We start from the raw sequence: 113,330 nt of genomic DNA on the forward strand, positions 1-113,330 counted from the left end.
ATCGAGTTTCCTGTTGTTCTTTTCCGCCCAGACGTGGGGCTGGTGAATATGGCTGTCAGGGACGTCCGCCAGCTCCGGCAGATAGTGACGGATAAACTCGCCCTGCTCATCGAAGCGCTCGCCCTGTGTGGTCGGGTTAAAAATGCGGAAATAGGGTGCTGAATCTGTACCGGTGGAAGCCGCCCACTGCCAGCCGCCATTGTTTGCGGCCAGGTCACCATCAATCAGCTGCTGCATGAAATAGCGTTCACCTTCGCGCCAGTCGATCAGCAGATCTTTGACCAGGAAACTGGCAGTAATCATCCGTAAACGGTTGTGCATCCAGCCCAGCGCCTTCATCTGACGCATTGCAGCATCGACGATCGGATAGCCGGTTTTTCCCGCTTTCCAGGCATCGAAATGCGCGTCGTCATGCTGCCATTCTACGTTACGCGTCCAGTCAATAAATGGCTGGTGCCGGCACAGTGCCGGATAGGCCACCAGCAGATGACGGTAGAACTCACGCCAGATCAGCTCGTTCAGCCAGGTAAATGCGCGACTGTTGTCCAGCGCATCGGGATGTTCATGCAGCACGCGATGCAGGCACTGACGTGGTGACAGCACGCCGGTCGACAGATAGACCGACAGGCGACTGGTAGCGTCCAGCGCAGGAAGGTCGCGCTTCGCGGGATAATCGATAATGGGTTGAGTGGCGAAATGACGTAACCGCTTCAGGGCGGCCGCTTCACCTGCCGGAAACAGATCCTCATCAAAGGCTTCGGTCGGACAGTCAAACGCAGGGATTGGGGTGGTTTTCAGCGGCGCACCGTCGCGCGGCTTAGGTGCAGGCACGCACTCCGGCAGACTCTGCTGCAAACGGCGGACAAAGGCTTTGCTGAACGGCGTAAAGACTTTATACATTGAGCGATCGCCACTCTGCACACTGCCAGGTGGCAGCAACAGGCTGTCATCAAAGCCCTGGCAGATCACGCCCGCGTCATCGAGACGCTTTTCCGCCTCCGCATCGCGCTGACGCTCATTCACTTCATACTGATAGTTATAGAAGAGCTGGTCGACCTGGTGCTTGTCACAGAATTCGGCCAGCGCATCGATACTGTCGCTGAAGGCGTGACACGCCTGATAGTGCAGCGCAATGCCCCGCTCAGCCAGCGCGTTCTGTACTTCCACCAGACTGGCGTGAATAAACGCCGCCTGCCTGGGTGACATGTCATGCTGCTGCCACTGTTCCGGCGTAGCAAGGAAGAGCGCAATCACTTTTGCCTTGCTGTCGCGACAGGCGGCGTGAAGTGCCAGATTATCGTTGATGCGTAAATCATTACGCAGCCAGACCAGATGAGTGGTCATACGCCTCCTGAATTACTGTCCGTAGCGTAAGCACAAGGCTTCGGGATAGGGATCGAAATAGCGCTGCTGTGCCAGCCACGGATGCGGGAACTCGGCCATGTAGTGCTTGAGAATGGTAATGGGCACCAGTAACGGTTGTGTACCCTGACGATAGCGGTCGATGAGCGTTGCCAGCTCCTGACGCTGCGGTGAGCTTAGCTGGCGGCGGAAGTAGCCCTGCACATGCATCAGCACATTGGTGTGATTACGACGTGAGGCGGGACGTGACATCAGTTCCATCATGCGATTGCGGTACTCAAAGGCAAAGGCATCCAGCGAGTCCCACTGGCTCATCGAAGCAACAAAGGGTCCCAGCTCTCGATATTTCTCCTGCGAATGCGCCAGCATCATCAGTTTGTAGCGGCTGTGAAAGGCGATCAGTCCATGACGGGTCAGGCCGCTTTCCCACATCTGATTAAATTCATGCAGTGCGCAGATACGGCCGATAAAGTTTTCTCGCAGGGCGGGATCGTGCAGACGACCATCCTCTTCCAGCGGCAGCCAGGGCATCTCGCGCTGCAGGAATTCAGCAAAAATGCCGGTGCCCACTTTGCGGTTATTGTTATTGTCAGGTTCGTAGACCCGTACGCGCTCCATCCCACAGCTGGGCGACTTGGCGCACAGGATATAACCGGAGAGATGATGCAGCGATTTTACCCGCTCCGCAGACCAGTCACGCATCTGAGCGGTGACTTCTTCGCCGCCGTCTTTGCTGAAGCAAAGATGCACCTCATCATCGCCCTGCTTTACCAGACGCAATGCCGGACGCGGCGTGGGCAAGCCAATCGCCATTTCAGGACAGATCGGTTCAAAGCGGACAAATGGCGTAAGATCCTCAGTCGCAAAAGTAAGACGCTTATGGCCACCATCAAACCTCACGCTATCGCCGAGCAGGCATGCACTGATTCCAACGGGGATTTTTTTGCTCATACTTGTACAACCTCCGAAATCTTGTAGAGGTTTAAGTGTAGCGCAAAATGGTCAGGAATAAAGGGGGAAAACGCGGTTCCGGACCGCTTATTCTCAGAAAAAACGCAAAAAAAAGCCTGGTCAGATGACCAGGCCTGTTCTGCGGCAGGGCTCATTACCAGAATGCGCCACCACCCGCTTCAGACTGCGCCAGCCAGACCGGCTTTGCGCTGGTCTTGCACCAGACGCGATGCAGGTAACTGTAGAAGCGTGCACGATCCTGTCGAAACAGCATGACAGGCAGTGCCAGAACGCCGAGAAGAACCACCAGCGTACGACGCGCGAGTATTTTATAACGTGGATAAGCCTGATACATGGTTTCTCCTCCCGGTAAGTTAAAGTGTGCGAATGTGATCTGTGTTCAACTTTACGCCAGGTTGTGTAATTTTACTACTCATCTGACCACTTATTTGTCGCTATTTTTGCTGTTTAAGAATTAACCTGTAATTTAGTTACAGATAAGTTACCGCCAGGTTACGAGAGGGTTTGAATGCCCGAAAGATGAAGCGCGCGGACGGCAGCATAAAATATTGATAAAGTAGCGCTTCGGCTCTCACTCAAGGCAGGTATTGCGTGACCACGGTTTTGATCGTTGAAGATGAAAAAGAGATCCGCCGTTTTGTCCGGCTGGCGCTGGAAAATGAAGATCTGAAGGTGTTTGACGCCGATACGCTGCAGCGCGGACTGATTGAAGCGGCAACCCGTAAACCTGATTTAGTGATCCTCGATCTTGGCCTGCCGGATGGGGATGGCACCGATTTTATCCGTGATCTGCGCCAGTGGAGCGCCATACCGGTGATTGTGCTGTCGGCGCGCAGTGATGAACAGGATAAGATCGCCGCACTGGATGCCGGGGCGGATGACTATCTGACCAAACCCTTTGGCATTGGCGAACTGCTGGCGCGCGTCCGTGTTGCACTGCGACGTCATGGTGGTCAGCAGCCCGAAGCCAGAATTCAGTTTGCCGACGTCAGCGTCGATTTTGCCGCACGCCGGGTACAGCGCGGCGGCAGTGAGATTCACCTCACGCCGATTGAGTTTCGTCTGTTGAGCATTCTGCTGAATAATGCCGGCAAGGTGCTGACGCAGCGGCAGCTGCTGAGCCAGGTCTGGGGGCCCAATGCGGTGGAGCACAGCCACTATCTGCGCATTTATATGGGACATCTGCGCCAGAAGCTGGAAGCGAATCCGACCCAACCGGTCCATCTGCTGACCGAAACCGGGATCGGCTATCGCTTTATGCCATAAAAAAAGGCGCCAGAGGCGCCTTAGGCTGTTAACAAAATTTAAGCTTGTTCGCTGTGAAGCCGAGCCTGCTCAGGGAACAGGGTCAGATCGGAAAGACGCAAAAGCCGCCATCCATGGCATGCTCGGCCCGCGCCGTCCTGGCGCGGGACGCTTTCCTCTTCTGACCCAGTACCCTTCGCATTGAGTCAATCCGTTGCTGCCAGATTTACCCGGATGTGATTTTGTCATCAGTCTGAGGCGCGCGATGCGCCTCTTTATCATCCCAACTTATCAGGCGTTTTTCAGCACTTCGCTGACAATCTCTACCGCTTCTTTTTCAATCTGCGCGCGGTGTTCTGCGCCGAGGAAGCTTTCACAGTAGATTTTGTAGGCGTCCTCGGTGCCTGACGGACGAGCAGCAAACCAGCCATTCTCCGTCATCACTTTCAGACCGCCGATTGACGCACCATTACCCGGTGCCGCAGTCAGACGCGCGGTGATAGGATCACCCGCCAGCGTATCCGCGCTCACCATCTCGGGTGACAGCTTCGACAGCGCGGCTTTCTGCGCTGAAGTGGCGGATGCCTGCAGACGGTTGTAGCTTGGTGCACCGAAGCGCGCGGCCAGCTCATCATAGTGCTGCTGCGGGTTTTTACCGGTCACGGCAGTAATTTCAGCCGCCAGCAGACACATGATGATGCCATCTTTGTCCGTTGACCATGGCGTGCCGTCGAAACGCAGGAATGACGCGCCCGCGCTCTCTTCACCGCCGAAACCAAAGCTGCCGTCATACAGACCATCAACAAACCATTTAAAGCCAACCGGCACTTCCACCAGCTTGCGGCCAATGTCGTTGACGACACGGTCGATCATCGCGCTGGAGACCAGGGTTTTACCTACGGCAACATCCTGGCCCCACTGTGGACGGTGCTGGAACAGATAGTTAATCGCGACCGCCAGATAGTGGTTTGGATTCATCAGACCCGCCGGGGTCACAATGCCATGACGGTCATAATCGGGATCGTTGCCGAACGCCAGATCAAACTTGTCACGATAGGCCAGCAGGCCTGCCATTGCGCTTTCAGACGAGCAGTCCATGCGCACGACGCCATCTTTATCCAGATGCATAAAGCGGAAGGTCTGATCGACCGCGTCATTCACCAGCGTCAGATCCAGCTTGTAGTGCTCAGCAATACGCTGCCAGTAAGCAATACCGGAACCGCCAAGGGGATCAACACCCAGCTTCAGGCCCGCTTTCTGGATCGCCGGGAAGTCGATAATCTCTGCCAGACCTTCAACGTACGGCTGGATCAGATCTTTCTCGACCACATGGCCACTCGCCATCGCCTGTTCCAGTGGCAGACGTTTCACCTCTTTCAGCCCATCTTTGATCAGCTGATTAGCGCGATCTTCCACTACTTTGGTGACGTTGGTATCAGCCGGTCCGCCGTTAGGTGGGTTGTACTTGATGCCGCCATCTTCCGGTGGGTTGTGCGATGGCGTGATAACGATGCCGTCAGCCAGTGGGCCGCCCGCTTTGTTGTGCTCAAGAATAGCGTTCGAGATTGCAGGGGTCGGCGTATAGCCATTGTCCTGCTGCACAATCACATCAACACCGTTCGCTGCCAGCACTTCCAGCACCGACAGGATCGCCGGCTCTGACAGCGCATGGGTGTCTTTACCAACGTAGCAAGGCCCGGTGATACCGTTCTTTTTGCGCTCTTCAGCAATCGCCTGAGCAATAGCCAGAATGTGCATCTCGTTGAAGCTCTGACGCCCTGCACTGCCGCGATGGCCAGAGGTGCCAAATTTCACCGCATGTTCCGGGTTCGCCACATCGGGCTGCAGGACATAATATTGTGACGTTAATTGTGCAACGTTAATCAAATCGCTCTGCTGGGCGGGTTGCCCGGCACGTGGGTGATTGGCCATTGGCGCTGCTCCCTGACGCTTAAGTTTTAAATGGTGCCGCAAACTTTCTCGGTCAGTTCCGCCGGGAACTGCATCGAGAGCATGATGTGTTCGACCATGCTGCATTTACGACCAGTATTGGTGTTGGTGATCACCCAGTACGGCGTGCCGGGCACATGCTTCGGCTTAGTATGGGTGCCATTCTGTAACAGCGTATGCTCATCACCGGCAAAATAGACGCGGGTGCGGCCCTGCAGAGATGCAGTAGCTTCAGCAAAAGCTGCAGTATCAAGACGATAGAGCGTTGACAAGATAAGCATAAAGCGATTCACCGCCCGCTTCTGCTCCGCATATTCATCAGAGAGCAGCAGCTCACGCACCGCGCGGACACGATCCTGCGGGCGCGAACCCACGGACGCAGGCTGAGACTCTTTCGCTGCCTCTTTTGAGGCTGGCTGAGCAGGCGAAGCGGGTGCAGTCTGACCGGCAGTGAACTTCAGCATACGACGCAGAATGTCGGATGCGCTTTCACCAATGTGTTGCGTGTGGCTGGCAATATAACGGTAGAGCTCTTCGTCAACTTCGATCGTTTTCATCTTATTCCGTACGGTTCTTTCTCATGACAGAACCACCTGTTTCCTGAAAAGCTCTGAGTATAGTCAGGCAATTCAAAGGATGTGCGGGTTCTAACATCAGGATTATAAAGTTAAATTCAGGCGGGTTGTTAGCAATCAAACGGTTTACGGGCAAAAGTCAGAATATGTCCTAATGCCGCCGGAACCGGCGCGCCTGAAAAGGTGAAACCATGATAACCTAAGCACAGGTCTCAAACTTAAGAACTTTGCTATGATTTTGAACGCCCGTCTGCAAACTGAACAATCCCCTGGTGATTCCCTGCCCATCCTGTTAATCCACGGCCTGTTTGGCAGTCTGGATAACCTTGGCGTGCTGGCGCGCGGGCTAAAAGATGCCGGGCCTCTGCTGCAGGTTGATGTCCGCAATCACGGACTCTCACCACGATCTGACGAGATGAACTACGCTGTAATGGCGCAGGACATGGTCGATACGCTGGATGCGCAAGGCATTGAACGCGTCGCGGTGATCGGTCACTCAATGGGCGGGAAGATCGCCATGACCATGAGCGCGCTGGTGCCGGACCGCATTGAGCGGCTGGTGATGATCGATATCGCTCCGGTCGACTACCAGACCCGCCGCCATGATGAGATTTTTGCCGGCATTCGTGCTGTAACCGACGCAGGCGTCTCCTCGCGTAGTGAGGCGGCGACGATTATGCATACGCTTATCGATGAAGAAGGGGTGATTCAGTTCCTGCTGAAGTCATTTCAGGCGGGCGAGTGGCGCTTCAACGTCCCGGTGCTGTGGGATAACTACACCACGATTTCGGGCTGGCAGCCGGTTCCGGCATGGGATCATCCGGCGCTGTTTATTCGCGGCGGCGACTCCAGCTATCTGGACAACCGCTACCGCGATGAGTTGCTGCAGCAGTTCCCGGCCGCGCAGGCACATGTCATTGGAGGCGCGGGACACTGGGTTCATGCAGAGAAACCCGATGCCGTTTTGCGCAGTGTCCGTCGCTTTTTTGCGCTTTAAAAGCAAATAGATGGCGGCAAAGGTTTAGGATTGGCGTCCGGAGTAAGCGTGAAGTATGATGGCGCGCTAAAATTTTGCCGCGCGTCCGTTTTGCTGCGGCAATAGCCAATAATTTATAATCTGCGCGGTGAGTGACTGGCGCCCGCCCCCATTCAGTTTTACTAAGCCATGGCAAAAGAACAGACTGACCGCACGACGCTCGATCTCTTTGCTGATGAGCGCCGCCCTGGTCGACCCAAAACCAGTCCGCTTTCGCGTGATGAACAGCTGCGCATCAACAAGCGTAATCAACTCAAACGTGACAAAGGACGCGGACTTCGTCGTGTCGAACTGAAAATGAACAGTGAAGCCGTCGATGCGCTCAACACGCTGGCAGAACAGCGCAATCTCAGCCGCAGCGAGCTGATTGAACAGATGCTGCTGGCACAGCTCAAACTGGATTAATGCGGGCAAATCGCACGCAGGAGCAAATGTCGGGGCTTTAACCGTTCACCGGTTTTCTCTCGTCTGCTATTATTCGCTGAAATGTGCTGCGGCACACATCTCATTATCAGGATTTAAGAGGTTATTTTACTCATGGCACTCGTAGGCATCTTCTTTGGCAGCGATACCGGCAATACCGAAAACATTGCAAAAATGATCCAGAAACAGCTGGGTACAGACGTTGCAGAAGTGCATGACATCGCGAAAAGCACAAAAGAAGATCTGGAAGCGTTTGATATCCTGCTGCTGGGCATTCCGACCTGGTACTACGGTGAAGCGCAGTGCGACTGGGATGACTTTTTCCCGACGCTGGAAGAGATCGATTTCAACGGCAAGCTGGTTGCGCTGTTTGGCTGCGGCGATCAGGAAGATTACGCGGAGTACTTCTGTGATGCGATGGGCACGATCCGTGACATCATTGAGCCGCACGGTGCCGTGATTGTCGGACACTGGCCAACCGAAGGTTACCACTTCGAAGCCTCAAAAGGTCTGGCCGATGATACCCACTTCCTGGGTCTGGCCATTGATGAAGATCGCCAGCCTGAACTGACTAACCAGCGCGTAGAGCAGTGGGTTAAGCAGATTTCTGATGAACTGCAGCTGAAAGATATCCTCGAAGCCTGATCCTGCCCGACTCAATGTGAGCGCCAGCTCACATTGAGGCAATGGAAATTCCTATAGAAATAATAGCCACATTTTTTTAACTTTCTCCGTTTAATCTGTAGAATACCCGCATCGATCTTCCGCTTATTTCTCAGGCGGCAAGACTAAGCGATGTACCAACAGACATCTGCCAGAATCCTCCCCGGCCCGGTGACCTATCCCCCACAGCCCGTGATGATTCAGGCACGCCCTCTGGTTTTCATTTCATCGCTTCAGTTCTATAATGAGACGCAAATGAGAATGAGCGCAGATCGACATTCAAGGCGACAAGCCACAAAAGTGAATATAGTGACAGGACAAAATCCGCATGACTGACAACAACACCGCATTAAAGAAGGCTGGCCTGAAAGTGACGCTGCCCAGACTGAAAATTCTGGAAGTGCTTCAGGAACCTGAGTGCCATCACGTCAGTGCGGAAGATTTGTACAAACGCCTGATCGATATCGGCGAAGAGATTGGCCTGGCTACGGTTTACCGTGTTCTGAACCAGTTTGATGACGCTGGTATCGTGACCCGTCATAACTTTGAAGGCGGCAAATCTGTCTTTGAACTGACGCAGCAGCATCACCACGATCATCTGATCTGCCTGGATTGCGGCAAAGTTATTGAGTTCAGCGATGAGTCGATCGAAACGCGTCAGCGTGAAATCGCCACCCGTCATGGCATCAAGCTGACCAACCACAGCCTCTATCTCTATGGACACTGTACGCTGGGCGATTGCCGGGAAGATGAAACCCTGCACGACCAGTAACGCGACCTGAAATAAAAAAACCGGTGAATTCACCGGTTTTTTTTCGTCTGTCCTGGGCTGCGATATCAGGCGACCAGCGTCTCCTGCAGATAACGCCAGCGTGGAATGGAGCTGCTGCAGTCCAGTATCGCCAGCGAAATACGGCTCTGATTATTGCCATTCATCATCTGCATTTCGCGATACTGCACGGTGATCTCTTTTTCATGATGAGAAAGGATGACGTGCTCGCAGGTGGCAATACGCATCCCTTCGCGCTGTCCCTGCAGCTGCCGGAAGAGTTCCTCGACCTCGTTCAGATTGCACTCTCTGCCCTTTGGGGTGACCATGCGGAATTCAGGATGGAAATAGGACATCAGCAGCTCAAAACTGTCATCAGATCCGGCAGGCTGGTTAAAAATACGTTCAATGAGCTGATGTAAAACGACCACACTGTTTCTGGCTTCCTGGGCGAGAACTGTCATTTTTTTTCCTTCTGTAACCCGCTTTGCAACCTCTGAGAGCGCATAGCCTACCTGAAAGCGGATAATTCACATCCGGAAATTGATTAATTTTTTTAAACTCAGATTTCTCTCACAATGTGGCATTTAAACGGTTGCGGTTAGGTCAGAATAAACGTCGGCAATGATTAAAATCGGGGCAACAAAAAAGGGCGATAAATCGCCCTTTTGTCATTTTATGAGGTCAGCCTCAAAAAAATTTATTCGCCGGTTTTCGCCCAGGTATCACGAAGACCGACGGTGCGGTTAAACACCAGCTGCGACGGTTTAGAGTAAACGCTGTCGGCACAGAAATAACCTTCACGTTCAAACTGGAACGGAGTGGTCGGTTCTGCATCGCGCAGGCCCGGTTCCACAAAGCCCTGTTTGATCGCCAGTGACTCAGGGTTGATCACCGCCAGGAAGTCCTCTGCCGCGCCCGGATTTGGCACACTGAACAGACGATCATAAAGACGGAACTCTGCTGGCTGCGCGTGATCCGCAGACACCCAGTGAATCACCCCTTTGACCTTACGGCCATCGGCAGGATCTTTGCTCAGCGTATCTGTGTCGCTGGTGCAGTAGATGCAGGTGATGTTGCCCGCTTCATCTTTAGCGACGCGCTCAGCACGAATCACATAGGCATTACGCAGGCGGACTTCTTTGCCCAGTACCAGACGCTTATATTGCTTGTTCGCCTCTTCGCGGAAGTCGGCACGGTCGATCCAGATCTCACGGCTGAACGGCACTTCACGCGTGCCCATCTCCGGTTTACCCGGATGATTTGGCATGGTGATGATTTCGTTATGGCCTGCTGGCAGGTTTTCAATCACCACTTTCAGCGGGTCCAGCACGGCCATGGCACGTGGCGCGTTCTCGTTCAGGTCGTCGCGAATACAGGATTCCAGCGAGGCCATCTCCACGATGTTATCCTGCTTGGTCACGCCAATACGACGGCAGAATTCTCGGATAGAGGCGGCGGTGTATCCACGACGACGCAGACCTGAAACGGTCAGCATGCGCGGATCGTCCCAGCCTTCTACGTGCTTCTCGCTCACCAGCTGAGTGAGTTTGCGTTTCGACATCACCGCATACTCCAGATTCAGGCGCGAGAACTCATACTGACGCGGATGAACCGGAATGGTGATGTTATCCAGCACCCAGTCATAGAGACGGCGGTTGTCCTGGAACTCCAGCGTACACAGCGAGTGCGTAATGCCTTCCAGCGCATCGGAGATGCAGTGGGTAAAGTCATACATCGGGTAGATGCACCACTTGTTGCCGGTCTGGTGGTGTTCCGCGAACTTGATGCGGTAAAGCACCGGATCGCGCATCACGATGAAATTAGAGGCCATGTCGATTTTAGCGCGCAGACAGGCCGTGCCCTCGGCAAACTCACCGTTACGCATCTTCTCAAACAACGCCAGGTTCTCTTCCACGCTGCGGTCGCGATAAGGGCTGTTTTTGCCCGGCTCTTTCAGGGTGCCGCGATATTCGCGAATCTGATCCGGACTCAGCTCATCTACGTAGGCAAGACCTTTAGAAATCAGCTCGATGGCATAGTCATAAAGCTGATCAAAATAGTTTGATGAGTAACAGACCTCACCGCTCCACTCAAAACCCAGCCACTGGACGTCACGCTTGATGGATTCAACAAATTCCACATCCTCTTTAACCGGATTGGTATCGTCGAAACGCAGGTTGCATTGCCCCTGATAATCCTGGGCGATGCCAAAATTCAGACAGATCGATTTTGCATGACCAATATGCAGATAGCCATTGGGCTCCGGCGGAAAACGGGTATGCACGCTGCTGTGCTTACCGCTCGCCAAATCTTCGTCAATGATCTGACGAATAAAGTTAGTTGGGCGGGCTTCAGCCTCACTCATCTCAAAAATCCTCAATACGAATAACGGGTGATTTGTACCACGAAGTAACGGAGTATGATCCACAAAGCGTCTGAGGGAAACAACCGTTTGTTAAGCCTTTAAAACAAAAAAGGCAGGAATCGCTTCCTGCCTGTGGGGTTCTGTTGCGGGGATTAGCCTTTCACTTCATACAGCGGAGTTTCACCTGCCACCACCTGACCGCGGGCCAGTAATGTCAGACCAGCGAAATCATCGCTGTTGCTGACAACCACCGGACTCACCATCGAGCGGGCATTGGCGTTCAGGAATTCAAGGTCCATTTCCAGCACAGGCTGACCGGCGACCACCGTGGCCCCCTCTTCAGCCAGGCGGGTAAAGCCTTTACCTTCCAGCGCCACGGTATCCAGTCCCATGTGCACTACAATCTCTACACCATTGTCCGTTTCCAGACAGAAGGCGTGATTGGTGTTGAAGATTTTCACCAGCGTACCGTCAATTGGAGCCACGACCCATTTGTCGCTCGGTTTGATCGCCAGACCATCGCCTACCGCTTTGCTGGCAAAGGCTTCATCCGGCACATCATCCAGCGCAACCACTTCGCCCGTTACCGGTGCCAGCAATGTCGCAATAACACGCTTCTCACTGTTCAGCACGGCCTGCGGTTTAACGTCAGGCTCCACTGGCGCACTGCTGGTAGCAGCGGCTGCGACCGGGCCCTTGGTCAGCACTTTTTTCATCGCCGAGGCAATGCTTTCGGCCTGAGTACCTACGATGATCTGCACGCTCTGCTTATTAAGGCGGATCACCCCGGATGCACCCAGACGCTTCGCAACGCCCTCATTGACCTGAGCCGAATCATTCACGTTAAGACGCAGGCGGGTAATACAGGCATCGATGCTGGTTAAGTTGGATGAGCCACCCACGGCACCAATATAACGGCGCGCCAGCGATTCAGTAGCCGTTTCACCATTGTCAGTTTTATCGACGTTAACGTCATAACCATCGCTTTCATCACCGGCAACCGCCAGCTCACGGCCCGGCGTCATCAGGTTGAATTTTTTGATGGTGAAGCGGAACACCACGTAGTAGATAACGAAGAAGACCAGGCCCTGCGGAATCAGCATGTACCAGTGTGTTGCCAGCGGGTTACGGGTCGAGAGCACCATATCCACCAGCCCGGCGCTGAAACCAAATCCGGCAATCCAGTGCATGCTGGCAGCGATGAAGACCGAGATGCCGGTCAGGACGGCGTGGATCAGATAGAGCACGGGTGCCACGAACATGAAGGAGAATTCCAGCGGTTCGGTGATACCGGTAAAGAAAGCAGCAAATGCCGCAGCCAGCATGATACTACCGACTTTGACACGGTTCTCTGGACGCGCGCAGTGGTAGATAGCCAGCGCAGCACCCGGCAGACCAAACATCATAATCGGGAAGAAGCCTGCCTGATAACGACCGGTGATGCCCACGGTTGCCGATCCATCAGCCAGTGACTGCGCACCGCCCAGGAATTTAGGAATGTCATTAATGCCGGCAACATCAAACCAGAACACGGAGTTAAGTGCATGATGCAGACCGACAGGAATCAGCAGGCGGTTGAAGAAGGCGTAGATACCGGCACCGGCAGAGCCGAGCTTCTGGATATGCTCACCAAAGCCCACCAGGCCATTAAAAATAACCGGCCAGATATACATCAGGATAAAGGCGACGAAGATCATCAGGAACGAGACGAGAATCGGCACCAGTCGGCGTCCGCTGAAGAAGGAAAGCGCTTTAGGCAGCTCGACATGGCTGAAGCGGTTGTAAACCTCCGCCGACAGGATACCGACCAGAATACCGACAAACTGGTTGTTGATTTTGCCAAACGCCACAGGCACCTGGTCAACGGGCATCTTCTGTATCATCGCCACCGCGGCCGGTGAGCAGAGCGTGGTAACAACCAGGAAGCCGACAAAGCCAGTCAGGGCAGCGGCACCATCTTTATCTTTTGACATGCCATACGCGACACCAATCGCAAACAGCACTGACATGTTTTCGATGATGGCGGCACCGGATTTGATCAGCAACGCAGCGAGCGCATTACCTGCACCCCAGCTGTCCGGATCGATCCAGTAACCTACCCCCATTAATATTGCTGCTGCTGGCAGGGTTGCTACCGGCACCATCAGTGCACGCCCCACCTTCTGTAAATAACCTAACATATCCCCTTCCCCCTATGAGCCTGACTTGTCGCTTTGCGCCGCTTAATGTTGTTATGTCAGCTGCAAAGATCGTTAATACACTTCATATCACGCTGCGAAGTGTAATGATAAATTAATTCGCCTCGCAAATTAAAACCCTGGTAAATGTGATTTTTATCACTAAAAAACATCATGTCACACGGCAACATCTGGCTATCACCACAAACTTATTTTATGATCCGAAATATTGAATTACGCTCCTCCCGTAGCGAGAATAGACAATCTGCTCAGGCTGATGACTAACGCAATGGTTTAGCGATCCCCTTTCTATTTTCTAATGAGGTGAAACATGAGACTGATTCCTTTAGCGACGCCAACCCAGGTGGGTAAATGGGCCGCCCGACATATTGTTAACCGCATCAATGCGTTTAACCCGACGGCGGACAGACCTTTTGTTCTGGGTCTGCCAACCGGCGGCACGCCACTGGAGGCGTACAAACACCTGATTGATATGCACAAAGCGGGCCAGGTCAGTTTTAAACATGTCGTGACCTTCAATATGGATGAATATGTCGGTCTGCCTAAAGAGCATCCTGAAAGCTATCACAGCTTTATGTATCGCAACTTCTTCGATCACGTTGATATTCAACCGGAAAATATCAACCTGCTGAATGGTAATGCGCCCGATATTGACGCAGAATGTCGTCAGTACGAAGAGAAAATTCGCGCACTGGGTAAAATTCACCTGTTTATGGGCGGTGTCGGCAACGACGGTCATATCGCTTTTAACGAACCGGCGTCTTCACTGGCTTCCCGTACCCGCATTAAAACCCTGACCCATGATACCCGCGTAGCGAACTCGCGCTTCTTTAACGGTGACGTGGATCAGGTGCCTAAGTATGCGCTGACGGTCGGCGTCGGCACGCTGCTGGATGCCGAAGAAGTGATGATTCTGGTTACCGGCCATGTCAAAGCGCAGGCGCTGCAGGCGGCAGTTGAAGGCAACGTGAATCATATGTGGACCATCAGTTGCCTGCAGCTGCATGCGAAATCGGTTGTGGTCTGTGATGAGCCAGCCACCATGGAATTGAAAGTGAAAACCGTGAAATATTTCCGCGAAATGGAAGCGGAAAATATGAAAGGCGTGTAACAGAATAGTGTCTTGCCCTGCTGTTACGCTGAGTGACAGCAGGCCAGGACGGGAGAAAAAAGATGTACGCATTAGTAAACGGTCGAATCTACAGCGGCCATGAGATTCTGGATAATCACGCCGTCGTGGTGGCTGACGGGCTTATTGCGCGCGTCTGCCCACGTGAATCGCTGTCGGCTGATATTGAGCAGCGGGATATGGCGGGTGCGATTATTGCGCCGGGCTTTATCGATCTCCAGCTCAATGGCTGCGGTGGCGTTCAGTTCAATGACAGCCTTGATGCGCTCAGCATTGAGACGCTGGAAACGATGCAGCGCGCCAATGAAAAGTCTGGCTGCACCAGTTTTTTACCGACGCTGATCACCAGCAGCGACGCGCTGATGAAGCGGGCGATTGAAACCATGCGCGCTTACCTGCAGAAACATCAGCATCAGGCGCTGGGTCTGCATCTGGAAGGCCCGTGGCTGAGTAAGGCGAAAAAAGGCACCCACGATCCGGCGCTGATTCGCCTGCCGGATGCGGCGATGGTGCAGTATCTTTGCGACAACGCCGACGTCATCACCAAAGTCACCCTTGCACCAGAAAACGCCGGCAGCGACGTGATTCGTCAGTTAACCGACGCCGGAATCATTGTCTCAGCGGGTCACTCGAATGCGACCTATGAAGAGGCGAAAGCAGGTTTTTCTGCTGGCGTGAGTTTCGCAACCCACCTCTACAATGCTATGCCGGCGTTTGCCGGACGTGAACCCGGGCTTATCGGTGCGCTGTTTGATTCGCCTGATGTATACTGCGGCATTATTGCGGATGGTTTACATGTACATTACGCTAACGTGCGCAATGCAAAACGCATCAAAGGCGACAAACTGGTGCTGGTAACCGATGCCACCGCACCGGCTGGCGCTGACATCAGCGAGTTTATTTTTGCTGGAAAAACAATCTATTATCGTGACGGCCTCTGTATTGACGAAAACGGCACACTCAGTGGTTCGGCCCTGACGATGATAGAAGCAGTACAAAACAGCGTCGAGCATGTCGGTATCGCACTGGACGAAGCGTTACGCATGGCATCACTCTACCCGGCACGGGCGATAGGCGTGGAAAGACAGTTGGGCTCGATCGAAGCAGGAAAAATCGCGAACCTGACTGTGTTTACGCGCGACTTTAAAATCATTAAGACGTTAGTCAACGGAGACGACGTCCTGAGCGAGTAAGCACTGAATGACCACTGGCGGCCAGTCACAAATAGGAAATGTCGATCTTGTTAAGCAACTTAATAGCGCAGCGGTTTACCGGCTGATTGATCAACAGGGGCCGATATCGCGCATTCAGATTGCCGAACTCAGCCAGCTCGCCCCCGCCAGCGTCACCAAAATTACCCGCCAGTTGATTGAGCGCGGCCTGATCAAAGAGGTAGACCAGCAGGCGTCTACCGGTGGTCGCCGCGCTATCTCGATTATCACTGAAACCCGCCACTTCCATACCATCGGGGTTCGCCTCGGCCGCAACGATGCGACTCTGACCCTGTTCGACCTTAGCGGTAAATCGCTGGCGCAGGAGGATTATGCGCTGCCGGAACGCACCCAGGAGACGCTGGAACATGCGCTGTTTAACGCCATCAGCGGCTTCATCGAGCAGCACCAGCGTAAAATACGCGAGCTGATCGCGATTTCCGTCATCCTGCCGGGCCTGGTTGACCCGATTAACGGCGTGATCCGTTATATGCCACACATCTCTGTCAGCCACTGGCCGCTGGTCGCCAGTCTGAAAAAACGGTTCAACGTCACCAGTTTTGTGGGGCATGATATTCGCAGTCTGGCGCTGGCCGAGCACTATTTCGGTGCAAGCCGCGACTGTGCTGACTCAATCCTGGTGCGCTTACACCGCGGCACCGGTGCCGGCATTATTGCCAACGGGCATATTTTCCTCGGCAGCAACGGCAACGTCGGCGAAATCGGCCATATCCAGGTTGACCCGCTTGGCGAGCGCTGTCACTGCGGTAACTTTGGCTGCCTTGAAACGATTGCCGCTAACGGCGCCATTGAGAATCGTGTGCGGCATCTGCTGAATCAGGGCTACCCCAGTGTACTGACGCTGGAGGCGTGCCAGATGTCCCACATCTGCAAAGCGGCCAATCAGGGTGATGCGCTGGCCTGCGAAGTGGTCGAACAGGTGGGCCGGTATCTCGGCAAAGCGATTGCCATCGCGATTAACCTGTTTAATCCACAAAAAGTGGTGCTGGCGGGCGAGATTACGGAAGCAGAGAAAGTGCTGCTGCCCGCGATTGAAGGCTGCATCAATACCCAGGCATTAGAAGCCTTTCGTAAAAATCTGCCGGTGGTGCGTTCTACCCTGGATCACCGTTCTGCGATTGGTGCGTTTGCGCTGGCTAAACGTGCCATGCTTAACGGCATTCTGCTGCAACATCTTCTGGAAGACTAAGCTAACCCGCTGTTGTGGCGGGCCACATCGGATCTGACTATGACCATTAAAAGCGTAATTTGTGATATCGATGGCGTGCTGATGCACGACAACACGGCCGTTCCTGGCGCACAGGAATTTTTACAGCGTATTCTGGCCAAAGAGATGCCGCTGGTGGTGCTGACGAACTATCCCTCGCAGACTGAGCAGGATCTGGCTAACCGCTTTGCTTCGGCTGGTGTTGAGGTTCCTGAATCCGTTTTCTATACCTCTGCCATGGCTACCGCCGACTTCCTGCGTCGTCAGGAGGGTAAAAAGGCCTATGTCATTGGTGAAGGCGCGCTGATTCATGAGCTCTATAAAGCGGGTTTTACCATTACGGATGTGAATCCCGATTTTGTCATTGTCGGGGAGACGCGTTCGTTCAACTGGGACATGATGCACAAAGCGGCCTTCTTCGTCGCTAACGGCGCGCGCTTTATCGCCACCAACCCCGATACACACGCGCGTGGCTTTATACCCGCCTGTGGCGCGCTCTGCGCCGGGATTGAGAAGATCTCAGGCCGTAGCCCGTTTGTGGTGGGCAAACCCAGCCCTTACATCATGCGCGCCGCGCTGAATAAAATGCAGGCTCACTCGGAAGAGACGGTCATTGTGGGTGATAACCTGCGAACCGATATTCTCGCCGGTTTCCAGGCAGGTCTGGAGACAGTACTGGTGCTGTCAGGCGTCTCGACGCTGAGCGATATCGATGCCATGCCGTTCCGTCCGGACTGGATCTACCCTTCTGTTGCCGATATTGACCTGTTCTGATTCATTTTTCTTATGACGCATCCGTTTAATCTGTGATGCGTCCCCCCTTTTTTTCATGGTCCCGCCTACTTTCGCTGCCTGTTTTTTACTCACAAACGCCATTTCATTGCCGATCCAACAACAAAACAACATTTAAATTGTCGTTTATTCAATTTTATTGCCATGTGAGCAATATTTTTATCAGTAAATCACGATTCCTCTTGCATTGAATGCACCAAATAGCGCATTTTCTTATCTATCACGCAGCGTCAGGCTGCCGGACAAACGCAAAAGATAACATCGCCGTAAGGTGAGATTAGGAGTCAGTTATGTGTTCAATTTTTGGTGTGCTGGATCTGAAAACCGATCCTGTTGAGCTGCGCAAAAAAGCGCTGGAATGTTCACGTTTAATGCGTCATCGCGGCCCGGACTGGTCAGGTGTCTATGCAGATGACAAGGCTATTCTGGCGCATGAACGCCTCTCAATTGTTGACGTTAACAACGGCGCACAGCCACTGTACAACGCCGATCACACCCACGTACTGGCCGTTAACGGCGAGATTTACAACCATCAGGCACTGCGCGCTGAACTCAGCGATCGCTACGAATTTCAGACCGGTTCTGACTGTGAAGTGATTCTGGCGCTCTATCAGGAGAAAGGTGTCGATTTCCTTGATGAGCTGGAAGGCATGTTCGCCTTTATCCTCTATGACAGCGTTAAGAAATCGTATCTGATTGGCCGCGACCATATTGGCATCATTCCGCTTTACATGGGTAACGATGAGCACGGCAACCTGTTTGTTGCGTCAGAAATGAAAGCGCTGGTACCGGCCTGCCGTTCGATCAAAGAGTTCCCGCCGGGAAGCTACCTCTCCAGCACCGATGGCGAAATCCGTCGTTACTGGCAGCGTGACTGGATGGAATACAAAAACGTTGAACACAACACCACAGATGCGGCTGGCCTGAAACATGCGCTGGAAGAGTCGGTGAAAAGCCACCTGATGTCAGATGTCCCTTATGGCGTGCTGCTGTCAGGCGGTCTGGACTCCTCTATCATTTCAGCCGTGACCAAGCGTTTTGCGGCGAAACGGGTTGAAGATCAGGATAAAAGTGATGCGTGGTGGCCGCAGCTGCACTCCTTCGCGGTCGGACTGGAAGGTTCACCCGATTTAAAAGCGGCGAAAACCGTGGCGGAACATCTGGGCACCGTGCATCACGAAATTCATTTCACCGTGCAGGAAGGTCTGGATGCGATTCGCGATGTGATTTATCACATTGAAACCTATGACGTTACCACCATTCGCGCCTCTACGCCGATGTACTTGATGTCGCGTAAGATCAAAGCGATGGGTATTAAGATGGTGCTGTCGGGTGAAGGTGCAGATGAAGTGTTTGGCGGCTATCTCTACTTCCATAAAGCGCCAAACGCCAAAGAGTTCCACGAAGAAAACGTGCGTAAACTGCAGGCGCTGCATATGTTTGACTGCGCCCGCGCCAACAAAGCGATGTCCGCCTGGGGCGTTGAAGCCCGCGTACCCTTCCTGGATAAAAAATTCCTGGATGTGGCAATGCGTATCAACCCTGCCGACAAAATGTGTGGCAGCAACGGTAAAATGGAGAAGCACATTCTGCGTGAATGTTTCTCCTCTTACCTGCCAGAGAGCGTAGCGTGGCGTCAGAAAGAGCAGTTCTCTGATGGTGTGGGTTATAGCTGGATCGACTCACTCAAGGAAGTGGCCGCGAAGCAAATCAGCGACCAGCAGCTGGCAACCGCCCATTTCCGCTTCCCGTTCAACACGCCGGGTTCGAAAGAAGCTTATCTCTATCGTGAGATTTTCGAAGAGCTGTTCCCGTTAGCCAGTGCGGCAGAGTGTGTGCCAGGCGGTCCATCCGTCGCCTGTTCGTCTGCCAAAGCGATTGAATGGGATGAAGCGTTTAAAAACATGGACGATCCTTCCGGACGTGCCGTGGGTGTGCATCAGTCAGCCTATAAATAAGCCGACAGAAAGCCACCAGAATGGGCCGGTTATGGCCCATTTTTTTTACGATTAGCGTTGTATTCACTGAAAAATTGCCGAATAAACCGCCAGGCTGGTTATAAGCCAGTCAAACAGCGATTATCTGGCAAAAAACGGTAAAAAACTTGTTGACGCTGTCTGGTCAACTCCGCATAATGCGCCCCGCAACGCCGATGAAGGTAACGCGAAAAAAAGATGGCTACGTAGCTCAGCTGGTTAGAGCACAGCACTCATAATGCTGGGGTCACAGGTTCGATTCCCGTCGTAGCCACCATCTTTTTTTGCGGGAGTGGCGAAATTGGTAGACGCACCAGATTTAGGTTCTGGCGCCGCAAGGTGTGCGAGTTCAAGTCTCGCCTCCCGCACCATTTCATTATTCGGCAGCGTGGATGGGATATCGCCAAGCGGTAAGGCACCGGTTTTTGATACCGGCATTCCCTGGTTCGAATCCAGGTATCCCAGCCAATTTCGATGATTCTTGTATGCTGAGAACGGACGAATGGGATATCGCCAAGCGGTAAGGCACCGGTTTTTGATACCGGCATTCCCTGGTTCGAATCCAGGTATCCCAGCCATCATTGAAATGCAGTACAATTTGGCTACGTAGCTCAGCTGGTTAGAGCACAGCACTCATAATGCTGGGGTCACAGGTTCGATTCCCGTCGTAGCCACCATATAATTGGGGTGTCGCCAAGCGGTAAGGCACTGGTTTCTGATACCAGCATTCCGGGGTTCGAATCCCTGCACCCCAGCCATACAAAGACAATTTGAAAAACCCATTATTGGGGTGTCGCCAAGCGGTAAGGCACTGGTTTCTGATACCAGCATTCCGGGGTTCGAATCCCTGCACCCCAGCCAAATTGCACAACCAGGCCCGCTTTTGCGGGCTTTGTTGTTTTTGTCCCTTCTCCACCATCCTGATTACTGGCCCGCCCTGCGGCGAGCCTGAACGCGTAAGCGACTATAGCCCCAGCGCGTAACGCAATACCTGCCGCTTCAGTACGCCAGAATGTTCAGCGGCAATCAGCCCGAGATTTCGCGCAAACCTCAGCGGTGCCAGCTGGTTGCTGAAGGCAAAGTAAAAGAGATCCATCCCGCCCTGCATCAGCATATTGTCTTTGCGACGCTGACGGTGATAGCGCTGTAATACCCGCTCTGACGCCCAGTCCTCCGCTGCACCGCGCGCGCTTACCAGCACATCAATCAACGCATCAATATCGCGATACCCCAGATTCACGCCCTGCCCGGCCAGCGGGTTAATGGTATGCGCAGCATCACCCACCAGCGCCAGCCCCGGAAGGACATAGCGTGAAGCGTGACGGCGCACCAGCGGGAAGCCGCCCGCCGCATGGGCTTTGAACCGTCCCAGCCGCGCCGGGAAGTGGCTGGCGATCTCTTTCTCCAGCTGGGCTATCGGCATCGCCTGCAGCTGACGGACTCTTGCGGGCGCGTCATACCAGACCAGCGAGGCCCGATTGCCATACAGCGGCAGGAAGGCACGTGGTCCCTGCGGCGTAAAGTGCTGCCAGGTCGCATCCCCTGCCGGATGGTCGCAGGTCACGCTGATCAGCAGGCAGGACTGCGCATAGCTCCAGCCATGAATCCCGATCCCGGCCATCTGCCGCACCTGCGAGTTTGCGCCATCTGCACCAATCACCAGCCGGGTATGCAAGGCCACGCCGTCGTTAAGGTCGACGCGCCAGCCGCCATTTTCTGGCTGCAGGTTTTCCAGCGTGGCCGGGCAATAGCAGGTCACGCCCAGCGACTGCATCTCCTCCCATAACGCCCGCTGAAGCACGCTGTTCTCAACCATAAAGCCCAGTTCAGGCAAGCCCAGCGAGGCAGCATCAAAACTCACCTGCGCCGTCTGCCACTCCCAGGTTTCCAGTCTGCGATAGGGTGCGCTGCGCATCGCTTCGACCCGCGGCCAGACGTTGAGCTGCTTCAGCAACGCCACCGAGGAGGATCCGATCGCTGAAATTCGCAGATCGGGATCGCTGTCGGCATCAAACGGCGCGGGTTCAGCACGCTCAATCACCGCCACGCGAAAATGTTGCTGTGTCAGTCCACAGGCCAGCGCAGCACCGACCATGCCACCGCCGACAATCACGACATCAAACTGATTACCCTGCATTGCTTAACTCCCTCTCTTATTCCCGCCAGCCTGCGCATCGCGGGTCTGAATAGAGCAAAGTGTACCGGAAAACCCGATGGCTGGCAGAAAAGCCCTCAGACTGGTCACCACAGCATCAAAGCATTACAATACGCGCCCCTCACTTCACTGCACTGAATCAATGGCTAGCGCGATGACAAAAAAACTGCATATCAAAACCTGGGGATGTCAGATGAATGAGTATGATTCATCCAAGATGTCTGATCTGCTGAACAGTACGCACGGCTATACGCTGACCGAGGTCCCTGAAGAGGCGGATATTCTGCTGCTTAACACCTGCTCCATTCGTGAGAAAGCGCAGGAGAAGGTATTTCATCTGCTGGGACGCTGGAGAAAACTCAAAGAGCGCAACCCGGATGTGATTATCGGCGTGGGTGGCTGTGTGGCGTCGCAGGAAGGCGATCATATTCGTCAGCGTGCGCCCTGCGTAGATATTGTGTTTGGTCCGCAGACACTGCACCGCCTGCCGGAGATGATCAACACCGTGCGCGGTACCAAAAGCCCCGTAGTCGACATCAGCTTCCCGGAAATTGAGAAATTTGACCGCCTGCCGGAACCGCGTGCAGAAGGCCCGACAGCCTTTGTCTCCATTATGGAAGGCTGCAACAAATATTGTACTTTCTGCGTGGTGCCTTACACCCGTGGTGAGGAAGTGAGCCGTCCCAGCGATGACATACTGCTGGAGATCGCCCAGCTGGCGGCGCAGGGCGTGCGTGAAGTTAACCTGTTGGGTCAGAATGTTAACGCTTACCGTGGTGCCACCTTTGATGGTGAGATCTGTACCTTCGCTGAGCTGCTGCGCCTGGTCGCCGCTATCGACGGTATCGATCGCATTCGTTTCACCACCAGCCATCCGATTGAGTTCACCGATGACATCATTGATGTCTATCGCGATACCCCGGAGCTGGTGAGTTTCCTGCATCTGCCGGTTCAGAGTGGCGCAGACCGTATTCTGACACTGATGAAGCGCGCGCATACCGCGCTGGAATATAAGGCGATCATCCGCAAGCTGCGCGCGGCGCGCCCGGACATTGAGATCAGCTCCGACTTCATCATTGGCTTCCCCGGAGAAACCCGGCAGGATTTTGAGCAGACCATGAAGCTCATCGCCGACATCAATTTCGACGTCAGCTTCAGCTTTATCTACTCTGCCCGTCCCGGCACACCCGCCGCTGACCTGCCGGATGATGTCAGCGAAGAGGAGAAAAAGCAGCGTCTGTGGATCCTGCAGGACCGCATTAACCAGCAGGCGCAGGCGATCAGTCGCCGCATGCTCGGCACCGTGCAGCGTATTCTGGTGGAAGGCATCTCCCGCAAGAACGTCATGGAAGTCTCTGGCCGCACCGAAAATAACCGTGTGGTCAATTTTGAAGGCACGCCTGAGATGATTGGCCACTTTGTAGATGTTGAAATTGTCGATGTCTACACCAACTCGCTGCGCGGCAGGCTGGTGCGTACTGAAGAAGAGATGGGCCTGCGTATGGCGCAAAGCCCGGCATCCGTGATTGCCCGTACCCGCAAAGAAAACGAAATCGGCGTGGGTCTGTTCCAGCCGTGATACCTGCTATATTGAGCGGCAGCGCGCATTGCGTTGCCGCCAATTTCACGCCGCGGCACTTGGTTTCTGAAAGTGTTGCCCAAATATCTCTCCTTAAGCTTGCGCCCAGGCGTTACGGCATAAATAATTTCGTTATGGTGCATCCGGTTAAGCCCAACGGTGCGTCAGACACATCCCATAACTGGCCCTGAGTGACCCAAAGGATTCGTTTGAATATCGAAACTCGTGAAATTGCCCTTGAACCGGCTGATAACCGTCGTCTGATGAGCCTGTGCGGGCCTTTCGACGATAATGTGAAACAGCTTGAGCGTCGTCTGGGCATTGAGATCAATCGTCGCGACAACGTCTTTAAGCTGGTGGGACGCCCACTTTGCGTTAATGCCGCCGCAGATATTCTGAAGACCCTGTATGTCGATACCGCGCCGATGCGTGGTGAGATTCCGGATATTGAGCCTGACCAGATTCACCTGGCGATTAAAGAGAGCCGGGTACTGGAGCAAACCGCTGAAAGCGTGCCGGAGTACGGTAAAGCGGTCAACATTAAGACCAAGCGTGGTGTGATCAAACCGCGCACGCCAAATCAGGCCCAGTACATCGCGAATGTGCTCGACCACGACATTACCTTTGGTGTCGGCCCGGCCGGTACCGGTAAAACCTATCTGGCGGTGGCCGCAGCGGTGGATGCGCTGGAACGTCAGGAGATTCGCCGCATCATGCTGACCCGCCCTGCCGTCGAAGCGGGTGAAAAGCTCGGCTTCCTGCCAGGCGACCTGAGCCAGAAAGTCGACCCTTATCTGCGTCCGCTCTACGATGCGCTGTTTGAAATGCTCGGCTTCGAGCGCGTTGAAAAGCTGATGGAGCGCAACGTTATTGAAGTTGCCCCGCTAGCTTACATGCGCGGTCGAACCCTGAACGATGCGTTCATCATTCTTGATGAAAGCCAGAACACCACCATCGAGCAGATGAAGATGTTTCTGACGCGCATCGGCTTTAACTCCAAAGCGGTCATAACCGGTGACGTCACCCAGATCGACCTGCCGCGTCACGTCAAGTCGGGCCTGCGTCATGCTATCGAGGTGCTGGCAGACGTGGAAGAGATCAGCTTTAACTTCTTCCACAGCGAAGATGTGGTGCGCCATCCGGTCGTTGCCCGCATTGTCACCGCTTATGAAGCCTGGGAAGCCGCCGATCAGACCCGCCGTGACCAGCAGGCAGAAGAGCGTAAACGTGAAGCGCTGGCAGCACAGAGCGCCACGCAGGAGAGCAAATGAGCGAGGTGATTCTCGACCTGCAGGTCGCCTGTGATAACACCGCTGATCTGCCTGATGAACGCCAGTTTCACCGCTGGCTCTCAGCGGCTGTGACCCCTTTCCAGCCCGAAAGCGAAGTCACAGTACGTCTGGTTGATGAAGCGGAAAGTCATGAGCTTAATCTGACTTATCGTGGCAAAGATAAGCCAACCAACGTCCTCTCCTTCCCGTTTGAAGCGCCGCCGGGCATTGAGCTGCCGCTGCTGGGCGATCTGATCATCTGCCGTCAGGTGGTTGAGCAGGAAGCGGCAGAACAGGGAAAAAGCGTTGAAGCCCACTGGGCACACATGGTGGTACACGGTACGCTCCATCTGCTGGGTTACGACCATATTGAAGATGACGAAGCTGACGAGATGGAAGGACTGGAGACCGAGATAATGCTTGCTCTTGGGTATCCTGATCCGTACATTTCGGAGAAAGAAGACGCCTGAATCCTGAATTCAGGCAATCCGGCTGTCAGCACGGTTTGCTGACAGCCCCCATTCCTCACCAGAGAGATCTTTAAAAACCGCCATGAGCGACGACCATTCTCAAAACAGCGATGCACCCAGTAGTAAAAAGGGATTTTTCTCCCTGTTGATCAACCAACTCTTTCACGGTGAACCAAAAAACCGTGATGAGCTCCTGGAGCTGATCCGCGACTCGAATAACAAAGAGCTGATTGACCAGGACACCCGCGACATGCTCGAAGGGGTTCTGGATATTGCGGAGCAGCGCGTGCGTGACATCATGATCCCGCGTTCGCAAATGATCACCCTGAAACGTAATCAGAGCCTCGAAGAGTGTCTGGATGTCATTATCGACTCTGCGCATTCCCGCTTCCCGGTGATCAGCGAAGACAAAGATCATGTGGAAGGGATTCTGATGGCGAAAGATCTGCTGCCGTTTATGAGCAGTGAATCAGAACCGTTCAGCATTGAGAAAGTGCTGCGTCCTGCGGTGGTGGTGCCTGAAAGTAAACGTGTTGACCGGATGCTGAAAGAGTTCCGCTCACAGCGTTATCACATGGCGATTGTTATTGATGAGTTTGGTGGTGTCTCTGGCCTGGTCACTATCGAAGACATTCTTGAGCTGATCGTGGGTGAGATTGAAGATGAGTATGACGATGAAGAAGATCGTGATATCCGTCAGCTCAACCGTCATACCTTCACGGTGCGCGCACTGACCGCCATTGAAGATTTCAATGAGGTATTTGGCACACAGTTCAGTGATGATGAAGTCGACACCATTGGTGGTCTGGTCATGCAGGGCTTCGGCCATCTGCCCGCTCGCGGTGAAAGCATCGAGATTGAGGGTTACCAGTTCAAGGTGGCGATGGCTGACAGCCGCCGCATCATCCAGGTTCACGTGACTATTCCGGAAAATTCGCCACAACCCCAACTGGAAGACGAATAAGTCTATGGCTTTAGCCTCACTCTACCCGCGGCAGCGGGTTCGCCTGCTGCTGGCTTTAATAACGGGTGCACTGGGCACCCTCGCCTTCTCTCCTTACGATTTCTGGCCTGCCGCCCTGCTCTCGCTGTGCGGTTTACAACTGCTGACCCTGAACCGCTCAAGCCCGCAGGCCACGGCGATAGGCTTTGTGTGGGGAGTGGGTCTGTTCGGCAGCGGCATTAACTGGGTCTATGTCAGTGTTGCCACCTTTGGCGGCATGCCTGGTCCGGTCAATGTCTTTATCGTGGCGCTGCTGGCGGCCTATCTGGCGGTCTATCCGGCGCTGTTTGCGGGCGTACTGAATCGCCTCTGGCCGCGCACGACGCTATGGCGCATGGCGCTGGCAGCACCGGCATTGTGGCAGATGACTGAGTTTCTGCGCGGCTGGGTGCTGACCGGCTTCCCGTGGCTGCAGTTTGGTTACAGCCAGATCGACGGTCCGTTAAAAGGCCTGGCCCCGCTGGCGGGCGTCGAGACCCTGACCTTCCTGCTGATGGTCATTGCAGGCCTGCTGGCTTATGCCCTCCAGCAGCGCAACGTCAGAAGTCTGGTGGCCGCGTTGCTGCTGCTGGCTCTGCCGTGGCCGCTGCGCTACATCCAGTGGGTTCAGCCAATGCCGGAGCGTGCTGTCGACGTGGCGCTGGTACAGGGAAATATCCCGCAGTCGATGAAGTGGGACCCGCAGCAACTGCTCACGACCCTGCGCATCTATAACGGTCTGAGCCAGCCGCTGATGGGTAAAGCGCCGATTATTATCTGGCCTGAATCGGCGATAACCGATCTGGAAAGTAATCAGCAGCCGTTCCTGCGTTCGCTGGATGACGAATTGCGTGAGCGCGGCAGTTCGCTGGTCACCGGCATCGTTGACTCCCGGCTGGAGCAGAATCGTTATCACGACTACAACACCGTGATCGTGCTGGGCGGCAAAACGCCGTACAACTACTTCAGCGGCAATCGTTACCAGAAGAATCATCTGGTGCCGTTTGGCGAATTTGTGCCGCTGGCCGATCTGCTGCGTCCGCTGGCCCCGTTCTTCGATCTGCCCATGTCAGCCTTCAGCCGTGGCAACTATCTCCAGCCGCAACTCAGCGTGGCGGGCTATAACCTGACCAGCGCCATCTGTTATGAGATTGTGCTCGGTGAACAGGTGCGGGCCAACTTCCATCCCGACACTAACTTCCTGCTGACCGTTTCGAACGATGCCTGGTTTGGTCACTCAATCGGCCCGTGGCAGCACTTCCAGATGGCAAGGATGCGGGCGCTGGAGCTGGGACGTCCGCTGTTGCGCAGCACCAACAACGGCGTGACGGCGGTGGTCAATGCCAGTGGTGATGTGGAAGCGATGCTGCCGCAGTTTACCCGCGATGTGCTGACCAGCAAGGTCACGCCGACGCAGGGGGAAACCCCGTATGCGCGGACGGGCATCTGGCCAGTCTGGTCACTGACGCTGCTGGCGGCGTTGATAGCTCTGCTGCGTCGACGCCGGTAATCTATCCGATCCTTAAAGGCGAAGCGCAGGCTTCGCCTTTTTCTTTGCTCGCTCCCCGGTATATCTCACTCCCCCGACCACATACTCTGCTGCCTTTCTCGCCCTGTACCGCTTTCTGGCACGATGATTGCAGAATGTTTCACTGTTTTTCGCCAACAGGCGGATTGCAGGCGCCGACGCCTGGCCGGTTGCACCAAAACAGTCGCCTCTGCTGCACCGTTAACGCGCAGCACAAGATATTTGCCTTTTTTTGGTGCGGATCGCCTCGCAAAAAAGAAACTTTTTTGTTTCATTGCGTTAACAATCCGCTATGTTAGTGACTCTTCTGCGCCCATTTAACCCGCAGAATGAGCAGAAACGCAGCAAAAAACAGACACAACATCATAATCAGCACAGGTAATAGCCTGGGCCTTTTTCATACGAAGGAGTTGGAACATGCAACTACGCAAAGTGGCATTATCTCTTCTGCTGATCAGCGCAGCGGCGGGAGCGGCCCAGGCGGAAGATCTCAGCGGCACCCTGAAGAAGATCAATGACAATGGCGTCATTGTGGTCGGGCATCGCGAATCATCAGTTCCCTTTTCTTACTATGACAACCAGCAAAAAGTCGTCGGCTATTCACAGGCTTACTCAAACGCCATTGTGGAAGCCATTAAAGCGAAGCTGAAAAAGCCGGACCTGCAGGTCAAAATGATTCCGATCACCTCACAAAACCGTATTCCGCTGCTGCAAAACGGCACCTACGATTATGAGTGTGGCTCCACTACCAACAACCTTGAGCGCCAGAAACAGGCCGCGTTCTCTGACACCATTTTTGTCATCGGCACCCGTCTGCTGGTTAAAAAAGATGGCCCGATCAAAGACTTCGCCGATCTGAAAGGCAAAACCGTGGTCGTGACTTCAGGAACCACCTCTGAAGTGCTGCTGCATAAACTCAATGACGAACAGAAACTGGATATGCGCATCATCAGCGCCAAAGATCACGGTGACTCTTTCCGTACGCTGGAAACCGGTCGTGCCGTGGCTTTCATGATGGATGATGCTCTGCTGGCCGGCGAACGCGCCAAAGCCAAAAAGCCGGATAACTGGGAAATTTTAGGTACGCCACAGTCAAAAGAGGCCTATGGCTGCATGCTGCGTAAAGATGATCCGCAGTTTAAAGCGCTGGTCGATGAAACCATTGCTAAAGCCCAGACCTCTGGTCAGGCAGAAAAATGGTTCGATACCTGGTTCAAACAGCCGATTCCACCAAAGAATCTGAACATGAACTTTGAACTCTCTGATGACATGAAAGCCCTGTTCAAAACGCCAAATGACAAAGCACTGAATTAACAAAAAAATACCCAATGGATCTCAGATTGCATTGAGGCGGCAGGAGAATGCATCCCGGTGAACTTACTCAGGTAAGGCATTTGGATGAGTGAACATAGCCAACAAAAATGCCTGAAAGACGGCGGGTATAACAAGGGCGGCCTGGCTGCCCTCTCGATTGCTGAAACCGCGGCATGGACAGACAGACTGACACGGGTCGTTCCCCTGAGTCAGGAAATAAAACGCCGTTCATCAATCTTCAGGGTAGCTTAGCTACCCTTTTTTTCCGGAGCTCGTTATGGGTATCGATTGGAACTGGGGCATATTCCTCGAACAGGCCCCGTTCGGTAACACGACCTACCTCGGCTGGCTGTGGTCCGGTTTTCAGGTGACGATCGCCGTCTCCTGCTGTGCCTGGATTATCGCCTTCTGCGTGGGTTCATTTTTCGGCATTCTGCGCACCGTGCCGAATCGCCTGCTGTCGACCATTGGCACCTGCTATGTTGAACTATTTCGTAATATCCCGCTGATCGTCCAGTTCTTCTTCTGGTATCTGGTCGCGCCCGAACTGGTGGGCGAAAAGCTTGGCATGTGGTTTAAGTCGGAGCTGGACCCCAACATTCAGTTCTTCCTCTCTTCAATGATCTGTCTTGGCCTGTTTACCGCCGCCCGCGTCTGCGAGCAGGTGCGCGCAGCCATTCAGTCACTGCCGGCAGGACAGAAAAATGCCGGTCTGGCGATGGGACTAACGCTGCCGCAGACCTATCGCTATGTCCTGCTGCCGAATGCGTATCGCGTGATTGTGCCGCCGATGACCTCGGAAATGCTGAACCTGGTGAAGAACTCCGCTATCGCCTCCACCATTGGTCTGGTCGATATGGCGGCGCAGGCGGGCAAACTGCTCGACTATTCTGCTCACGCCTATGAATCCTTTACCGCCATTACGCTGGCCTATGTCGCGATTAACCTGGTAATTATGTTGTTGATGAGTCTGGTCGAGCGCAAAGTCCGGCTGCCAGGCAATGCGGGAGGCAAGTAATGTACGACTTTGACTGGAGTTCGATTACCCCCAGCCTGCCCTATCTGCTTAACGGCTTAGTGATTACCTTCAAGATCACCATTACCGCCGTGGTCTTCGGCATTCTGTGGGGCACCCTGCTGGCGGTGATGCGTCTGTCGAGCTTTAAGCCCGTTAGCTGGTTCGCCAAAATCTACGTCAACCTGTTCCGCTCGGTGCCGCTGGTGATGGTGCTGCTGTGGTTCTATCTGGTGGTGCCGAGTTTCCTGCAGCAGGTGCTGGGCCTGTCGCCGAAAACCGATATCCGGCTGATTTCCGCCATGGTCGCCTTTTCGCTGTTTGAAGCGGCCTACTACTCCGAAATCATTCGTGCCGGCATCATCAGTATTTCGCGTGGACAGGGCAACGCCGCGCTGGCGCTGGGTATGACACAGTGGCAGGCAATGCGCCTGATCATCCTGCCGCAGGCGTTCCGCGCCATGGTTCCGCTGTTACTGACGCAGGGTATCGTGCTGTTCCAGGATACCTCGCTGGTCTATGTCTTAAGCCTGGCGGACTTCTTCCGTACCGCGTCCACCATTGGTGAGCGCGACGGCACCCAGGTTGAAATGGTTCTGTTTGCAGGTCTGGTCTACTTCGTTATCAGCCTGAGCGCATCGCTGTTGGTCAGCTATCTGAAAAGAAAAAGGACGGTTTAAATGATTAGCCTGAAAAATGTTTCTAAGTGGTATGGTCACTTTCAGGTGCTGACCGACTGCTCAACCGAGGTCAAAACCGGTGAGGTAGTGGTGGTCTGCGGGCCGTCCGGCTCCGGTAAATCGACGCTGATCAAAACGGTGAACGGACTTGAGCCGGTTCAGCAGGGCGTGATTGCGGTCAACAGCACCGAGGTGAATAACAAAAAAACCAACCTTGCGCAGCTTCGCAGTCAGGTCGGGATGGTGTTCCAGCACTTCGAGCTGTTCCCCCATCTGAGCATTATCAACAACCTGGTGCTGGCGCAGGTAAAAGTGCTGAAGCGTGACAAAGCGGCGGCTCGCGATAAAGGGCTGAAACTGCTGAAGCGTGTGGGACTGTCAGCGCATGCCGAGAAGTTTCCTGGCCAGCTCTCCGGCGGTCAGCAGCAGCGCGTGGCGATTGCACGTGCGCTCTGCATGGATCCTATCGCGATGCTGTTTGATGAACCGACCTCCGCGCTGGATCCGGAAATGATCAACGAAGTGCTGGATGTGATGGTTGAGCTGGCGCAGGAGGGAATGACGATGATGGTGGTAACACACGAGATGGGCTTTGCCCGTAAAGTGGCCAATCGCGTGATCTTCATGGACGAAGGGAAAATTATTGAAGACACCAATAAAGATGACTTCTTTAATAACCCACAGTCTGACCGCGCGAAAGATTTCCTCGCTAAAATTCTGCACTAAATAACCTATGCGGGTCACCTGAGTGGCCCGCATCGTTGTTGTTATCAGGGTTCAAAAGGCTGACGCTGAAACTGGTCGTTGCCGCATTCCGGACAGCGCGACAGGGTTTCCGGCGTATAGATCGCCCGGGTAAACTGACACTTCTCACACACCAGATTGCCCAGCCCCACCACTTCTCCGCTCTGATACACACCGTGATGATGCAGATCCTGGAAGACTTCGCGCCACTCCAGCTGACTTTTATCGGTGATATCCGCCAGCTCTTTCCAGACGCTCTCACGAATAATGCGCATAAACAGTGAATCCGCCAGCGGCTCTTCCACATCGGTATAACTGCGTGCAAACTCGCCCAAATCACGGCGCACCGAGCTCAGCGCCTGATCAATCTCTTCTTCCGTCATGTCATCGCGCACCCGTAACTGGCTGCGTCGCCCGGCAATCAGCTCATCAAGGTTACGATCGCCCTGACGGAGACGTTCGGTCAGTACGGCTAACGACTCGCGATATTCCTGAGCTACTTTATTCATTTTATTCTCCTTTATGCAGACCCTCGCTGAATTAAGTTTAGTCGCAATGCGGCTTTTGCCGTGTCGTCTGTACAGTGAATTACAAAAGGGTGAAGAGGCTGACGCTTTCAGCAGAAATCGTGCCAGCAAAAGTGGGAAGTGTTGTTGATACGCGGCCTTATGGGTATGCTATGCGGATCGTAGAGCCCGAAAAATGTTATTCATAAAGGACCACAGGCAGCCATGCAAGAGCAATACCGCCCGGAAGAGATTGAATCCCGTGTGCAGCAACACTGGGATGAAAACGAAACGTTTAAAGTGACTGAGCAGGAAGGTAAAGAGAAATACTATTGCCTCTCCATGTTGCCCTATCCTTCTGGCCGCCTGCATATGGGCCACGTTCGTAACTACACCATCGGCGACGTAATCGCGCGTTATCAGCGTATGCTCGGCAAAAACGTACTACAGCCGATTGGCTGGGATGCTTTCGGCCTGCCTGCGGAAGGCGCTGCGGTTAAAAACAACACCGCACCGGCCCCCTGGACATACGACAACATCGCCTACATGAAAAACCAGCTTAAACTGCTGGGCTTTGGCTATGACTGGAGTCGTGAATTGGCGACCTGCCAGCCAGAGTACTATCGCTGGGAACAGTGGTTCTTCACTAAACTGTATGAGAAAGGCCTGGTCTATAAAAAAACTTCCGCCGTGAACTGGTGCCCGAACGATCAGACGGTGCTGGCGAACGAGCAGGTGATCGATGGCTGCTGCTGGCGCTGCGACACTAAAGTTGAGCGCAAAGAGATCCCGCAGTGGTTTATCAAAATCACTGATTATGCGGAAGAGCTGCTGAACGATCTGGATACGCTGGAAGAGTGGCCTGAGCAGGTCAAAACCATGCAGCGTAACTGGATTGGCCGTTCTGAAGGCGTCGAAATCACGTTCGACGTGGCTGACAGCGAAGAGAAAGTCACCGTCTACACTACCCGCCCGGATACCTTTATCGGCGCAACCTATGTTGCCGTTGCGGCAGGTCATCCGCTGGCAACCCAGGCGTCGGTGAACAACCCGGCACTGGCTGACTTTATCGCTGAATGCCGCAATACCAAAGTGGCCGAAGCCGATATGGCGACCATGGAGAAGAAAGGCATGGCGACCGGCCTGTCTGTTATTCATCCGCTGACCGGCGAGCTTCTCCCTGTATGGGTCGCTAACTTCGTGCTGATGGAATATGGTACCGGCGCAGTCATGGCGGTCCCGGCGCACGACCAGCGCGACTGGGAATTTGCCACTAAATACGATCTGGCGATCAAGCCAGTGGTACTCAACCTGGATGGCTCTATTCCTGACGTCAGCGCCGCAGCAATGACCGACAAAGGCGCGCTGTTTAACTCAGGTGAGTTCAACGGTCTGGATCACGCCGCAGGGTTTACCGCCATTGCAGATTCTCTGGCGGCAAAAGGCGTGGGCGTGCGTAAAGTGAACTACCGTCTGCGCGACTGGGGTGTTTCCCGTCAGCGCTACTGGGGCGCACCAATCCCAATGGTCACGCTGGAAGATGGCACCGTAATGCCGACACCTGAAGACCAGCTGCCGGTGATCCTGCCGGAAGATGTGGTGATGGATGGCATTACCAGCCCGATCAAAGCGGATCCGGAGTGGGCGAAAACCACCGTAAATGGCCAGCCTGCTCTGCGTGAAACCGACACCTTCGACACCTTCATGGAGTCCTCCTGGTACTACGCGCGCTATACCTGCGCCAGCTACAAGGAAGGCATGCTGGATCCGGCTGCGGCAAACTACTGGCTGCCGGTCGATCAGTATGTGGGTGGTATTGAACACGCCATCATGCACCTGATGTATTTCCGCTTCTTCCACAAGCTGCTGCGTGACGCGGGCCTGGTGAATTCCAATGAGCCAGCCAAACGTCTGCTTTGCCAGGGCATGGTGCTGGCTGACGCCTTCTACTACCTCGGTAACAACGGCGAGCGTAACTGGGTTTCACCGGTTGACGTTGAGGTTGAGCGTGACGAGAAAGGCCGCATTGTTAAAGCGGTGGATACGCAGGGCCGCGAAGTGATCTACGCGGGCATGAGTAAAATGTCGAAGTCGAAAAACAACGGCATCGACCCACAGCTGATGGTTGAGCGTTACGGCGCGGATACCGTGCGTCTGTTCATGATGTTTGCTTCACCGGCAGATATGACGCTGGAGTGGCAGGAGTCGGGCGTTGAAGGGGCTAACCGCTTCCTGAAGCGTGTCTGGAAGCTGGTCTACGAGCACACCTCACAGGGTGCGACCGTGGCGCTGGATGTGAAGAGCCTGAATGACGAGCAGAAATCGCTGCGTCGTGACCTGCACAAAACCATCGCCAAAGTGGCGGATGATATTGGTCGTCGTCAGACCTTCAACACCGCCATTGCAGCGATTATGGAGCTGATGAACAAACTGGCGCGTGCCCCGCAGGAAAGCGAGCAGGATCGCGCTCTGATGCAGGAAGCGCTGCTGGCTATCGTCCGGCTGCTCTATCCGTTTACCCCGCACGCCTGCTATGTTCTGTGGCAGACGCTGGGTGGCGAAGGCACCATCGACGAAGCGAGCTGGCCGGTGGCTGATGAAGCCGCTATGGTTGAAGATTCACTGCTGGTCGTGGTGCAGGTGAACGGTAAAGTGCGTGGCAAAATTACCGTACCTGCCGATGCAACACAGGAACAGGTTCAGGCACGCGCTGCGCAGGAGCATCTGGTGGCGAAGTATCTGGACGGCGTGACTATCCGTAAAGTCATTTATGTACCGGGCAAACTGCTTAACCTGGTCGTAGGTTAAGTTCAGGAGGAACTGTGCGACATCCGATTATCAGGCTGTTTGTCATGCTGGCGGTGGTGATCACCGCTGGCTGTGGTTTTCATCCGCGCGGCACCACGCAGGTGCCCAGCGAACTGAAAACCCTGATTGTTTCAACCGGCGATCCGTATGGACCGCTGGCGCGTACCGTGCGTCAGCAACTGCGTATCAACGATGTCACCATCGTTGAAGACACTAAACAGAACCGCACCGATATTCCGACGCTGCGTCTGGGTCCTGAGGCGTCGGGACGTAACACCGCATCGGTCTTTATCAGCGGCACCTCTGCTGAGTATCAGCTGGTCATGACCCTTACGGCGCAGGTCCTGTTGCCGGGCAAAGGAATCTACCCAATCAGCACCACGGTTTATCGTTCATTCTTCGATAACCCGAATGCTGCGCTGGCGAAAGATGCTGAGCAGGAGCTGATTACGCAGGAGATGCGTCAGCGTGCTGCCGAACAGCTGGTACGTAAACTGCTGACCGTGCATGCTGCACAGATCAACAACAAAGAGACCTTACCGGCGTCAGTGATTCCGGTTCCGGGTCAGGGTTCACAGGAAGCACCGTCTTCCTCTGCTACCAGCCTGCAATGATCAGGATTTACCCTGAGCAACTCAGCGCGCAGCTCCGTGAGGGGCTGCGCGCCTGTTATTTGTTAGCCGGAAACGAACCGCTGCTGTTGCAGGAGAGTGCGGATGCCATCCGTGCCGCCGCAACCGCGCAGGGATTTGAAGAGCATTTTAGTTTTACGCTGGATGCCCAGACTGACTGGGAGAGCCTGTTTGTCAGCTGTCAGTCACTGAGTCTGTTTGCGCAGCGTCAGACCATGACGCTGCAATTCCCCGAGAATGGCCCCAACGCCGCAATGGCCGAGCAGCTGGTTAAGCTCTCTAATCTGCTGCACGCCGATATTCTGCTGATCTGCCGGATGCCAAAGCTGACCAAAGCGCAGGAAAACAGCGCCTGGTTTAAAGCGTTGTCCGCCTCTGCAGTTTTAGTGCCCTGCCAGACGCCCGAACAGGCGCAACTGCCGCGCTGGGTCGTGAATCGCGCTAAGGCGCTGAAACTCTCGGTCGATGACGCGGCTGTGCAGCTGTTGTGTTACTGCTATGAAGGTAATCTGCTGGCGCTGGCCCAGGCGCTGGAGCGTCTCTCGCTGCAGTGGCCTGACGGCAAGCTGACCCTGCCCCGTGTTGAAGAGGCAGTCAGCGATGCCGCACACTTTACCCCCTTCCACTGGGTGGATGCTCTGCTGGCGGGTAAGAGCCGTCGCGCGCTGCATATCCTGCATCAGCTGGAGAAAGAAGAGAGCGAGGTCGTGATTCTGCTGCGTACGCTGCAGCGCGATTTGCTGACACTGCTGCATCTGCAGCGCCACCAGGCACAGCAGCCGCTGCGTACCCTGATGGATCAGCAGCGTATCTGGCAGAACCGTCGCGCGCTGTTCACCGACGCACTGCAACGCCTGGACGCCACGCGTCTGCAACGCGCGATTCATCTGCTCAGTCAGATTGAGATCACCCTGAAGCAGGACTATGGGCAGCCGGTGTGGCCGCAGTTACAGACCCTGACGCTGCTGCTCAGCAGTCGTGCTTTTCCGACGAGTTTTGCCCATGTCTGAGTTACACGCACTGTTCGGTGGCACCTTCGACCCGATTCATTTTGGTCATCTGCGTCCGGTCGAAGCGCTGGCTCAGCAGACTGGCTTACAGCGTGTCACGCTGCTGCCCAATAATGTGCCACCGCATCGTCCGCAACCGGAAGCCAGCGCCGTTCAGCGGGTCGCGATGCTGCGATGTGCGATCCGCGGCTTACCGCTGTTTGAGATCGATACCCGTGAGCTGGAGCGCGACACCCCCTCCTGGACCGTAACCACTCTGGAAGCCTGGCGCGCCGAACGCGGTGCCGCGCAGCCGCTGGGCTTTATTATTGGTCAGGATTCCCTGCTGAGCTTAGCAAAATGGCATCGCTGGCAGGATCTGCTGTCGCTTTGTCATCTGCTGGTGTGCCAGCGCCCCGGCTATCCGACCCGGTTTGACGCGCCGGAGATGCAGGACTGGCTCGAACAACACCTTGCTCAGGATATCCGGCAGTTGCATCAGCAGCCCGCAGGCCATATCTGGCTGGCGGAAACCCCACTCTATGACATTTCGGCGACTGAAATCCGTCGCCGTCGCCATCAGAACCAGCCCTGCGACGACCTGTTGCCCGCGGCAGTTATCGACTATATCGACCGCGAAGGCTTATATCGCGACTGATCCGGGCATGCTATACTGCGCCGCTTAAATTTTGGCTGCACTCTCCGGGCTTACAGCCAGCCCGATACCACCAGATTCCAAGGGGAACCTTTTGCAAGGTAAAGCACTCCAAGAGTTCGTTATTGATAAGATTGATGATCTCAAAGGCCAGGACATTGTCACCATTGACGTTCAGGGCAAATCCAGCATCACCGATTTCATGATCATTTGCACCGGCACCTCCACGCGTCATGTGACTTCGATCGCAGAACACGTTGAGCAGGAATCCCGTTTAGCGGGCCTGATGCCATTAGGCATTGAAGGCAAAGGCGCGGCAGACTGGGTCGTGGTTGATCTGGGTGATGTCATCGTACATGTGATGCAGGAAGAGAGTCGCCAGCTGTATGAGCTGGAAAAACTCTGGGGCTAATCGGTGAAACTGCAACTTGTTGCCGTCGGCACAAAAATGCCCGACTGGGTGCAGACCGGTTTCATGGAATATCTGCGCCGCTTCCCGAAAGATATGCCGTTTGAGCTGACCGAAGTCACCGCAGGTAAACGCGGCAAAAATGCTGATATCAAACGCATCCTTGAAAAAGAGGGTGAAGCGATGTTGGCGGCGGTCGGCAAAGGCAATCGCATCGTCACGCTGGATATTCCTGGCCAACCGTGGGAAACCCCGCAGCTGGCGCAGCAGCTTGAACGCTGGAAGCTGGATGGTCGCGATGTCAGCCTGCTGATTGGCGGGCCTGAAGGCCTGGCTCCCGCCTGTAAAGCGGCGGCAGAACAGAGCTGGTCACTGTCAGCATTGACGTTGCCTCATCCGCTGGTGCGCGTGCTGGTGGCCGAAAGTCTGTACCGGGCCTGGAGTATAACGACTAATCATCCTTATCATCGTGAATGACCGATCAGCCCACATCAGACATGACAAGTAGCGGATGAAATTACAAAGCAACGCCTTTCGCGATTACAGCGCCGAACAGAAACTCTTTGTCCGTCGGGCGTTCATCGCCTTCGTCGGTATCTTACTGCTCTCTTCAGTACTGGTAGTTAACCTTTACCATCTGCAGATTCTTCGCTTTGATGATTACAGCACCCGCTCCAACCAGAACCGCATTAAACTGGTGCCCGTCGCGCCCAGCCGCGGCATTATCTACGATCGCACTGGCACGCCGCTGGCACTGAACCGCACCATCTATCAGGCAGAACTGGTGCCGGAGAAAGTTGATAACCTGCAGCAGACGCTGGAAAACTTACGCCCTGTTCTTGAGCTGACGGACGAAGACCTCGAAAACTTTCAGAAAGAGCGCAAACGCTCGCGTCGCTTTACCTCCATTCCGGTTAAAACCGGTCTGAATGAAGTTCAGGTGGCACGCTTTGCGGTCAATCAGTACCGCTTTCCCGGCGTGGAAGTTAAAGGTTATCAGCGCCGCTACTACCCCTACGGCGCCACGCTGACGCATGTGGTCGGCTACGTCTCAAAAATCAACGATCGTGACGTTGCACGCCTCGATAAAGAAGGCATATGGCCGAACTACGCCGCCACGCACGACATCGGCAAGCTGGGCATTGAAGCGTATTACGAGAGTCTGCTGCACGGCAAAACCGGCTTTGAAGAGGTTGAGGTTAACAACCGGGGCCGGGTAATTCGCCAGCTGCATGAGGAGTCACCTCAGGCTGGCCGTGATATCTATCTGACTATCGATCTCAAACTGCAGCAGTATGTCGAGACCCTGCTGGCGGGCAGTCGCGCTGCTGTTGTCGTCAGCGATCCGCGCACCGGCGAAATTCTCGCCATGGTCTCCACACCCAGTTACGATGCCAACCTGTTTGTCGACGGTATTTCCAGTAAGGATTATCGCGGCCTGCTGGAAGATGAAAATCGCCCACTCTATAACCGTGCGATTCAGGCGGCTTACCCACCGGCTTCAACAGTGAAACCTTATGTGGCGGTCTCTGCCATGAGTGCAGGCGTGATTAACCGCAACACCAGCCTGTTTGATCCGGGCTGGTGGCAGCTTCCTGGTTCAGAAAAGCGTTTCCGCGACTGGAAAAAGTGGGGGCACGGTCGTCTTAACGTTACCAAAGCGCTGGAGGAGTCTGCCGATACCTTCTTCTATCAGGTCGCCTATGACATGGGTATCGACCGACTGTCAGAGTGGATGAATAAATTCGGTTACGGCAGCCGGACCGGTATCGACTTACCGCAGGAGAGCGCCGGTAACATGCCGACCCGCGACTGGAAAATGAAACGCTTTAAAAAGCCGTGGTATCAGGGTGACACCATTCCGGTGGGGATCGGCCAGGGTTACTGGACGGCTACCCCGCTGCAGATGAACAAAGCGATGATGATTCTGATCAACGACGGCGTCGTCAAGGTGCCGCATATGCTGCGCGCCACCCGCGAAGGCCGGACCCTTGTGCCCTATCGCCAGCCGCCAGAAGCCCCGATCGGTGATATCCATTCCGGCTACTGGGAAATCGCTAAAGATGGCATGTACGGCGTGGCGAATCGCCCCAATGGCACCGCACATAAGAGCTTTGCTGATGCGCCGTATAAAATCGCCGCCAAATCCGGTACGGCGCAGGTCTTTGGCCTGAAAGAGAACGAAACCTATAACGCCCACAGAATTGCTGAACGATTACGCGACCATAAATTAATGACCGCGTTTGCCCCTTATGACAAACCTCGGGTCGCAGTGACCATTATCCTGGAAAACGGGGGCGCCGGTCCGGCTGTCGGCACCGTCATGCGCCAGATTCTGGATCACATTATGTTGGGTGATAACAATACTGTCCTGCCGGACGCCGCCCCTGTGCCGCCCGGTTATGAAGGTGAATAAACATGTCGATGCAAGATAGTCCGCAGAAACGATCGATCTGGATGCGCATCCACATCGATCCGCTGTTTATGCTGATCATTCTCGGCCTGCTGACCTACAGCGCCGTGGTGATCTGGAGTGCCAGTGGTCAGGATCCCGGCATGATGGAGCGTAAACTCGGTCAGATCGCGATGGGACTGGTGATCATGATTGTGCTGGCGCAGGTGCCGCCGCGCGTTTATGAGGGCTGGGCACCCTATCTCTATATTGTCTGCGTCATTCTGCTGGTGGCGGTCGATGCCTTCGGGCAGATCAGTAAAGGCGCACAGCGCTGGCTCGATCTCGGCTTTGTTCGCTTTCAGCCCTCGGAGATTGCCAAAATCGCGGTACCGCTGATGGTGGCGCGCTTTATTAACCGCGATGTCTGTCCGCCAACCCTGAAAAACACCGGCATTGCGCTGTTGCTGATCTTCGTGCCGACCCTACTGGTCGCCGCACAGCCCGATCTCGGCACCTCGATTCTGGTTGCTGCTTCCGGTTTGTTTGTCCTGTTCCTTTCGGGAATGAGCTGGAAACTGATTGGCGTCGCCGTCCTGCTGGTCGCGGCTTTTATCCCGATTCTGTGGTTCTTCCTGATGCACGACTATCAGCGTGACCGCGTTATGATGCTGCTCGACCCGGAAACAGATCCGCTGGGTGCCGGTTATCACATCATACAGTCGAAAATCGCCATCGGTTCAGGCGGACTGCGCGGCAAAGGCTGGCTGCAGGGCACCCAATCTCAGCTGGAATTTTTGCCGGAGCGTCATACCGACTTTATCTTCGCGGTTCTGGCCGAAGAGTTAGGTCTGGTCGGCGTGCTGCTGCTGCTGACCCTTTATCTGCTGCTGATTATGCGGGGACTGGTTGTCGCAGCCCGTGCGCAGACCACGTTTGGCCGGGTCATGGCGGGCGGTTTAATGCTGATTTTATTCGTTTATGTTTTCGTTAACATTGGCATGGTTAGTGGTATCTTACCGGTAGTTGGCGTGCCGCTGCCGCTGGTCAGCTATGGCGGCTCCGCGCTTATCGTGCTTATGGCGGGATTCGGCATTGTGATGTCGATCCACACTCACCGAAAAATGTTATCTAAAAGTGTCTAAGAGGCTGCAGATGCGTAAGGAATGGCTTGGCGTTGCACTGGCATCACTGGTTCTGGCGGCCTGTACCACGCCCGAACCCCAAAATACGGCGCCGCCGAAACCGGCTTACAATGGACCGGTCGTAGAGATTCCAGGCGTTGAGCCTCGTTATGAGCCAGTTAATCCGGGCACCAGCCAGGATTACAGCGTTAACGGCAAAAATTATCGCATCATCAAAGATCCGTCGAACTACAGCGAGGTCGGCCTGGCCACATGGTACGGCGAAGAGGCACAGGGCAACCGCACCGCCACCGGCGAAGCCTACGATCCCGATGCGCTGACGGCCGCCCACCCTACTCTGCCGCTGCCGAGCTATGTGCGCGTGACCAATATCGCGAATGGCCGTCAGATTGTGGTGCGCGTTAACGATCGCGGCCCCTACACGCCAGGACGCATCATCGACCTGTCGCGGGCAGCCGGTGACCGTCTGAACATCTCCAATAATTCACGGGTGCGGGTCGACTATATCAAGGTGGCTCCCGACGGTACGCTCTCAGGCCCGGGCACCATTGGTACTGTGGTCGCCAAACAGAGCTACTCGCTGCCCGCCCGCCCGGACCTGAGTGGTGGTGCGGTGATGAATGGCGGCAGCGCCGCAAACGCTGAACCGCCTGCCCAAAACGTGGAAGCCATCAGCAACAGCACGTTGCAGGGCGGTGACAACATGGGCGCGCCGGTACAGAGCAGCGGCTTTCTTGGCGCACCTCAGCCATTAGCGAACGGCGTGCTGGAAGGCAGTGAACCACCCGCCGCCGCGCCCGTCACTGCACCGGCCGCTGCTCCTGTAGCCGCCAGCGCCGCGCCGGCAGCCAGCAGTGGTGCCGCAGCCGGATATGTTGTGCAGGTCGGTGCACTGAATGACCCGGCACGTGCTCAGCAGATGATGAAAAGCCTGAGCCAGCGTTACGGTGTGCCCGGCAAGGTCGAAGACGCGGGCAACAACGTTTATCGCGTTCAGCTCGGTGGCTACAGCTCCCGCGCTGAAGCGGCTGCGCTGCAACAGCGCCTGAGCAGTGAAGGCCAGACCGCCTCATTTATTACTAACACGCGTCGCTGATCGGTTTATCAGGCAGCGACACGTTACGTCTGCTAACAACCCAATCATCACGCCCGGTGCCAGACTCACTGGCATTGGGTATGATGAGTGACATTTTTAACCTCAAACTCACGGATGTTGTAGTCCTACACATGAACACGCTGAAATCATCTCGTTTGCTGAAACGCCTGACAGTGGGATCACTGATCGCTTTCTCTCTCAGCCATGCTGCTATTGCTGATGACGTCAATCTCAAGACCATGATTCCGGGCGTGCCGGACATTGATGCCGAAGCGTATGTCCTTATCGACTACAACTCGGGCAAAGTGCTGGCAGAGAAAAACGCCGATGCACGCCGCGATCCTGCCAGTCTGACCAAGATGATGACCAGCTATGTCATTGGACAGGCCGTGAAAGCGGGCAAAATTCATCAGGACGATATGGTCACCGTCGGTCCGGATGCCTGGGCCACCGGGAACCCGGTCTTCAAAGGCTCCTCGCTGATGTTCCTGAAGCCAGGCGACCGCGTACCGGTTTCTCAGCTGACTCGTGGGATTGTGCTGCAGTCCGGTAACGACGCCTGTGTTGCGATGGCTGACTATGTCGCCGGCAGCCAGGATGCCTTCGTTAATCTGATGAACAACTATGTTAAAGCGATTGGCCTGCAGAATACTCACTTCGGGACCGTCCATGGTCTGGACGCTGAAGGTCAGTACAGCTCCGCGCGCGACATGGCGCTGATTGGCCAGGCGCTGATCCGCGACGTGCCGGAAGAGTATGCTGTTTATAAAGAGAAAGAGTTCACGTTCAACAATATCCGCCAGATGAACCGCAACGGTCTGCTGTGGGACACCAACCTGAACGTGGATGGGATCAAAACCGGTCATACTAACTCAGCCGGTTACAACCTGGTGGCGTCAGCGACCGAGGGCCAGATGCGCCTGATCTCTGCGGTCATGGGCGGTCATACCTTCAAAGGTCGTGAAACTGAGAGCAAGAAACTGCTCACCTGGGGCTTCCGTTTCTTTGAAACCGTTGCGCCACTGAAAGCGGGTAAAGAGTTTGCTTCTGAGCCGGTCTGGTTTGGTGATAATGACCGTGTACAACTGGGCGTGGAAAAAGATGCTTACCTGACCATTCCGCGTGGCCGTATGAAAGATCTGAAAGCCAGCTATGTGCTGACCAACACAGAACTGCATGCCCCACTGAAGAAAAACCAGGTTGTCGGCAGCATCAACTTCCAGCTGGATGGCAAGACGATCGAACAGCGTCCGCTGGTGGTGCTGAACGAGATCTCTGAGGGTGGTTTCTTTGGCCGTATCGTGGATTACATCAAACTGATGTTCCATCACTGGTTCGGTTAAGCGTAAAGGGTGATTGAAAAATCGCCCCTTCGTCCCCATTACCAGATATTATGATGCTCCCGCTCAGGCGGGAGCCTGTTTTTTATGCACCGGAGTAAATATGAAAACCAAACTGAATGAGCTGCTCGAATTTCCTACCCCGTTTACCTATAAAGTAATGGGTCTGGCGCAACCGGAGCTGGTTGATCAAGTGGTTGAAGTGGTGCAACGTCATGCGCCCGGCGACTACAGCCCTGAAGTTAAGCCGAGCAGCAAAGGCAACTATCACTCCGTAAACATTACTATCAACGCCACCCACATTGAGCAGGTCGAACGCCTGTACGAAGAGCTGGGCCAGATCGAAATTGTGCGGATGGTACTGTAATTTACGGGTCGGCAAGGCGCCGCTACCTGACGGTTTGCCGACGTTATCCTCAGCGTTTTTTCCTTTAGCGGGCTATCGCTTTGTCAGTTGAAACCCTCTTTGTCCGCCAGTCCGGTCTGTGCGACTGGCAATCCGTCTCCGACGCTATGCACCACTATACTGACCAGCGCGATGACCAGAGTCGTGACGAAATCTGGCTGGTCGAACATCCTCCGGTCTTTACGCAGGGTCAGGCGGGAAAAGCAGAACATCTGCTGATGCCCGGTGATATTCCGGTGGTGCAGAGCGATCGTGGCGGTCAGGTCACCTATCACGGGCCGGGACAACAGGTCATGTATGTCCTGATCGATGTAAAACGCCGTAAGCTCGGCGTGCGCCAGCTGGTGACTTTTCTTGAAGAGACGGTGATCGCTACGCTGGCAGAGTTCGGCGTCAGCGCCCGCGCCCGCGCAGATGCACCCGGCGTCTATGTCGGAGAAGAGAAAATCTGCTCGCTGGGATTGCGCATTCGCAAAGGCTGCTCGTTTCACGGTCTGGCGCTGAATGTGGCCATGGATTTATCACCTTTCCTGCGCATCAATCCCTGTGGTTACGCCGGGATGAGCATGACTCAGTTAAAACATTTCCAGCCAGAGGTGACCACAGAGCAGGTGCGCGCTCCGCTGGTCAGCGCCTTTGCGCGGCTGGCAGGTTATGAAAATGTTGAATGGATAGCAGGCGATCTTCCTGTTAAGCCTTAACGCAGAATGCGAATTTACAAATATGTAACTTTTCAGCGCTGACGGTGGCTGCTTCGCAGGCGATGAGATGATATAATTTTTGCACTTTTTTCAAATAAAGTTGAAAGCCCCCTTCCCGGTTTGAGTGGGAACGCTTTCAAATCGCAATCCGACCGGAACCTGCTGATTTATGAGTAAACCAATTCAGATGGAACGCGGCGTCAAATATCGTGACGCAGACAAAATGGCGCTGATCCCGGTGAAAACCGTGGCTGTTGAACGGCAGGAGATGTTGCGTAAGCCGGAATGGATGAAAATCAAGCTGCCAGCCGACTCCAGTCGTATTCAGGGTATTAAAGCTGCAATGCGCAAAAACGGGCTGCACTCGGTCTGTGAAGAGGCGTCCTGCCCTAACCTTGCCGAATGCTTCAACCACGGCACCGCCACCTTTATGATCCTGGGTGCAATCTGTACCCGTCGTTGTCCGTTCTGCGATGTGGCGCATGGCCGTCCTAATGCACCGGATGCTAACGAACCCACTAAACTGGCGCAGACGATTGCCGATATGGGCCTGCGCTACGTGGTCATCACCTCGGTTGACCGTGATGATTTACGTGATGGCGGCGCGCAGCACTTTGCCGACTGCATCAGCGCGATTCGCGAAAAAAATCCCACTATTAAAATTGAAACGCTGGTGCCGGATTTCCGTGGCCGTATGGATCGCGCACTGGAGATTCTTACCGCGACGCCACCGGATGTGTTTAACCACAACCTGGAAAACGTACCGCGTGTTTACCGCCAGGTGCGTCCAGGCGCGAACTACGAGTGGTCACTGAAGCTGCTGGAGCGTTTCAAAGAAGCGCATCCGCATATCCCGACTAAATCGGGTCTGATGGTGGGCCTGGGTGAAACCAACGCCGAAATCGTTGAGGTGATGCGCGATCTGCGTCGCCACGGCGTCACCATGCTGACGCTGGGACAGTATCTGCAGCCGAGCCGCCATCACCTGCCGGTTCAGCGCTACGTCAGCCCAGCCGAGTTCGATGAGATGAAAGCAGAAGCGATGGCGATGGGCTTTACCCATGCCGCGTGCGGTCCGTTTGTCCGCTCTTCCTATCATGCGGATATGCAGGCTAAAGGCGAAGAAGTGAAATAATCACGAAGCCTTTCAGAAAGCTTAAAAAACAAAAAACCAGACTGGGAACAGCCTGGTTTTTTTATACGTGCCTGAAATGGCCTGAAATAAAAAGTAACAGTTATTTGCAGCAAATAACCGATTAATCTTTATGAACGACGCGTTCTGCCGGCACGTCTTCAGCCGTTGTTCGGGTTGCACTGGTATCTTCGTCTTTCATGGCTTTTTTGAAGCCCTTGATCGCGGAGCCCAGATCGCCGCCCAGAGAGCGCAACTTATTGGTACCAAAAAGCAGTACGATAAGCGCACCGATAATCAGCAGCTTGGCAATACTGATACCTTCCATATTTAACCTTTCAACTTTATCGAATCACGGTGACTGTTATTTACGCGCAGTTTGCCTGCGGCGACAACTGGAATCTGTAACAGAGTAAGATCTCAGATGAAGCGACTGAGAAACGCCTGGGTCCGTGGATGCTGCGGATTCGCGATCACCTCTTCTGGCGTGCCCTGCTCCACCACCACCCCACCATCCATAAAGACGACGCGATCGGCGGCTTCCCGCGCAAAGCTTATTTCGTGGGTTACCACAATCATCGTCAAACCCTGATCGGCCAGGGTACGCATGGTCGCCAGTACTTCCCCCACCAGTTCCGGATCGAGTGCAGAGGTTGGTTCATCAAACAGCATCAGCTGCGGCTTGATTGCCAGCGCCCGCGCAATCGCCACACGCTGCTGCTGTCCACCCGACAGGTGACGCGGCCAGGCGTCCGCTTTATCACTTAATCCCACCGTCGCCAGCAGCGCTCGGGCGTGTGCCATCGCTTCCTGACGCGGAAATTTATGCACGCCGATGGGCGCTTCAATGATGTTCTGTAGCACCGTCATATGCGGATAGAGATTGAACTGCTGAAACACCATGCCGATTTTCTGACGCTGACGGGCGATCTGGCGTGGCGAAAGCCGATGCAGCACATGCCCTTTCAGCACATAGCCAATCTGTTCTTCGCCGACCCGAATCGATCCGGCGTTCATCTCTTCAAGATGATTGATGCAGCGCAGAAATGTGGATTTGCCGGACCCGGAGGGTCCGAGAATCACCACCACTTCGCCGGGCCAGACATCCAGATCGATTCCTTTCAGGACCTGATTGTCGCCATAATTCTTCTGCACGTTACGGGCACAGACCAGGGGTTCACTCTGACTCATTGTTCCTCCCGCTGAGATTGCGCGCTGCCCGCTACCGTCGCGGCGCGTCTGGGGGCGCTGGCCACCCGGCGGGTGCCACGTGCATAGTAGCGCTCGATGGCGGACTGGCCCAGATTGAGGATCGAGGTGATCAGCAGATACCAGATCACTGCCACCATCAGCATCGGGATGATCTCGAAGGTGCGGTTGTAGATCGCCTGCACCGAGTAGAGCAGATCGCCCATCGCGATCACGCTGACCAGCGACGTCGCCTTGATCATGCTGATCAACTGGTTGCCGGTGGGCGGAATGATAGACCGCATCGCCTGCGGAATAATGATGCGTCGCAGCGCACGCGACCGGCTCATGCCAAAGGCTTGCGTGGTCTCCACCTGACCGTTATCCACCGACAGCAGCCCGGCGCGAATAATTTCCGCCATATAGGCCGCTTCATTCAGTGCCAGCCCGGCAATGGCTGCCGTCAGCGGCGTAATCAGATCGTTGGTGTTCCAGCTGGCCAGCGTGATGCTGCTCCACGGCAGCGTCAGCGACAGCGCGGGAAACAGCGTGGAAAGGTTGTACCAGAAGATCAGCTGCACCAGTAGCGGCGTACCCCGGAAAAACCAGATATAGAGCCCGGCGACGCCGCGCAGCAGCCGGTTCTCAGAGAGCCGCCAGACGCCCAGCAGCAGACCCAGCAGCGTGCCCAGTATCATCGACACGACCGTCAGCCCCAAAGTGACCTGCAACCCTTTCAGCACGGATTCTTCGGTAAACCACTTCAGCACCACCTGCCACTCAAAGTTAGGATTGGTCGCCACCAGCCATAGCAGATTCGAGCCGATTACCAGCACCAGAATCCAGCTGATCCAGCGCCCGTAAGTGGGCGCGCTGCGGGCGAACGCCACGTCGCGCAGCTGTGCCTCTCCACTCTCATCGCGGTGCAAATGGCGAGACGGGCTCATTTGCTGGCCTCTTTCGCCAGATTCAGCCCGGGCGCTTTGGTCATGTTGCCCTCAAGCTGCCACTTTTTCATGATCGCTGCATAAGTGCCGTTCTGATACAGCTCTTTGTAGGCATCCAATACCACCTGGCCCAGCGGTGAGCCTTTTGGCACCACAGTACCCTGGAAGATATCGCCAAAACCGTTTTTGTGCCCTTTGCCCGCCAGTTCAAGTTGTCCCTTCGCCTGATTAACAAAGTAAGTCAGTGGAGCCTGTGATGAGAAGAAGGCATCGGAACGTTTAGAGCGCACCGCCAGAATAGACGAAGGCTGATCGGTAAAGGCCTGCACCGTCACCGCCGGCTTTCCATCGGCCACACACTGCGCTGACTGTTTACGGATAACCTGTTCCGCAGAGCCAGCGGCCATAACCGCAATACGCTTGCCGCAGGTGTCATCCAGCTGATTAATTTTTGCCGGATTCCCCTTCTGCACGCCGAACACCACAAACTCCTGCACAAAATCGACGAAGTCCACTTTCTGCTGGCGGTCCGGATAATCACCAATCGGGCCAATCGCCAGCTGATAGCGACCCGCATTGATGCCGGTCAGCACGCCTGACAGGCCGCTCACCGTCGCATGCTCGATTTTCACACCCAGCAGTTGCGCCAGCGCGGTGGTTAGCTCCGCTGAGGCGCCCTCCATCGCGTGCGGGCCATTAACGATTTCATAGGGCGGAAATGAACCGTTGTTCACTGAAATCATTTTGCCCGCTTTTTTGATTTCATCCGGCAGCCGATCATGCAGGGCCTGGTCAACTTTTTGCACCGGAATAGCGTCGGCAGCCTGCGCCAGGGAGGCAGTCAGCCCCAGCGCCACGATTAAGGCGGTTGCTCTCTTCGTCATAAGGAATTCCTGGTTCAGCGGATCAGTTGAGTTCGGGACGGGCGAAGCGTCGGTTCTCCAGCACTGGCAGTACCCGGCGGGCATAGGCGACGCGCTCAGGGTCGAGATCGGCAAACAGCAGTGCGGGTGACTCCGCCGCATTCGCCACCGCGACGCCAAGCGGATCGACCACCAGACTGTTGCCGATATTGCGTGGGCCACACTCGCCCACCGCCACCATATAGCAGGTATTCTCCAGCGCACGGGCGCGGGTCAGTAACTCCCAGTGCATCTCTTTCAGCGGACCTTTAACCCAGGCAGCAGGCAGCACCAGTACGTCTGCACCATCCAGCACCAGCCGACGCGCCAGCTCCGGGAAACGTACGTCATAGCAGGTCATTAATCCGACTTTCATACCCGCGACGTCAATCAGCGGCGGAATGACATGGCCCGGATTGACCCGCTGCGACTCCTGCATCGCAAAGGCATCGTACAGATGCAGCTTTTCATAGGCGGCGATGATCTCACCGTTACGGATAGCCACCAGCACGTTGAGCGCTTTTTGCTGGTCGGTGGGAACGTGAACGCTCATCATGGTGGTCAGCGCCGTGTGCTTGCTGGCGGCCAGCAACTGGCTCAGAAAAGGGCCATCCAGCGGCTGTGCTGCCTTCAGTACTAAATCAGGGTCGGCAATATCACGCGCCAGCACACCTTCCGGCAGGACCAGCAGGTCGGCCCCCCCTTCTGACGCACGCTGCATTAAATCCAGACAGATATGAGCGTTGTCCTGCCATTCGCGGCTTACCGCAAACTGTCCCAGTGCCACTTTCATCATTTCTCTTCTCCCGCAGCGGCCGGAAACATCGCTTCCGGCGTCAGTAATTGGTGGGTCAGTCCCTGCTGATAAAGCTCGCGGCTAAAGTCCGCAATCATCTTCCTGTTAGCGCTAAAACCATTCTGATTCCAGTCCGCCGGTAATTCCTGCGCAGTGCGTCGCAAATCGTCCAGCAGCCACGGCGTGGTGTCGGCATATTTCTCTCTTTTCTGCATCCACAGCTGATAAGAGCGATCAATCACTTCACTTAACGCCGCAGGCAGCCACGGATGTTCCGCCGCCAGCGCCGGTTTAAGGGCCAGAATATGAATGCCCGGCACATAGCCGACACGGTGAAAGTAGTCCCGTTCCGCCTGATAAAAATCGGTCTGCAGCTGCCGCAGACCCGAATCAGGCAGGAAAAAGCCCTCCGGCATAAACGGTGTGAAGATGGCATCCAGCTCACCTGCCTGCAGCATCTCAATCAGCGGTCGCTCGTCAGGAGCCGGCTCAATGCGGCCGGGCCGGCCAAATCCCGCCAGCCGATCGACTATCGGATGCTCTGCCGTAAGACGACCGGCATACCAGAAGACATCATCAATTTCGACACCTGCTTCACGCAGCACCGTGCGTGTCCAGGTATTGCCCGAATCCTGCCAGCCGGTGACGCCAATCCTTTTGCCTTTCAGCTCTGCAGGCGTAGTGAGGGCGCTGCTGGCGGTGGTGATGATGCAGCGCTGACGGAAGCCGCGCATCAGAAAGTGCGGCAGGCCGAGTAAGGTTTCGTCGCCTCTGGCCCGGCTCTGGGCGTAGCGGCTGAAGGAGACTTCGCCCGCGTCATAATCAGGGCTGGTCGCCAGGTCATTCACCAGCGTGCCGACGCGGTCGATCTGCAGATCAAAGCCTTCCGGTCTGATATCGCCCAGCGCCAGTGGGGTGAAGTAGTCCCAGTCGCGTACCGCCAGTCTGATGAGTAGCTTTGCCATGATCTCTCCGTTTACGCTTCGCCGTCGGTAAGGGGCTTAAAATAGTGCTTGAATTTGATACTAGAGCCGTAATACTTATCTGAACAATCACTATTTTGTTACTGAACAAAGTATTTTCTTATGACAGAGAGCGTCGACCTCAACTGGTTTTGCAGCCAGATAACATCGCCTTCGGTGAAAGGCATCGCCCAGGCCGCCTCCGCCCTGATTCGGGACGGACAGATTGCGACAGGCATGCAGATGCCTGCGGTGCGGGAGATCGCGGAGCAGCTGGGCATCAGTCCGGCAACCGTTTCTGCTGCCTGGGCGCAACTCAGAAAGCAGAAAGTACTGGCGGGCAAAGGACGCAGTGGTGTCTGGGTCAGTGGCAACACGGTGATGCCGCGTCCGATTCGCTTTGAGAAGATCGGTAACTACGGCGATAACATCCGGGCCGATCTGACTCTGGCCTCACCCGATCCTGCCCTGCTGCCTGACCTGCAGCGCGCCCTGCAGGCGGCCCTGCACTCACCGCAACTCAATAGCTACACCCGTGAAGCGATTTCAGCGCCGCTGCTTCAGGCGATTAAGCCGCGCTGGCCCTATGCGGCAGAAGCGTTTCTGGCAACGGATGGCGGTTTTGATGCGATGAACCTGCTGGTACAGACCCTCGTCTCGCCGGGTGACCGGGTGATTATTGAAGATCCAACCGCAACCCGGCTGCTCGATATGCTGGATAACGTCGGCGCAGAGATCCTGCCGCTGGCATGTGATGAGGAGGGTCCGCTGCCGGATGTCCTGTCTGTTCTGCTGGAGCAGGCACCGGTGATGCTGATCTATCAGCCCCGTACTCACTCCGCTACCGGGAACAGCATCAGCGTGGCGCGACGTCAGGCACTGGCGCAGGTTCTGCAGATGAGCAGCACACTGATTGTTGAGGATGATGGGATTGGCGATCTCTCCGCGGAGGCGAGCTGGAGCCTGGGTTCGCACTTTCCTGAGAGAACATTGCACATCCGTTCATTTTCCAAAGCCTACGGGCCGGATCTGCGGCTGGCCGTGCTCTCTGCCACCTCGGAGATGGTGAAGCGGATTCAGTCATGGCGAAATTTTGGCGTCAGCTGGACCAGCCGCATTCTGCAGGACGCAGTCGCGTGGCTGCTGGAGGATAAGGCAACGCAACAGCAGATTGCCACCGCGCGCGCAATCTACCGGCAACGACGCGAAGCGATGCTGACGTCGCTGGCGCGGCGCGGTCTCTCTCTGCCGCTTCGCGACGGGTTAAGCCTCTATATCCCGGTAGCGTCGGAGCAGTTTGCCATGATTACGCTGGCGGCACGCGGGATTGCGGTCGTGCCGGGCGAGCGCTGTCGGCTTGGCCCCACGCAGTTTATTCGCGTCAGCATCGCCAGCCTCAGGGATGAACAGCGGGAGATGATTGCCGGGGCACTGGTCATCGCCTCCGGACGGGAAGTTAACCCGCTTGCAGATCTTTGATGAGATAACGGGGTGACTCAGCATAACCTTCGCGGGCGTAGAACTGATTCGCCTTGAGACGTGACTGATGGCAATGGACTTCCATGCGATCGCAGCCACGACGCGCTGCCAGCGTTTCAGCGTGCTGAAGCAGTTGCTGGCCGACGCCTTTACTGCGCTCACCCTCTGCAATGCAGAAGTAGCTGATGCGGGCAAAATCACCGGCCAGGGCCAGCTGAGGAATAAAGTGCAGGGAAAGAAAACCCAGCACCTGACTGCCATGTTCCGCCACCAGCAGCGCTTCACTGGGATCGCTGCATAACTGCGCCAGGCGCTGTTCAATAAAGCTTTCGGTGCCGCCATAGCCTAATTCGCTCAGCAAGGCACTCAACGCAAAACTGTCTTTCAACTCTGCCTGACGTATGTTCATCCTGCCTCCTCACTCACCGGGTTCTGTCGCTCAGTTATATAGCGTCGCAAACTAAAAAGCTGCATGTCAGGTTGTTATAAATATGTTACGGGAATTTATTGTGAACCGCCGCGCAGTTTGTGCGGCCACAGGGACGATACAGGAGGTTACGATGAAAGGAATGAAGCGCAGATTACAGCCATAAAAAAACCCGCCATCAGGCGGGTTTTTAGAATTCTGACTGTTAACTTACAGACTGATAACGTTAGCAGCAGATGGGCCTTTAGCGCCGTCGGTGATTTCAAACTCTACACGCTGACCTTCAGCCAGAGTTTTGAAGCCGTTGCTCTGGATTGCAGAGAAATGTACGAATACATCTTTGCTGCCATCTTCAGGAGTAATGAAACCGAATCCTTTAGATTCATTAAACCACTTAACGTTACCTTTGATCTTAGACATCTATATTACCTTTACATGAAAAATGGACACTAAACTGTGTCGGGGTCTAGTACAGCAATTGCTGAGGGATTTGTCCAGCATGATTTGATGAAAAAGTGATAAATATCGCCTTTCCGTGCATCCATCACACTTTCCTGCTTACAGACTTGCGAATCGTCCGTAAACAGCTAGCAGGTCCATGACCTGTACTGAACGCTAACCCGCTGGAAAGACGCACCTTTTTTCTCCGTGAGTTACACAGCACTCACGTTAAAAAGAAAAATCTTATTAAGACGTATTCCTCTTCTTAATGAAGGCAACAGAAGTAAAAACGCATTTTTTTTATCTTCATCGGAACAGCGCTTTTCTCTGCCTGACCCATTTTTAAGGGTTCTCGCAGTCATTGCGGCAAAAATGCTCATTAAATGAGCATAAATTCTTAAATTTCTGAGCGCAGTTCCTGCTTTTAATTGCACCCGGATAAGCGTTCAGTGCCAGTAATCCCAGTCAGAGTGGGGTATTCGCGGATATTTCAGCCAACAGCAAAGAAACATTGAGCGAGATCAATGAAGTGCTTTTTAGTGGTTGAATTCGCATTTGGCAACAAACAATCAGCGTTATAAGAAATTACGTTTCTCATCGCAGTCCGGAATAATGTTGCGCAGCAATAGATAAAATCTGCTTAACCGTACAGAGGCAGGCATCCGTCAGGGCGCAGTAAAAAGGAGGATGAGACGCAGAATGGTGATGAAGATACGCTGTAGCCAGTGTGGAAGCGCACGGTTCGTTTTCACTGATTATCGGGAGGGTAAGCGCAACTTTCATGGTGCCTGCTGCGCATGCTGTAAAAAACAGCTGGGCTCACAGGATCTGCTACCGAATACGCCGATGGATCCCATTAGTCAGTATTTGTTAGCGAGCCAGAAAACAGTTCGGGCACCTGATTAGGTGCCCGCTGTCGCTGAAGCTTTAACTTAACAAAACTATGACATCAGAAAATCAGTTTGAACACCCCTGTCAGGGTCAGCAAGCCCACGATAAAAATGATCGCGATAATCCACAGAATAATTTTCATTTCCTTTTCCCCCACTGATTAAACATTTTTCCTGTAAGCAGTATAGACAGAAAAATTTGTCACGCCGCTTCACTCAGTGTTCAACTGCTCATAAGTTCAGCAGATTTCGCTTTTATTTATGTTCTGAGATAACGATCGCAACACCACTTCTTACCGGCCCTCTTTCTTCGTTTTACAGACCATTCCTGGCTAAAATTCAGGCGGCAAGGCAGGCCTCAGTAGTGATGAGATTGAAATGAGTCGCGAGGAGATCTTATGAGCACGATTAATACCAGCATGGGCCGCTACAGCCTTAAGGCAAAAAACAGCGGTAACCACATCAAAGGTTCTTTCGCCATCAACGATGAAGGCGGGACGCAGCTCTCTATGCAGGAGTTTGACGAGCACTATCTTGATGATGTGGTAAACAACGTTATCTATCCGGTCACCGGCGGCAATCGCGAAATTGCGCGAGCGCTACGGGAACAGATGGTCAAAGCCGGTTTTGAACCGCCTCATTAAGAGGCCAGATTTACGTTATTACAGACCTGTGGGCCGCGTTTTGCGGCCCTTTTTATATTCGTGGTTACAGGCTGCGAATAAGCTGGCCCTGGAGGCTGCCCGCGATACAAAAAGAAACGGGCCGGAGAGAAGTAAAGCAGAGGAGCCGCTGGCAGGGTTGCCAGCGGCCAGAGGTTAAATTGCCCAGGAGAGCAGCAGGCAACCCACCAGACCACAGACCGAAATAATGGTCTCCAGCGCCGACCAGGAGCGAATGGTTTCACCAATCGTCAGGTTGAAATACTCTTTGAACAGCCAGAAGCCAGGGTCATTAACGTGCGAGAAGATCACGCTGCCGGAACCCACGGCAATCACCATCAGTTCCGGGCTGGCACCGCTGGTGACAATCAACGGTGCCACAATGCCCCCGGCGGTAATCGCCGCTACCGTGGCAGAACCCAGGGCAATACGCAGCACAGCAGCAATCGACCAGGCCATAAAGATGGGTGAAAGCTGGGTCGAGTGCATCATGCTGGCGATATATTTATCCACGCCGCTGTCCACCAGCACCTGTTTGAAGGCCCCACCACCGCCAATAATCAACAGCATCATAGCAATGATTTTGATAGAGTCGGTCAGGGTATCCATCACCTGTTCCATCGTGCGACCGCGATTCAGACCAAAGGTGAAGATCGCAATCAGTACCGCAATCAGCGTTGCCATTACCGGGTCGCCAAAGAACTCTGCATAGGGCAGCAGTACGTGGCCTTTTGGCAACAGCATCTCCGCCACGGCACGCAGCGCCATCAGCACCACCGGCACCAGTGCCGTCCAGACGCTGACGCCAAAGCTGGGCATTTCCGCTTCGGTAAAGGTCTTCGGGTTATAGAGTCCCTGCGGAATCGGTTTGTCGATGTTTTTCAGGAAACGGGCATAAACCGGACCCGCCAGAATTACCGTGGGGATACCGAGCAACGTACCGAACAGCAGCGTTTTACCCATGTCAGCATTAAACAGCGTGGCAATGGCTGTAGGACCAGGATGCGGGGGAAGAAAACCGTGCGTCACGGACAAGGCAGCCGCCATCGGCACCCCGACATAGAGCAGCGGCACTCGCGCCGACGCCGCCACGCTGAACACCAGCGGCAGCATCAGCACAAAGCCCACTTCGTAGAACAGCGCAAAGCCGACGATAAAACCGGTCAGCACCAGCGCCCACTGAATATGCTTTGTGCCGAATTTTTCAATCAGGGTGGTGGCAATACGCTGCGCACCGCCGCAGTCGGCCAGCAACTTACCGAGCATGGCACCAAAGCCCATGATCAGCGCCAGGCTGCCCAGCGTGCCACCTACGCCCGCTTTGATTGAGGTAATGACTTTATTTACCGGCATGCCCTGCATCACACCGACCGCCAGCGCCACCAGGATCAGCGCGATAAATCCATTAAGCTTAAAGCGAATCATCAGCAGCAGCAGTAACGCGACGCCAATCGCCACATAGAGTAATGGCATAGGTTTTCTCCACCTTGCGCACTGAAGGGAATTCAGTGTCGGTTTATTATCATGATCCCCGGAGGGCTGCAAAACAGTGCGCTGTAAGATGCTTACACATCCCGACAAACGCTGTTACCGATAACATGTTAAGGGTAACATCCGCAGGAAAGCACCACCCCGCCGACGGTGAATTTCTGTTTTGCGAAGATGATCAACTTTTTGCCAGTGTGTTATCAGAAAGTTTGCCCATGCTGGCGCCGCGCTTTTCGTTACACTCAGATTTTAGCGAAATGTAAAAAGGATGCGCTGGTGAGTGAGAACCTGAGTGAGCTGTACAGTAATCAACGAACCCTCTTTGGCCGCGGTAGTCTGGATAAACTGGTGCCGCTGCTGGCCGCCCGGTCACAACCTACCCTGCTGTTTTGCGGACAATCTTTCCTGCAGGGACCGGCCTATGCCCGGATAAAAGCTGACCTCAACGATCACATTCTCGGTTATGAAATTGTCAGCCATGAAGCCTCGCCCACTGAAATCGATGGCTGGGTTGCGCGCTGGCGCGGTCATGTTGATCGGGTGGTCGCGATTGGCGGAGGCAGCGTGCTGGATGCGGCGAAAGCCTTCAGCGCCATGATCCAACACCCGCTGCCTACGGCCCGCTATCTGGAGAAGGTAGGTGACACTGCGGTTCAGCCCATTACGCTGCCGCTGATTGCGGTTCCGACAACGGCCGGGACCGGCAGCGAAGTCACGCAAAATGCGGTGGTGACAGACCAGCAGGATATTCAGATCAAAGCGTCACTGCGTCACCCGGTCTTTGTGCCGGAGGTCGCGATTCTTGATCCGGATCTGCTGAAAGGCGCGCCTGACCAGGTGCTGGCGACCTGCGGCATCGATGCTTTTACCCATCTGTTTGAAGCGTATCTCTCCGGCAAAGGCAACCTCTTCACCCGCCAGCTGGCGCTGACCGGCCTGCGTCAGTTTGTTCAGGCGTGGCCTGCCCTCAATCGCGAGGATGCGGCGGGTGACGCGGCACGTGAAGCAATGATGATGGCCTCATGGCTGGGGGGCGTCAGTCTCAGCAGCGCGGGTCTGGGGGTGATCCACGGTATTGCCGGGGAACTGGGCGCGATTAAACCGTTCCATCACGGTGAAGTGTGCGGACGCCTGCTGTTTCCGTTCCTGAATCTGCTGTCTGACAGCCAGCAGCCGCTGCAGCGTACGCTGATGGAGGAGCTGCACCCGCAGCTCTTCAGCGAATCCACAGATTCACCGGCACAGTTTCTGAAGCAGTGGCTGCAGCAGCAGGCCATCACGTCATTCTGGCAGGATGGCCCGTCGCTGAGCCGCACTGAGGTGGAGTGGATCCTGGCGCGAGCCAACAGCAAAAATTCGCTGGTGAATTACAGCCGCGAACAGATGCAGACAATGATTGCGCAGGCCTGGCACATCACGGCGTGATCAACGCGCTGACCTCCTTCACTGACCTGCCAGCCTGGCAGGTCATGCAGCAGCTCAGCGCTATCCTGGCACGTTCAGTCTCAGCGCCGCGGGGCGGCAAAAGGTCCCTCACCTGCCAGCATCTGCTCCATGATCTGCAACACGCCCTCCTCATTATTAGACGCCGCGGCATAACGTGCCGCCTGCTTCACCCGCTCTGGCGCATTGTCCATGGCAAAACTGAAGCCGGACTGTTTCAGCATCTCCAGATCGTTACCGCCATCGCCAAAGGCCAGCACCTGGTCGTGCGTGATCCCCCAGCGTTTTGCCAGCAGATCCAGACCGTGCGCTTTGTGATTTCCCGGCACGATCAGATCGACCGAGCCATGACCGCTTGACGTCGCGGCCACGCGTCCCTGGTGCAGTCGCTCAATATCCGCCATCAGTGGCTCGATGTAATCATCCGAGAGGTTCAGCGCGAACTTAAACAGCCGGTCATCCTGCACCTCATCCAGATGATGAATCGGCTTCAGCCGGTGACAGTAATGGCGCATCTTCTTCAGCCAGCTCTCTTCCATGCCGTCGAAGTAATACGCGCTGTTACGACCACACAGCAGGTAACGCAGGCCAGGGTAATTGCCGTTTTGCAGAGTGCTGATTACCGCTTCTACATCGCGGCGTTCAAAGGCACCGCAAAACAGCTCCTCGTCACGATCGATAATCCATGCGCCGTTTTCCGCCACAAAGGCGATATCGCTGGCGATCTCCGGGAAAAAGGATTTGAGCTGGTAATACTGATTGCCGCTGGCCACCACAAATTTGATGTCGCGGGCGGTGAGTTGCTGATAGCAGGCGAGAAAGCGGGATCGATTGTACTGCTTGTTATCGTCCAGAAACGTGCCATCCATATCGACTGCAACCATCTTAACCGTCGTCATCATGACTCCTTACACAGGAAATTTTCAGCGTGGAGTCTCAGGATAGCCGCTGGCGCAGCAAAACGGAAAGAAAGAGGGATGGCCGTAGCCATCCCCGAGATTTTTGACAAACTCCGGCCCGGTAGCGGTAAGACCGGGCCTGCTTAGGAAACCCGGTCAGATCGGAAAGACGCAAAAGCTGTCATCCATGACACGCTCGGCCCGCGCCATCCGTGGCGCGGGACGCTTTCCTCTTCTGACCGGGTTCCCTGCGCTTTTAGCTATTACTTTGCTGTCAGAGCAACCCTGATTGGGTTTGTCAGCAGTCTGGGATGGCCGCAGCCATCCCTGGGGGATTAGTTCAGGGCGCTGTTCAGCACCAGCGCGGTAATCACACCGGTCGCGGCAGCAATCAGCACATAGTTGCCGTCGATGTTTGCCCAGTGATAACCGCGCGGCGGTTCACGCAGACCGCGTTCATGCCAGTCGGCTACGCGATAATGGTCGCCGCGATATTCCTGCGGGACAGGATGGCCGCGACGAAAATCGTGACCCTGCCAGGCGAAATGGTCACGGTCATTGCGGGATTCTCTGCCACGATGGTTGTTATCTTCATCATGCCGATTATTGCCCATGTCGTGAGGCTTTTTATCATCATGGCGATTGTTGCCGCGGTCTCGATTCTGATCGGGGCCGCGATTGTCAGGGCGTTTATCACTGTTCTGATGCGGCACCGGCTTACGCTGACCGTCATCATGATCGTCTGCCAGTGAAACCTGAGAGAAGAGCGTGCTGCATGTTAAAAGTGAAGCGATAAGCGTTAATGTTGTTTTTTTCATGATACTGCCTCCGAAAATAACGGCTGTTCAGGCACCGTTGATCGGCATCATGGCAATAATTCTGGCGGGAGACATCTGTAAAAGTCTTAAAATCCGGTAACTTACACAGTATTACGCTTGCTTAGCGATTTCTTAACACAGGTCATATCTTTAAAACTCTTCTGACGCAATCCAGATGTTAACCAGGCAGCCTGAACATCACGCCTCAGGCTGACCCGTTAAAACCTGTTCAACGTCAGGGTGCTGAAATGCACCCCGACGCTTTACCCGGTTATGGCGTGCTGAGGATCACCGGCGCATCCGGCAACGCCGTGAACTGTTTTACGATATGGTGATAATCGGCCGTCGGATCGAGATCACGGAATACCTCTGGATAGAGATCTTTTGCCAGAATTTCCATACCGATGATGTTGTAAGGGTGATTATAAAAATGGTGATAAACGCCATAGACCCGTTTCTGTTTCACCGGTTCGATCTGTTCCAGCCCGGTACGGCTCTGCAGGCGGTTAAAGGTGGCGGTCACGTCGGTCTGACTGGCACCGTAACCAAACGGCAGCACGTTGCTGTTCGGACGCTTCGAACCGGTCATGATGTAAACGTCCGGCTTCATGGCGATAATCTTCTCCAGCGACACAAAACCTGAGCTGCCGGGCAGCAGCGCTGAGCCGATATTTTTCCCGCCGACCGCTTCCACCAGCGCACCCCAGCCGTTATGACCATGGGTAAAACAGCAGTTGTCGCTGTTACCGGCAATCGGTTCAATAAATACCGTCGGCTTGTGCGGCACCTGCGCAATCTTCTGCTGAAGCATCTGCCAGCGCTGCTGATAAAAATCGGCGTAGGCTTTTGCTTCGGTTTCGCGATTCAGAACGGTACCCAGCACTTTCACACTCTTCAGGGTGTTCTCTTTGGGGTGAAGCTCATCATCCAGGAACAGCACCGGGATATGCAGATTTTTCAGGGTAGCCAGCACGCCCGACTGCGCCAGTGCCGGTTTGGCACGCAGCTGCGCAATCATCAGGTCGGGCTGCTTCGCCAGCACGCTCTCCAGATTGACCTGCCCCTGATCGTTAAAGCCCATATCTACAATCGATGCCGCCTGCGGCCAGCGCTGCTTCAGCAGATCCCAGGTCTGGGTATCCTGCTTTTTCGGCAGGTTATTCCAGGCAACGACCCGCTGAAACGGGTTCTGTCGATCCAGTAAGGCCAGCGCCATCACGTCGCGTCCGTCCTGTAAAATCACATGCTGCGGCTCCTTTTGCAGGGTAATTTTCTGACCATCCATGTCGGTCACTGTGACCGGATAGGTGGTCGCCGCACAGGCGGTTGACAGTAACAGCGTAGTGGCAGCAACAATCCCGATTTTCATTTTTCTCCTGTCCTTTAAAGGAATAATAATTATTCGCGTTAACTCTACCATGTGAAAAAGTAACAAATGTAAATATTGCTGACGAGATGCGTCTGACAGAGAGGGGTTACTGTGCGGCGGCTGGTTAAAACAGGGAGACCAGGGCTGGCGATACATGGAGAAATGACGCGTGGCGGGCAGAACAGCAGACGCCTCTCAATACCGCGGAGAGGCGCCTGTTGATTGATCTGTTACTTCACCAGTGAATAGAAAATCGCGGAGATGGCAATCAGACCAATCAGCACCACAAACAGGTTACTGATTTTCCCGCTGTACTTTCGCATCGCCGGGACTTTGTGAATGGCATACATCGGCATCAGGAACAGGATCATGGCAATCACCGGCCCGCCCAGCGTCTCAATCATGCCGAGAATATTCGGGTCCAGCGTTGCCACCAGCCAGGTGGTGAGCAACATAAAGAGTGACGTCAGACGATTCAGTCTGGCAGGCGCAATGGTTTTACCGCGACTGCGTAGCGCCTTATTGACCATACCATTAAACCCTTCACGCGCGCCCAGATAGTGGCCGAGGAACGATTTGGTGATCGCCACAATGGCAATCAGCGGCCCGAGCCAGGCAATCATCGGCACCTGAAAATGGTTCGCCAGATAAGAGAGAATGGTAATGTTCTGCGCCTTGGCGGCATGGAGATCGTCAGGCGACAGGCTCAGCACGCAGCTGAAGACAAAGAACATCACCGTCACCACCATCATCAGGTGCGAGCAGGCCAGAATGCGCGAGCATTTTTTCTCGGCGGCGTCGCCATACTCTTCGCGCTTCGCCAGGGCAAAGGAGGAGATGATCGGTGAGTGGTTAAATGAAAAGACCATAACCGGTATCGCCAGCCACAGCGTCATCCACAGGCTGCTGCCCGCAGGCTGAACGTTCAGGGTTGAGAGTGCAGCCCCGTGCCAGTGAGGGATCAGATAGCAGGCCATCAGCATCAAAACCGCCACAAAGGGGTAGACCAGCACGCTCATCGCTTTGACGATCATCTTTTCGCCGAAGCGCACAATGGTCATCAGGCCGACAATCAGCAGCAGCGACAGCAGCACACGCGGCGGTGGCACAAGGCCGAGCTGATTCACCATCAGGCTCTCAACCGTGTTGGTGATCGCCACGCTGTACATCAGCAGAATCGGGTAAATCGCGAAGAAATAGAGCAGCGTAATCAGCTTGCCCGCGCCGACGCCGAAATGCTCCTCGACCACCTCAGTGATATCACCCGCCGGATTTTTACCGGAAAGGACAAAGCGTGTCAGGGCGCGGTGCGCGAAGAAGGTCAGCGGAAAGGCCAGCACCGCCATGATAATCAGCGGGATCAGCCCGCCGACACCGGCATTGATGGGCAGGAACAGCACACCGGCTCCGATTGCGGTGCCGTATAAACCCAGCATCCACATCGTGTCGGTTTTACGCCATCCCGTATCGACGTCACTCTCAAGCGCGCCCAGCGTGCCAGTTTGCGTGGTTTTCATCAGATAGTCCGTGTTAAAAGCCGCCAGTAAACCTGAGCCGTCAGGCAGGTAAACGTATGCCCCGCTCTCAGCCTCAGCTGCAGACGGATCGGTGAAGCGTAAAAATGATCCGCGCATGCAGAGGTAATCGATTGCGTGCGCCACTTTTTACACTACCTGACGATAAAAGTTCAAGCCACGAAGACAAGCACGCATGGATTGCTGAAAAAACCGTCAGGTTGTGCAAAGTGACTGCGCGGCGATCATGCCATTTTTGCGCCCGCTTTACTGCCCCTGAAAAGGTGATCCCTGTAACGATTAAGCGTAACGGGCTACGCTTTATCTGACGCTGTCGCGATCACGCCGACAGGGAAACAGGAGAAAAGAATGAAAATTGCCTGCCTGGGATGGGGATCGTTAATCTGGAAACCTGGCGCACTGCCGGTGGCCAGTCAGTGGCATCATGATGGACCTGCCGTTCCGATTGAGTTTGTGCGCATCGCTGACGGCGGTGAACTGTCAACGGCGATCTGTCTCAACGCCCGCCCGGTGCCAGTGTTCTGGGCCTGGCTGAACACCGCCTCACTGGAGAGCGCCTGCCGCGCGTTGCGCATTCGGGAGGCGATACCAGACAGCCGCGTTGACGGTGTCGGCATGATGACGGTGACAGAAACCTCAGTGGGACCGCTGGCGGAATGGGCGCAGGCGAAAGGCATCGAAGGATTAATCTGGACCGGTCTGCCTGCCCGCATGGCGGGTGTTGAAGGGCAGATACCGACGCTGGATGATGCGCGACACTATCTGCAGAATCTCACCGGTGAAACACGTGAGCATGCTTTTCACTACCTCGGGCAGGTTCCGGCACAAATCGACACCCCTTACCGGCGCGCGCTGGCTGATCTCACCGGCTGGCAGCCGGATGCGCTGTCCGTTACTGCCGCCACCCTGCAAAGGCATTCACCCAGCCCGCCGGTCTGAAACTGCCCCGCCTCCAGCACCGCTCTGCTTACTCCTCAAAGGGTTACTACACTTCAGGCAGGTTTCGATTTCAGATTCCCTGAGTCTTCCTCGCAGGCAGCCACATCTTCTGGTCTGGCCGCCCTTCCCCCGTCAGCAGGAGATCAACCAATGAAAGCATTAACGTATCACGGCCCGCATAAAGTCAGCGTGGATAACGTGCCCGATCCGGGCCTGGAAGCGGCCGATGACATCATCCTGCGCGTGACCGCTACCGCCATTTGCGGTTCAGACCTGCACCTTTATCGCGGCAAAATTCCCGGCACCGGGCATGGCGATATTTTTGGTCATGAGTTTATGGGCGAAGTGGTTGAGGCGGGCAGCGCAGTGACTGCCGTCGCCAAAGGCGATCGGGTAGTCATTCCGTTTGTGATCGCCTGTGGCGACTGCTTTTTCTGCCTGCTGAGCCAGTATGCCGCCTGTGAAAATACCAACAGCGGACGGGGCGCTATTCTGAATCGCAAGAACATTACGCCGCCCGCGGCGCTGTTTGGTTTCAGTAAGCTCTATGGCGGTGTGCCCGGCGGTCAGGCGGAGTATGTCAGGGTGCCGAAAGCCAATACCGGTCCGTTCAAAGTGCCGGCTGTGCTGTCAGATGAGAAAGTGCTGTTCCTGTCGGACATTCTGCCCACCGCCTGGCAGGCGGTTAAAAATGCCGAAGTTAAACCCGGCTCCAGTCTGGCGATTTTCGGTGCCGGCCCGGTGGGCCTGCTCAGTGCCGCCTGCGCCCAACAGCAGGGTGCCGAACAGATTTACATGATTGACCACAACAACTACCGCTTAAACTTTGCCCGCGATCGCTACGGCGTCATCCCGATTAACTTCGATGAGATCGATGATCCGGCTGGCTGGATTATCGAGCACAGCACCGGCAATCGCGGTGTGGATGCCGTGATCGATGCCGTCGGGTTCGAGGCGAAAGGCAGCCTGACTGAAACCGTGCTCACCAATCTCAAGCTGGAAGGCAGCAGTGGTAAAGCGTTGCGTCAGTGTATTGCTGCGGTGCGGCGTGGCGGTATCGTCAGCGTGCCGGGCGTCTACGCCGGATTCATTCACGGCTTCCTGTTTGGTGATGCCTTCGATAAAGGGCTGACCTTTAAGATGGGACAGACACATGTGCATGCGTATCTGCCCGATCTGCTGAAGCTCATTGAGCAGGGGCATCTGACGCCGGAAGAGATTGTGACTCATCATCTGCCGCTGGAAGATGCTGCACGCGGCTACGATATTTTCGCTAAACGCGAAGAGGAGTGCCGGAAGGTGATTCTGGTGCCTGGCATGGCTGCTACACAGGCCACGATTTAATCGCCTGAACCTCACTACCGGATCCCCGGCAGAGCTCGCTGCCGGGGATCGCATTTTAATACGGCTTGCGCTGCAGACTGCTTCGCCACTCCCGTCTCTCCAGCAGATGTTCATCCGGCGAGTCCGCCGTATCGACCTGACTTCCCTGCTCCAGCAGTCGCGCACTGCGTGAATGGGGATGACTTTCGCTGATCACCTGTTGTGAAAATGCACCAAACGATAACAGTAAAAACAGTAATGCACTGGCCGCCCTCACTTTCATACGCACACCTCTCTGGTAACGGTGTCGCTATGCTGCCCGACGGGTTTTCATTTTCTGTCAGTAACAGGCAAAGTTATGTGGAGAGCGGGAACAAGCTGCGACGGGTTTAATCGCGGTTTAGCCCGATGCTCTGATACCGCTAGTGCAGCCGACGTACGCTCAGTGCCGCAGACCAGCGCTGTCGCTGACAGCGCGGACAGACGGCCTGCTGCTCCGCCTCGATCCTCTGCGTCTGGCCACAATGGGTGCAGGCGTAGAGCGCGCTGACCGGCACGGTGCTGTAATCCTGTCGGTGCTCTGGCGGCAGCACGCTTAATCCGGCGCGCATCTCGTCATCATCATAGAAATAGAGGCTGAGCTGACCATCGACTTCCACCAGCGCCAGCCGGATCTGCCCCAGATGCTCTACGCCGCTCTGGCGCAACTCCATATAGAACTCATCTTCAGAAATATTCAGGTGATCCAGACTTTCCAGCACATACAGGCCATCTTTAATCAGCGTAATGACGTCGCCCTGTATCAGCCGTGAAAAGCGCGGACTGTGTGACGTCAGCCAGGTGGTCAGGCGGTAGAGCGCCAGCAATACCACAAACACCATAATCACCGGCAGCACCGGTACATCGTCATAAAACGTGACGTCACCGGACGCAGAACCCAGCGTCAGGATCACCACCAGTTCGAACAGCGACAGCTGACGCACGCCGCGTCGTCCTGACACTTTCAGAAAAGTAAAAACCACCAGATAAGCGATCAGAACCCGCGCCACCACTTCAAATAAAAAGGTGGCTGGTTGATCGTTAAGTAAAAAACGGTGCCAGTCGAATGAGAACATAGTCGGTTAAACATCCTGTTTTAAGAGGCGCACCGCTTAACCCGCCGCCCGTTGATCGCCCGCAGATTCAGGCCAGTAATAAGTAAATCTTGTCGCCAGCCCGTTAAAAGGCAAGCGAAGCAGTAACGTTAAAACAGGTAAGTCTGACCGCTCTGCATGTTGAGGAAAAGGTTAACAAAGCTGAAAATAACGCTGACGCGCTTCACGCTGCGCTTATCAACCCGACAGCGCAGGCAATAGTGAAAAATTCCTGTTTCTGAATGGATGACTTTTGCCGCTGCGCTTTTTCGTTTTCACTTCAATAATTTGCGAAGCACACCTCCCTGTCTATACTTTCCAGTAAGGCTTCCGCAAAATCCGTTAACATTCAGAGAAGCCACTCTTTTTCCTGCCGATAGCGCCGCACCTTTAGTTCTGCTATCTCACGCATCCAAACCGTCACAGGCTCTGTTGCCTGCAATTTAGCGTCTGTGACTTATGGCAAGGATCGCCAGTCTGCTTTGCATACCTGTAACGCCCTGACCCGTTTCACAACGGCTCGTCAGCGGGAAGCGTGTTGCTTTTTTTCGGGAGATGCCATGACGCCCTTTTCCAGTTTCTGGCAGGCCGGCTATGAAGGTGCCGATCATATCAATCCGGCCGGTTTTGCGCTGTCGATGAACGATCTGAACCAGCATCAGGCGCGGGCGGCAGAAGATTATGCAGCGCTGAGCCCCTTTGCCATTCGCACCGTGCGGGAAAGCGTCGGCTGGCGGCTATGTGAATGCGACGGCCGCTATGACTTCTCCACGGTCGCTGCACGGATGCAGGCCGCAGAGCAGCAGGGTATTCAGCTGAGCTGGACAATCTGTCACTACGGCTGGCCCGCGGGCGTCAGCCTGTTTGATCACGACTTTATCCCCCGTTTCGCTGCCTTCTGTGGCGCACTGGCCCGCTTCCTGGCGCCCTGGTATCAGCAGGCACCGATCTACTCTCCGATGAATGAGATCTCCTTTGTCAGCTGGGGCATCTCAGTCGGGCTGTTTGCCTGTGAGGCGATCCCGGAGCCGGATCGGGCCGATGCCGCCAAGCGGCAGCTGGTGCGCGCTACCCTGGCCGCCTGTGATGCGATCTGGCAGGCCGATCCGCGCGCCCGTGTGCTGCACTGCGATCCGCTGATCCATATCGTGCCCGACCCCGCCGATCCCGACAGCGACCGTCTGGCGCGTGAGATGTGTGACACCCAGTATCAGGCGTGGGACATGCTCAGTGGCCGCCGTAATCCGGAGCTGGGCGGCGCACCCCGCTATCTCGATCTGATTGGTGTCAATTACTACCACGACAACCAGTGGGAACAGGGTTCAAACCGGCGGCTTTACTGGCATCTGGGCGACAGCCGACGCCAGCCGCTGCATCAGCTGCTGCTGCAGGTCTGGCAGCGCTATCAGCGGCCGCTGCTGCTGGCGGAAACCAGCCACGTCGGCAGCGGCCGTGGTGCCTGGATCCGTGAGATCGCCACACAGGTTGCACAGGCGCAGCTGGCGGGCGCGAACCTGCTCGGCATCTGCCTCTATCCGATTCTGGATCGTCCCCTGTGGGAGGAAACCACCTTCTGGACCCGCAGCGGCCTGTGGGATCTCGATCTTATGGGCGCCGATCCTTACGCCCGTCAGTTACAGCAGCCTTATGCCGACGCCTTGCGTCAGGCGCAGCGCTTTTTGCAGCACATTACGTCCCTACAACATCCCAGCCAGGAGCACACCATGAAACCACCTGTTCTCATCGTTTTCAGCCATTTACGCTGGGGTTTTGTTTTTCAGCGTCCGCAGCAGCTACTGACACGCCTGGCGCAGCACTATCGCGTGCTGTTTGTCGAGGAGCCGGTCTGGCAGGCGGGGCCACCAGGTCTGCACCAGAGCTCGCCTGCCGCCAACATCACGGTGATCCAGCCACATACCGACAGCGACGCGCCCGGCTTTCACGACAGCCAGATCGCCCCGCTGCTGCTGCTGCTGACGCCGCTGCTGGAGGAGGACGATCAGCCGCTGATCTGGTTCTATACGCCAATGGCACTGCCGCTGCTGACGCCTTTTGATCCGGCACTGGTGATTTACGACTGTATGGATGAGCTTTCGGCCTTTCAGAATGCGCCGCGCCAGCTGCAGCAGCGCGAATCGGCGCTGATGACCCGCGCCGATCTGGTCTTTACCGGCGGCTCCAGCCTCTATGAAGCGAAGCGTGATAAACACGCTCAGGTTTACTGCTTCCCCAGCAGCGTTGATGCCATTCATTTTGAACAGGCGCGCGATCGCACGAATCGTCATCCGTTACAGGATGCCATTCCGTCGCAGCGTCTGGGCTATTACGGCGTGCTGGATGAGCGTATCGATCTGCCGCTGATAGCCGCGCTGGCAGACAGCCATCCCGAATGGCAGATCATTATGGTCGGGCCGGTGGTGAAAATTGATCCCGCCAGCCTGCCGCAGCGCGCCAATATTCACTGGCTCGGTCAGCAGCCCTATCAGGCACTGCCGCAGTTTCTGGCAGGCTGGGATGTCTGTCTGATGCCGTTTGCCATCAATGCTTCGACCCGCTACATCTCTCCGACCAAGGTGCTGGAGTATATGGCGGCGCAGCTACCGATTGTCAGTACTGCCATTGTCGATGTGGCGCGCCACTACGCAGAAGAAGTGGCGGTTGCAGAGACGCATGCGGAATTTATTGCCGCCTGTGAACAGGCAATGGCAATCAGTGCCACAGAACGGCTGGCGCTGGCGGGACGGATGCAGGCCAAAGTCGATGCCACCTCCTGGGATCACACCGCAGAGCAGATACATGGCCTGATCCAGCAGGCGCTGACGCAGCGTCAGCCTGCTCTGAAGTCAGCCAGCCAGACCCGCGCGCAGGCTGACGTCACGCCTTTAACGCCAGCGATGCTGGAGAGCGATGCGGTGCCCTGCCTGATTATCGGCGCCGGACCGACGGGTCTGAGCGCCGGGTATCACTATGGCGAAGGCGCGGTGCTGCTGGAGAAAAACAGTACGCCTGGCGGCTGGTGCCGCTCGATTGACGATCAGGGGTTCACCTTCGACTATGCCGGTCACATCATGTTCTCGCAGGATCCCTACGTGTTGCAGCTTTATGAGATGCTGCTGGGCGACAATCTGCACTGGCAGGCGCGCGAGGCCTGGGTTTACAGCGATGGTGTTTATACCCGCTATCCCTTCCAGTCCGCGCTGCACGGCCTGCCGGTTGAGGTGGTAAAAGAGTGCGTGCTGGGCGCTATCGAAGCGCGTTATGGCGAAACAGCGGCGGCGGCCGTGCCGCTGGATCGGGCGCGGGCGCGGCGGGATTGCTGTGCGGATGGCGCAATCCCCGATGAGGGCAGCAGCACCGGCGTGGTGGAGGGCGAAGAGGATTTCCAGCACTTTATTATGCGCACCTGGGGTAAAGGCATCGCGCGGCATTTCGCCCTGCCCTACAACCAGAAGCTGTGGAAGGTGCCGCTGACCGACATGGAAACCTCATGGCTCGGCGGACGTGTGCCGCTGCCCGATCTGTCACAGATCATCGATGGCGCGCTGCAACCGCTGGCGAAACCGGTCGGCCCCAACGCCCGTTTCGGCTATCCACTGCGCGGTGGCTTCCAGGCACTGATGTCAGGCTTTTTACCGCACCTGAAATGCACGCTGGAGACCGACACGACCCTGACCCGCATCTACCCACAGGCGCATGTCGCCCTGCTGGCGGATGGTCGCCACTACCGGTATGAGCAGTTGATCAGCACCATGCCGCTGCCGGAGCTGATTAAGCTGATGGGTGATGAGGTACCGGAGAGCGTCCAGCTGGCGGCTCAGCAGTTGCAGTTTGTGTCGGTGCGCTGTGTGAATCTGGGCATTGGCCGGGCTGACCTCACTGAAAAACACTGGATTTACTACCCTGGCGATACGCTGTTTCACCGCATCTTTGTACAGGGTAATGCCAGTCCGCACTGCAATCCGCCGGGCGGCTTCGGCTTAACCTGTGAAATCACCTACAACGCGGCTAATCCGCTGCCGCTGGAGGGTGATGCGCTGATTGAGCGCTGCCGTCAGGATTGCATCCGGGTTGGCATGATCACCGCTAACGATCCGCTGCTCTGCGCATCTGAGGTTGATATGCCTTACGCCTACGTGGTCTATGACCATGCGCGCAGCGAGAACGTGGCGCTGATCCGCCAGTGGCTGCTGACCCAGGATATCCATCTGTCGGGTCGTTACAGCGAGTGGGAATATTACAACTCGGATCACGCCTTCCTGGCCGGTAAACGCGCGGCCGAAAATGTCCGTTTGCAACATGTCAGCGCAGGGACGCTTGGCTGATCTGACGCAGCCCGTTATGAAAGACGCTGGCTGCATTTTGCGGCTTTCAGTGACTGCAACGCAGTGACCCGATTTTCCGCTTTCCGGGTGGCATTGTATTTTGCAATGCCATTGCCCAGTCCGAAATCCCCGACAAAGCCCAGCACGGTCAGGGCATTAAACTGGCCGGTCTGCTCAATATCACTCTGCACGCCGTGCGCTTTGCTCAGCTCCTGATCCAGGGCGTTGCAGTTCAGCGTCGCTGTCTCTTGCGGCGTCACCGCAGCCGCCTGTGGATAATGCTTGGTTGCGCAGCCGGTCAATACCAGCGTCACCAGCACCACTAAGACTCTCTGTTTACTCATTTCTCACTGCCTGTTTTTTGCTCACTTAATAATGTTATCGGCAGCATACACCCGGAACATGAGTCTCTGACCTACCAATAATGGTCGAAACCGCTACGCTAATGTAGGATTCAGCGCGCTGCCGTCAGAGGCAGCCCGCTACCGACCGGAAGTCACGCAGCGAACGCACCTTACCCGTTCATCACTTCTGCAAGACCTTTCAAACAGTTAGCCAGCATGATGCTGCCCGCAGCAGCATTTAACGAGCAAAGCCTGAGCGTTAATTTGTCACGAAGCTGCCGCGCAAGCGAAGCCGGACACAGCAAATTTGCGCGTCGGGTTTATCAGAGTTTGTTCCAGATGAGGTTTCTCCATGCGTTTTAAAGGATTGAACATCGGGTTTTTCATTTTGATTCTGGCTATTGCCACCGTCGCATTTTTCGAGGTGCTTTCGCCCTATTTCTCGCCGATTTTATGGGCGGCGATTCTGGCGGTGATTTTCCATCCGCTGAAAACCTGGCTGCGCAACCGACTGGGTGACCGCAACGGCGTGGCCGCGTTAATTACCCTGTTCTGTATCTGCCTGATTGTCTTCACACCGCTGGCGATTATCGCCTCCTCGCTGGTGGTTGAAACCAACGCGGTCTATCACAAACTGCAGACCAACTCGTCGCAGTTCCCGGCCGTGTTCGCCGATCTGCTGCAGCATCTGCCGCGCTGGGCGAAGCATTTCCTGGCTGAAAATAATCTGGATAACGCCGAACAGATTCAGCAGAAGCTCTCCTCGTTTGCGCTTAAGGGCGGTCAGTATGTGGCGGGCAGCGCCTTTATCATCGGTAAAGGGACGTTCAGCTTCACCGTCGGCTTTGGCATCATGCTCTATCTGCTGTTCTTTCTGCTGAAAGATGGGTCCTATCTGGTGCATCTGATTCTGGAAGCGCTGCCGCTTTCTACTTACGTGAAGCATCACCTGATGGTGAAGTTTGCTGCCGTGGCGCGCGCGACGGTGAAAGGTACGGTGGTGGTCGGTATCGTGCAGGGTATTCTCGGCGGGCTGGCCTTCTGGTTTACCGGCATCGACGGCAGCCTGCTGTGGGGCGCGCTGATGGCGTTCCTCTCCCTGATTCCGGCGGTCGGTTCCGCCATCATCTGGGTGCCTGCGGCGATCTTCTTCTTCGCCACCGGCGCACTGTGGAAAGGGCTGTTCCTGGTCGGTTTCTTCGTGGTGATTGTCGGTCTGGTAGATAATATTCTGCGTCCGCTGCTGGTCGGCAAAGACACCAAAATGCCTGACTATATGATCCTGATCGCCACGCTGGGCGGCATGGAGATTTACGGCATTAACGGTTTTGTGATCGGTCCGGTCATTGCTGCCCTGTTTATCGCCTGCTGGAACCTGCTCTCCGGCCGCGATAACCGCGAAAACATCGAAGTCATCGACGAAGAAGTAATCGAAGAAGGCAAAAAGCAGTCTGAGACAGCCGCAGAAGCCGCAGCTGAAGCGGCGTCTGCGGCAGCCGATGCGGCCGCTGAAGCGGAAATCAAAGTGTCGGCGTTAGCGGCGGCGGAAAGAGAAGCTGCAGAAAGAAAGGCGGCGGAAAACAAAGCGTAATCCGGTTCAGCCATAAAAAAACCCACCTTTCGGTGGGTTTTTTTTTATCTGAAAACCAGCGGCTTAGTTGGTCGCTTTGTTTTTCAGATCTTCAGCACCCTGCTTGGTTTTATCCCAGCCTTTTTCAGTGCCTTCTTTGGTTTTGTGCCAGCCTTTCTGAGCACCTTCGGTGATTTTGCTACCGGTGGTGTGGCTTTTGCCTTCAGCGGCGTGCTCAGACTTCAGCTTCAGCTCTTTGCCTTCGTTCTGGGTCTGATGCAGTTTTTCTTTCGCGGTGTCAGCGCCTTTATGCGCTTCCGCAACGGTGTTATCGGTAGTGGTAGCAGCAAATACTGGCGAGGCCAGCAAAATAGCAGACAGTGCAATAATTGATTTCTTCATAATTCCCTCTGTATTCATCGTTGCCGTGTAGGTTTTAATCCTGGCATAGCCTTCCCAGGAAAGATTTAAGAATAAACCAGGAATGAAAAAGGGCCAGTTTTCACCAGAAAAAGCCGCTGACTGTAGCTTTTTTATCCATTACCAGAGTGCCAGCTGCGGATCGTCGTCCGGTTTCGGCTTATTCCGGCTCACGCGGGCGGGCGGTGCGGGCTGCTGCATCTGCCGGGTGATCCACGCCAGTAACACCGTCACGACATACTCCTGCTGCTCAGCACTCAGCGGCTGATGCTGCCCGATGTTGTGCCACTTGCTCAGACAGCCACGACAGCAGGTCGCGGTGGCGTGCTGGGCGATAAACACCGGATGACCGCGCATCGGCGTCTGTTTGCCATCATTTTCCGGCTGAGCAGGCGCCAGTCGCTGTGCGACAAACTCTGCGGCGTGCTGTCGCAAAACCGGCTCGCCTTTGCTGCTCGCATAATCGTACTCAGCGCGTCCCAGGCGAAAGCGCTGACGAAACGGCGAACGTGCCAGCCGGGTAAAGAGTTCATCAGACACGTTCATACTGATTGCCGGTTACTCATATTTACGCCCCGCCAGATAGCTGACGCCCTGTGGTCCGAACGCTTCGCGATGCAGTTCATTCGGCTGCAGGTGAAACGTCTCGCCGGGATGATAGGTGGTGTCGCCCTGCTCGGTACTGATAGTAATGTCACCAGTGAGAATCAGGGCCAGCGCTTCAAAAGGATGGACATGATTATCAAGCTGGGCTGATGCGGCACGCTCAATCAGCAGTGGCTCATCAAAACCCTGTTCAACTAACAATTTTCTGAATTCGTGTTCTGTCATCGCAACGCCTCAATATGGAACTGACCCTAAGCAGTGTAGACGATCTTTATCGCCGCTTATGGCACGGAACGGGTACGTAAAGTCGCGCAAACAGGGTTGTTCACGGGTCAGGCCGATGCTGTACTTGCCGTCTCGTTCCCCATTTTGACAGCAGGATGACGAAAAAGTATGTCTTACCCTCAAAGAACGGCTCTGCTGCTGATTAATCAGCGCTCACGTAAAGGGCGCATTGAGGCCAGGCGGGCACAGACGCTGCTGGCTCAGGCTGGCTTCACCCTGCTGCAACCGGACGAGAATGAGACACGCAGCTACAGCCAGCTCATCGCGGCGTATGCCGGTCGCGTCGATGCGGTGATCGTCGGCGGTGGTGATGGCACGCTTAACGCAGCCGCGCCGGGACTGATGCAGACCGGCCTGCCGCTGGGCATTTTACCGCTGGGCACCGCCAACGACTTTGCCCGTACGCTGGGCATTCCCGCCAGCCTTGAACAGGCGGTGAAAATTATCGCAGACGGGCAGTTGCGCGCCGTGGATCTGGGGGAAGTGAATCAGCACCTGTTTCTTAACGTCTCGAGCATCGGCTTTTCGGCCGAGCTGGCGCGAAACCTTACGGCAGAATCGAAAAAACGCTGGGGTGTGGGCGGGTATGCCCTGGCGGCGTTGCGGTTGCTGCGGCAGAGCCGTCCGTTCAGCGCCACGCTGGTGCATCAGGGTCAGCGGGTACCAATCAAAACGGTTCAGGTATCGGTGGGCAACGGGCGCTTCTACGGGGGTGGCATGACGGTGGAACAGCGCGCAGCACCCGACGATGGGTTACTGGATGTCTACAGCCTGGAGTTGCAGCACAGCTGGCAGCTGATTGCGCTACTGCCCTTTCTGCGGCGCGGCACCCATGGCCGCTGGCGCAACGTGCGGGCATTCAGCACCACGGAGCTGACCATTGAGACGCGTCGTCCTCACTACATCAATGCAGATGGCGAGATTATCGGTCAGACACCCGCGCATTTTCGCCTGCTCGCCCGTGCGCTGCGGGTTTATGCACCCGCCGGTCAGTCTGTCAGATAACGCAGGATTAATGCTTAGCGACGTTATTCTCGGCGTATTCGATCTGTTCGGCGAGGTTGCTGACCAGCGCTTTCGCCATCTCAATCGTCAGGCCAAAAAAGCGCGTCTCGCGCATCGGCTGTTCGGGCGAAGCTTGTGGATCGACGTAGCCGAACTGCAGCACCAGCGCCTGATGACCGCTCAGCGGTCCGATGTGCCAGCCGGTGACCGGATAGAAGGTAAAACGGTTAAATTCATTCACTTTAAACCTGACTGTGAAGCATAACGCTGATGGAGTGTCAGGCCAGCTCTGATAATAAAACATGGGTGGATGACTGAGCCTGGCGCAAATTCGCAGAATAACAAGGCAAAGGACGGTATCTGCAGGCAACGGGGGCTGAACCCGCAGCCCGGCGAAGCGTGCTGCGGCTACTTTTCCGCACGCGGAATGATGGAGATATGGCCGTTGACCTCCAGCACCGCATATTTAATCTGATCGAACCGCTCCAGCCCCGGCCCGGATCGCGCCGCTTCCAGCACATCGTCAGGATTAATGCCGGTCATCTTCATGCGCTCGGTCAGCAGATTGCCGTTTTCCACCAGGATCACCGGACCGCCATCGATGACCTGTTCCACCACCGGAAAACGACTTTTCAGCTTGCCCAGCACGATATCAATGGTGACCAGCGTAATGATGGTCAGCGCCGCGCCGGTCACCGAAAAATCGTCACCCAGCAGCGCCTGCTGGGTCGCTTCACTAATAATCAGCAGCAGAATCAGATCGAAAGAGGTCATCTGCAACAGGGTGCGTCTGCCGGCAATTTTGAACACCACCATCAGCACCAGATAAATGGCTGCCGCACGTAATACCGTTTCCATAACGCGCCTCTGTCAGGGATAGATCCATTGGGTAAAACGAACCGGAGGATGGTCGCCGCCGTTAATGGCAACGTGAACACGGCCCGGATTACGTGGCTGCAGGCCGAGCCAGATGGCGTGATCCGGCCCGGTGTCGCGGGCTGAAAAGGTCAGCCGCAGATCGCTGCCGATCGTCACCGCCTCCAGCGGCTGAGGCTGCAGCGTCTGGATTTGCAGGTTATCCAGTGCGCCACCGCCAATCGTTACGTTAAAGCGATCGGCTACCGGGGCGTTGTAGCGTATGCGCATATCCATACTGCTCTCGACGCGGCCAAACCGCTCATAGTCCACCTGAAGGGTGCCGTCGGGCGAGCGGGCGCTGGTGTCGCTCAGCACGCCTTTGGAAAAGAGTCCGCATGCACCGAGGATGACCAGCAGGATTAACAGATACTCCCCTGCCCGCTGAATCAGCCATTCGCGGCGCACCCAGCGAAGATCCTCTTTTATCGGGCTATCCCCGGCCGCTGTATGATCTTTTTTCACGCTCTCATTCCCTCCTCCCGGTACACCCGATCCGATGACGCTCTGGCTGAAGCATAGTGGACAGCCGTTATTTCGCCCGTCGCTCAACCCAGAACGACCAGCTGTGGTAGAGCAATGTCAGCGGCATAGCAATCGCAGCCCCCACCAGCACAAAGCCCTGCGTGACCGGCGATGAGGCACTTTCACCGATGCTGAACTGATGTGGCACCAGCCAGGGATAGAGGCCGCACAGCAGCCCGGTAAAAACGGCACCGATGAGCATCAGCGTCAGGATGAGCGGGAACAGCGGACGGGCTCGCCACAGGGCCAGCGGCACGGCGATCCAGAGCAGGATAATCGCCACGACAGCGATTTTACCCGGCAGCCGCTGCCAGCTTTGCTGCCAGATATCCGCATTGAGGTAGCATTCGACAAGGAAGATCATCAGCGCCAGCAGCCACCACAGCCAGCTCTGTGCCGTCGCCAGCGGTTGCACCCTGTCGCCAATTCGCCAGCCAATCCAGCAGCAGGCCAGCAGCGAATTGATCGCCATGAGGCCCGCGCCGCTGATCAGCGGAACCAGGCTCAGGCCATCCGGCAGGCCGGTTTGCGGCTGCGCGCTGATGATCATCCCGGCGCACCAGCCCTGAATAAAGGTCGCCAGTGCTGAACTGCCCGCCATGACGCGGTCCAGCCAGTGACGCAGTTGTGAAGAACTCTGAGCGCGGTACTCAAGCGCCATCGCCCGCACCAGCAGCGCCAGTAACATGGCAAACAGCGGTACGCTCAGCTGACTGAACAGCAGCGCGTAGACCGGCGGAAACAGCGCCAGCAGCGCGCCCGCCGCCAGCACCAGCCAGGTCTCATTCGCATCCCATACCGGCAGAATACTGTGGGTCATCTGCTCACGCTGTTCATCATCATGAAACCAGCAAAACAGCATACCCACGCCCAGGTCAGTGCCGTCCAGCAGCAAATAAAGCAGCAGGGAGAGGCAGATAATCAGCGCGGAGAGATCGGCCATCGCAGACTCCTAGTGTGGCGTTTTTAACTCAATGACGACCGGCTGTCCCGACGGCAGTTCACCCTTAACCCGGCGCAGCAGATAGTGTAAGCCGAGGGCGAAGACCAGCGCGTAGATCAGCAGCACGGCCACAAAAATGACCAGCGTAGTGGCGAACGACAGCGGAGAGACGCTCTCTGCGGTGCGTAACATGCCGTAGACCGTCCACGGCTGACGCCCCACTTCCGTCACGACCCAGCCTGAGAGCAGTGCGATAAAGCCCGCCGGCGAGAGCCATACCAGCCAGCGCATTAACCGCCCTGATGCGGCCAGCCGCCCACGCCAGCGCTGGAAATTAGCTATCAGTGTAGTGAGTAAGATGATCAGTCCCAGCCCCACCATCAGGCGAAAGGCGAAAAAGACCGGCAGCACCGGTGGAATGGCCTCTGCAGGAAATTCACTCAGGCTTTTGATGTGACCCGTGAAGTTGTGTCGCAGATAGAGCGAGCCAAGATTGGGCAGGCGCACTTCCAGATGGTTACGCTGCGCCTGCTGGTCCGGTAGCGCGAACAGGCGCAACGGTTCCCCCTCACCCTGCGCAGGTGGACGCCAGCTACCCTCCATCGCCGCGAGTTTAGCGGGCTGATAGTCGCGGGTATTTTCACCGTGCAGATCGCCGAGTACGATCTGCAGCGGAACGGCAAACAGCAGAAAGGTCAGCGCGCTGTTGAGCATCAGGCGTGAAGCAGGCTCCCCCTTAAACTGCCGCAGTCGCCAGGCCGCAACCCCCATCATCAACACCGCGACGGCAATCAGCGACCCCACCACCATATGACCGAAACGCCAGGGAAAAGAGGGCGACAGCAGAATTGACCGCCAGCTTTCGGCCAGAAATACACCGCTCTCATTACGCGTAAATCCGATCGGCGTCTGCATCCAGGAATTGGCAGCCAGAATCCAGAATGCGCTTAGCAATGCCCCAACCGCCACCAGACAGGTCACGGCAAAATGGATGCCAGGCCGGATTTTATTGAAGCCAAACAGCATCACCCCGGTCAGCGCCGATTCCAGAAAAAAAGCGACCAGCACCTCATAAAACATTAACGGCCCAATCACGCCACCAGCCTGATGAGAAAAGCGCGCCCAGTGCGTACCAAACTGGAATTCCATGACTACGCCAGAGGCGGCACCAATCGCCACCGTCAGGGAAAAAATGTTCAGCCAGAAGTGAAGCGCATCCCGGGCGACCTGCTGCTTTCCCCACAGCCAGCGCGCCTCAAACCAGACCAGAAACGGGGCCAGCCCCAGCGTCAGCGCCGCCAGCGTGATATGCATGCCCATGGTCAGCGCAAACTGCGTCCGGGCAATAATCAGAACCCAGTCGCTGTCATTCATAAGGGGAGTGTTCCGGCGCAGACACGCTGGTGTAAGTGCCTGGCGTGAACAGACACGCAGGCAGCCGTACTTTCATCTGACTCTCTCCTGGCCGGAAAATAATCGCGCCTGCCGGGGCTGCATGACATCAGCATCAGGATTAATTCACCAGCAGAAAGCGGATATATGACGTTATCTGTTTATCGTAGTGAAGAAATAAAAAACCAGCCAGTTCCGGCGAGCCTGTAATAACGAACGCGCTGAAGATGATTTTATTGCGACAACGTAAAGAGCGGAGAAATAAAGTTATTATCGCGGGCCATTCCCGCCTCGCTTAAATAAAGGAAAATAAAACTAAGCGAGGCGGATAATTAATCCAGCCCCGCCGTTACGGAACGGGCTGCCTTACAGCCAGCCCGCTCGGCGCAGTTTAGCCCACAACCCGCCGCAGGCCAGCAGCGTCAGCCCAACCGCCAGCGGATAGCCATACAGCGACTTCAGCTCCGGCATATGTTCGAAGTTCATGCCGTACATGCTGAACACCACGGTCGGGATCACCAGGATCGCGCCCCAGCCCGCCAGCTTTTTGACCACCTCGTTCTGCTGCACCGTCACCAGCGCCAGGTTGACCTGCATGGCGCTGGTCAGCATCTCGCGCATATCTTCCGCGTCGGTGACCACATGACGGGCGTGATCCTGCACGTCGCGGATATAGGCGCGCAGCGGACGCGGGATCAGATCTTCATGCAGGTGGATAAGCTGATTACAGATCTCTTCTACCGGCAGCGCTGCATTGCGTAGTGACAGCAGATGACGCCGCATGGTGTAGACCGACTGGACCGACTTACGGTCAAATTCGCTGGTAAAGAGATCGTTCTCCATCTGCCCCACCCGCTCATTCAGAGAAGTGGAAAGTTGAGCATAGCGATCCACGACAAAATCGAGCAGACAATAGAGCGGATACGCCGGGCCAAACTTCAGCAGCGCCGGGTTCTCAGAGGCACGCTGTCGCACCGGGGTATAACTTTCCGATGCGCCGTGACGGATGCTGATCAGGAATTTTTTTCCGACAAAGAAGTGGGTTTCGCCCAGTTCGCAGCTGTCATCCTTTGCACATACTGTCTTGACCACGATAAACAGTGAGTCACCGTAATGTTCGATTTTAGGTCGCTGATGGGCATTAAGCGCATCTTCAACCGCCAGTTCGTGCAGGCCGAACTCCTCTTTAATCTTTGCCATAAATTCAGCGTCTGGCTGCCACAGCCCGAGCCAGATAAACGCTTCCGGCTCTTTGATCACTTCACTGATATCTTCGACGTCGACCTCTTCGCCCGCACTTCCAGGACGATACACCCTGCTGCTTACGATCATCTTCTGCATTCCCGTTGTGACAGTACATGCAGCTTAGCTAATGCCGGGCCTGTAACCGGATAAAAACAGTAAGGATTTGCTGCGACGCTGCGCGATCAGCGGGTTACCACTTCAGGCCTAATCCGGTGGAGAAGATGCCTTCGTTAAGGGTATCGGGAATGCCGCTGACCAGATTGCGATGATAACCAAGGTGCAGCGTTGACCAGGAGGTCAGGCTGTAACGCATCCCGACTTCGGCATCCAGCATAAATACTCCGTCATCATCCAGTGAATGACCCACATCGCCGTTGCTGTAAAGCGTGACCGACTTGCCCAGCAGATAGCGCTGATAGTTCCAGCGCAGCGAGCCGCCAAAGTGCCGCTCTTCGCGATCGTCGCTGTAGCCATACTCAAAGGCACCGCCAAGCAGCGAGAGTGAGAAGGAACTGAGTTCGGTGTCCCACAGCTGATAACCGGGGCCGGTACCGAGCAGCGCCTGCCGTGACAGATTCTCTACCCAGTCGCGCTTGTAGGTCGCGCGAGTCTGCCAGAAGAACTGCTCACTGACTAGATAGTCGAAGGCGTAGCGCAGGCTGTAGTTATTGGTGTTGATGCTCGCGTTTTCCTGCTCGCGATTGTAGGTCGCACCGATGTCGTGCCGCCATTTGCCCTGGTTCAGTTTAGTGTTGAGCGCAAAGCTGTAGTCGTCGGTCTTGGTCGAGGCTTTTTTGACCTTCACACCGGCATCGATATTGCCGGTCCAGGCGAGCTGATCGGTGCGGACTTTGGCTTTCATAAACTCATCGATGCGACTGACGGAGACCTGCTGCTCCTGCTCATTGCGTTCCACCCAGACATAACCGGGATCGGACGAAGAGAGCCGCACCTGATAGTGTTCGCCGGTCTTTTTGTTTTCGACATTAACCGGATTATCGCTGGCGAGCGTACTGACCGCATTCCACGCCAGGGTGACGGTGCCCGCGTAGTGTGTCTCAATCGCCAGCTTGCCGTCGCTGAGATAACGGATCGTGCCGGTCAGCCGATCGCCATTATTCAGCCAGACGGTATCGGCTGCGGCCTGCTCTGCCCATCCGGTACAGCAGAAGATGACCAGCAGCCGGGTCAGTAAGATGGCGCAACGCATAGCTTTCCCTGTAAAGGCGTCGTTCGGTATGGACGACGCGTCACCGCAAATCCGGCCCTGATAATTAAGCGGATTCCGCGATGATATGCAATGAAGTCAGGAAAGGTCGTGCAGGGCTTTGCCGGATGGCGGACCCAGCGTGAAGTCGCTGAAACGGATCGCCAGCCCCTCGCGTTCAGGCGAACAGCCCATCACGCCGACAAAACGCCGCGCCTGACCCGGCCACGGGCAGAGTCGCAACAGCGGCCAGGTCAGGCCGTCGGTGGAGTACTGGATTCTCAGCGCCCCTTTTTCCAGCGTGGCGCGCAGCCAGAACTGACGCGCATCACCAGGGAATACACCGGTAGACCAGTCAGAAAACTCACGCGTGACCACGCTGCCGATAGCAGGCTGGTCATCGTTAAACTCAATGCCCGCTTTAACCCAGTGCCTTTCACTGTCCTGAATAAACAGACCGGCCTGATCATAGAGCTGGCTGAAGTCCGCCCTCACCTGCACCTGAACGGTAAAATCGTTTTCCACCCAGAAGCCAAAAGCGTGGCCGCTGTGCCGTTCGAAGCCGTACCAGGTGCGCTGCCAGAAATCGCTGTTTAACGCGGTTTCGAACTGTAGCGTATCGCCATCCAGACTGTGTACTGGCGGCTGATTAATCCAGACGCCGCCTTCGGTGGTCAGTGAGCTGACTGCAGACATAGGCACTCCTTTATGTGAGTTAAATCGCCTGCGTTCGGGCAGACCCGGGCGCGGCGATTGACCTGATTATCATAGCGTTGATTGGTGAAACAGCCGGAGAGGATCGCGGCAAATCTGAACATGCCGGAGTGGAAAGTGCTTAGCTGAGCAGACCCGAAACTGCGAACATCGGGATCGGTTAGCGGTTTCGTTTTTTCGTGTCGCGTAAACAAATAACCGCGTTCAGGTCCAGTCGGCTTAACTATTTCATTTTGTTAATTGCCTGGCGCAAACCGTGTTTAACAACCAGGCTTGTTCTGTCTGAGGGCAACTGAATTCATCAAATATAAGGATTAAGTCAACATGGTAGATAAATCAGAGATTCTGGATCACGCACAGGTTGTTGATGTGAATGGCGAACATGTCGGAATTGTTGACCATTTCGAAGGCGACGACAAAATTAAGCTGGCGAAAAGCGATCCTGAAGCAGGCGGCAAACACCACATTATTCCATTCAGCTGGGTGAAAGAAGTCGATGACAATAAAGTCATCCTCTCTAAAGCCAAAGCGGATGTTGAAAGCGAGTGGCAGTCTGCATAAAGCGTTAGCCGTGGCACCTGTCACGGCTTATTTCTTTTGTGCGCGTTACGCTATTTTTGGTTATCACCCAGCATAAACCCGCTCATTTTATCGCTCTGCCCTTCTGGTCATCTGCAGGAATACCGCTTTCTGCATTTCCCCTGAATATACCTAAACTGTTCTGTCTTCTCAGAGGCTGATATTTTCTGCCTGCGGTGAGGAATAACAGCCAAATTCGCCGTCGATCAGCGGATAGCTTTCTGAACCGGGTAATTCAAAATGCCACCATTCGGTCGCAATGCCGGTAAAGCCACCACCCAGCATGATGGCATTAAGCATCAGCCGGTTGCGCTGTGCCTGAAGTGGCACCGCAGGATGATAAGGATGGGAGTGTTCACTCATCTCATCGAAACCGGTCCCCATATCCACGATTTCACCACGTTCGTCAATCAGCGTCACGTCTATTGCGGTGCCGCGGCTGTGATTTGATCCGCGCGTCAGCGGTGCGACATAGTCCTGATTCGGGCAGGCCTGCCACAGAATTGCCTGCGCGGCAGGTGGCCGGTACGCATCGAGGATCAGCAGCGAATAGCCCGCCACGTTTGCAATATCGATACTTTTCGCCAGCGCTTTCGCCGCATCAGCGTGCAGCAGACAGCGCGCATCGCGGTAGATGGGCTGTCCGGTGAGGTTGTCGGCGGTGGCGTATTTCAGATCGATGGCTGACTGAGGAAAGGCCTCAGCAATATCAACAAGATTTTTACTTTCCATGACGGAGTGCTCCCTGTTTATGTGCTCTTTGGCGGGCTGGCCGGAGAGGATGGTTATGAGGCGGCTATCATGGCATTGCGGCGAGAGGAAAAAAAGGTGTGATGGTTTTCTGCGTTTGTGCCTGATGTGGAATTTTGTTTACCGGGGATTCTGGCTGGCAGCGTTTATGGCTTCAGGGATCGGTACAAGCGAGATAATCAGTCCGGTGACGTCAGGATAGATCGCGCTTTATAAATAAGCGTGGTCAGGTGAAAATCGTTATTTCATTTACGCTAAACAGAATCGACTGTCTGTTTTACATTGCCTGAAGTGTTGCAGTTGATTACTTTAATCTGAGATCTTCGCCGCAAAAAATAGCCTTTTAACCGTAAGGAAAGTTGCTGATTTACATCGATTTTCATCTGGACTTTATTCGTATTAGTTGATTATATGTACAGGTATTTAGCGCGATCCAGAGGTGTTGGAGCACCCCTGGATCGCTAATCACAATCCTATTTAACAGGAATAGAGATCATGACTGAGTCAGAGTGTAATGCAGTTGGTTTAAATCCAGAAGCCCCTTCCGTTACCCGGCGTAAATTAACGGTGAGTTACGCCAGCCGGTATCCAGACTATATCCGTATTCCCTCGATCATTATGAAAGGCCAGTGGCTGGCAGCCGCCGGATTTACTACCGGCACCGAAGTCGAGGTGAACGTTACAGAAGGCCGTATTGTGCTGACCGTGAAACCACCCGAGCCGGTCGATGAGCAACTGGTTAATGCGTTAGCGCAGCTGAATAAGCTGCCTGTCAGGAAACAGAAGCAAGTGCTGGCGTTGTAGGGTGTGGCTGCGGGTTAATGGCGTTGAGGTGAAGGGATGCCGCTTCTGGTTGGGGAGCGGCAGATTGAGGACGCTAGTGTCACAAATAATGATGAGGCCTGCATGCTAATAATCCGTTATTCAAATCCTTTTTCTTTAGTCAGGTGTTATGGATTAAGCTCAGCATCTCTGTATACCCTGGCCAGGATTTTTTAAATCAGTTAAGAAAAATAACCCTACCTCGTCGATTTCCCAACAGTATACCAGGCATTTTGGAGGGCGATTTTATCGCTCTGTCGATGAACCACATATGAACCCATTAAGCATTCCTATGGAAATGGAATATGTAAATGACATAATTCGCGCCCCAGAACCTTATGATTTTTGCACCCAGCCATCCTGCACTTTTCTGAACTAAATCCACCATGCGCAAGTATGCATAGATACTGTTTGGCCGCCTGTACCTCGTTCTCTGAAGGTAGCCGCATTAATTCGTTTACCTTAAAGGCAAACGCTGGAAAAGGTGTCTGTTCCGGAGAACACTCAATATACCATTCCTGACCGCATTCCAGACAGCGATACCGGGAATGAGAATAATCAAGCTGTGGTTCAAGATAGTCACTTTCCGGTGTTTCGAAATAGTGCTTATGAATTAAAGCCCCTGAAAATGCAAAACCCCGCTCAATGGATTCAATTTCAGCCACCCAGGGTGGCAACTGTCTGCAATTACACATAGATATCCCTTTAATTTTTCTCACTACAAGGCAACAGTTCTGCGAGTGGAGATTTCTGTCAACTGAACGAATGCTCACTCAGGTTCGCATTGATAGCAGATTGATTATTCCAGGATCTCCTGAATCCAGTCACTCCAGCACTCGCTGTTAAGTGGAGATTCAACCGTGCCTGGGCGAGATGAAAGCCACCATGCCTTCACCTCTTCATATTCGGAGATCGTAAGTGTAAAGGGACGCCAGCAACTCATCCTGCCATCCTGGTCACAGGGATCACTGCCAGCGATGAAGAATTCATTCAGGAAAGGCAAGGGAGGAAAGTAGCCTGAAACATCAATGATGCCAAAGATACCGTAGAGCACTTTAGTATTTTCTTCTAAAACTCGTCTGGCATTATCAATGTTATCCATAGGAATCCATGTGTGAATAGATCTGTGTTGGCTTAGGGTATCACATTGCACGGGTCAACCTGTATCAGAGACAACACGCTGTATTTTAAAACCGGGAAAATTCACAAAGATATACTTTGGACTGTGAACCTCGCAGTAAGTAATGCTCGATTATATCTACTGGACAGCAGAGGCTATATCTATATACCGTGTCAATACCGTCTCTGATCTGAATCTAACGTAGTTATCGATGGATTGCCAAAGCAGGAAATGATCTCCTGCTTAGTGGCCTCCCTTTTATTCACATTCGCTAGCTTTGATTCATCGAAGTTAATGCCTGTATAGACCCAACCGGAAAACAATGTTTCAATTACCGCACCAAAAATCAGCCCCTTCATATCCCTATCCCCAAAAAAGATGAGATGAATCATAGTATGGAGTGGTCGCAACAAAGGGGAAAATGGTCAATTTTGCTAAAATTCATAGCGCGACTGCCGATATACCAGAGAAGGCAAATCAAGGAGAAATCACAATGGAACAACCAAACCCACTCGCAGCGATGACGTTTATAATCTGGTTTTTCATGTTTATTCCATGCTTTCGTATGGCTCAGAAAGCGGGATTTGGATGGAAAATGGCTCTGCTACTATCATTCCCCGGCTTGCACTTCTTTACCCTCTATGTCTTCGCTTATAAGAAGTGGCCCAACGTACCCAATGCATGAGAACCTAGAGCAAAATGTCACCCGCTTGGTTTGGTAATTTAAAAAGGAGAATGTTATGGAATGGATTATTGGCATCGTTGTCCTTATGATCATCGCAGGAATATTTAAACCAAGGCGATGTGATATTTGCGGTACTGGATTTAAAAAGAAATACTTCACCTGGAAGATAGATGGCAAAAAGCAGCATCTTTGCCCGTATTGCAATAGCAAGATGAACCGTAGAAACAGCGATCGTAAATTCAAAGACAGGTTTGGCTAGCAAAAAGTCCACCTGAGTGCGCTACTCTGCTTTGCCTGTCGCCTTTCCGCTTTAATGGCGCTGTAACTGGCGAACCTTTGCCTTACTGTTTTCATGGCAATGCATAGAATTGCGCTCTACGAACTCTGTTGAGCACTGACTGATAACGCTTCGTGTTTTTAGGAGCACGTCGTTGTGGTGCTTGCCAAACGTCAGCGCCACTTTGAAAGTGTTAGTGTATGACCCCGCACCGGTCAGGAATACCAGCTAACGGAGGTCCATACCATTCACTACAGTTGGATATGTCATTGCATTTCTATCTTTTAGAAAAGTGACCCTGTTTGCACAGAAAAGCCGCCCGCGAGAGGTTTTGGGGTGAAAACGACACAAATACGACACAAGGAAATAATCAGGCAGGATTGAAGCTGGCGTAAGTCATTGAAGGAATTGGTACGCCCTACAGGATTCGAACCTGTGACCTACGGCTTAGAAGGCCGGTGCTCTATCCAACTGAGCTAAGGGCGCATGGAGATGGCACGGATTATACGTCGGGAAGCGGGTACGTCAACGTTTTTGCCGTTTTCCCGCAGCGAAGTGCTGCGGTAATAACCAATTAGCGTCAGTGACGCCTGCGCCATTCGCTGAGCGACACGAGTTTACTGGTTCCGGAAAATTCTCCTTCCAGCTCAATCCCTTGTGATGTGAAACGCGCATTGTATTGCTCACGAAGTGCGTGCAACTCCTGGCTGTCCGGCTCCAGCTGGCGCAGAAAGCCCAGCGCGAGCAGCAACTGCTGGCGGCTGATAAGCGGTGGAAAACCGGCACGACTGAGAATGGCATGCCAGCGCTGGCTGTTCTCCTCGCTGCCGTCAACAATCAACACCTGCCAGATCAGCAGTACCGCTGCGCCGTTTTGCAGGTGCGTTTCATTATCGCTGCTGAGATAGTCGGTAAACTCCTTCGCCGCCTCTTTCCCCATCATAGAGAGCATTGATTCCACCTGTACCGGTGGCAGCTGCAGCCGTTTGCTGAGCCGCTGAGCGGCGTGGCGTGAGCCAGCGGTGAGCAGCTGAAAGCCAGCGACAAACACCACCGCCAGCGTAGCAAGCATTATCCAAATCATTACATCGTCCCCGGATTGTCCTGCAGATATCATACGCATGCAGGCAGGCGCTCGTCGCGACGAAAAAGCCGGAAAGCGCATACGCGGCTGAAACTGTGACTGACAGCGCGCCGCGCTTCTGACAAAATAGCCCCCTTCCCCGATTCAACACAACACAGTGGATTTCCTCTCTGATGGCAGCAAAAATTATTGACGGTAAAACGATTGCGCAGCAGGTGCGCGTTGAGGTTGCGGAAAAAGTGAAGCAGCGTCTGGCCGCCGGAAAACGTGCGCCAGGTCTGGCAGTGGTTCTTGTGGGTGAAAACCCGGCATCGCAGATCTATGTGGCCAGCAAACGCCGCGCCTGTGAAGAGGTCGGTTTCCACTCCCGCTCTTACGATCTGCCTGCCACCACCCGCGAAGCTGAGCTGCTGGAGCTGATCGATAAGCTCAATCAGGACGACGAAATCGATGGCATCCTGGTGCAGCTGCCGCTGCCAGCGGGCATCGATAATGTGAAGGTGCTGGAGCGCATCACGCCGGATAAAGATGTCGATGGCTTCCACCCTTATAACGTCGGTCGCCTGTGTCAGCGTGCGCCAACCCTGCGTCCCTGCACCCCGCGCGGTATCGTGACGCTGCTGGAGCGCTACAACATCGACACCTACGGCCTGAACGCTGTGGTGGTCGGGGCGTCTAACATTGTTGGTCGTCCGATGAGCATGGAGCTGCTGCTCGCAGGCTGCACCACCACCGTGACCCATCGCTTTACCAAAGATTTGCGCCATCACGTTGAGCATGCCGATCTGCTGGTCGTTGCGGTGGGCAAGCCAGGCTTTATTCCGGGCGACTGGATCAAACCCGGTGCCATCGTCATTGACGTGGGCATTAACCGTCTGGACAGCGGCAAAGTGGTGGGCGACGTTGATTTTGACAGCGCATCAGAGCGCGCCTCCTACATCACCCCGGTGCCGGGCGGTGTCGGACCGATGACAGTCGCAACACTGATTCAAAACACGCTGCAGGCGTGCGAAGAGTTTCACGATAAAGAGGACGTTTAAATGGCAAGTTTTTCACTGGGTAAATTCCCGCATGTCGATCTGTGTGACCTGCTGAAGCTGGAAGGCTGGGTTCAGAGCGGCGCACAGGCGAAAGTCGTGATTGCCGAGGGTGAAGTGAAGGTCAACGGCGCGGTAGAGACCCGTAAGCGCTGCAAGATCGTTGCCGGTCAGACCGTGGAATTTGCCGGTTTCCGCATCACTGTAGTCGAATAATTCCCGGGCGTCCCTGCGGGGACGCTGTCACAGCAGTTCATCCCCCGCCACACTCGTCTCCCCTTCCCGCTGTTCCAGTGCAATATGATTCACCGCCATATGCTGCGCAATCAGTGTCGCGAGGCGGGGTGAATGGCTGGTGATCCAGAGCTGGCTGTACTGACTGGCTTCGGCGATTAAACGCGCCAGCGCAGGCAACAGATCTTCATGCAAACTGTTTTCCGGCTCATTCAGTGCCATAAAGGCGGGCGGACGCGGGCTGAGCAGCGCCACAACCAGACAGAGAAACCGCAGCGTACCATCCGAAAACTCCGCGCTCTCCAGCGGACGCAGAATGCCATGGCGGGACATCAGCATCTGAAAGCGACCGTTCTGCACTTCGACGTCAAACTGGCTGTCGGGAAACGCCTGCGTCATCACCTCAGACAACAGTTCTGAATGACCACGCTCAACAATGGTTGCCCAGGCTGCCGCCAGATTGCTGCCATCGTGGCTCAGCACCGGCGCACGCACCCCAATCTGCGGCGCACGTATCGGTGAGCCAGGCCAGACGGCGAACTCATGGTAGAAGCGCCACTGCTGCAGCCGCTCGCGCAGCTGGGAAAGTTCCGGGTAGAGATGCGGTTCGCCAAGCTGACCAAACAGCGATTCTTCAGGATGCAGCACCGCCGGATAAGCGACGCGATCCCCTTCAACGTTGTGCAGAAAAGCAGTCTGATTTTCGCGCTGCATGATGCAGGCAGAAAGACGACGACGCTGACCGCTGAGCCAGAGCCGCTCCTGCTTCACCAGCGGATCGAGGTTGAACAGGCTGGTCGACAGCGGCTCGGGAAAGCCAATCTCCAGCTGGTAATCCATATCATCCATCACCACGGCCAGCTCCAGCCGCTTTGGATCGTGTCGGCGATCGCCCCGGCGCAAGCCACCCGCCCACATCGTTTTCTGAATGCCGCCTTCATCAGCCAGTGCCAGCGCCAGACGACCGCTGGCCGCTTCGTGCAGCAGCCGCACTGCTTTGTAGAGGTTGGATTTACCGCAGCCGTTGGGACCGCTCACCACATTCAGCTGCTGCAGTGACAGCGTCAGGTTACGTATTGAGCGGAAGCCACGGATCTGAATCTGTTCAATCGCCATAATAAAAAAGGGCGATTGCTCGCCCTCTCCGGTTTATTTTCGACGCCAGCTGGAGCCCTGTGGTCCATCCTCGACGATGACACCCAGCGCGTTAAGCTTGTCGCGCGCGATGTCCGCTTCCGCCCAGGCTTTGGCGGCACGCGCATCGGCACGGGCTTTCACCCAATGCTCAATCTCAGCAACCTCTTCGTCATTGACCTGCGCGCCACTTTGCAGGAACAGCTCAGGATCCTGCTGCAGGATGCCCAGCACGTTAGCCATCTCACGCAGCTTCGACGCCAGACCGTGCGCTGACGCGCCATCTTCGCTTTTCAGGCGGTTAACTTCACGCGCCATATCGAACAGCACCGAGTAGGCTTCCGGGGTGTTGAAATCATCGTCCATCGCGCTGCGGAAACGCGCTTCAAACGCTTCGCCGCCGCTTGCTGGCACGCTGCTGTCGGTGTGACGCAGCGCGGTATAAAGACGCTCCAGCGCCGCACGCGCCTGGTTCAGGTTATCTTCGCCATAGTTAAGCTGGCTGCGATAGTGACCAGACATCAGGAAATAACGCACCGTTTCCGCATCATAGTGTTGCAGCACGTCTCGCACGGTGAAGAAGTTGCCGAGCGATTTAGACATCTTTTCGCGGTCAACCATCACCATGCCGGAGTGCATCCAGTAGTTAACGTAAGGACCGTCATGAGCGCAGCTCGACTGGGCGATTTCGTTTTCATGGTGCGGGAACATCAGGTCTGAACCGCCGCCGTGGATGTCGAAATGGGTGCCCAGCTGTTTGCAGTTCATCGCCGAGCACTCGATGTGCCAGCCAGGACGACCGTTGCCCCACGGCGATGACCAGGCAGGCTCATCCGCTTTGGACATTTTCCACAGCACGAAGTCCATCGGATTGCGCTTCACGTCCGCGACTTCAACGCGTGCGCCTGCCTGCAGCTGCTCCAGATCCTGACGCGACAGCGCGCCATAATCGGTGTCGCTCAGCACATCGAACATCACGTCGCCATTGTCCGCCACATAAGCGTGATTGCGGGCGATCAGCGTCTGCACCAGCTCAATGATTTCAGCAATGTGGCGGGTGGCTCGCGGCTCCTCATCAGGTGGCAGGATCCCCAGCGCAGCGAAGTCGTTGTGCATCTCGCCAATCATACGGTTGGTCAGCGTTTCGATGCTCTCACCGTTTTCATTGGCGCGTTTGATGATTTTGTCATCAATGTCGGTGATATTACGTACATAGTTAAGCTGATAACCGAGGTAACGCAGGTAGCGCGCCACCACGTCAAACGCCACGAACGTCCGCCCATGACCAATGTGACAGAGGTCATACACCGTGATGCCGCAAACATACATCCCGATTTTACCGGCATGAATGGGTTTGAATTCCTCTTTCTGTCGACTCAGGGTGTTATAAATCTTAAGCATTGAACGGTTCCGTTTTCGCGTGTGGTTGGCTTTTTTAAGTATCCAGACATTGTGCCGTATTTTTATCGCTCGCGCGACGCAAAGCAAGCCAACTGCGCCGTGCTGCTGACGCGTCATTGGAAATTATGATATAAGAACGGTCGACTAAAAGGGGTACGCCAGTTAACAGCGCGATCCCGGCAACTGATCACAACCTTTACAGGACAACAAAAATGGTAACTTTCCAGACGAACCATGGCGATATCGTAATCAAAACTTTCGATGATAAAGCGCCGGCAACCGTACAGAACTTCCTGGATTACTGCCGTGAAGGTTTTTACGACAACACCATTTTCCACCGTGTTATCAACGGCTTTATGATTCAGGGCGGCGGCTTCGAGCCGGGCATGAAGCAGAAAGCGACCAAAGATGAAATCCAGAACGAAGCGAACAACGGTCTGAAAAACACCAAAGGTACGCTGGCAATGGCACGTACCTCTGCGCCGCACTCTGCGACCGCACAGTTCTTCATCAACGTGGCTGACAATGACTTCCTGAACTTCCGTGACGAAAGCGTTCAGGGCTGGGGCTACTGCGTATTCGCAGAAGTGGTTGAAGGCATGGACGTGGTCGAGAAGATCAAAGCCGTTTCTACCGGCCGCAGCGGCATGCACCAGGATGTGCCAAAAGATGACGTCGTGATCCAGAAAGTGACCGTTAGCGAGTAATGTCCCGCACGCTGTTTATCGCAGATCTCCATCTGTGTCAGGAAGAACCGGCGATTACCGCCGGTTTTCTGCATTTTTTACAACGCGAAGCGCCCCACTGCGACGCGCTCTATATTCTCGGCGATCTGTTTGAAGCCTGGATTGGCGACGACGATCCTAATCCGCTGCATCAGCAGATTGCCCGTGCCCTGCGCGCCCTGCCGGTTCCGGTTTACTTTATCCATGGCAACCGCGACTTCCTGATTGGCCGACGCTTTGCGCGCGCCAGCGGCATGACGCTGCTGCCGGAAGAACAGGTACTGACGCTCTACGGCCATCGGCTGCTGATCATGCACGGCGATACGCTCTGCACGGACGATGCGGGTTATCTGCGCTTTCGTGCCAAAGTGCATAATCCGTGGATTCAGCGACTGTTCCTGGCGCTGCCGTTGTGGATACGCAAACGCATCGCCGCCCGGATGCGCGCCGACAGCAAACAGGCCAACCAGCATAAATCCCAGACCATTATGGATGTGAATCAGGATGCCGTGGCCGCCACGATGCTGCGCCAGCAGGTGCCGCTGCTGATCCACGGCCACACCCATCGCCCGGCAATCCATACGCTGAGCTTAAAAGGTGAAACGGCGCAACGCGCGGTGCTGGGTGCCTGGCACAGCCGGGGTTCCATGATTCAGCTCGACGCCAGCGGCATTCAGCTTATCCATTTCGACTTCTGATCGCCGGTTAAATCCACGACATCTGGCCGACGCAACCGTTTTCCTTGCGTCGTTGTCATGCTATTCTCGGTGCCCTTCAAAACCTGTCCGCCCGGCCAGGTCTGTTTGTTTATTCACAGGAGTTGACCGCATGTCATCCAACGCCCCGGCCCGCATCGCCATTGTTATGGGTTCCAGAAGTGACTGGGCCACCATGCAGTTCGCCGCTGAAATCCTCACCAGCCTGGACGTCCCTTTTCATGTTGAAGTGGTCTCTGCGCACCGCACCCCGGATAAACTGTTCAGCTTCGCCGAAACAGCAGCGGACAACGGTTTGCAGGTGATTATTGCTGGCGCAGGTGGCGCGGCGCATCTGCCGGGAATGCTGGCAGCAAAAACCCTGGTGCCGGTGCTGGGTGTGCCGGTTCAGAGCGCAGCCCTGAGCGGCGTCGATAGCCTCTATTCGATTGTGCAGATGCCGCGCGGTATTCCGGTCGGCACGCTGGCGATTGGCAAGGCGGGCGCAGCCAATGCCGCCCTGCTGGCCGCGCAGATTCTGGCGCTGCATGACAGTGCGCTGGCATCCCGCCTGAATACCTGGCGTCAGACTCAGACCGATGAGGTGCTGAACCATCCCGATCCGCGGGTGGATGCATGAAGCCGGTCTGCGTACTGGGCAACGGCCAGTTAGGCCGTATGCTGCGCCAGGCGGGTGAGCCACTGGGCATCGCGGTCTATCCGGTAGGCCTGGACGCCGATCCTGCCGCCCTGCCGATCGCTGACAGCGTGATCACCGCCGAAATTGAACGCTGGCCGGAAACGGCGCTGACGCGTGAGCTGGCGAGTCATCCGGCTTTTGTGAACCGTGATATTTTCCCACGTCTGGCCGATCGCCTCACGCAGAAACAGCTGCTGGATCAGCTGGGGCTTGCCACGGCACCGTGGCAGTTGCTGGCGGATAAAAGCGAATGGCCAGCGGTGTTTGATTCACTAGGCGAGCTGGCGATTGTGAAAAGCCGCACCGGTGGTTACGACGGGCGGGGTCAGTGGCGTCTGCGTGCTGATGAAACGCACCAGCTGCCGGATGCGTGTTATGGCGAATGCATCGTTGAGCAGGGCATTAACTTTTCCGGTGAAGTGTCCCTGGTAGGCGCGCGCGGTCACGATGGCTCGGTGGTGTTCTATCCGCTGACGCATAACCTGCATCAGGACGGCATTCTGCGTACCAGCGTGGCACTGCCGCAGGCGGATCAGGCACAGCAGCAGCAGGCCGAAGCGATGCTGAGCGCAATCATGCAGGCGCTGAATTACGTGGGCGTGATGGCGATGGAGTGTTTTGTGACGCCAGCCGGACTGTTGATCAATGAGCTGGCACCGCGTGTGCACAACAGTGGTCACTGGACGCAGAACGGTGCGTCGATCAGCCAGTTTGAGCTGCATCTGCGCGCCATTCTGGGCCTGGCCTTACCGCAGCCGGTGGTGTTTGCGCCGTCGGTAATGGTGAATCTGATTGGCACCACCGTGAATCTCAGCTGGCTGCAGCAGTCGCTGGTGCATCTGCACTGGTATGAGAAAGAGGTGCGTCCAGGTCGTAAAGTGGGCCACCTCAATCTGACCGACAGCGATGCAGAGCGGCTGAAAGCGGCGCTGAATGCGCTGGTGCCTCAGCTACCGGCAGAGTACGCCAGCGGCATCGCCTGGGCCGTTGAAAAGCTGTAGTTTCCCGTAACCCGTTACCCGATTGCGGGTAACGGGTGCGTCTGGATAAAGGTCAAAGGCGGCTTCGTGCCGCCTTATTTCAGCCCTGCCTTATGCCGCATCAAACTTCCTGAAAAGCGCCTTCCCTTTCAGTAACCGGACTCCCAGCCAGCCGCCACACAGCGACAGCAGCAGCGCGCCACACAACGGCAATGCCAGCCACAGGGTCCAGTCCGGCTGCCATGGGAAGTCGAAAATCTTCGTCTGTAATCCCCACAGCGCGGCTTCTGCCCCCATCGCCGCCGCCACGCCAGAGACCACGCCGAGCAGCGCGAACTCACACCACAGCGTCGTGCGCAGCAGTCGTTTCCCCGCACCCAGCGTGCGATAGACCACCAGCTCCTGCCGACGCTGGCGCATTCCGACCTGAATCTGCGCCAGCAGCAGCAGCACACCGCAGGCGGTGACCAGCACCACCATGATCTCCAGCGCCCGGCTGACCTGCGTCAGTACCTGACCGATCTGCCGCATAATGCTGCCGATATCCAGCAGACTCAGCGTCGGAAAGGCGCGGTTCAGCTGCGCCAGCAGAGCAGGATTCGCCTCCATGTGGAAGCTGGTGAGCCAGGTCTGCGGCTGGCTGTCGAGCGCACCTGGCGGGAAGATAAAGAAGAAGTTCGGCTTCAGGCTTTCCCAGTCCACTTTACGCAGGCTGGTGATACGGGCGCTGAACGTCTGCGTATCACCGTCGAACGTCAGGGTATCGCCGAGCTTCAGCCCCAGCCGATCCGCCAGCTCCACTTCCATCGACACTTCACCCGCTTTTGGCGGCCAGTTGCCTGCCACCAGCGGATTGTGATCCGGGCGATCGGCCAGCGCCGTCAGGTTAAGCTCGCGGTTAAGGGCATTATCCAGTTTCGGATCGGCCGGTTTGCCGTTGAGTTCGCTAAGCCGCACCCGCGCAATCGGATAAAAGGTTTCGGGCTTGATCTGGTGCGCTTGCAGGAAATCACGCACCTGCGGCACCTGATCCGCCGTCATGTTGAGCAGGAAGAAGTTCGGGCTATCTGCCGGTAACTGCTGCTGCCAGCGATCCAGCAGATCGCCGCGCATCACCAGCAGCAGCGCCAGCAGCATAAACGACAGCGAAAAGGCCGCGAGCTGGCTCAGCGTCATCCCGGGCTGGCGCAGCAGCCGGTTGATCGCCAGTCGCAGTGCCAGATTGTGTACCACCAGCCGACGCAGCAGCAGCAGGGTTCCCCAGCCGAGTAACGCCAGTAATCCCGCCAGCACCACCACACCCGCCAGCAGCGCCCAGAGCATTTTACTGCCGCCGACCAGCAGCGCTAACAGCGCCACCACCACCACGAGCATTACCGGAATATAAAATTTCAGCGGCCAGAGATTTGCCACCGCATCGCGCCGCAGCACCCGCAGTGGCTGGGTTGCCAGCAGCAGACGATAGGGACGCAGGCCCACCAGCAGCGAAATCACAAACAGTGAACCCACCGCCCAAATCCACGGCCAGACGCTGGCCGCCGGTAAGCTGGCAGGCAACACCGGTTTCAGCATCGTCATCAGAATCGCTTCCACGCCCTGCCCCACAACGCTTCCGGCAATCGCCGCCAGCAGCAGCACCGCCAGCCACTGGCCGATGATCAACCGCTGCAACGCGCCCTGCGTCGCGCCCAGGGTTTTCAGCACCGCCACCAGATCGTAGCGGCTGCGGCAATAGTGGCTCATGGCAACCGCCACAGCCGCAATCGCCAGCATCAGCGTCAGTAAGGCCGAGAGCAGCAGGAATTGCTGCGCGCGCTGCATCGAACGGCCCAGCGCATCTTCTGAGTTATCTACGCTGATCCAGCGCTGATCCGCCTTCAGCTGTGGTTGAATCCAGCGGTCATAGCGGGTCAGCTGCTCAGGATTGCCGGAAAATTTATAGCGCCAGGTGATGCGACTGCCGGGCTGAATCGCACCGGTTCTGGCGGCATCCGCCAGATTGATCAGCAGACGCGGGGCCATCTCAAACGGGTTAAAGCCGCCATCCGGCTCCTGAATCACCTCACCGCTGATGCGCAGCTGGGTATCCCCCACTTCCAGCATGTCGCCCACTTTCAGATTCAGCAGCGCCATCAGGCGCGGGGCTGCCAGCGCGGTGCCTGCCTGGGGCCGCAGCCCCGGCGGCTGCGTCTGCAACGTGCCAAACATCGGGTAGCGGTCATCCACCGCTTTGACGGAGGCGAGCTGCGGTGACTGATCCGCAAAGGTCATGGTCATAAACGTGAGCTGAGAACTGACCGTCAGGCCGGTTTCCCGCGCCTTTTCCAGCCAGGCTTCGGGCGCAGCATCGGTGCTGCGCAGCGTGCGGTCACCGGCCATAAAGTCACGGCTCTGCTGATTCAGCCCTTTTTCCATGCGATCGCTGATCGACCCCAGCGCCAGTACGCAGGCCACCGCCAGCGTCAGGGCCAGCCAGACAATCAGCAGCGAGGGCGAACGCCACTCGCGCCAGAACCAGCGCCAGATCATTGCTCCTCCCATAATTTACCGTCGCGCAGCCGCAGACGACGATCGCAGCGCGCCGCCAGTTGCTCGTCATGCGTCACCAGAATCAGCGTGGTGGCGAAGTCGCGATTAAGGGAAAAGAGCAAATCGGCGATGCGATCACCGGTTTTACGATCGAGGTTGCCGGTCGGCTCATCGGCAAACAGCAGCCCCGGACGACCACTGAAGGCGCGGGCCAGCGCGACACGCTGCTGTTCGCCGCCTGACAGCTGAGCGGGCAGATGATGCAGACGTTCACCCAGCCCGAGCAGCGTCAAAAGTTCCCGTGCCTGTTCGCGGCTCTGGCGGTCGCTGTCGCCGCGCAGGAGTGATGGCAGCTGGACGTTCTCCTGCGCATTCAGGGTCGGCACCAGCATGAATGACTGAAACACAAAGCCGACCTGCCGGGCACGCAGGGCCGCACGCTGCTCTTCGTTCATCTGGTGCAGCGGCTGCCCCAGCAGATGAACTTCGCCGCTGCTGCCATCGTCCAGCCCGGCCAGAATGCCCAGCAGGGTTGACTTGCCGGAGCCGGACTCGCCAATCAGCGCAATGGTCTCAGCTGGTTTGACAACCAACTCAACTCCGGTGAGGATGGTTAACTGATGCTCTCCCTGACCGACGGACTTAGTAAGATGATGAACTTCAACAATGTTTTCCGCTGGCATTATCCCTTCCTGTTATTGATTCTTCTGATGGTGTCGCGTCTTGCTGCTGCAGATACCCTGATGGTGCTGGGCGACAGCCTGAGTGCAGGCTATCGTATGTCTGCCACGGCGGCCTGGCCCAGCCTGCTCGATAAGCAGTGGCAGCAAAAACCGAAAGTGGTCAACGCCAGCATCAGCGGCGATACTGCCGCACAGGGACTGGCGCGTCTGCCTGCGCTATTAAAACAGCATCAGCCGCAATGGGTGTTAATCGAACTGGGCGGTAACGATGGTCTGCGCGGTTTTCCGCCAGATGCTATCGCGCAGAATCTGAGTAAAGTCATTGACGATATCAAAGCCGCCAATGCTAAGCCGCTGCTGATGCAGATCCGCCTGCCCGCCAACTATGGCCGCCGCTACACCGAGGCGTTCAGCGGCATCTACCCTGGCCTGGCGCAGCAGCATGATATTCCTCTGGTGCCCTTTTTCATGGAGCAGGTCTATCTGAAGCCCGGGTGGATGCAGCAGGATGGCATTCATCCTAATCCTGATGCCCAGCCATTTATCGCCGGATTAATGGCAAAAGAACTGGCTCCCTTAGTTAAGCAGCCGTAGCGCGCCTGGATGCGCAAAAAGGGTAAAGAAATGCAAAAAACCATTCTGATTACAGGTTGTTCCAGCGGTATTGGCCTGGTCGCCGCGCACGATCTGCTGGCGCGGGGTTATAAGGTGATCGCCGCCTGCCGAAAAGCCGACGATGTCGCCCGCATGAACACGCTGGGTTATACGGGCATCCAGCTCGATCTCGACGATCCGCAGAGTGTCGATCGGGCAGCGGATGCGGTGCTCGCGCTCTGCGATAACCGTCTGGCCGCGCTATTCAACAATGCCGGATTTGGTCTCTATGGCCCGCTGCATACGCTCTCGCGTCAGCAGCTGGAGAAGCAGTTTTCCAGCAACTTTTTCGGCGTCCATCAGCTGACGCTGCGGCTGTTACCTGCGCTGCAGGCCAGCGGTGATGGCCGCATTGTTAATACCAGCTCGGTGCTGGGACTGATCTCCACGCCTGGCCGGGGTGCTTATGCCGCCAGTAAATATGCGCTGGAAGCCTGGAGCGATGCGCTGCGGCTCGAAGTGCGCAATAGCGGCATCCGGGTCAGTCTGATTGAACCTGGCCCGATTGAGACCCGCTTTACCGATAATGTGACGCAGGGGGAACAGCATAACCCGGTGCGTAACCCGGGTATCGCGGCACGCTTTACCCTGCCAGCGGAAGCCATTCTGCCTAAACTTCGTCACGCACTCGAGAGTAAACATCCACGTTTGCGCTATCCGGTGACGCTGGTCGCACACGTAATGAGCCTGCTGAAACGGTTACTGCCAGGCTGGATGCTGGATCGCATTTTGCGCAGCCATTAATCAGCCATGCGCAATAGCGCTTGAAGCCGGGCCAGTTGGCCCCATATTCTTAGAACACTTTTTGCAAAGAGACTTATCCATGTCACCACACGCTTCTATCATCGACATCAACGAATCTAACCTGCAGCAGACCCTTGAGCAGTCGATGCAGCTGCCGGTGCTGTTCTACTTCTGGTCTGAGCGCAGCCAGCACTGTCAGGAGCTGACACCTGTGCTGGAGCGTCTGGCGCAGGAGTACGCGGGTCAGTTTATTCTCGCAAAACTCGATTGTGACAAAGAGCAAAGGGTGGCGTCGCAGTTTGGTCTGCGTTCAATCCCGACCGTCTACCTGTTCCAGGATGGTCAGCCGGTTGATGGCTTCCAGGGACCGCAGCCGGAAGAGGCGATCCGTGCCCTGCTGGAAAAAGTGCTGCCGCGTGAAGAAGAGCTGAAAGCGCAGCAGGCGATGGCACTGATGCAGGAAGGTAAACCGCTGGAGGCGCTGCCGCTGTTAAAAGATGCATGGCAGCTGAGCAACCAGTCCAGTGAGATTGGTTTCCTGCTGGCAGACGTGCTGATTACCCTGAACCGCAGCGATGAAGCGGAGGCGGTGCTGAAAGTTGTCCCCCTGCAGGATCAGGATACCCGCTATCAGAGCCTGATGGCGCAGATCGATCTGCTGAAACAGGCTGCGGATACGCCGGAGATTCAGCAGCTGCAATCCGAGCTGGAAGCGGACCCGACTAACGCCGGGCTGGCTGCTAAACTCTCGTTACAGCTGCATCAGGTGGGTCGTAATGAAGAAGCACTGGAACTGCTGTTCAGCTTCCTGAAATCCGATCTCAATGCCGCTGATGGCCAGGCGCGTAAAATGCTGCAGGAGATTCTGGCGGCGCTGGGAACCGGCGATGCACTGGCTGCGCGTTATCGTCGCCAGCTCTATTCCCTGCTGTACTAAACAGCACCACCACGGGCCGAAGCGACTCGGCCCGTTAATCTGACAATGCGGAGGTTGTATGATAACAGTGATTCCTGCCCTGATTATTCTGGCACTGGTTGCGGTCTGGGCGACCGTCAAGATCGTGCCACAAGGTTTTCAATGGACGGTTGAGCGCTTTGGCCGTTATACCCGCACGCTACAGCCAGGATTAAGTCTGGTGGTGCCGTTCATGGATCGCGTTGGTCGCAAGATCAACATGATGGAACAGGTACTGGATATCCCCTCGCAGGAGATCATCTCCAAAGATAACGCCAACGTCACCATCGATGCGGTCTGCTTTATTCAGGTCGTTGATCCCGCGCGTGCCGCCTATGAAGTCAGCAATCTTGAGCAGGCGATTCTGAACCTCACGATGACCAATATGCGTACCGTGCTGGGCAGCATGGAGCTGGACGAAATGCTGTCACAGCGCGACAGCATTAATACCCGTCTGCTGCATATCGTGGATGAGGCGACCAATCCGTGGGGCGTTAAGATTACCCGCATCGAGATTCGCGACGTGCGCCCACCGCAGGAGCTGATCGGTGCAATGAATGCACAGATGAAAGCAGAGCGAACCAAGCGCGCCGATATTCTGACGGCCGAAGGGGTACGACAGGCGGCGATCCTGCGCGCTGAAGGGGAGAAGCAGTCGCAGATCCTCAAAGCGGAAGGTGAGCGTACCTCGGCATTCCTGCAGGCAGAAGCCCGTGAACGTCAGGCTGAAGCGGAAGCTAACGCCACTAAAATGGTCTCGGAAGCGATCGCCGCGGGTGACATTCAGGCTATCAACTACTTCGTGGCGCAAAAGTATACCGATGCGCTGCAAAAAATCGGTGAAGGCACTAACAGCAAAGTCGTGATGATGCCGCTTGAGGCAAGCAGTCTGCTGGGGTCGATCGCGGGCATCGGTGAACTGCTGAAGGAATCGCGTACCGAGTCGAAACGCTGATGCTGATGGAAATCATCGCGCATCCGCACTGGTTCTGGCTGACGCTGGGTGGATTACTGCTGGCGGCTGAGATGCTGGGCACCAGCGGTTATCTGCTGTGGAGCGGGCTGGCGGCAGTTATTGTCGGCATCTTTGAGTGGCTGGTGCCGGTGAGTTGGACGACGCAGGGGTCACTGTTTGCCGTGCTGACGCTGGTGTGCGTCTTTCTGTGGTATCGCTGGATGCGCCACCGTGAAACGCGTCAGACGCCTAATGCCCTGAACCAGCGCGGCAGCCAGATGATCGGGTTGCAGCTGACGCTGGATACCGCGCTGCATAACCGCACCGGGCACATACGCATCGGTGACAGCAGCTGGCGGGTTGAGGCGGAGCAGGATCTGCCTGCCGGCACGCCGGTCGTCGTGGTCGGCATTGAGGGGATTACTCTGCGAATTCAGCCACGCTGACCGCAGCACCCGGCCAGATTATTGATAATCGGGCACTCTGCGCTCTCATCGCCCGGACAGGCGTCTGCCAGCGCCAGCAGACGAGCACGCATGGCATGCAGCTCTTCAATGTGCGCCGCAATTTCATCGGCTTTCTGCAGCGTACGGGCTTTGACATCGGCACTGTGTCGCGACGGATTATTAAACAGCGCCACCAGCTCGCGGCACTCATCCAGGGTGAAGCCCACCTGCCGCGCCTGTCGTAACAGGTTCAGTTCATCCAGATGGTGACCGTCGTAATGGCGGTAACCATTTTCACTGCGCAACGGCGGCGTCACCACGCCTTTCTCTTCGTAGAAACGAATCGCCTTGCTGGTCAGTCCGGTCTTTTTCGCCACATCGCTGATGTTCATTTTCGCCCCCTTGACCTTCCCCTTGATGGAAGGTTTATGCTTAAGCATGAATCGAAACTGACTAATCGGTCAAATGGGATCACAAGAGGAGTTGATTATGTCACACACTATTTCTCTGGCACTGGACGGCTTGTCCTGCGGCCACTGTGTCAAACGCGTCAAAGAGGCACTGGAACAGCGCGACGACGTTGACCAGGCCGAGGTGACCCAACAGGAAGCACAGGTCTCGGGTCACGCGGATGCGGCTGCACTGATCGCCACGGTTGAGCAGGCGGGCTATCACGCGACGCTGAAAACGGCGGACGCGTCCCCAAAGTCTGAACCGTTGACAGCATCGGAGCCGCCGCCGGAGGCGCTGACAACGGAGACCCCTTCTCATCCGGCAGAAAAAACATTATCTGCCCATATGCTGCTGATTGAAGGCATGACCTGCGCCAGCTGCGTAAGTCGGGTGGAAAAAGCGCTACAGCAGGTCGCAGGCGTCAGCCAGGCGCGGGTCAATCTCGGCGAGCGCAGTGCGCTGGTGCTGGGCGATGCTGACCCGCAGCAGCTGGTCGCTGCCGTTGATGCCGCGGGTTATGGCGCGCAGGTGGTGGATGACGAGCAGGAGCGACGTGAGAAGCAGCAGCACAGCGCCCGCAGCGCGATGCGGCGTTTCAGCTGGCAGGCGGCTGTCGCGTTAGCCTTTGGCGTACCGCTGATGATCTGGGGCATGGTGGGCGACAACATGATGCTCACCGACCATAACCACGGCATCTGGCTGACGCTGGGCGTCGTGACGCTGCTGATCATGGTCGTGACCGGCAGTCACTTTTATCGCAGCGCCTGGCGCAGTTTACGTAATGGCAGCGCCACCATGGATACGCTGGTGGCCCTCGGCACCGGCGCGGCCTGGATTTACTCCTTTAGCGTGGTGCTGTGGCCCGACTTTTTCCCGCCGCAGGCGCGCCATCTCTATTTCGAAGCCAGCGTGATGATTCTGGGCCTGATCAATCTGGGGCATGCCCTGGAGCAGCGCGCGCGTCAGCGATCGTCTAAAGCGCTGGAACGACTGCTGGATCTGACACCGGCTCAGGCGCGGCTGGTCGATCAACAGGGCGACAGACTGATCGCGGTCAGCGACGTCCAGCCCGGCATGACGCTGCGGCTGGTCACCGGCGATCGGGTGCCGGTCGATGGCGAAATTGCTGCGGGTGAAGCCTGGTTTGATGAAGCGATGCTCACCGGCGAAGCGGTGCCGCAAAGCAAAAGTCCGGGTGCGGCGATCTTCGCTGGTACCCTGGTGCAGGATGGCGCGGTAGAGTTTATCGCCCGGGCGACCGGTAATCACACCACCCTGTCGCGCATTATCCGGCTGGTTCGTCAGGCGCAGAGCAGCAAACCGGACGTGGGCCGCCTGGCCGATCGCATCTCCGCTGTGTTTGTGCCGGTGGTGGTATTGATTGCGCTGCTCAGCGGCGCAATCTGGTATCTGTTCGGGCCGCAGCCACAAATCGCCTACATGCTGGTGATCGCGACAACCGTCCTGATTATCGCCTGCCCCTGTGCGCTGGGACTGGCGACGCCGATGTCGATTATTGCCGGTGTGGGCCGCGCGGCCGAGCTGGGTGTACTGGTGCGCGACGCCGATGCCCTGCAGCGCGCCAGCCAGATCGACACCCTGGTGTTTGATAAAACCGGTACCCTGACGGCCGGAAAGCCGCAGGTCAGTGAAGTGCTGGTCTGGGGTAATGCCAGCCGTGAATCGGTGTTAACGACTGCGGCTGCGCTGGAGTTCGCCTCGGGTCATCCGCTGGCGAAAGCGATTGTCGCCGAAGCGAAGCTGACTCAGCCAGCGTCGTTAACGCAATTTCGTACAATACGCGGCAAAGGGGTCAGCGGTAGTCTGGATGGCAGAACGCTGCTGCTGGGTAACGCTGCACTCTTGCAGGATAACGGCGTTGATTGCCGGGCGGCAGAAGCAGCGATTACACGCCTGACGCAACAGGGTGCCACGCCGGTGTTACTGGCGGAACAGGGGCAACTCACCGGGCTTATCGCGCTGCGCGATCGGCTGAGACCGGAAAGCAGTGCAGCCCTTAAGCGACTGCATCAGCAGGGTTATCGCCTGATTATGCTGACCGGCGACCATGAAAGTACCGCACGCGCCATCGCTGCCGAAACCGGCATTGATGAAGTGATTGCAGGCGTATTGCCTGAAGGCAAAGCGGCTGCAATCGAACAGCTACAGCAGCAGGGTCGTCGCGTCGCGATGGTCGGTGATGGCATCAATGACGCACCTGCACTGGCGCAGGCGGATGTGGGCATTGCGATGGGTGGCGGCAGCGATGTGGCGGTAGAAACCGCGGGTATTACGCTGATGCGCGCCGATCTTAACAGCGTAGCAGATGCGTTAGCGCTCTCTTCCGCGACGCTGCGCAATATCCGGCAGAACCTGTTTGGCGCATTTATTTATAACAGTATTGGTATTCCGGTAGCCGCGGGCGTGCTCTATCCGCTGACCGGCACCCTGCTCAGCCCGATAGTGGCAGGTGCGGCGATGGCGCTCTCCTCCATTACCGTGGTCAGCAATGCTAACCGCCTGCTGCGTTACCGGCCACCGCGCCAGTAATCGCCGTTTCAGCGCTGTTTTTCACGCTCTGAAGTCGCTAGCATGGGGTTTTGAATCGCAAAGGACCGGGAATGACAGGCAACATCTGGCGCTCACTGCGCGGCTTTATCAGCCAACTTTTTCCCGCCAGTTACCGCTGGCCTGCGCTGGATGTCCGGCTTGGCGATCGTCAGCTGCATCTGGTGGGCAGCATCCACATGGGAACGCGTGACATGCAGCCGTTGCCCGCTCGCCTGCTGCGGCAGTTGCAGCAGGCGGATGCGCTGATTGTGGAAGCGGATATTACCCAGGGTGGTTCACCCTTTGACCATTACGGCGATCGTCCTGCGCTCTCTGAACGACTTGAGAGTAGCGCGATGCAAACGCTCACCGCACTGTGTCAGGAGATGAGCCTCACGCTTAGCCTGCTGGATAATCTGCCTGCCTGGCAGGTGGCGCTGATGTTACAGGCTCAACAGGCACAGAGGCTGGGATTACGGCCTGACTACGGCATTGATTATCAGCTGTTGCAGGCAGCGAAAGGCCTGAACAAACCCGTGATTGAACTGGAAGGCGCCAATGCGCAGATCGCCCTGCTGACCGCGCTGCCGGATGATGGCATGGCACTGTTAAAGGATACGCTGCTGCACTGGCATACTAATGCACGACTGCTGCAGATGATGGTGAGCTGGTGGCTTGATACACCGCCACGCCAGCCGGAAATCACCCTGCCCGCGACGTTCAGTCAGGCGCTGAATGATACGTTGATCGGTCAGCGTAACGCGCAGTGGTGTGACAGGCTGCAGGGGTTAGCGGCGGGAAACTATGTGGTCGCGGTGGGTGCTTTGCATCTTTACGGCGAAGACAATCTGCCTGAGATGCTGAAGAAGCCCTGAAAAAAAGAGAGCCGATAAGTTTATCGGCCCGTCAAAGAGGAATTTGTTTATGATTTTGGTTATCGCTCAGCAATCAGATTGCTGGCGCGCGGCCAATTTTACGCAAAGAACAAAATTTCGCCACCTTTTTCCCTGATTCTGCGCAATAAGATTTTTCTTAGTAAGGAACCTGTATGACGCCCGCCGTAAAATTGCTGGAAAAACAAAAGGTCAGCTTTACTCTGCATCCTTATGAGCATGACAGTAACGAAACGCATTTTGGTGACGAAGCGGTCCGCAAGCTTAATCTTGATGCGCGCCAGGTCTATAAAACGCTGCTGGTGGCACTGAATGGTGAGGCGAAACAGCTGGCGGTAGCAATTACGCCGGTATCGACCCAACTCGATCTGAAAAAGGTGGCAAAAGCGCTGGGCGCCAAGAAAGCGGATATGGCCGATCCGCAGCTGGCACAGCGGGTTACCGGCTATCTGGTGGGCGGCATCAGTCCGCTGGGGCAGAAAAAGCGTCTGCCCACGGTAATCGATGACTCTGCCAGCGCGTTTGACGCCATGTTTATCTCTGGCGGCAAACGGGGCCTGGATATTGAACTGGCGCCTCAGGATCTTTCACGCCTGCTGGACGCGCCATTTGCGGATATCGCCCGCCACGACTAAACCCGCGGCTGGGCGCACAGCTGATCGATCATCCAGCGCCCCGCCGGACCGGGCGGCGTTCGTCGTGACCAGACGACTTCAACGGCGATGTGCTGTGGCCAGCCCGACATCGACAACTCTTTCAGCACGCCATGCCCAAACTGTTTCACCAGCCAGCGTGGCAGAATCGTCCAGCCAAATCCCTGCTCCGCCATCTCCAGCAACAGTAAATAGGTGGGCGCTGACCAGATGCGACCCATGGGCGCGGGTTCATGTGCCTCAACCCAGGTGTTAAGTCGCAGATGCCGCACGCTTTCCAGTTCGCTTTCGCTCAGGGTATCAGGCTGTGCCAGCGGATGATCGCGATGTAAGAAGACCGCCATCTGCGCTTCAACCTGCAGCCGCGCCACTGCGATATCAACCGGCAGATTGGGCTGCGCCCGCACAACCCCCAGATGTACCCGCCCGGCCTGCAGCAGATCCAGGACATCCCCATCTTCAGCAATCATGACTTCCAGTTCGATCTCCGGATAACGGGCATCAAATTGCCTCAGCAGATGTTCATGATGATCGGTTTGCCAGAAATCGGACATGGCAAAACTGAGCCGCGGTTCAACGCCCTGCGACAGACGTATCGCCAGCGCATCCAGCCGCTCGCTGGCCGACAGAATCTGCTGAACCTGAGGAACAACCCGGCGTCCCTGCTCGGTGAGGATCGGCTGACGGCCCGTGCGATCGAACAGCTCAAAGCCGAGGTCATCTTCTAAATTTGCCACCGCTGCGCTGATGGTGGACTGACTTTTACCCAGCGCACGCGCGGCCGCCGAAAAGGAGCCACTCGCCACGGTCTGCATAAACGCCTCAAGGGATTCCGGGGAGTATCGCATCTGTTCCATCGCTTTTTTCGATAGGTGTTCATTTTATCTTAGCATTCTGACATGTGAAAATGCGCCGCATTATTGAAGGAGAACAAACAATGCGTACCCGCTCACTTAAAGAACGTATTCTTCATGCTGTCTGCTTTGAAACGCTGGCGATTCTGACCGTTTCGCCGCTGGCAGCATGGATCATGAATAAACCGCTGTTTCAGATGGGCTCGCTGGCGATCATGCTCTCTACGGTCGCGATGCTATGGAATATGATTTACAACAGCGGGTTTGATCGGATCTATGCGCCAGGCCAAAAACGCGGTCCGGGCGTGCGCGTGTTACATGCGCTGGGATTTGAAGGGGGATTTATCCTGATTGGTCTGCCGATCGCTGCCCTGATGCTGGATATCACCTTGTGGGAAGCTTTCCTGGTCGAAGTGGCCTTCTTCCTCTTCTTCCTGCCTTTCACCATGGCTTACAACTGGGGGTGGGACAAACTGCGCGAGCGCTGGATCAGACGTCACCCCTGCCGGGCATAAGAAAAACGGGAGGCGCAAGCGCCTCCCGGTCAGTTCAATGCGTGGCGGCTGTTTCGTTCCCCCACGGCCAGATCCACGCCAGAATCATTTTGGGATAGTTACGCTTCCGCGCTTTCTCTGCTGCCTCATCCCGCGCACGAATCTGCTCATCGGTCAGATGCACGATCTCGCCTTTCGGCTGATAGTCACTGGCTTTAACCGGTGAATGCGCCTTAATGAAGTCGCGCAGCACCTGCGCATCGACTGCTCCGCTGTTGACGTACCCGGCATGATTATCCAGACGCGGATAGCCGTCGCCGCCCGCCGCATTAAAGCTGTTGGTCGCCATGCGATAATGCTGCGTATCTTCAATCGGTTTGTCGTCAATACGGACGTTACTGACATGCTTTCCGTCGGCGGTCAGGCTGATACCAGCAAACTGGGCATAGCCACCTGAGTCAGGCTGAATATTGGCGACCACATCCAGATATTTTTTGATCTCTGCGCCGGTCAGGCTGACCGAGACCACCTGGTTGCTGAACGGCTGGACCTGAAGCAGGTCACGCCAGCTCAGCTTGCCCGATTTCAGCGAGGTGCGAATACCGCCGCCGCTCATCACCGCAAAATCGGCTTTAGTATGCGCCATCTGGGCGCGCAGAATCAGCTGGCCGAGATTAGTCTGCTCAAACCGAACCTGCTCTTTTTCACCACTGAAGTCGCCGTCAACGCTGCCGACATTCAGGGTCAGCTTCACCTCTGCCCGCTTCTGAAACGGCATCAGCAGCTTCATCATCGCGGTATTTTTCGGGATCTCTTCCTGCCAGGTGAGCCAGGTTTCACTGCCATCTGCATTCTTCACCTGATGTTTGAGGTTGACCGGCACCAGCTGATAAGCCTCCAGCGACACCTCTCCATTACGGAAGGTGAAGTCGCCACGGCCGACATATTTGCCCCACTTGTCGGCCTGCATAATCCAGATGCCGTTCTGCTGATCGGGTTTGCAGGGCTGGCCGGGCTGATAATTTTTAACGCTGACGTTCTCTTTTTCCATGCAGACCGCATCATGGGAATGTCCACCCACAATCAGGTCGATTGTGCCGGCAGGCAGGCTGCGGGCCAGAGTGACGTCATCGATGCCGTTGCTGCCATGCTTGCCGTCGTCATAGTGGCCAAGGTGAGTCAGCGCGACAATCACGTCCGGCTTCTCGGCGGCACGCAGTTCAGCAACTGCCTTCACCGTCTCCGCGACAGGATCGCGGAACTCAGTATCTTTCAGCCCAGCCGGGTTAGCCAGTTTTGCGGTGTCCGGGGTAATTAACCCGACGACAGCAATTTTCAGCCCGAGACGGTTGAATACCGCCCAGGGTTTAAACAGGCGCTGATCGGTGCCTTTCTGATAAACGTTGGCGGCCAGCAGCGGGAATCGCGCCCACTTCTCCTGCTTGCGCAGAACCGCAATCGGCTTGTCGAACTCATGATTGCCCAGCGCCATCGCGTCATAGCCAATCAGGTTCATCGCGCGAAAATCGGGTTCAGCATCCAGCTCGTCGGACTCCGGCACGCCGGTATTTACATCTCCGGCAGAGAGAATCAGTGCGCCTCCACCTCTGGCCTGGACATCGTAGCGCATGGTATCCATCAACGTTTTCTGCGCCGCCAGACCATATTCGCCCTGCGCATTAAACCAGAAGTGGCCATGCTCATCGTTGGTGTGCAGCAGGCTGAAACGATAGGTGCGGTCGGCCTCGGCGGCCTGTGAAAACAGCGGCATCAGGGCCACCAGTAGCGCCACACCTGCCCCTGTCCATTTTGATAACAACACGGTGATTCTCCTTAATTTACTTTCTGGCCCGATTATCTGCCGCTTTGCCCCACTGTGTCGCATATTCCCCCGGCGAACTCAAGGCCAATGCACATCTGCGTGCATGCAGGTGCTCACGCTTTTCGTCTCTGCTTCCCCTTTGCAGAGCAGGAAAGTGGCCGCAGAGTGACCCCGTGCAAAAGCGGGTTATCGTGCCAGCCCGGGTCCGGTTTCTCACGGCTGAGCAGGAACAGGCAGTAAACCATGTTGTTAACCGATTGTTTACTGCTGCAAAAGTGCCGCTGGCAGGCTTTAACCTCTCTGCATGCACATTTCACCCATATTCGTGCCAGACCGGCGTAATTTACTGAAGCTAATTTTTATTTATCCGGCCCTGTTTAAAGCGTCAAATCAGCCAATATTATGGATAATGGACAAAAACACCCTTTCGATTGTGGTTTTGACTTTTTTTCATGATTTTTTAAGGTATTCCCGCAAATTGCTCAGCGAAAGAGGTGATTTTGTTTTAAACTCATTTGTTACAAGCGGATACATTTGTATACAAGGAGACAGGCATGCATCACACCACACCGTTGATCACTACCATTGTCGGAGCGCTGGTTCTGGCATTTCTCCTTGGGATGCTGGCAAACCGCCTGCGTATTTCGCCCCTCGTTGGCTATCTGATGGCCGGCGTGCTGGCTGGCCCCTTTACGCCCGGCTTTGTCGCAGATACCAATCTGGCCCCTGAACTGGCAGAACTCGGCGTTATCCTGCTGATGTTTGGTGTCGGCCTGCACTTCTCAATGAAAGATCTCATGTCGGTAAAGTCGATCGCCATTCCCGGTGCCATCGCGCAGATAGCAGTCGCGACGTTACTGGGAATGGGATTGTCATGGACGCTGGGATGGTCGTGGATGACCGGCCTGGTGTTTGGTCTCTGCCTCTCTACCGCCAGTACCGTGGTGTTACTGCGCGCGTTAGAGGAACGACAGCTGATTGACAGCCAGCGCGGACAGATAGCCATCGGCTGGCTGATTGTCGAAGATCTGGTGATGGTGCTGACGCTGGTGCTGCTGCCAGCCATTGCGGGCATGATGGAACAGGGCAACGCCAGCGCCGGACTACTGGCCTGGGACCTGCTGTGGACCATCGGCAAAGTCGCTGCGTTCATGGTGCTGATGATGGTGGTGGGACGCCGTGCCGTGCCCTGGATCCTCGCCCGCAGCGCCGCCACCGGCTCACGCGAACTGTTTACGCTGGCGGTGTTAGCGCTGGCATTGGGCATCGCCTTTGGGGCCGTTGAATTCTTTGATGTGTCGTTTGCGCTGGGTGCTTTCTTCGCCGGTATGGTGCTGAACGAGTCGGAACTGAGCCACCGCGCCGCACGCGATACCCTGCCGCTGCGTGATGCGTTTGCCGTGCTGTTCTTTGTTTCGGTCGGCATGCTGTTCGATCCGTCGATTCTGGTGACGCAGCCGCTGGCAGTGCTGGGCGCACTGGTGATTATCGTAGTAGGCAAGTCGGTCGCCGCGTGGCTGCTGGTGTCACTGCTCGGCCATTCGCGCCGCACAGCACTGACCATTTCGGTCAGCCTGGCGCAGATTGGTGAGTTCGCCTTTATTCTGGCCGGTCTGGGCATCTCGCTGGGCCTGCTGAGTGATGAGGGCCGCAACCTGGTGCTGGCCGCCGCCATTCTGTCGATTATGCTTAACCCGATTCTGTTTACCCTGCTGGAGCGTTTCCTGGCCAAAACGGAATCCATGGAAGAGCAGACGCTGGAAGAAGCGATCGAAGAAGAGAAGCAGATCCCGGTGGATTTCTGCAATCACGCAGTGATTGTGGGCTATGGCCGGGTTGGCAGCCTGATTGGTCAGAAGCTGCTTGAGGCTAATGTTCCGCTGGTGGTGGTTGAAAACTCCCGTACACGGGTCGAAGCGCTGCGCGAACAGGGCATCAAGGCGGTGCTGGGGAATGCCGCTCGCGCGGACACCATGGAACTGGCACGGCTCGACTGCGCCCGCTGGCTGTTACTGACCATACCGAATGGCTACGAAGCGGGTGAAGTGGTGACGGCGGCGCGTGAAAAACATCAGAATATCGAGATTATCGCCCGCGCTCACTATGACGATGAGGTGGAGTACATCATGGAGCGTGGCGCTTCGCGCGTGGTGATGGGTGAACGTGAGATTGCCAGCAGTATGCTGCAAATCCTGCAGGATGAGATGACGCAGGGCGAAGATTTACAGCCCTGCGACGTCGTGCGCTGATGCGTTTTTAGCAAGGCCTCGCAGGCTACTGATATATCAAAATCAGGGTAAATTTTACCGCAAATAATAAACTCAATACGCAGGGAACATGGGCAGAGGAGGAAAGCGTCCCGCGCCATGGACAAAAACGCCGGGAGCGTTTTTGAACAACGCAACGCGTTGGCCCTGCAACGGGCGCACCTCAGGGATGAGGTGCGTAATCGTGCGGGCCGAGCGGCCAGGGATGGTTTAAGCGCCTTTCCGATCTGACCGTGTTCCCTTAGCAGGCTCGATCTCACCGCTAAACGAGCCAGACATTGCCAGTCATCTAAGGCCCTTCTGTTCAGAAGGGCCTTTTTTATGCGTGGCAATGACCCGCGTTACCGATCCCAGTAAGACTCTTCCAGACTGTCTTCCCGCTCCGGCAGGCCGCGGGTTAAACGCGGTGAATGCTGATTCAGCACCTGATAGCTGACGCGGTTGGCATACTTACACACCTGTGCCAGCGACGAATAGGTCAGATACGGACGCGCATGTTTACTGGAGTTCGGCACATTCAGGCTGTGATAGTTGTTGGCCGTAATGTCATGCAGCAACGCCGCCAGCGCACCATCTCCGGCACCGTTAGTGTTCATGATCTTTTCTGGTCCGCCCATATAAGGCGCGATGTGCGAGAAGATGCGCAGCGGCTGCTGGCAATCCTGCTGGCGCATCACGCGGCTGAACTCATACTGGTTGAATTCCGCAATCGCGCCAGGCAGCAGCGGGTGGTTGGTTTTGCGTTTGAACTCGTCTTCGGTATAGCCCGCCATATAAAGCCCAATCGGGCCAGCGGTGCAGAGCACCAGATCCACCCAGTCCAGCGCCATATTGGAAGCAAGCAGCGGATCGGATTCGCCGGTCAGCGCCAGCGCTTCCTCCTCGTTCATCGCCACGATGCTGACGTGCTCGCGCAGGAAATCCCGCCAGAACTGAGGATTGTCGCCAATCACATGTTTGGTGCCCAGCGTCAGCACCACCGGCACGTTGTGGCGTTTGGCATATTCAATCGCCTGTAACGTTGCCTGCGGCATGGGTTCACCTTCGGCGCAGCGCACCAGATAGGAGGTCAGCACCAGCGCAGACGCTCCGGCAATCACCTCTTCCGGCACATTATCCGGATGCAGCTGGTTCATCTGGCCGGGGCTGATCGCGAAGGTGCGCTCGCCATGTTCGCCAATCAGCGTAAAGCAGCGGCCAATGGCGCCATCAACGCCCTGCAGATAGTTAAGATCGACCCGGCTTGAGGTGTTGCAGAGATAGCGATAGGCGTAGCCGCCAATCTGGATATTGTTGCACATTACGCCCAGCAGCACGGAGCGGTCATCGGCCAGCACCGAGAAGTTGTGCAGCGTGTTACCAATGGTGCCACCGGCAAACTGATGGGTGATCAGCGCATCGCGCATCAGCTCGTTGTACAACGCTTCCGCGACGGCATTATCGATAACCAGCGAGTGCCCGGCACTCAGGCCGTAACGGGCGAGAAAGTCGTCATCGACTTTGGCTTCGATATCCACCAGCGTCTGGTCGATACCCACCACCCAGCTGCCGGCATCAACATCGTGCTGAGCGGGCTGTAACAGGGGATCGCGTGCGCTGACGGGAAAGTAGTGTTTGGATTTGCGTTTGCCGGGAAATTTCATCGGGAATGCCGTCTGGAAAAACAGGCGGAGAATGATATCACACTCTCCGCCTTCGCTTTAACGGCGTGCGTCGACCAGTTGCACCATCATGTCGATATGCGCCTCATCGGCGTTCAGCGCAGGGATATACTCAAACTTCTCACCGCCGGCATGCATAAAGATTTCGCAGTTTTCACCACTGATCTCCTCCAGCGTTTCCAGGCAGTCAGACGAGAAGCCCGGACTCATGACCTGAACATGTTTGATCCCTTTGGCAGGCAGACTTTCCATGGTCTTGTCGGTGTAAGGCATCAGCCACGGCTCACGACCAAAACGCGACTGGAAGGTCATCATGTACTGATCCTCACGCAGACCCAGCGCTTTGACCAGCGCCGCCGTGGTATCAGCACAGCGCTGCGGATAGTCATCGCCTTCGTTGGCGAAGCGCTGCGGAATGCCATGGAACGACAATACCAGCAGATCGGGCTGACCGTGCCGCTCAAACGAGCGCTCTACCGTCGCTTTCAGTGCAGCGATATAGGCCGGATGTTCGGCGTAATCACGGATAAACTGCACATCGGGCAGCGAGCGATACCCTCTGAAGACGGTGGTCAGGCCATCCCAAACCGCGGCCACGGTAGAGCAGGAGAATTGCGGATAGAGTGGCAGCACAATCAGGCGGGTGACGCCCTGCGCCATCAGCTTATCCACTGCGCTTTTCAGGCTCGGATTGCCATAGCTCATACCCAGCTCGACAGGCATATCGACGCGAGCCGCCAGGGCATCGCGCTGACGCTGACTGTAAACCAGCAGCGGTGATCCACCTTCCATCCAGACCGATGCGTAGAGCTTCGACACGCGCGGCGAGCGAAACGGCAGAATGACAGCATTGAGAACCGGCCACCAGAGCCAGCGTGGTGCATCGACCACGCGCGGATCGCTTAAAAACTGTTTCAGATAGCGTTTAACTGCAGGTGTGGTTGGGGCGTCTGGCGTACCTAAATTAACCAATAACACGCCGGGCTTATCTTGCCTCATTTGAGTTCCTTGATGACAACGGGGATGCGTGAAAACAGGGAAATTGTAGCGGAATTAGTGGGAGGTAAAAGCAATTACTGCAAAAGGGGCCAGTGATACCGGCCCCATTGAGCTTAGCCGAGGATCTTAGCCAGCTCGGCACTCACTTCGGTCACCTTACGGGTGCCGTCGATTTTGTGATAGGCGGTGTTGCCCGCTTCCGCTTCTTTGCTGTAGTAAGCAATCAGCGGCGCGGTCATCTGATGGTATTCCACCAGGCGCTTACGCACGGTCTCTTCCTGATCGTCTTTGCGCGTGGTCAGCTCTTCGCCTGTCACATCATCTTTACCTTCCACTTTCGGTGGATTAAAGGTGACGTGATAAACGCGGCCAGATGGCGCGTGAACGCGACGGCCCACGATACGTTCAACAATCAGCTCGTCCGGTACAGCGAACTCCAGCACGTGATCAACGGTGATCCCGGCTTCTTTCATTGCATCTGCCTGAGGAATGGTGCGCGGGAAACCGTCCAGCAG

The 113,330-nt window shown here is 55.7% G+C and carries 110 protein-coding genes and 8 tRNA genes (2 of these 118 only partly in view); 66 read left to right on the top strand and 52 right to left on the bottom strand.

From position 1 onward, the window contains the following. From phrB to EGO56_RS13785, 3 genes are all read right to left on the bottom strand, one after another. Nucleotides 1-1,344, bottom strand: the 5' portion of a protein-coding gene (gene phrB / locus EGO56_RS13775; protein WP_135909734.1) for a deoxyribodipyrimidine photo-lyase. 81 nt of this gene lie to the left of the window's left edge; the window shows 1,344 of its 1,425 coding nt (coding positions 1-1,344); its start codon is at nt 1,342-1,344; the stop codon falls past the left edge of the window. Between the two features lie 12 nt (nt 1,345-1,356). Continuing rightward, the gene (locus tag EGO56_RS13780; RefSeq protein ID WP_013357131.1) at nt 1,357-2,313 is read right to left on the bottom strand and encodes a YbgA family protein; all 957 of its coding nucleotides are present in this window, start codon (nt 2,311-2,313) and stop codon (nt 1,357-1,359) included. A 154-nt stretch (nt 2,314-2,467) separates the two neighbouring features. After that, the gene (locus EGO56_RS13785) at nt 2,468-2,668 is read right to left on the bottom strand and encodes a DUF2517 family protein (RefSeq protein WP_013357130.1); all 201 of its coding nucleotides are present in this window, start codon (nt 2,666-2,668) and stop codon (nt 2,468-2,470) included. A gap of 257 nt (nt 2,669-2,925) precedes the next feature. On the opposite strand from EGO56_RS13785, the gene kdpE reads away from it, so the two are divergent. Then, nucleotides 2,926-3,600, top strand: a complete 675-nt coding sequence (gene kdpE, locus EGO56_RS13790) for a two-component system response regulator KdpE (RefSeq protein ID WP_135909736.1) — start codon at nt 2,926-2,928, stop codon at nt 3,598-3,600. 270 nt (nt 3,601-3,870) lie between these two features. Here the strand turns inward: kdpE and pgm are convergent, their stop codons facing one another. Together pgm and seqA are read right to left on the bottom strand one after the other, a co-directional pair. After that, the gene (gene pgm / locus EGO56_RS13795; protein WP_033731859.1) at nt 3,871-5,511 is read right to left on the bottom strand and encodes a phosphoglucomutase (alpha-D-glucose-1,6-bisphosphate-dependent); all 1,641 of its coding nucleotides are present in this window, start codon (nt 5,509-5,511) and stop codon (nt 3,871-3,873) included. Nucleotides 5,512-5,537: 26 nt separating this feature from the next. After that, a complete protein-coding gene (gene seqA / locus EGO56_RS13800) occupies nt 5,538-6,086 on the bottom strand; it encodes a replication initiation negative regulator SeqA (protein WP_013357126.1) in 549 nt (182 codons plus the stop codon). A gap of 250 nt (nt 6,087-6,336) precedes the next feature. Between seqA and ybfF the strand changes: the two genes are divergently transcribed. The 4 genes from ybfF (at nt 6,337) to fur (ending at nt 8,998) form a co-directional block, all read left to right on the top strand. Then, on the top strand, nt 6,337-7,101 hold the full coding sequence (ybfF, locus tag EGO56_RS13805) for an esterase (protein ID WP_135909738.1): 765 nt from the start codon (nt 6,337-6,339) through the stop codon (nt 7,099-7,101). 168 nt (nt 7,102-7,269) lie between these two features. Next, a complete protein-coding gene (gene ybfE, locus EGO56_RS13810; protein WP_003852811.1) occupies nt 7,270-7,545 on the top strand; it encodes a LexA regulated protein in 276 nt (91 codons plus the stop codon). 132 nt (nt 7,546-7,677) lie between these two features. Further along, nucleotides 7,678-8,208, top strand: a complete 531-nt coding sequence (fldA, locus tag EGO56_RS13815) for a flavodoxin FldA (RefSeq protein ID WP_013357124.1) — start codon at nt 7,678-7,680, stop codon at nt 8,206-8,208. A gap of 346 nt (nt 8,209-8,554) precedes the next feature. Continuing rightward, nucleotides 8,555-8,998 (top strand): ferric iron uptake transcriptional regulator, encoded by a 444-nt coding sequence (gene fur, locus EGO56_RS13820; protein WP_009091454.1) that lies wholly within the window; start codon nt 8,555-8,557, stop codon nt 8,996-8,998. A 65-nt stretch (nt 8,999-9,063) separates the two neighbouring features. On the opposite strand, the gene EGO56_RS13825 is transcribed toward fur, so the two are convergent. From EGO56_RS13825 to nagE, 3 genes are all read right to left on the bottom strand, one after another. Next, on the bottom strand, nt 9,064-9,459 hold the full coding sequence (locus EGO56_RS13825) for a hypothetical protein (protein ID WP_013357123.1): 396 nt from the start codon (nt 9,457-9,459) through the stop codon (nt 9,064-9,066). Nucleotides 9,460-9,695: 236 nt separating this feature from the next. Next, the gene (glnS, locus tag EGO56_RS13830; protein WP_135909740.1) at nt 9,696-11,363 is read right to left on the bottom strand and encodes a glutamine--tRNA ligase; all 1,668 of its coding nucleotides are present in this window, start codon (nt 11,361-11,363) and stop codon (nt 9,696-9,698) included. A gap of 152 nt (nt 11,364-11,515) precedes the next feature. Continuing rightward, nucleotides 11,516-13,543: an N-acetylglucosamine-specific PTS transporter subunit IIBC gene (gene nagE / locus EGO56_RS13835; protein ID WP_135909742.1), complete on the bottom strand. Its 2,028-nt coding sequence runs from the start codon at nt 13,541-13,543 to the stop codon at nt 11,516-11,518. Nucleotides 13,544-13,871: 328 nt separating this feature from the next. Here nagE and nagB point away from each other — a divergent pair, with 328 nt between their 5' ends. From nagB to EGO56_RS13895, 12 genes are all read left to right on the top strand, one after another. After that, nucleotides 13,872-14,672, top strand: a complete 801-nt coding sequence (gene nagB / locus EGO56_RS13840) for a glucosamine-6-phosphate deaminase (RefSeq protein ID WP_013357120.1) — start codon at nt 13,872-13,874, stop codon at nt 14,670-14,672. A gap of 62 nt (nt 14,673-14,734) precedes the next feature. Further along, nucleotides 14,735-15,883, top strand: a complete 1,149-nt coding sequence (gene nagA, locus EGO56_RS13845) for an N-acetylglucosamine-6-phosphate deacetylase (RefSeq protein ID WP_135909744.1) — start codon at nt 14,735-14,737, stop codon at nt 15,881-15,883. Between the two features lie 7 nt (nt 15,884-15,890). Beyond that, the gene (nagC, locus tag EGO56_RS13850) at nt 15,891-17,111 is read left to right on the top strand and encodes a DNA-binding transcriptional regulator NagC (protein ID WP_033731851.1); all 1,221 of its coding nucleotides are present in this window, start codon (nt 15,891-15,893) and stop codon (nt 17,109-17,111) included. Nucleotides 17,112-17,150: 39 nt separating this feature from the next. Continuing rightward, nucleotides 17,151-17,903, top strand: a complete 753-nt coding sequence (locus EGO56_RS13855) for an HAD-IIA family hydrolase (protein ID WP_013357117.1) — start codon at nt 17,151-17,153, stop codon at nt 17,901-17,903. Between the two features lie 308 nt (nt 17,904-18,211). Continuing rightward, nucleotides 18,212-19,879 carry an asparagine synthase B gene (asnB, locus tag EGO56_RS13860; RefSeq protein ID WP_135909746.1) on the top strand — a complete coding sequence of 556 codons (1,668 nt, stop codon included), beginning with the start codon at nt 18,212-18,214 and terminating at the stop codon, nt 19,877-19,879. Nucleotides 19,880-20,097: 218 nt separating this feature from the next. Continuing rightward, nucleotides 20,098-20,174, top strand: a tRNA-Met gene (locus EGO56_RS13865). A 9-nt stretch (nt 20,175-20,183) separates the two neighbouring features. Further along, nucleotides 20,184-20,268, top strand: a tRNA-Leu gene (locus tag EGO56_RS13870). Between the two features lie 22 nt (nt 20,269-20,290). Next, nucleotides 20,291-20,365 (top strand) — tRNA-Gln (locus EGO56_RS13875). Nucleotides 20,366-20,400: 35 nt separating this feature from the next. Then, a tRNA-Gln gene (locus EGO56_RS13880) sits at nt 20,401-20,475 on the top strand. Nucleotides 20,476-20,497: 22 nt separating this feature from the next. Beyond that, a tRNA-Met gene (locus EGO56_RS13885) sits at nt 20,498-20,574 on the top strand. 6 nt (nt 20,575-20,580) lie between these two features. Continuing rightward, nucleotides 20,581-20,655, top strand: a tRNA-Gln gene (locus EGO56_RS13890). Between the two features lie 28 nt (nt 20,656-20,683). After that, nucleotides 20,684-20,758: transfer RNA gene (locus tag EGO56_RS13895), tRNA-Gln, on the top strand. 103 nt (nt 20,759-20,861) lie between these two features. Here the strand turns inward: EGO56_RS13895 and ubiF are convergent. Continuing rightward, a complete protein-coding gene (gene ubiF, locus EGO56_RS13900; protein WP_033782316.1) occupies nt 20,862-22,034 on the bottom strand; it encodes a 3-demethoxyubiquinol 3-hydroxylase in 1,173 nt (390 codons plus the stop codon). A gap of 172 nt (nt 22,035-22,206) precedes the next feature. Between ubiF and miaB the strand changes: the two genes are divergently transcribed. The 9 genes from miaB to EGO56_RS13945 all read left to right on the top strand — a co-directional run bounded on the left by miaB (nt 22,207) and on the right by EGO56_RS13945 (nt 31,617). Then, nucleotides 22,207-23,631 carry a tRNA (N6-isopentenyl adenosine(37)-C2)-methylthiotransferase MiaB gene (gene miaB / locus EGO56_RS13905; RefSeq protein ID WP_135909748.1) on the top strand — a complete coding sequence of 475 codons (1,425 nt, stop codon included), beginning with the start codon at nt 22,207-22,209 and terminating at the stop codon, nt 23,629-23,631. Between the two features lie 209 nt (nt 23,632-23,840). Continuing rightward, nucleotides 23,841-24,902 carry a PhoH family protein gene (locus tag EGO56_RS13910; protein ID WP_013357113.1) on the top strand — a complete coding sequence of 354 codons (1,062 nt, stop codon included), beginning with the start codon at nt 23,841-23,843 and terminating at the stop codon, nt 24,900-24,902. Then, the gene (gene ybeY, locus EGO56_RS13915; RefSeq protein WP_135909750.1) at nt 24,899-25,372 is read left to right on the top strand and encodes an rRNA maturation RNase YbeY; all 474 of its coding nucleotides are present in this window, start codon (nt 24,899-24,901) and stop codon (nt 25,370-25,372) included. The genes EGO56_RS13910 and ybeY overlap by 4 nt, the downstream gene beginning before the upstream one ends. An 82-nt stretch (nt 25,373-25,454) precedes the next feature. Beyond that, nucleotides 25,455-26,336 carry a CNNM family magnesium/cobalt transport protein CorC gene (corC, locus tag EGO56_RS13920; RefSeq protein ID WP_013357111.1) on the top strand — a complete coding sequence of 294 codons (882 nt, stop codon included), beginning with the start codon at nt 25,455-25,457 and terminating at the stop codon, nt 26,334-26,336. 4 nt (nt 26,337-26,340) lie between these two features. Further along, nucleotides 26,341-27,864, top strand: coding sequence for an apolipoprotein N-acyltransferase (lnt, locus tag EGO56_RS13925; protein WP_135909752.1), 1,524 nt, complete (start codon nt 26,341-26,343; stop codon nt 27,862-27,864). Nucleotides 27,865-28,299: 435 nt separating this feature from the next. Beyond that, a complete protein-coding gene (locus EGO56_RS13930) occupies nt 28,300-29,196 on the top strand; it encodes an amino acid ABC transporter substrate-binding protein (RefSeq protein WP_135909754.1) in 897 nt (298 codons plus the stop codon). Nucleotides 29,197-29,473: 277 nt separating this feature from the next. Beyond that, nucleotides 29,474-30,214: an amino acid ABC transporter permease gene (locus EGO56_RS13935; RefSeq protein WP_013357107.1), complete on the top strand. Its 741-nt coding sequence runs from the start codon at nt 29,474-29,476 to the stop codon at nt 30,212-30,214. Beyond that, nucleotides 30,214-30,891 carry a glutamate/aspartate ABC transporter permease GltK gene (gltK, locus tag EGO56_RS13940; protein WP_013357106.1) on the top strand — a complete coding sequence of 226 codons (678 nt, stop codon included), beginning with the start codon at nt 30,214-30,216 and terminating at the stop codon, nt 30,889-30,891. Before EGO56_RS13935 ends, gltK begins: the two co-directional genes overlap by 1 nt. After that, on the top strand, nt 30,892-31,617 hold the full coding sequence (locus tag EGO56_RS13945) for an amino acid ABC transporter ATP-binding protein (protein ID WP_135909756.1): 726 nt from the start codon (nt 30,892-30,894) through the stop codon (nt 31,615-31,617). Nucleotides 31,618-31,661: 44 nt separating this feature from the next. Here the strand turns inward: EGO56_RS13945 and EGO56_RS13950 are convergent, their stop codons facing one another. After that, entirely contained in the window at nt 31,662-32,144 is a 483-nt protein-coding gene (locus EGO56_RS13950; protein WP_033731844.1) for a zinc ribbon-containing protein, read from the bottom strand. Between the two features lie 222 nt (nt 32,145-32,366). Between EGO56_RS13950 and leuS the strand changes: the two genes are divergently transcribed. From leuS to lipA, 13 genes are all read left to right on the top strand, one after another. After that, the gene (gene leuS, locus EGO56_RS13955; protein ID WP_135909758.1) at nt 32,367-34,949 is read left to right on the top strand and encodes a leucine--tRNA ligase; all 2,583 of its coding nucleotides are present in this window, start codon (nt 32,367-32,369) and stop codon (nt 34,947-34,949) included. A 14-nt stretch (nt 34,950-34,963) separates the two neighbouring features. Next, nucleotides 34,964-35,563, top strand: a complete 600-nt coding sequence (gene lptE / locus EGO56_RS13960; protein WP_135909760.1) for an LPS assembly lipoprotein LptE — start codon at nt 34,964-34,966, stop codon at nt 35,561-35,563. Continuing rightward, nucleotides 35,560-36,591 carry a DNA polymerase III subunit delta gene (gene holA, locus EGO56_RS13965; protein ID WP_135909762.1) on the top strand — a complete coding sequence of 344 codons (1,032 nt, stop codon included), beginning with the start codon at nt 35,560-35,562 and terminating at the stop codon, nt 36,589-36,591. The genes lptE and holA overlap by 4 nt, the downstream gene beginning before the upstream one ends. Next, entirely contained in the window at nt 36,584-37,228 is a 645-nt protein-coding gene (nadD, locus tag EGO56_RS13970; protein WP_135909764.1) for a nicotinate-nucleotide adenylyltransferase, read from the top strand. Before holA ends, nadD begins: the two co-directional genes overlap by 8 nt. 91 nt (nt 37,229-37,319) lie before the next feature. Beyond that, nucleotides 37,320-37,637, top strand: coding sequence for a ribosome silencing factor (gene rsfS, locus EGO56_RS13975; RefSeq protein WP_013357099.1), 318 nt, complete (start codon nt 37,320-37,322; stop codon nt 37,635-37,637). Nucleotides 37,638-37,640: 3 nt separating this feature from the next. After that, entirely contained in the window at nt 37,641-38,111 is a 471-nt protein-coding gene (gene rlmH, locus EGO56_RS13980) for a 23S rRNA (pseudouridine(1915)-N(3))-methyltransferase RlmH (protein ID WP_013357098.1), read from the top strand. 34 nt (nt 38,112-38,145) lie between these two features. Continuing rightward, nucleotides 38,146-40,050 carry a peptidoglycan DD-transpeptidase MrdA gene (gene mrdA, locus EGO56_RS13985; RefSeq protein ID WP_013357097.1) on the top strand — a complete coding sequence of 635 codons (1,905 nt, stop codon included), beginning with the start codon at nt 38,146-38,148 and terminating at the stop codon, nt 40,048-40,050. A gap of 8 nt (nt 40,051-40,058) precedes the next feature. Further along, nucleotides 40,059-41,171: a peptidoglycan glycosyltransferase MrdB gene (gene mrdB / locus EGO56_RS13990; RefSeq protein ID WP_033784531.1), complete on the top strand. Its 1,113-nt coding sequence runs from the start codon at nt 40,059-40,061 to the stop codon at nt 41,169-41,171. A gap of 10 nt (nt 41,172-41,181) precedes the next feature. Next, nucleotides 41,182-42,267: an endolytic peptidoglycan transglycosylase RlpA gene (rlpA, locus tag EGO56_RS13995; RefSeq protein ID WP_135909766.1), complete on the top strand. Its 1,086-nt coding sequence runs from the start codon at nt 41,182-41,184 to the stop codon at nt 42,265-42,267. Between the two features lie 131 nt (nt 42,268-42,398). Continuing rightward, a complete protein-coding gene (gene dacA / locus EGO56_RS14000; protein ID WP_033732040.1) occupies nt 42,399-43,610 on the top strand; it encodes a D-alanyl-D-alanine carboxypeptidase DacA in 1,212 nt (403 codons plus the stop codon). Nucleotides 43,611-43,710: 100 nt separating this feature from the next. Beyond that, nucleotides 43,711-43,974, top strand: a complete 264-nt coding sequence (gene ybeD / locus EGO56_RS14005; protein WP_013357093.1) for a DUF493 family protein YbeD — start codon at nt 43,711-43,713, stop codon at nt 43,972-43,974. Nucleotides 43,975-44,054: 80 nt separating this feature from the next. Continuing rightward, nucleotides 44,055-44,714, top strand: coding sequence for a lipoyl(octanoyl) transferase LipB (lipB, locus tag EGO56_RS14010; protein ID WP_135909768.1), 660 nt, complete (start codon nt 44,055-44,057; stop codon nt 44,712-44,714). A 169-nt stretch (nt 44,715-44,883) separates the two neighbouring features. Further along, entirely contained in the window at nt 44,884-45,849 is a 966-nt protein-coding gene (lipA, locus tag EGO56_RS14015) for a lipoyl synthase (RefSeq protein WP_135909770.1), read from the top strand. A gap of 121 nt (nt 45,850-45,970) precedes the next feature. Here lipA and tatE read toward each other — a convergent pair whose 3' ends face one another. The 6 genes from tatE to EGO56_RS14045 all read right to left on the bottom strand — a co-directional run bounded on the left by tatE (nt 45,971) and on the right by EGO56_RS14045 (nt 50,644). Next, nucleotides 45,971-46,174 carry a twin-arginine translocase subunit TatE gene (gene tatE, locus EGO56_RS14020; protein WP_003854033.1) on the bottom strand — a complete coding sequence of 68 codons (204 nt, stop codon included), beginning with the start codon at nt 46,172-46,174 and terminating at the stop codon, nt 45,971-45,973. Nucleotides 46,175-46,266: 92 nt separating this feature from the next. Further along, on the bottom strand, nt 46,267-47,037 hold the full coding sequence (locus EGO56_RS14025) for an amino acid ABC transporter ATP-binding protein (protein ID WP_061061894.1): 771 nt from the start codon (nt 47,035-47,037) through the stop codon (nt 46,267-46,269). After that, a complete protein-coding gene (locus EGO56_RS14030) occupies nt 47,034-47,981 on the bottom strand; it encodes an amino acid ABC transporter permease (RefSeq protein WP_135909772.1) in 948 nt (315 codons plus the stop codon). Before EGO56_RS14030 ends, EGO56_RS14025 begins: the two co-directional genes overlap by 4 nt. Further along, nucleotides 47,978-48,865, bottom strand: coding sequence for an ABC transporter substrate-binding protein (locus tag EGO56_RS14035; RefSeq protein ID WP_135909774.1), 888 nt, complete (start codon nt 48,863-48,865; stop codon nt 47,978-47,980). The genes EGO56_RS14030 and EGO56_RS14035 overlap by 4 nt, the downstream gene beginning before the upstream one ends. A gap of 22 nt (nt 48,866-48,887) precedes the next feature. Then, a complete protein-coding gene (locus EGO56_RS14040; protein WP_135910584.1) occupies nt 48,888-49,676 on the bottom strand; it encodes a deaminated glutathione amidase in 789 nt (262 codons plus the stop codon). After that, on the bottom strand, nt 49,676-50,644 hold the full coding sequence (locus tag EGO56_RS14045; RefSeq protein WP_135909776.1) for an ABC transporter substrate-binding protein: 969 nt from the start codon (nt 50,642-50,644) through the stop codon (nt 49,676-49,678). Before EGO56_RS14045 ends, EGO56_RS14040 begins: the two co-directional genes overlap by 1 nt. Nucleotides 50,645-50,764: 120 nt before the next feature. Between EGO56_RS14045 and EGO56_RS14050 the strand changes: the two genes are divergently transcribed. Beyond that, nucleotides 50,765-52,120 (top strand): aminotransferase-like domain-containing protein, encoded by a 1,356-nt coding sequence (locus EGO56_RS14050; protein WP_135909778.1) that lies wholly within the window; start codon nt 50,765-50,767, stop codon nt 52,118-52,120. Here EGO56_RS14050 and EGO56_RS14055 read toward each other — a convergent pair. The 3 genes from EGO56_RS14055 to EGO56_RS22740 form a co-directional block, all read right to left on the bottom strand. After that, the gene (locus EGO56_RS14055; protein ID WP_135909780.1) at nt 52,098-52,529 is read right to left on the bottom strand and encodes a GNAT family N-acetyltransferase; all 432 of its coding nucleotides are present in this window, start codon (nt 52,527-52,529) and stop codon (nt 52,098-52,100) included. The two genes, EGO56_RS14050 and EGO56_RS14055, sit on opposite strands and share 23 nt — an antisense overlap. Nucleotides 52,530-52,757: 228 nt before the next feature. Further along, on the bottom strand, nt 52,758-52,967 hold the full coding sequence (gene cspE, locus EGO56_RS14060) for a transcription antiterminator/RNA stability regulator CspE (protein WP_006118399.1): 210 nt from the start codon (nt 52,965-52,967) through the stop codon (nt 52,758-52,760). Between the two features lie 970 nt (nt 52,968-53,937). Continuing rightward, nucleotides 53,938-54,021, bottom strand: a complete 84-nt coding sequence (locus EGO56_RS22740; protein ID WP_019105993.1) for a small membrane protein YohP — start codon at nt 54,019-54,021, stop codon at nt 53,938-53,940. 255 nt (nt 54,022-54,276) lie between these two features. Here EGO56_RS22740 and EGO56_RS14070 point away from each other — a divergent pair, with 255 nt between their 5' ends. Next, nucleotides 54,277-54,522, top strand: a complete 246-nt coding sequence (locus tag EGO56_RS14070; protein WP_013357084.1) for a hypothetical protein — start codon at nt 54,277-54,279, stop codon at nt 54,520-54,522. Nucleotides 54,523-54,696: 174 nt separating this feature from the next. Here the strand turns inward: EGO56_RS14070 and gntT are convergent, their stop codons facing one another. Beyond that, nucleotides 54,697-56,013 (bottom strand): gluconate transporter, encoded by a 1,317-nt coding sequence (gntT, locus tag EGO56_RS14075; protein ID WP_013357083.1) that lies wholly within the window; start codon nt 56,011-56,013, stop codon nt 54,697-54,699. Between the two features lie 291 nt (nt 56,014-56,304). Here gntT and EGO56_RS14080 point away from each other — a divergent pair, with 291 nt between their 5' ends. After that, nucleotides 56,305-57,453, top strand: a complete 1,149-nt coding sequence (locus EGO56_RS14080) for an iron-containing alcohol dehydrogenase (RefSeq protein ID WP_135909782.1) — start codon at nt 56,305-56,307, stop codon at nt 57,451-57,453. Between the two features lie 80 nt (nt 57,454-57,533). Here EGO56_RS14080 and EGO56_RS14085 read toward each other — a convergent pair whose 3' ends face one another. From EGO56_RS14085 to EGO56_RS14100, 4 genes are all read right to left on the bottom strand, one after another. Beyond that, nucleotides 57,534-58,370, bottom strand: a complete 837-nt coding sequence (locus EGO56_RS14085; protein WP_135910585.1) for a Cof-type HAD-IIB family hydrolase — start codon at nt 58,368-58,370, stop codon at nt 57,534-57,536. Nucleotides 58,371-58,705: 335 nt separating this feature from the next. Beyond that, nucleotides 58,706-59,188 carry an RcnB family protein gene (locus EGO56_RS14090; protein WP_013357080.1) on the bottom strand — a complete coding sequence of 161 codons (483 nt, stop codon included), beginning with the start codon at nt 59,186-59,188 and terminating at the stop codon, nt 58,706-58,708. A 271-nt stretch (nt 59,189-59,459) separates the two neighbouring features. Beyond that, a complete protein-coding gene (locus EGO56_RS14095) occupies nt 59,460-60,557 on the bottom strand; it encodes an ABC transporter substrate-binding protein (protein WP_135909784.1) in 1,098 nt (365 codons plus the stop codon). Between the two features lie 230 nt (nt 60,558-60,787). Next, nucleotides 60,788-62,074 carry an HAAAP family serine/threonine permease gene (locus tag EGO56_RS14100; protein WP_033732037.1) on the bottom strand — a complete coding sequence of 429 codons (1,287 nt, stop codon included), beginning with the start codon at nt 62,072-62,074 and terminating at the stop codon, nt 60,788-60,790. Between the two features lie 366 nt (nt 62,075-62,440). Between EGO56_RS14100 and EGO56_RS14105 the strand changes: the two genes are divergently transcribed. Together EGO56_RS14105 and EGO56_RS14110 are read left to right on the top strand one after the other, a co-directional pair. Then, nucleotides 62,441-63,031, top strand: a complete 591-nt coding sequence (locus EGO56_RS14105; RefSeq protein WP_135909786.1) for a hypothetical protein — start codon at nt 62,441-62,443, stop codon at nt 63,029-63,031. A 150-nt stretch (nt 63,032-63,181) separates the two neighbouring features. After that, nucleotides 63,182-64,375 (top strand): zinc-dependent alcohol dehydrogenase, encoded by a 1,194-nt coding sequence (locus EGO56_RS14110; RefSeq protein ID WP_135909788.1) that lies wholly within the window; start codon nt 63,182-63,184, stop codon nt 64,373-64,375. A gap of 55 nt (nt 64,376-64,430) precedes the next feature. Here EGO56_RS14110 and EGO56_RS14115 read toward each other — a convergent pair whose 3' ends face one another. Continuing rightward, nucleotides 64,431-64,637, bottom strand: a complete 207-nt coding sequence (locus tag EGO56_RS14115) for a hypothetical protein (protein WP_013357074.1) — start codon at nt 64,635-64,637, stop codon at nt 64,431-64,433. A 139-nt stretch (nt 64,638-64,776) separates the two neighbouring features. Then, a complete protein-coding gene (locus EGO56_RS14120; protein WP_135909790.1) occupies nt 64,777-65,469 on the bottom strand; it encodes a YetF domain-containing protein in 693 nt (230 codons plus the stop codon). Nucleotides 65,470-66,047: 578 nt separating this feature from the next. On the opposite strand from EGO56_RS14120, the gene EGO56_RS14130 reads away from it, so the two are divergent. After that, complete coding sequence (locus tag EGO56_RS14130; RefSeq protein WP_135909792.1) at nt 66,048-69,809, top strand: NAD(P)-binding protein; 3,762 nt, start codon at nt 66,048-66,050, stop codon at nt 69,807-69,809. Nucleotides 69,810-69,823: 14 nt separating this feature from the next. Here EGO56_RS14130 and EGO56_RS14135 read toward each other — a convergent pair whose 3' ends face one another. Beyond that, on the bottom strand, nt 69,824-70,153 hold the full coding sequence (locus EGO56_RS14135; RefSeq protein WP_135909794.1) for a hypothetical protein: 330 nt from the start codon (nt 70,151-70,153) through the stop codon (nt 69,824-69,826). 352 nt (nt 70,154-70,505) lie between these two features. Between EGO56_RS14135 and EGO56_RS14140 the strand changes: the two genes are divergently transcribed. Further along, the gene (locus tag EGO56_RS14140) at nt 70,506-71,744 is read left to right on the top strand and encodes an AI-2E family transporter (protein WP_033731820.1); all 1,239 of its coding nucleotides are present in this window, start codon (nt 70,506-70,508) and stop codon (nt 71,742-71,744) included. Nucleotides 71,745-71,807: 63 nt separating this feature from the next. Here EGO56_RS14140 and EGO56_RS14145 read toward each other — a convergent pair whose 3' ends face one another. From EGO56_RS14145 to EGO56_RS14155, 3 genes are all read right to left on the bottom strand, one after another. Next, nucleotides 71,808-72,125, bottom strand: coding sequence for a hypothetical protein (locus EGO56_RS14145; protein WP_033731819.1), 318 nt, complete (start codon nt 72,123-72,125; stop codon nt 71,808-71,810). Nucleotides 72,126-72,263: 138 nt separating this feature from the next. Further along, nucleotides 72,264-72,689 (bottom strand): DUF4186 domain-containing protein, encoded by a 426-nt coding sequence (locus EGO56_RS14150; RefSeq protein ID WP_135909796.1) that lies wholly within the window; start codon nt 72,687-72,689, stop codon nt 72,264-72,266. 12 nt (nt 72,690-72,701) lie between these two features. After that, complete coding sequence (locus EGO56_RS14155; RefSeq protein ID WP_135909798.1) at nt 72,702-72,974, bottom strand: cupin domain-containing protein; 273 nt, start codon at nt 72,972-72,974, stop codon at nt 72,702-72,704. Between the two features lie 168 nt (nt 72,975-73,142). Here EGO56_RS14155 and EGO56_RS14160 point away from each other — a divergent pair, with 168 nt between their 5' ends. Next, entirely contained in the window at nt 73,143-74,039 is an 897-nt protein-coding gene (locus EGO56_RS14160; protein WP_135909800.1) for a lipid kinase, read from the top strand. A 7-nt stretch (nt 74,040-74,046) separates the two neighbouring features. Here the strand turns inward: EGO56_RS14160 and EGO56_RS14165 are convergent, their stop codons facing one another. From EGO56_RS14165 to EGO56_RS14200, 8 genes are all read right to left on the bottom strand, one after another. Then, nucleotides 74,047-74,280: a hypothetical protein gene (locus tag EGO56_RS14165; protein ID WP_135909802.1), complete on the bottom strand. Its 234-nt coding sequence runs from the start codon at nt 74,278-74,280 to the stop codon at nt 74,047-74,049. Nucleotides 74,281-74,447: 167 nt separating this feature from the next. Then, nucleotides 74,448-74,897: a DUF421 domain-containing protein gene (locus EGO56_RS14170; RefSeq protein WP_135909804.1), complete on the bottom strand. Its 450-nt coding sequence runs from the start codon at nt 74,895-74,897 to the stop codon at nt 74,448-74,450. Between the two features lie 12 nt (nt 74,898-74,909). Beyond that, the gene (locus EGO56_RS14175; protein WP_135909806.1) at nt 74,910-75,419 is read right to left on the bottom strand and encodes a hypothetical protein; all 510 of its coding nucleotides are present in this window, start codon (nt 75,417-75,419) and stop codon (nt 74,910-74,912) included. Nucleotides 75,420-75,486: 67 nt separating this feature from the next. After that, nucleotides 75,487-76,422 (bottom strand): cytochrome d ubiquinol oxidase subunit II, encoded by a 936-nt coding sequence (locus EGO56_RS14180; RefSeq protein ID WP_135909808.1) that lies wholly within the window; start codon nt 76,420-76,422, stop codon nt 75,487-75,489. 9 nt (nt 76,423-76,431) lie between these two features. After that, the gene (locus EGO56_RS14185) at nt 76,432-77,796 is read right to left on the bottom strand and encodes a cytochrome ubiquinol oxidase subunit I (protein ID WP_135909810.1); all 1,365 of its coding nucleotides are present in this window, start codon (nt 77,794-77,796) and stop codon (nt 76,432-76,434) included. A 384-nt stretch (nt 77,797-78,180) separates the two neighbouring features. Beyond that, complete coding sequence (locus tag EGO56_RS14190; protein ID WP_135909812.1) at nt 78,181-79,146, bottom strand: magnesium and cobalt transport protein CorA; 966 nt, start codon at nt 79,144-79,146, stop codon at nt 78,181-78,183. A 103-nt stretch (nt 79,147-79,249) separates the two neighbouring features. Beyond that, entirely contained in the window at nt 79,250-80,269 is a 1,020-nt protein-coding gene (locus tag EGO56_RS14195) for a DUF481 domain-containing protein (protein ID WP_095707577.1), read from the bottom strand. A 96-nt stretch (nt 80,270-80,365) separates the two neighbouring features. Continuing rightward, nucleotides 80,366-80,962 carry a DUF1349 domain-containing protein gene (locus tag EGO56_RS14200; RefSeq protein WP_135909814.1) on the bottom strand — a complete coding sequence of 199 codons (597 nt, stop codon included), beginning with the start codon at nt 80,960-80,962 and terminating at the stop codon, nt 80,366-80,368. Nucleotides 80,963-81,304: 342 nt separating this feature from the next. On the opposite strand from EGO56_RS14200, the gene EGO56_RS14205 reads away from it, so the two are divergent. Further along, complete coding sequence (locus EGO56_RS14205) at nt 81,305-81,541, top strand: DUF2171 domain-containing protein (RefSeq protein ID WP_003854080.1); 237 nt, start codon at nt 81,305-81,307, stop codon at nt 81,539-81,541. Nucleotides 81,542-81,709: 168 nt separating this feature from the next. On the opposite strand, the gene ddpX is transcribed toward EGO56_RS14205, so the two are convergent. Beyond that, the gene (gene ddpX / locus EGO56_RS14210) at nt 81,710-82,291 is read right to left on the bottom strand and encodes a D-alanyl-D-alanine dipeptidase (protein WP_135909816.1); all 582 of its coding nucleotides are present in this window, start codon (nt 82,289-82,291) and stop codon (nt 81,710-81,712) included. 513 nt (nt 82,292-82,804) lie between these two features. Between ddpX and EGO56_RS14215 the strand changes: the two genes are divergently transcribed. Next, nucleotides 82,805-83,113, top strand: a complete 309-nt coding sequence (locus EGO56_RS14215; protein WP_135909818.1) for a SymE family type I addiction module toxin — start codon at nt 82,805-82,807, stop codon at nt 83,111-83,113. A gap of 817 nt (nt 83,114-83,930) precedes the next feature. On the opposite strand, the gene EGO56_RS14225 is transcribed toward EGO56_RS14215, so the two are convergent. Continuing rightward, nucleotides 83,931-84,233, bottom strand: coding sequence for a hypothetical protein (locus EGO56_RS14225; RefSeq protein ID WP_135909820.1), 303 nt, complete (start codon nt 84,231-84,233; stop codon nt 83,931-83,933). 758 nt (nt 84,234-84,991) lie between these two features. Here EGO56_RS14225 and EGO56_RS14235 point away from each other — a divergent pair. Next, nucleotides 84,992-85,195: a hypothetical protein gene (locus EGO56_RS14235; RefSeq protein WP_135909822.1), complete on the top strand. Its 204-nt coding sequence runs from the start codon at nt 84,992-84,994 to the stop codon at nt 85,193-85,195. Nucleotides 85,196-85,622: 427 nt separating this feature from the next. Here EGO56_RS14235 and EGO56_RS14240 read toward each other — a convergent pair. Both EGO56_RS14240 and EGO56_RS14245 read right to left on the bottom strand, forming a co-directional pair. Then, nucleotides 85,623-85,699: transfer RNA gene (locus EGO56_RS14240), tRNA-Arg, on the bottom strand. Nucleotides 85,700-85,793: 94 nt separating this feature from the next. Next, a complete protein-coding gene (locus EGO56_RS14245) occupies nt 85,794-86,297 on the bottom strand; it encodes a DUF1198 family protein (protein WP_135909824.1) in 504 nt (167 codons plus the stop codon). 173 nt (nt 86,298-86,470) lie between these two features. Between EGO56_RS14245 and folD the strand changes: the two genes are divergently transcribed. Together folD and ybcJ are read left to right on the top strand one after the other, a co-directional pair. After that, on the top strand, nt 86,471-87,337 hold the full coding sequence (gene folD / locus EGO56_RS14250) for a bifunctional methylenetetrahydrofolate dehydrogenase/methenyltetrahydrofolate cyclohydrolase FolD (RefSeq protein WP_033731804.1): 867 nt from the start codon (nt 86,471-86,473) through the stop codon (nt 87,335-87,337). Beyond that, entirely contained in the window at nt 87,338-87,550 is a 213-nt protein-coding gene (ybcJ, locus tag EGO56_RS14255) for a ribosome-associated protein YbcJ (RefSeq protein WP_013357050.1), read from the top strand. Between the two features lie 27 nt (nt 87,551-87,577). Here the strand turns inward: ybcJ and EGO56_RS14260 are convergent, their stop codons facing one another. Then, nucleotides 87,578-88,684: an AAA family ATPase gene (locus EGO56_RS14260; RefSeq protein ID WP_135909826.1), complete on the bottom strand. Its 1,107-nt coding sequence runs from the start codon at nt 88,682-88,684 to the stop codon at nt 87,578-87,580. Nucleotides 88,685-88,717: 33 nt separating this feature from the next. Further along, complete coding sequence (gene cysS / locus EGO56_RS14265; protein WP_135909828.1) at nt 88,718-90,103, bottom strand: cysteine--tRNA ligase; 1,386 nt, start codon at nt 90,101-90,103, stop codon at nt 88,718-88,720. A 212-nt stretch (nt 90,104-90,315) separates the two neighbouring features. Here cysS and ppiB point away from each other — a divergent pair, with 212 nt between their 5' ends. From ppiB to purK, 4 genes are all read left to right on the top strand, one after another. After that, complete coding sequence (ppiB, locus tag EGO56_RS14270) at nt 90,316-90,810, top strand: peptidylprolyl isomerase B (protein ID WP_013357047.1); 495 nt, start codon at nt 90,316-90,318, stop codon at nt 90,808-90,810. Further along, nucleotides 90,810-91,526, top strand: a complete 717-nt coding sequence (gene lpxH, locus EGO56_RS14275) for a UDP-2,3-diacylglucosamine diphosphatase (protein ID WP_135909830.1) — start codon at nt 90,810-90,812, stop codon at nt 91,524-91,526. Before ppiB ends, lpxH begins: the two co-directional genes overlap by 1 nt. A gap of 130 nt (nt 91,527-91,656) precedes the next feature. After that, entirely contained in the window at nt 91,657-92,163 is a 507-nt protein-coding gene (gene purE / locus EGO56_RS14280; protein ID WP_135909832.1) for a 5-(carboxyamino)imidazole ribonucleotide mutase, read from the top strand. Next, nucleotides 92,160-93,224: a 5-(carboxyamino)imidazole ribonucleotide synthase gene (purK, locus tag EGO56_RS14285; protein WP_135909834.1), complete on the top strand. Its 1,065-nt coding sequence runs from the start codon at nt 92,160-92,162 to the stop codon at nt 93,222-93,224. Before purE ends, purK begins: the two co-directional genes overlap by 4 nt. Nucleotides 93,225-93,314: 90 nt before the next feature. On the opposite strand, the gene ybbP is transcribed toward purK, so the two are convergent. Together ybbP and ybbA are read right to left on the bottom strand one after the other, a co-directional pair. After that, nucleotides 93,315-95,732, bottom strand: a complete 2,418-nt coding sequence (ybbP, locus tag EGO56_RS14290) for a putative ABC transporter permease subunit YbbP (RefSeq protein ID WP_135910587.1) — start codon at nt 95,730-95,732, stop codon at nt 93,315-93,317. Beyond that, complete coding sequence (gene ybbA, locus EGO56_RS14295) at nt 95,729-96,415, bottom strand: putative ABC transporter ATP-binding protein YbbA (RefSeq protein WP_010259059.1); 687 nt, start codon at nt 96,413-96,415, stop codon at nt 95,729-95,731. Before ybbA ends, ybbP begins: the two co-directional genes overlap by 4 nt. On the opposite strand from ybbA, the gene tesA reads away from it, so the two are divergent. The 5 genes from tesA to EGO56_RS14320 all read left to right on the top strand — a co-directional run bounded on the left by tesA (nt 96,383) and on the right by EGO56_RS14320 (nt 100,169). Further along, nucleotides 96,383-97,009, top strand: a complete 627-nt coding sequence (gene tesA / locus EGO56_RS14300; RefSeq protein ID WP_185948863.1) for a multifunctional acyl-CoA thioesterase I/protease I/lysophospholipase L1 — start codon at nt 96,383-96,385, stop codon at nt 97,007-97,009. The genes ybbA and tesA overlap by 33 nt on opposite strands. Before the next feature lie 30 nt (nt 97,010-97,039). Next, nucleotides 97,040-97,813 (top strand): SDR family oxidoreductase, encoded by a 774-nt coding sequence (locus tag EGO56_RS14305; protein WP_135909838.1) that lies wholly within the window; start codon nt 97,040-97,042, stop codon nt 97,811-97,813. Nucleotides 97,814-97,892: 79 nt separating this feature from the next. After that, entirely contained in the window at nt 97,893-98,750 is an 858-nt protein-coding gene (locus EGO56_RS14310; protein WP_135909840.1) for a thioredoxin family protein, read from the top strand. A gap of 58 nt (nt 98,751-98,808) precedes the next feature. After that, nucleotides 98,809-99,723: an SPFH domain-containing protein gene (locus EGO56_RS14315; RefSeq protein WP_013357039.1), complete on the top strand. Its 915-nt coding sequence runs from the start codon at nt 98,809-98,811 to the stop codon at nt 99,721-99,723. Further along, nucleotides 99,723-100,169, top strand: a complete 447-nt coding sequence (locus tag EGO56_RS14320) for an NfeD family protein (protein WP_013357038.1) — start codon at nt 99,723-99,725, stop codon at nt 100,167-100,169. The genes EGO56_RS14315 and EGO56_RS14320 overlap by 1 nt, the downstream gene beginning before the upstream one ends. Here EGO56_RS14320 and cueR read toward each other — a convergent pair. Then, nucleotides 100,157-100,561, bottom strand: coding sequence for a Cu(I)-responsive transcriptional regulator (cueR, locus tag EGO56_RS14325; protein WP_033731796.1), 405 nt, complete (start codon nt 100,559-100,561; stop codon nt 100,157-100,159). The genes EGO56_RS14320 and cueR overlap by 13 nt on opposite strands. Nucleotides 100,562-100,658: 97 nt before the next feature. Here cueR and copA point away from each other — a divergent pair, with 97 nt between their 5' ends. From copA to ybaK, 3 genes are all read left to right on the top strand, one after another. Further along, nucleotides 100,659-103,172 carry a copper-exporting P-type ATPase CopA gene (gene copA / locus EGO56_RS14330; RefSeq protein ID WP_135909842.1) on the top strand — a complete coding sequence of 838 codons (2,514 nt, stop codon included), beginning with the start codon at nt 100,659-100,661 and terminating at the stop codon, nt 103,170-103,172. Between the two features lie 71 nt (nt 103,173-103,243). Next, a complete protein-coding gene (locus EGO56_RS14335) occupies nt 103,244-104,047 on the top strand; it encodes a TraB/GumN family protein (protein WP_135909844.1) in 804 nt (267 codons plus the stop codon). A gap of 173 nt (nt 104,048-104,220) precedes the next feature. After that, entirely contained in the window at nt 104,221-104,700 is a 480-nt protein-coding gene (ybaK, locus tag EGO56_RS14340) for a Cys-tRNA(Pro)/Cys-tRNA(Cys) deacylase YbaK (RefSeq protein WP_033731793.1), read from the top strand. Here ybaK and EGO56_RS14345 read toward each other — a convergent pair. After that, the gene (locus EGO56_RS14345; RefSeq protein ID WP_041457183.1) at nt 104,697-105,566 is read right to left on the bottom strand and encodes a LysR family transcriptional regulator; all 870 of its coding nucleotides are present in this window, start codon (nt 105,564-105,566) and stop codon (nt 104,697-104,699) included. The two genes, ybaK and EGO56_RS14345, sit on opposite strands and share 4 nt — an antisense overlap. An 89-nt stretch (nt 105,567-105,655) precedes the next feature. On the opposite strand from EGO56_RS14345, the gene EGO56_RS14350 reads away from it, so the two are divergent. Further along, nucleotides 105,656-106,087, top strand: a complete 432-nt coding sequence (locus EGO56_RS14350) for a multidrug/biocide efflux PACE transporter (RefSeq protein WP_013357032.1) — start codon at nt 105,656-105,658, stop codon at nt 106,085-106,087. A gap of 34 nt (nt 106,088-106,121) precedes the next feature. On the opposite strand, the gene ushA is transcribed toward EGO56_RS14350, so the two are convergent. After that, nucleotides 106,122-107,837 (bottom strand): bifunctional UDP-sugar hydrolase/5'-nucleotidase UshA, encoded by a 1,716-nt coding sequence (gene ushA / locus EGO56_RS14355; protein WP_238349023.1) that lies wholly within the window; start codon nt 107,835-107,837, stop codon nt 106,122-106,124. Between the two features lie 605 nt (nt 107,838-108,442). Here ushA and ybaL point away from each other — a divergent pair. Further along, on the top strand, nt 108,443-110,137 hold the full coding sequence (ybaL, locus tag EGO56_RS14360; RefSeq protein WP_013357030.1) for a YbaL family putative K(+) efflux transporter: 1,695 nt from the start codon (nt 108,443-108,445) through the stop codon (nt 110,135-110,137). Nucleotides 110,138-110,496: 359 nt separating this feature from the next. Here ybaL and EGO56_RS14365 read toward each other — a convergent pair whose 3' ends face one another. From EGO56_RS14365 to adk, 3 genes are all read right to left on the bottom strand, one after another. Next, nucleotides 110,497-111,798 carry an inosine/guanosine kinase gene (locus EGO56_RS14365; protein WP_013357029.1) on the bottom strand — a complete coding sequence of 434 codons (1,302 nt, stop codon included), beginning with the start codon at nt 111,796-111,798 and terminating at the stop codon, nt 110,497-110,499. Nucleotides 111,799-111,855: 57 nt separating this feature from the next. Then, the gene (gene hemH, locus EGO56_RS14370) at nt 111,856-112,815 is read right to left on the bottom strand and encodes a ferrochelatase (RefSeq protein WP_013357028.1); all 960 of its coding nucleotides are present in this window, start codon (nt 112,813-112,815) and stop codon (nt 111,856-111,858) included. A 113-nt stretch (nt 112,816-112,928) separates the two neighbouring features. Then, on the bottom strand, nt 112,929-113,330 hold the 3' portion of the coding sequence (gene adk, locus EGO56_RS14375) for an adenylate kinase (protein WP_013357027.1). It continues 243 nt past the right edge of the window; 402 of the gene's 645 nt are visible here — the last part of the coding sequence; its start codon lies beyond the right edge, outside the window; it ends in the stop codon at nt 112,929-112,931.

The organism is Pantoea vagans (genome assembly GCF_004792415.1).
Lineage (GTDB): Bacteria > Pseudomonadota > Gammaproteobacteria > Enterobacterales > Enterobacteriaceae > Pantoea > Pantoea vagans.

What these genes read in the sequence shown, in the direction of transcription:
- EGO56_RS14100 (WP_033732037.1), bottom strand. Translation starts at nt 62,074, where the DNA reads ATGAAAACCACGCAAACTGGCACGCTGGGCGCGCTTGAGAGTGACGTC.
- cspE (WP_006118399.1), bottom strand. Translation starts at nt 52,967, where the DNA reads ATGTCTAAGATCAAAGGTAACGTTAAGTGGTTTAATGAATCTAAAGGA.
- glnS (WP_135909740.1), bottom strand. Translation starts at nt 11,363, where the DNA reads ATGAGTGAGGCTGAAGCCCGCCCAACTAACTTTATTCGTCAGATCATT.
- ybcJ (WP_013357050.1), top strand. Translation starts at nt 87,338, where the DNA reads ATGGCAAGTTTTTCACTGGGTAAATTCCCGCATGTCGATCTGTGTGAC.
- purE (WP_135909832.1), top strand. Translation starts at nt 91,657, where the DNA reads ATGTCATCCAACGCCCCGGCCCGCATCGCCATTGTTATGGGTTCCAGA.
- asnB (WP_135909746.1), top strand. Translation starts at nt 18,212, where the DNA reads ATGTGTTCAATTTTTGGTGTGCTGGATCTGAAAACCGATCCTGTTGAG.
- copA (WP_135909842.1), top strand. Translation starts at nt 100,659, where the DNA reads ATGTCACACACTATTTCTCTGGCACTGGACGGCTTGTCCTGCGGCCAC.
- fldA (WP_013357124.1), top strand. Translation starts at nt 7,678, where the DNA reads ATGGCACTCGTAGGCATCTTCTTTGGCAGCGATACCGGCAATACCGAA.
- lnt (WP_135909752.1), top strand. Translation starts at nt 26,341, where the DNA reads ATGGCTTTAGCCTCACTCTACCCGCGGCAGCGGGTTCGCCTGCTGCTG.
- tatE (WP_003854033.1), bottom strand. Translation starts at nt 46,174, where the DNA reads ATGGAAGGTATCAGTATTGCCAAGCTGCTGATTATCGGTGCGCTTATC.
- folD (WP_033731804.1), top strand. Translation starts at nt 86,471, where the DNA reads ATGGCAGCAAAAATTATTGACGGTAAAACGATTGCGCAGCAGGTGCGC.
- leuS (WP_135909758.1), top strand. Translation starts at nt 32,367, where the DNA reads ATGCAAGAGCAATACCGCCCGGAAGAGATTGAATCCCGTGTGCAGCAA.
- EGO56_RS14170 (WP_135909804.1), bottom strand. Translation starts at nt 74,897, where the DNA reads ATGGAAACGGTATTACGTGCGGCAGCCATTTATCTGGTGCTGATGGTG.
- ppiB (WP_013357047.1), top strand. Translation starts at nt 90,316, where the DNA reads ATGGTAACTTTCCAGACGAACCATGGCGATATCGTAATCAAAACTTTC.
- EGO56_RS14140 (WP_033731820.1), top strand. Translation starts at nt 70,506, where the DNA reads ATGCGTTTTAAAGGATTGAACATCGGGTTTTTCATTTTGATTCTGGCT.
- EGO56_RS14180 (WP_135909808.1), bottom strand. Translation starts at nt 76,422, where the DNA reads ATGGCCGATCTCTCCGCGCTGATTATCTGCCTCTCCCTGCTGCTTTAT.
- EGO56_RS13945 (WP_135909756.1), top strand. Translation starts at nt 30,892, where the DNA reads ATGATTAGCCTGAAAAATGTTTCTAAGTGGTATGGTCACTTTCAGGTG.
- nagB (WP_013357120.1), top strand. Translation starts at nt 13,872, where the DNA reads ATGAGACTGATTCCTTTAGCGACGCCAACCCAGGTGGGTAAATGGGCC.
- EGO56_RS14350 (WP_013357032.1), top strand. Translation starts at nt 105,656, where the DNA reads ATGCGTACCCGCTCACTTAAAGAACGTATTCTTCATGCTGTCTGCTTT.
- ybfE (WP_003852811.1), top strand. Translation starts at nt 7,270, where the DNA reads ATGGCAAAAGAACAGACTGACCGCACGACGCTCGATCTCTTTGCTGAT.
- EGO56_RS14110 (WP_135909788.1), top strand. Translation starts at nt 63,182, where the DNA reads ATGAAAGCATTAACGTATCACGGCCCGCATAAAGTCAGCGTGGATAAC.
- EGO56_RS14045 (WP_135909776.1), bottom strand. Translation starts at nt 50,644, where the DNA reads ATGGCAAAGCTACTCATCAGACTGGCGGTACGCGACTGGGACTACTTC.
- EGO56_RS13780 (WP_013357131.1), bottom strand. Translation starts at nt 2,313, where the DNA reads ATGAGCAAAAAAATCCCCGTTGGAATCAGTGCATGCCTGCTCGGCGAT.
- EGO56_RS14150 (WP_135909796.1), bottom strand. Translation starts at nt 72,689, where the DNA reads ATGAACGTGTCTGATGAACTCTTTACCCGGCTGGCACGTTCGCCGTTT.
- miaB (WP_135909748.1), top strand. Translation starts at nt 22,207, where the DNA reads ATGACAAAAAAACTGCATATCAAAACCTGGGGATGTCAGATGAATGAG.
- seqA (WP_013357126.1), bottom strand. Translation starts at nt 6,086, where the DNA reads ATGAAAACGATCGAAGTTGACGAAGAGCTCTACCGTTATATTGCCAGC.
- EGO56_RS13785 (WP_013357130.1), bottom strand. Translation starts at nt 2,668, where the DNA reads ATGTATCAGGCTTATCCACGTTATAAAATACTCGCGCGTCGTACGCTG.
- EGO56_RS14025 (WP_061061894.1), bottom strand. Translation starts at nt 47,037, where the DNA reads ATGAGTCAGAGTGAACCCCTGGTCTGTGCCCGTAACGTGCAGAAGAAT.
- nagE (WP_135909742.1), bottom strand. Translation starts at nt 13,543, where the DNA reads ATGTTAGGTTATTTACAGAAGGTGGGGCGTGCACTGATGGTGCCGGTA.
- pgm (WP_033731859.1), bottom strand. Translation starts at nt 5,511, where the DNA reads ATGGCCAATCACCCACGTGCCGGGCAACCCGCCCAGCAGAGCGATTTG.
- EGO56_RS14345 (WP_041457183.1), bottom strand. Translation starts at nt 105,566, where the DNA reads ATGCGATACTCCCCGGAATCCCTTGAGGCGTTTATGCAGACCGTGGCG.
- EGO56_RS14235 (WP_135909822.1), top strand. Translation starts at nt 84,992, where the DNA reads ATGGAATGGATTATTGGCATCGTTGTCCTTATGATCATCGCAGGAATA.
- EGO56_RS14030 (WP_135909772.1), bottom strand. Translation starts at nt 47,981, where the DNA reads ATGAGCCCGTCTCGCCATTTGCACCGCGATGAGAGTGGAGAGGCACAG.
- ybaK (WP_033731793.1), top strand. Translation starts at nt 104,221, where the DNA reads ATGACGCCCGCCGTAAAATTGCTGGAAAAACAAAAGGTCAGCTTTACT.
- cysS (WP_135909828.1), bottom strand. Translation starts at nt 90,103, where the DNA reads ATGCTTAAGATTTATAACACCCTGAGTCGACAGAAAGAGGAATTCAAA.
- EGO56_RS14365 (WP_013357029.1), bottom strand. Translation starts at nt 111,798, where the DNA reads ATGAAATTTCCCGGCAAACGCAAATCCAAACACTACTTTCCCGTCAGC.
- lpxH (WP_135909830.1), top strand. Translation starts at nt 90,810, where the DNA reads ATGTCCCGCACGCTGTTTATCGCAGATCTCCATCTGTGTCAGGAAGAA.
- nadD (WP_135909764.1), top strand. Translation starts at nt 36,584, where the DNA reads ATGTCTGAGTTACACGCACTGTTCGGTGGCACCTTCGACCCGATTCAT.
- EGO56_RS14050 (WP_135909778.1), top strand. Translation starts at nt 50,765, where the DNA reads ATGACAGAGAGCGTCGACCTCAACTGGTTTTGCAGCCAGATAACATCG.
- cueR (WP_033731796.1), bottom strand. Translation starts at nt 100,561, where the DNA reads ATGAACATCAGCGATGTGGCGAAAAAGACCGGACTGACCAGCAAGGCG.
- EGO56_RS14160 (WP_135909800.1), top strand. Translation starts at nt 73,143, where the DNA reads ATGTCTTACCCTCAAAGAACGGCTCTGCTGCTGATTAATCAGCGCTCA.
- holA (WP_135909762.1), top strand. Translation starts at nt 35,560, where the DNA reads ATGATCAGGATTTACCCTGAGCAACTCAGCGCGCAGCTCCGTGAGGGG.
- EGO56_RS14225 (WP_135909820.1), bottom strand. Translation starts at nt 84,233, where the DNA reads ATGGATAACATTGATAATGCCAGACGAGTTTTAGAAGAAAATACTAAA.
- EGO56_RS14130 (WP_135909792.1), top strand. Translation starts at nt 66,048, where the DNA reads ATGACGCCCTTTTCCAGTTTCTGGCAGGCCGGCTATGAAGGTGCCGAT.
- EGO56_RS14205 (WP_003854080.1), top strand. Translation starts at nt 81,305, where the DNA reads ATGGTAGATAAATCAGAGATTCTGGATCACGCACAGGTTGTTGATGTG.
- hemH (WP_013357028.1), bottom strand. Translation starts at nt 112,815, where the DNA reads ATGAGGCAAGATAAGCCCGGCGTGTTATTGGTTAATTTAGGTACGCCA.
- EGO56_RS14245 (WP_135909824.1), bottom strand. Translation starts at nt 86,297, where the DNA reads ATGATTTGGATAATGCTTGCTACGCTGGCGGTGGTGTTTGTCGCTGGC.
- dacA (WP_033732040.1), top strand. Translation starts at nt 42,399, where the DNA reads ATGAACACGCTGAAATCATCTCGTTTGCTGAAACGCCTGACAGTGGGA.
- fur (WP_009091454.1), top strand. Translation starts at nt 8,555, where the DNA reads ATGACTGACAACAACACCGCATTAAAGAAGGCTGGCCTGAAAGTGACG.
- EGO56_RS14055 (WP_135909780.1), bottom strand. Translation starts at nt 52,529, where the DNA reads ATGAACATACGTCAGGCAGAGTTGAAAGACAGTTTTGCGTTGAGTGCC.
- EGO56_RS14315 (WP_013357039.1), top strand. Translation starts at nt 98,809, where the DNA reads ATGATAACAGTGATTCCTGCCCTGATTATTCTGGCACTGGTTGCGGTC.
- ddpX (WP_135909816.1), bottom strand. Translation starts at nt 82,291, where the DNA reads ATGGAAAGTAAAAATCTTGTTGATATTGCTGAGGCCTTTCCTCAGTCA.
- corC (WP_013357111.1), top strand. Translation starts at nt 25,455, where the DNA reads ATGAGCGACGACCATTCTCAAAACAGCGATGCACCCAGTAGTAAAAAG.
- EGO56_RS13825 (WP_013357123.1), bottom strand. Translation starts at nt 9,459, where the DNA reads ATGACAGTTCTCGCCCAGGAAGCCAGAAACAGTGTGGTCGTTTTACAT.
- EGO56_RS14135 (WP_135909794.1), bottom strand. Translation starts at nt 70,153, where the DNA reads ATGAGTAAACAGAGAGTCTTAGTGGTGCTGGTGACGCTGGTATTGACC.
- lipA (WP_135909770.1), top strand. Translation starts at nt 44,884, where the DNA reads ATGAGTAAACCAATTCAGATGGAACGCGGCGTCAAATATCGTGACGCA.
- EGO56_RS14215 (WP_135909818.1), top strand. Translation starts at nt 82,805, where the DNA reads ATGACTGAGTCAGAGTGTAATGCAGTTGGTTTAAATCCAGAAGCCCCT.
- EGO56_RS13950 (WP_033731844.1), bottom strand. Translation starts at nt 32,144, where the DNA reads ATGAATAAAGTAGCTCAGGAATATCGCGAGTCGTTAGCCGTACTGACC.
- gltK (WP_013357106.1), top strand. Translation starts at nt 30,214, where the DNA reads ATGTACGACTTTGACTGGAGTTCGATTACCCCCAGCCTGCCCTATCTG.
- EGO56_RS14035 (WP_135909774.1), bottom strand. Translation starts at nt 48,865, where the DNA reads ATGACGAAGAGAGCAACCGCCTTAATCGTGGCGCTGGGGCTGACTGCC.
- EGO56_RS14145 (WP_033731819.1), bottom strand. Translation starts at nt 72,125, where the DNA reads ATGAAGAAATCAATTATTGCACTGTCTGCTATTTTGCTGGCCTCGCCA.
- EGO56_RS14190 (WP_135909812.1), bottom strand. Translation starts at nt 79,146, where the DNA reads ATGATCGTAAGCAGCAGGGTGTATCGTCCTGGAAGTGCGGGCGAAGAG.
- EGO56_RS14070 (WP_013357084.1), top strand. Translation starts at nt 54,277, where the DNA reads ATGAGCACGATTAATACCAGCATGGGCCGCTACAGCCTTAAGGCAAAA.
- rlpA (WP_135909766.1), top strand. Translation starts at nt 41,182, where the DNA reads ATGCGTAAGGAATGGCTTGGCGTTGCACTGGCATCACTGGTTCTGGCG.
- ybfF (WP_135909738.1), top strand. Translation starts at nt 6,337, where the DNA reads ATGATTTTGAACGCCCGTCTGCAAACTGAACAATCCCCTGGTGATTCC.
- EGO56_RS14040 (WP_135910584.1), bottom strand. Translation starts at nt 49,676, where the DNA reads ATGAAAGTGGCACTGGGACAGTTTGCGGTAAGCCGCGAATGGCAGGAC.
- EGO56_RS14320 (WP_013357038.1), top strand. Translation starts at nt 99,723, where the DNA reads ATGCTGATGGAAATCATCGCGCATCCGCACTGGTTCTGGCTGACGCTG.
- EGO56_RS13935 (WP_013357107.1), top strand. Translation starts at nt 29,474, where the DNA reads ATGGGTATCGATTGGAACTGGGGCATATTCCTCGAACAGGCCCCGTTC.
- ybbP (WP_135910587.1), bottom strand. Translation starts at nt 95,732, where the DNA reads ATGATCTGGCGCTGGTTCTGGCGCGAGTGGCGTTCGCCCTCGCTGCTG.
- ybbA (WP_010259059.1), bottom strand. Translation starts at nt 96,415, where the DNA reads ATGCCAGCGGAAAACATTGTTGAAGTTCATCATCTTACTAAGTCCGTC.
- EGO56_RS14305 (WP_135909838.1), top strand. Translation starts at nt 97,040, where the DNA reads ATGCAAAAAACCATTCTGATTACAGGTTGTTCCAGCGGTATTGGCCTG.
- EGO56_RS14155 (WP_135909798.1), bottom strand. Translation starts at nt 72,974, where the DNA reads ATGACAGAACACGAATTCAGAAAATTGTTAGTTGAACAGGGTTTTGAT.
- tesA (WP_185948863.1), top strand. Translation starts at nt 96,383, where the DNA reads ATGATGAACTTCAACAATGTTTTCCGCTGGCATTATCCCTTCCTGTTA.
- EGO56_RS14090 (WP_013357080.1), bottom strand. Translation starts at nt 59,188, where the DNA reads ATGAAAAAAACAACATTAACGCTTATCGCTTCACTTTTAACATGCAGC.
- ushA (WP_238349023.1), bottom strand. Translation starts at nt 107,837, where the DNA reads ATGCCGCTGTTTTCACAGGCCGCCGAGGCCGACCGCACCTATCGTTTC.
- EGO56_RS13930 (WP_135909754.1), top strand. Translation starts at nt 28,300, where the DNA reads ATGCAACTACGCAAAGTGGCATTATCTCTTCTGCTGATCAGCGCAGCG.
- ybaL (WP_013357030.1), top strand. Translation starts at nt 108,443, where the DNA reads ATGCATCACACCACACCGTTGATCACTACCATTGTCGGAGCGCTGGTT.
- EGO56_RS14095 (WP_135909784.1), bottom strand. Translation starts at nt 60,557, where the DNA reads ATGAAAATCGGGATTGTTGCTGCCACTACGCTGTTACTGTCAACCGCC.
- EGO56_RS14200 (WP_135909814.1), bottom strand. Translation starts at nt 80,962, where the DNA reads ATGTCTGCAGTCAGCTCACTGACCACCGAAGGCGGCGTCTGGATTAAT.
- EGO56_RS14310 (WP_135909840.1), top strand. Translation starts at nt 97,893, where the DNA reads ATGTCACCACACGCTTCTATCATCGACATCAACGAATCTAACCTGCAG.
- mrdA (WP_013357097.1), top strand. Translation starts at nt 38,146, where the DNA reads ATGAAATTACAAAGCAACGCCTTTCGCGATTACAGCGCCGAACAGAAA.
- nagA (WP_135909744.1), top strand. Translation starts at nt 14,735, where the DNA reads ATGTACGCATTAGTAAACGGTCGAATCTACAGCGGCCATGAGATTCTG.
- ybeD (WP_013357093.1), top strand. Translation starts at nt 43,711, where the DNA reads ATGAAAACCAAACTGAATGAGCTGCTCGAATTTCCTACCCCGTTTACC.
- EGO56_RS14085 (WP_135910585.1), bottom strand. Translation starts at nt 58,370, where the DNA reads ATGACGACGGTTAAGATGGTTGCAGTCGATATGGATGGCACGTTTCTG.
- EGO56_RS14115 (WP_013357074.1), bottom strand. Translation starts at nt 64,637, where the DNA reads ATGAAAGTGAGGGCGGCCAGTGCATTACTGTTTTTACTGTTATCGTTT.
- EGO56_RS14260 (WP_135909826.1), bottom strand. Translation starts at nt 88,684, where the DNA reads ATGGCGATTGAACAGATTCAGATCCGTGGCTTCCGCTCAATACGTAAC.
- EGO56_RS22740 (WP_019105993.1), bottom strand. Translation starts at nt 54,021, where the DNA reads ATGAAAATTATTCTGTGGATTATCGCGATCATTTTTATCGTGGGCTTG.
- mrdB (WP_033784531.1), top strand. Translation starts at nt 40,059, where the DNA reads ATGCAAGATAGTCCGCAGAAACGATCGATCTGGATGCGCATCCACATC.
- gntT (WP_013357083.1), bottom strand. Translation starts at nt 56,013, where the DNA reads ATGCCATTACTCTATGTGGCGATTGGCGTCGCGTTACTGCTGCTGCTG.
- nagC (WP_033731851.1), top strand. Translation starts at nt 15,891, where the DNA reads ATGACCACTGGCGGCCAGTCACAAATAGGAAATGTCGATCTTGTTAAG.
- ybeY (WP_135909750.1), top strand. Translation starts at nt 24,899, where the DNA reads ATGAGCGAGGTGATTCTCGACCTGCAGGTCGCCTGTGATAACACCGCT.
- EGO56_RS14335 (WP_135909844.1), top strand. Translation starts at nt 103,244, where the DNA reads ATGACAGGCAACATCTGGCGCTCACTGCGCGGCTTTATCAGCCAACTT.
- EGO56_RS14185 (WP_135909810.1), bottom strand. Translation starts at nt 77,796, where the DNA reads ATGAATGACAGCGACTGGGTTCTGATTATTGCCCGGACGCAGTTTGCG.
- EGO56_RS13855 (WP_013357117.1), top strand. Translation starts at nt 17,151, where the DNA reads ATGACCATTAAAAGCGTAATTTGTGATATCGATGGCGTGCTGATGCAC.
- ubiF (WP_033782316.1), bottom strand. Translation starts at nt 22,034, where the DNA reads ATGCAGGGTAATCAGTTTGATGTCGTGATTGTCGGCGGTGGCATGGTC.
- EGO56_RS14105 (WP_135909786.1), top strand. Translation starts at nt 62,441, where the DNA reads ATGAAAATTGCCTGCCTGGGATGGGGATCGTTAATCTGGAAACCTGGC.
- EGO56_RS14195 (WP_095707577.1), bottom strand. Translation starts at nt 80,269, where the DNA reads ATGCGTTGCGCCATCTTACTGACCCGGCTGCTGGTCATCTTCTGCTGT.
- EGO56_RS14120 (WP_135909790.1), bottom strand. Translation starts at nt 65,469, where the DNA reads ATGTTCTCATTCGACTGGCACCGTTTTTTACTTAACGATCAACCAGCC.
- purK (WP_135909834.1), top strand. Translation starts at nt 92,160, where the DNA reads ATGAAGCCGGTCTGCGTACTGGGCAACGGCCAGTTAGGCCGTATGCTG.